Here is an 89,060-nt window from a genome sequence, read left to right as displayed (position 1 = left end):
GCTTTCCTGGTGTCTTTGGCGCTGTGGACCCACTCTGACCCATCCCGAACTCAGACGTGAAACGCAGCTGCGGCGAAGATAGTGAGGGGGTTGCCCCTTGTCAAAATAGCTCGATGCCAGGTCCCTATTGATGAGTCCCCCTTCTGATTGGAGAAGGGGGACTCATTTGTTTGACCTGTCTCAAACATCAGAGGTTGAGTTTTGGTTTTGTCAAGTACTTTCAGCCCAGACTGGGATGCTACTGTCCCACAATTGTCACTCTAGGCATTGCGCTTGGTTCGGACGGTCCAAATCCTCCTAATGTAGATAAAGTAGCTGTTTAATTTTCACGGATGGTGAGGTTATAGCTAGTAGGGGTTTGGGTACTGTTGCCGACGAAAAATGAGTAGGTGCCTTGATTTAGCAATCCTGGTGCGTTGATGGTACCACCACCGCCAGTATGGCATTCGCTGAAACCATTGCTGCCTTGAATCAGCAGAGTAAGGCCACTGGTACCACTTACTGCAATATCCACGGCGGCAAAGTCTTGGGTAACCTGCAAGACCTGGATAGCACCATCGCCCAAAACGCCGCAGTTGGAGGGACGGCTAGGGTTGACAGAACCACTGGCTTGAACGGGTTGGCTAAGGGGAGTTTGGGCAACGGGTTGGGCGGAGGCCACACCAGCGCTTAGGGCTAATGCAGCGGCGGGCAAAGCGCAGAATTTAAGCAGAGATTTCATGGCGTGTCCTCCTTCTTTAGGAGCGTTTTTGATATGTACCTATAGTATCTAGGGATACAGGAAGGTGTGACAGTGGATGTGCCAGATTTTAAGGTGCCTGAGGCTTTTTGCAATTCAGTTAAAACGCTGAGGGTTAAATCTGCCGAAATGAGACCTCTTCGCTATGATGAAGGGCAATCATTCTGAGAAACTAGAGCCATTTTGTCGGGCGGTGGCTGCCGCATTGCGTTCGGGGTTTTTAGAGTCTGGACTGTATTAGGTTCTTCATGGCGCAGACCTCTCACTCTCAGCCGATTTCGGCTCAGGTATCTGCTGATCGGGTGTCGGGGCGACTGCGGACATCACGTAGTTTGGCCTGGCGACGGCTGGCTGCCTGGGGATTAGAGATTGGCCTATTGGTGGGCAGCGTGGCTTTGCCTTGGAGCTTGGGGGAGGTGGTGCGATCGCGCTCGGTGGCAGAACGGGTACCACTAAACCCAGCGGTTGTTGCGGTACAACACACGATCGCCCGGCCTTTAGGCTTGCCCCGACAGCGGTTGATTGTTGAGGTGCCGCCCCTAACCAATGTTTTGTGGTTTAGCGCTCTGGTATTGCCGATAGCTGTGGTCGGTAATCAGATTTACGGCCTGGCTACGCGGGGTAGAACCCTCCCTAAGGCCTGGATGGGGCTGCGGGTGGTGGCAACTGAGCGTTCGGTACCGGGTGTACGAGCGGTTCTAGTGCGCGAAATAGGCCGTTGGGGTGTCCCGGCTGCCGGTGCTTATGGAATTTGGCTTGCCAGTGGGGCGTTTCCCAGTTTGCCGTGGCTGGCGGGGCTGGCTTTGGTTGGGGGGGTGGGGACGGCGGCATGGGGGCACAAGCCTTCCTACCGAACCTGGTACGATCGCCTGGCCGGTACCCGAGTAGTGCTGTTACGAGGCGGGGTGTTGCCGATGCGCCACAGCCCTGACCTAGACGACGGCGGTAGCCGTGATGACAAAGTTTTGGCGCTACCATCGGTGCCGCTGCTGGGGTTGACTACAGAAGAGTATGGGGGATTGACGGCAATTGTGCTTTCCCCTGAAGAGTCGGCTCAGGTGCTGGGGCCGAAGGGCTGGCGGCAACACTTGCCGGTGATTGGTGGTGTACTGGCTGGGGTTGTGGTTTTAGCAGGCGTGGGTGCGCTATGGCTCGATCGGCGCTTGCCCGCGACTAGCGATAATAAGGATGCGTTGTTCTTAGCCCTGGTCGAAAACCTTAGCCGCAATGCCACCTCGTTTAGCGATCGCCAGGCAGCCGCCCTGGCTCTGGCTACGACCGAAGACCCTCGCGCTGTACCGCTGCTCGTCGATATGCTGGCCCAAACCGACGATCCCCGCTTGCTCGATACCCTACAGCAGGCGCTAGTCACCCTTGGCCCGCCGGCGATTCCCTCCCTTCAGCGGTTAAACCTGGCGTTGGCCAACGATCTGTTAGCACTGCCGCTAGAGCAGCAGCTTATTCCTCAGATCCGACAGCGGACCGTAAAGCGCACCCTGGCCAAAATTCTGGTGCTGCACAACGGCAACCTGAACCAGGTCGATTTGAGCGGCACCAACCTGGGCTATATTATTGAGAGCCCCGATGCATTTACCCTGGTGCTAGAGCAGCAGAACCTAGCAGGGCTGGTGTGGCGCAATGCGGTGCTGTCGGGGGCGCGGTTACGCAAGGCCAAGCTCTTTGACCCCGGTGCTGACGGCCGTAGGGATACCTTCGACGATTGGATTACTGATTTTAGTGGCTCAGACCTGACTGAGGTTAGCTTGGTAGCGGCCCAGCTACGGCACACCATTTTTCGCAATACCAGCCTGCTGCGGGCCAACTTGAGCAATTCCATAGCTCCCTATGCTGATTTCTCAGGAGCCAATGCCAGCAGCGCCTGGTTTATTGCAGCTGATATTCGCAACGGAATTTTTGACGATACGGGCTTGGTCGGGGCCGACTTTACCGATGCTGACCTCAGCCAGGCTAGTCTGCTTGAAGCTCGCCTGCGCCAGGCGACCTTAACTACAGCTAAACTCACCGAGGCCGATCTGACCGGGGCTGATTTAAGCGAAGCCAAGCTAATCGAGGCTGATTTGAGGACGGCTAACCTGAGTCAGACCAACCTCAGCTATAGCTGGTTGCGAGGGGCTAACTTGAGTGGGGCTGACCTAAATCAGGCCAATCTGGAGGGGGCTAACCTGGAAGGTATTGTGCTAAGCGGGGCTAATTTGGCAGGGGTAAATTTTGCCGGGGCGCAGTTTTCTTCGTCTGCACAACAGCCTGGAGAAGGCTTTGTTGCTGCAGTTGCTGAGCCCGATACCGGCAGCACCCTGGCCGGGGTAGACTTTTCTAAAGCGATTAACCTGCAAGCCGATCAGCTGGATTATATATGTGCTCAAGGGGGAATTCACCCAGCCTGCCGTCGCTAGTATTTAGGGCTAGCTGGACGCGATCGCTGGCAGTAGACCGCAAACAATACCCTAGCGTTAGAATGTGGGGCTTTATTCTAAGGGGTTGACCTATGCAGCGCACCCGTTTGAGTACTTTGATCGATGATTTAGGTGACCAGCTTAGCCTGTGGCTGGTTAACCCCTGGCGACGGGTGTCTTTGGTGCTGATTAGCCTGCTGCTGGGCTACTTTTTTGCGGTGTCGCTGTCGGCGATCGCAGGTCAGGCGGCGGTACAAGATACGGCGGTATCGGCGTTTTTGGTGTTGGGGGCAGAAGTGGCAAGCTGGCTGGTGTACAGTCGCCGCTGGCGCGACCCAGATTTGCTCAGAAAAGTGCCCAAGCCCCTCTGGCTCGACTGCATCAACAGTTTCAAAATTGGCGCTATCTATGCCCTGTGCCTTGAGGCCTTTAAGCTAGGCAGCTAGGAGCTAGGACGGTACAGCGATCGCCTTTAGAGCAATGGCCTGGTCGGTCGTCGGCAGCTGCTCTACTAGTCCGGTAGCCAGAGCCTCAATAGCCGCCCAGTTGCGATCGGCTACCAGCGCTTTGGGAAACAAACTGGTGGAGAGGCCAACGGCGATCGCCCCAGCCCTAACCATATCCACCACATTCTTCACGGTGACACCGCCTGTAGGCACCAGGGGAATATGGCCTAATGGCCCCTGTAAACTGCGAATGTAGCTAGCGCCCCCCACGGCGTTGACCGGAAATACCTTAACGGCGCTAGCCCCAGCCTGCCAGGCGGCCAAAATTTCGTTCGGCGTCAGGGCACCGGGCACGATGGGCACTTGCAGTGCGTGGGCGGTCTCGATTAACCTAACGTCCGTGTGTGGGCAAAAGCAAAACTGCGCTCCGGCCGCCGCCGCATACTTTAGATCAGCGATCGATAAGGCCGTACCTATACCCACGGTGCAGTGAGTCAGCTGCTGCCTGAGAGTGTTGATCAGCTGCTCAGGCTGAGCGCTATTCCAGGTGATTTCAATAAGCCGAATACCGCCCGCCGCCGCCGCTTGAGCCTGGTGTAAGCCTGAGTTAATGTCGTCAGCGCGAATAACAGCGATCGCCTGATGCTGCCGCAGCAGGGCCAAAAATGAGTCTCTTTCCATTGGCCCATCCTAGTCGGCAGGTCAGCACATGGGGCGATTGGAGCATGTTTTTTAACCGACCTACAAATTTTGAATTGAAAACTTTGAACCTGCTGACCTCAACTTTGGCCACACTACAAAAACCTCAAAAACTCCTAAGCCTGACCACGCTGGCGCTTAACCACCGCATTGTAGGCAAAGAAGGCAATCAGAATCAGCGAGGCCGAGAACACTGTCGTTAGCGTCCCTAAGGCGTAGAGGGCGGGAGAGGTGACGTTGGTGGTCATCCCAAAGATTTCGAGCGGCAGGGTATTGCTCTGGCCCGATACTAGCGACGTGCGGGTAAACTCGTCATAGGAGAGGGTAAAGGTCAGCAGGCCAACGCCCAGCAGGCTGGGCGCAATCAGCGGCATGACGATTTCCCAAAAGGTTTTGGAATCGGTGGCCCCAAGGTCGCGGGCGGCTTCTTCATAGGAGGGGTTAAAGCGGTTGAAGATACCCAGCATGATCAGGAATGCGATCGGCAGTGTCCAGGTCAGGTGCGCCCCCAGGCCAGAGGTAAACCAGTTTGTTGGCCAGCCCATCACCTGAAACACTACCCCAATGCCAAGAGAGACCAGAATGCTGGGCACAATCAAGCTGGCGATGGTCATGTAGAAAATTACTGTGGAACCCTTAAAGCGCTGGCGAAACCCCATACTAGCGAGGACTGATGCGGCGATCGTAATGGCCATGACGACAGCGCCCAGGATGAGCGATCGCACAAACGGCTCAATAAAATTCCCCACCCGCTGCTCTTGAAACACCTGCCCTAGCCAGTAAACACTAAAGCCCCGCATGGGGAAGGTCAGCCCCCCTTCCGGCCCCTGCATTGATAGCATAAAAATGGTGATCATCGGGCCGTAGAGAAACAGCACGAACAGGCAGAAAAATATCAGCAACAAGTAGAAGGATAGGGAGCGTTTTTGCATAGGTGGTTGTGGATATGTGGATGGTGGGCATTGCCCACCCTACGCTGGTCAAATCCTCTCCTAGGAGGGGATTTTAGCTGTTAGTTCCTACAGCTCTTTGCGAATATCTAGCACGCGCAAAATCGAGACAATAATCAGCATTGTTACAGCTAGCAACACGATCGCATTAGCCGCCGCCAGGGGGTACTGCAAACTGCCAATTTGGGTCTGAATCAGCTTGCCCACCGAGGCCGACTGCCCCCCTCCCATCAGGCGCACCGTCACAAATTCGCCCATAATCAGCGTGACGATGAAAATTGAGCCAATGGCAATGCCCGGTGCCGACAGCGGCAAAATGACTTCTTTGAAAACTTGAAACCCAGACGCGCCCAAGTCTTCGGCAGCGGTGATGAGCGAGCGTTCGATGCGCATTAGGCTGTTAAAAATGGGCGCGATCATAAAAATGATATAGAGGTGCACCATGCCCAGCACCACCGCAAAATCGGAGTAGAGCAAAAACTCTAGCGGCTGCTGAATTAGGCCGCTGCCAATCAACAGTTGATTGACCAGCCCCTCTCGCCCCAGCAGCGGCACCCACGAGATCATTCGAATAATATTCGAGGTCCAGAAGGGGATGGTGCAGACCAAAAACAGCAGAATTTGCCACTCTAGTTTTGGCACATGAAATGATAAAAAGTAGGCTACTGGGTACCCAATCAGTAGTGTTGCCAGCCAGGTCAGGCCTAGAAACTTAAACGTGTTTAAGTAGGTCTTAAAGGTAACAGAGGTCAAAACCCCTTGATAGTTATCAAGGGTAAAGGCTGGGGTCATTGAGTAGCCGTTGAACTCCCAGAAGCTCACCACCCCAATCATGACGATGGGAAACACCAGAAATAAGAGAAATACCAGGGTTTGTGGCGCGATTAGCGCGTAGGGCTTGAGAGCTTTCCAGGTTGCAGACATGGGGGAGAGGAGGTAGTGGGTAGATTTAGCGCGAGATTGAGAGGGTGAAAAAGATGAGGAAATGAAGAAGATGAGGAGGGCCTGATCACCCCATCTTCTCCACCTTCCTCATTGCCTCATCTCTCTTGCTACGAGGCAATAAACTCGTTCCACTTCTGCACCAGGTAGGTGTTTTCTTCCATGGTGGAGTTCCAGCAAACGATGTTGCCAAAGCGCTCGTCAAAGGAACCACCGTCGCGGCTAGCGCCTGCTTTAGCGAGGGTTTTGCCGAAGGGGTCAACGATATCTTCGGCGGCAGGCTTGCCTTCGTACCAGTAGTCCCACTCGGCGGCCGACATAAACTTGCGGGCGGTTTCGGGAGCGGCACTGTAGTAGCCCTGCCGACCGAGAAATGCGCCAACCCAGCCGTCGAGCATCCAGTTGATGTACTCATAGGCGGCATCCAGCTGAACGCCCTCCAGGTTTTTAGAGAGGCCAATGCCGCCGCCCCAGCCTCGATAGCCCTCTTTAAGCGGCGCGTAGATGCACTCAATGCCCTGAGACTGTACGGCAGTAACAGCCGGTGACCACATTGACTGCAGCACCACTTCTCCCGAACTCATCAGGTTGACCGACTCGTCAAAGGTTTTCCAAAAGGCGCGGAACTGGCCGTTGGCCTTTTGCTCCTTTAAGATTTCGATGATTTGGTCAATTTCGGCCTTGGTCATGTTGCCCTTGTCGGCAAAGGTCATTAGCCCTAGCGACTCGGCCACCATGGCCGCGTCCATAATGCCAATTTGGGGAATGTCGAGGATGGAGGTCTTGCCCCTAAATTCTTCGTTGAAGAGTTCTCCCCAGCTCTCGATCGGGCGACCGACCAGGTCGGGGCGATAGCCCAAGGTGTCGGCGTTGTACTGGAAGGGAATTAGAGTGGCGTAGTCGGTGGGGGTAGCAGAAAATTCTTTGGAGTCGGGGCCGGTGAGGTACTGCACCTTGAAGGGGGCCGTACCCTGGGATTCTTCGACCGGCATGCCCTTAAACTCGCCGGTTCTAAAGAAGGAGACAATCTGGTCGTAGTTGGTAATGCGCTTGATGTCGATGGGCTGAAGGTTGCCGGAGGGCACTACCAGGGGCAGGCTAAAGTACTCGCCGTCGAAGATGTCGTACTGACCAGGCTGGGTGATAGCAATCTGGTTATTTTCTTCGGTGCTGAGCGCCCGCATGTCAAACTTAAAGCCCAAGTCTTCTTGGGCTTTGTCGCGAATGTCGTTAATTTGCGACACGCCTGTGCCAATCAGGCGCAGGGTGACGTCTTTTGATTGATTGGTGTTGACCTGAGGGCCGGGGGCGGGGTTGTTGGGAGTGCCCTCGGGGGCGGAGGCGCAGCGGGTAGCCGTGAGAAAAGCGCCAGCAGCAAGGCCGGTGCGAATGACGTGGCGACGAGAGAACTTACCCATAGTTAGCAATTCAGTTCAGTAACGACGAAGGGTTAAAAGGAGTGTGAGAGGAGAAGGCCGGGAAATTTTGCCCGCCTAGTGAGGCAGAAAAACGCAGTCGGCAGCGGCCCAGTCGAGCACTACCACCTGACCTTCGGTGAAGGAGGTGGTGAGCCAGTCGGGGGTGCGGGCTTTGTAGAGCACTTCTATGCCGCCGTGCTCTAGCACTAGAGACACGCGGGTGACGTAGCCGGTGAACTCAACGGCGGTAATGCGAGCGGTGACGCGGTTGGTGGCTGGACCGCAGGTGGTTTGCTCAGCCTCGGCGAAAGATTTAATCTGCATCAGGTCGGCGCGGATGCAGCAGGCAGCTTCAGTACCCACCTGGGCGTAGTCGCCCAGGCACAGCAGGGTGCCCAGGGAGGGAATAGCGAGCTGAATGAGCTGGCCGCTGGTGTCTTGTACGGCGCTGGTGACAGTGCCTGCAAAGATGTTGTTGTCGCCGGTAAAGCGAGCCACAAACTTCGACAGAGGCTTTGAAAAGATTTCAGCGGGGGGGCCGACCTGATCGACGCGACCGTGATCCATCACCACAATTTGGTCAGAGAGGGAGTAGGCTTCGTCCTGGTTGTGGGTGACTTGAATAAAGGTCATGCCGAACTGGCGCTGAAGCTTGCGCAGCTCGCCACGAGTTTTGACCCGCAGCGATTCATCGAGGGCGCTGAGGGGCTCGTCGAGCATGAGTACCTGGGGACGGGTGACGAGGGCACGGGCGAGAGCTACCCGCTGCTGCTGACCGCCGCTGAGCTGGGCGGGCTTGCGATCGCTAAACCCGCTCAACCCCACCACCTCTAGCATTTCGCCGACTCGATGGTGGCGATCGACCTTGGTCATGCCGCGCATTTTGAGGCCAAAATCAACGTTATCCCACACGGTTTTGTGGGGGAAGAGCGCGTAGTTTTGAAACATCATGGCGGTGTTGCGCTGGGTGGCGGGAATGCCGTTGATGCGCGTATCACCGATGTAGATATCGCCCTCGGAGATGTCTTCGTGGCCTGCAATCATGCGCATGGTGGTGGTTTTACCGCAGCCGCTGGGGCCGAGCAGGCAAGTGTAAGAACCAGCCGGAATATCGAGCGTGATGTTTTGAACCGCTGCAAACGAGCCGTATTTTTTGGTCACATCCCGCAGGGAAACACCCTTGGCATCTGCCTGAAGCTCCTCAGGCACCGCCTCAACGGTAAGCGCAGGTTCGATCTGGATATCTTGCATGGTGGGGCCGTAATTTAGAGCGGGATGGAGCGGAAAAGCAGCTCAGTAAAAGCCAATTTCACCTCATCGGTCGGTCAGACCCACTTATAAAATTCTCTCCGCGTGTGTACTGTATGCAAGGATACATTTTGCTGGGAGGGCCGTGGGGTTCAGTACTATCTGGAGCCGATGTCATGTCTCCTAAGGAAGGTTTGTGGCCAAATTATAGAGCTAGTGAAGCTAGATTTCTGTGAAGTCGGTCGAGCTGACTTCGGGCGATACAAATCTTTAGGCAATGTCTAAGGAAATATAACAAAGCTCTCCCAGGAGGTCTCTAGTCTTGAACAATTAAGACATTGGAAAACGCCTTTGCTGGTATTGATCCCTAGTCTGGAATGTTGAAATTTTGGGTGGGTTTTGTACGTTTAAGTTTGCTTAATTAATTCGCAAATTCGCTAAATTTCTTTACAGATATTTCCCTTGCTGATACCTCATAGAGAGATGTTTGAATGATTAACCTAACGCCGGAGGATGTGCGGCTGAAGGCCACTGCCCGCAGCAAAGAAGACGCGATTCGGCAAGCGGGAGAACTACTAGTCGCCAGTGGTCACATTCAGCCGGGCTACGTTGACAGCATGCTGGCTCGGGAAACCCAGGCCAACACCTACCTGGGCAACAGCATCGCTATTCCCCATGGGCAGCCCGCCCAGCGCGACCTGATTTTGACGACGGGCATTGCGGTGCTGCAACTACCAGACGGGGTGGAGTGGAACCCCGGCGAGGTGGTGCGGCTGGTGGTGGGGATCGCGGCGAAGTCTGACGAGCACTTGCAGATTCTCACCAACTTGACCCACGTGCTGGATGACCCGACGGCGGTGCAGGCTTTGGTGGAGACGGCGGATGCCCAGGTGATTTGCGATCGCTTGACGGGTAAGTCTGTCTCTAGCAGCAGCGGGCTCGATACCCAGGGCTTTGAGCAGTTTGTGGATGTCACCATCGATGCCCCTACTGGACTCCACGCCCGCCCCGCGACGGTGTTTGCCGATCTGGCGAAATCGTTTAGTGCCGAGGTGCGGGTGCGCTACGGCGACCAGGTGGCCAACGGCAAAAGCCTGATGTCGCTGCTCAAGCTCGGCGTTGAAAAAGATGGCGTGGTGCGGGTGCTGGCCAGGGGCAGCGATGCCACCGAGGCGCTGACGGCGCTCCAGCAGGCGGTAGAAGACGGGCTGGAGGAAGAGGAGGAAGCGGCTGTTGGGCCAGCATTGGTGTTGCCAGCACTGGAGCTGGAGAGCGCTGCGATCGCAGGTGTCGCCGCTTCACCAGGGTTAGCCATTGCCCCCCTGCACCGCTTCCGCCATACCAAACTAGAGTTTGCCGAGACCGCTGCGGATGCTGCGGCAGAGCAGGATCGGTTGAGGGATGCGATCGCCCTCGCCGACCTAGATCTCACCGACCTTTATACCACCATCAAAGAACGTTCTGGTAAAGCTAAGGCGGCGATCTTCCAGGCCCATCGGGAGTTTTTGTCTGACCCAGAACTGCAACAGGAGGCGCTGAACCGCATTCCCCCTAACCACAGCGCCCCCTGGGCCTGGCAGCAGGTGATTGAGGCCAAGGCCAGGGAACTGGAGGCGCTGGCCGACCCCGTTCTCTCGGGCCGGGCGGCAGATGTGCGCGACGTGGGCCAGCGGGTGCTGGCGCGGCTGGTAGGCCAGGGGGATGCGGGGGCGGGCCTACCCGATCATCCCGTGATTCTAATTGCTGACGATCTGGCTCCCTCGGATACGGCGGGGTTAGACCCAGCCAAAATTCATGGGTTCTGCACGGCGGCGGGCGGGGCGACCAGCCACACGGCGATCATTGCGCGATCGCTCAACATTCCGGCCGTAGCTGGGGCCGGGCATGGGCTGCTGGAGCTGCCGGAGGGGACGACGGCCATTCTCGACGGTGACCAGGGCCAGCTCTACGCCAGCCCGACTGAGGCGGATCTGGCCAAGGCGAGGCAGGCGATGGGCGATCGCGCCCAGCTCCGCGACGTCGAGCAGCAGACCCGCTTCCAGCCCGCTATTACCACCGATGGCCACCGCATTGAAGTAGTCGCCAACATCGGCGGGCCAGCGGAAGCCGCCCCAGCTATGAATGCTGGGGCCGAGGGCGTGGGCCTGCTGCGCACCGAATTTCTCTTCCTTAATCGGAATGCGCCCCCCAGCGAGGAGGAGCAGTACGACGCACTAAAGACCATGACTGAGGCCCTCAACGGCCTGCCGCTGATTGTCCGCACGCTGGATATTGGCGGCGACAAGCACGTACCCTACCTGAATCAGCCCGCCGAAGAAAATCCTTTCCTGGGCATTCGCGGCGTGCGGCTGTGCCTGGAGCGCACCGATCTGTTTGAAACCCAGCTGCGGGCGATTTTGCGGGCGGCTCGCGGCGGCTACATCCGCATCATGTTCCCCATGATCGCCACTCTGGAGGACATTCGCGTCGCCAAGACGGTGCTGGAGTCGGTGCGGGCGGCGACAAACGGGCCGCCCGTGGAAATCGGCATGATGGTCGAGGTGCCCAGCGCCGTGCTAATGGCGGCGGAGTTTGCCCAGGAGGTCGATTTCTTCTCGGTGGGCACCAACGACCTGACCCAGTACCTGTTGGCAATGGATCGGGGTCACCCCACCCTGGCCAAGCAGGCCGATGCCCTGCACCCCGCCGTGCTGCGGGCGATCGCCCAGACGGTGCAGGGGGCGAAGCTCTCTGGTAGGTGGGTCGGCGTCTGCGGCGGGCTGGCGGGCGATCCCCAGGGCGCGATGCTTCTGGCCGGGCTGGGGGTGAAAGAGCTGAGCATGGATATCCCCAGCATTCCTAAAGTAAAAGCTCGGCTGCGGGGGGCATCGATGAAGCAGATGAAGCGGCTGGCCCAGAAGGCTCTGGCCTGTCGCACCGCCGAGGAGGTGAGGGCGCTATGACTCATCTCCCCAGAATGCAACGGATTGCTACGGTGACGCTGAATCCGGCGATCGATCAGACCGTCTCGATTCCCAACTTTCAGGCTGATACAGTGAACCGGGTCGATTGGAAACAGGATGACGCGGGCGGCAAAGGCGTGAATGTGGCTTCCTTTTTGGCCGAGGCAGGCCATAGGGTCAGCGTCACGGGCTTTTTAGGCCGGGAAAACAACGCTCTATTCAAAACGCTTTTTCACCAAAAGGGCATTGACGACCACTTCGTCTATTTGCCGGGCGAAACCCGCGTCAACATCAAAATTGTGGACGATGCGCAGGGCCAGGTCACCGACATTAACTACCCTGGCCAATCGCCCACCCACCAAAATGTCGATGGCTTAAAAAATGTCGTGCATGCTTTAGCCGGGAGCTGTGACTGGTTTGTCTTCTCCGGCAGCGTGCCAGCGGGGCTATCGAACGACATCTACGACGAGCTGATCGGCCCCCTCAAAGCCCAGGGCAAAACCGTGGTGCTTGACACCAGCGGCGACGCGCTGCGCTTTGGCCTGCCTGCCAAGCCCGACCTGATCAAGCCCAACCAGGCTGAACTGGAGGAGGTGCTGAACATCCGCCTGGAGAGCCACGGTGCGATCGTCGCCGCCGCCCGCGAGCTGATTGAATCAGGCATTCGCTACGTGGTGGTGTCGATGGGGGGCGAGGGGGCGCTGTTTATCGATCGCACCCAGGCTTTCCACGCCCAACCTCCGGCAGTCGAGATCAAAAGCACCGTCGGTGCGGGCGACGCCATGGTAGCGGGCACGGTGGCGGGACTGCTGGGCGGCGAATCGCTGCGGGCCTGTGCCACTCTGGCCACAGCCTTTTCCATGGGGGCGCTGGGTCAAATTGGCCCACGACTGCCGCCTATTGAACACATTCACGCCATGCGGCACCTAGTCACCCTGCGGGAGGTGAGTTGATCTCGGTGGGGTGCATAGCGTCAGAGCGCGGCTTCGCCTACGCGGCTAGATCCCCTAGGGATCTACCAAGCAACCTCGAAGCCGCAGTGCACCAATGCACACCATCCTTGGAATGCTGATGGCTAGTGGCACGGTCTCCAAACGGTGCATTGTTTCGCGAAAGCACCCTACCGCCCACTCCACGCCCTCTGAAAAAGCTTTTGAATCAGGTATTCACAGACCAGTAGGAAACCTATGACCAAAATTGTTGCCGTTACCGCTAGCCCCGCTGGCGAGGCCCATACCCAAATGGCGGCGGAGGCCCTCAAGCGTACTGCCCAGGCCCTGGGCCACGAAATTTTGACTGAGGCCCAGGGCGGCCCTGTGGCCACGACTCTGAACCCCAACGACATTCAGCAGGCCGATGTGGTGATTGTGGGGGCCGACGGGGCGGTGGAGCGCGATCGCTTTGCGGGTAAGCCCGTCTACGCCATCTCCACCAGCGAGGCTATTCGCAATACCGAGATGGTAATCCAAAGCGCTGTGGCGTTAGTAGGGCATGGCCCCCGCTTGGGTGCTCTTAAAACGACGCCTCACCCCCACGACCCGCTGCCTGAGGATGGGGCTGTTTCAGCTCCATCCGCCGCGAATAAATTCTTCGTAGGCATTACCTCCTGCCCTACGGGTATTGCCCACACCTTTATGGCGGCTGAAGCGCTCAAGCAGGGGGCCGCCAAGTTGGGCCACGATATAAAGGTTGAAACCCAGGGCTCAGTTGGCTCCCAAAATACCCTTACCGACGAAGACATTGCCCGTGCTGACGCGGTGATCATTGCCGCCGATACCCACGTTGACCTGTCGCGTTTTGGCGGTAAGCGGCTGTACGAAACCTCTACCAAAGCCGCCATTCACAGCGGTAGCGATGTGGTGACGGCGGCGATGGATGCGCCAGTGGCCGGGGGGGGCAATGCTGACGGCTCGGGTGGCTACCTGGACGAGGTGAAGCGGGCCAAGGCCGAGCGCTCCGAAAGCCGCTCTGGCCCCTATAAGCACCTGCTGACCGGAGTGAGCTACATGCTGCCGGTAATTGTGGCGGGCGGTCTGATCATTGCTCTGTCCTTTGTGTTTGGCATTAACCCCGAGGAGGGCACCTTTGGGGCCGCTCTGATGCAGATTGGCGGCGGCGCGGCCTTTGCGCTAATTGTGCCAGTGCTGTCGGGCTTTATTGCCTTTTCCATTGCCGATCGCCCCGGTTTAGCCCCCGGTTTGATCGGCGGCATGCTGGCGGCAAATTTGAATATGGGCTTTTTGGGCGGCATTCTCTCCGGCTTTCTGGCGGGCTATGTGGCTAAGTTTGTGCGCGACAAGGTGAACCTGCCCGCCAACTTTGAGGGCCTCAAGCCCGTGCTGGTAATTCCGCTGCTGGCGACGCTGATTGTGGGTCTGCTGCTGGTCTACGTGTTTGGCGGCCCGGTGCGGTTCATCATGGAGGGCATGACCGCCTACCTGGAAGGGCTGAGCGGCACCAATGCCGTGCTGCTGGGGCTGATCTTGGGGGCCATGATGGCGGTAGATATGGGCGGCCCAGTCAACAAGGCGGCCTACACTTTTGCCGTGGGGCTGCTCGCTACTAACCTCTACGCTCCTATGGCGGCAGTGATGGCCGCCGGAATGACGCCACCCCTGGGTCTGGCCCTGGCCACCTTTATTTCTAAAAAGCACTTCAACCAGGCGGAGCAGGAGGCCGGTAAGGTGGCCTCGGTGCTGGGCATCTCCTTTATTACCGAAGGGGCAATTCCCTTTGCGGCCAATGACCCGCTGCGAATTTTGCCCGCCTGCATTGCCGGGTCGGCAGTGACCGGGGCGCTGTCGATGGCCTTTGGCTGCACCCTGCGGGCTCCCCATGGCGGTGTGTTTGTGCTGGCGATTCCGAACGCGGTGGAGAATGTAGGGCTTTACATTGTGGCGATCGCCGTCGGCACGCTGATCACCGCTCTGGCTACCGTGCAGCTCAAGCACTGGTTCCCGAAGAAAAAGGCGATCGCCGCCGCTTAACCGCTCACCTTCACAACCACAGTGGCGAGAGCCAGGGCATAGATGAATTGTCTATGCCCTGGCTCTCGCTGTAGCTGCCAGAAGCTTATAAGGATTCTTGTGTCACCCATTAGAAAAACCAATCGCTGACTCGTTGGGTTTTCCAATGCGGAAGTGATACAGTTTTTCCATAGATTTTTATCGATGTCAAAGCTCTTTTCATTTACACAACTCAATAAAGGAGCGTAGATGCTGGCGATGGGCATCACAAATCGTATTAACTTCCGCAATGTGCGCGGAGACATCTTTGGGGGTGTCACCGCTGCAGTCATTGCCCTGCCGATGGCCCTGGCCTTTGGCGTCGCCTCAGGGGCTGGGGCTGCCTCGGGTCTCTACGGGGCGGTTATCGTGGGGTTCTTCGCGGCGCTGTTTGGGGGCACGCCGACGCTAATTTCAGAGCCTACCGGGCCGATGACCGTGGTGTTTACCGCCGTCATCGCTCAGCTATTTGCCGCCAATCCTGACGACGGTATGGCCATGGCCTTTACCGTCGTCATGCTGGCCGGTTTTTTTCAAGTCATCTTTGGCTTGCTCAAGCTGGGGCGCTACGTCACCCTAATGCCCTACCCGGTCATTTCGGGCTTTATGTCGGGCATTGGGGTGATTCTGATCATTCTGCAGCTGGGGCCATTTTTGGGCCACGCTACCCCCAAGGGCGGAGTGGTCGGCACCCTCACCAACCTGCCCCAAATGATGAGCACCCTTGATCCGGCGGAAGTAGCTCTGGGGGCCTTTGCCCTGGCGGTGCTGTTTCTCATGCCCAAGCGGTTTGGCCGCTGGGTGCCGCCCCAGCTGCTGGTGCTGGTCGCCGGTACCCTGCTGGCGCTGACGGTATTCTCCGGTGCCGAACTGCGGCTGATTGGTGAGATTCCCACCGGGTTGCCCCAGCTGCAGCTGCCCATGTTCAGTGCCGATCAGCTGCGGATCATGCTGGTGGATGGTCTGGTCTTGGGGATGCTGGGCTGTATTGACGCTTTGCTGACGGCGATGATTGCCGACAGCATTACCCGCACCCAGCACGACTCCAACAAAGAACTGATTGGCCAGGGCATTGGCAACCTGATGTCGGGTTTGTTTGGCGGTATGCCGGGTGCCGGTGCCACCATGGGGACAGTCGTCAACATTCAGGCCGGGGGGCGCACGGCGCTGTCGGGTCTGGTGCGGGCCGGTATCTTGCTGGTGGTGGTGCTGTGGGCCGCGCCTTTGACTAAAGCGATTCCGCTGGCGGTGCTGGCGGGCATTGCGGTCAAAGTCGGTTTCGACATTCTCGACTGGAGCTTCCTGAAGCGGGCCCACCAGGTGTCGTGGAAGGGCACCGCCATCATGTATGGCGTCATGTTTCTGACGGTGTTTGTCGACCTGATTGTGGCGGTTGGTGTCGGTGTGTTTATCGCCAACGTGCTCACAATCGAACGCCTCAGCAAGCTTCAGGCTGACCAGGTAAAGGCGATCACCGACTTCGATGAAGACCTACCCTTAACCGCCGAAGATAAGGCGCTGATGGACCAGGCCGATGGGCGGGTGCTGCTGTTTCACCTCAGCGGGCCCATGATCTTCGGCGTAGCGCGGGCGATTTCCCAAGAGCATACAGCTATGGAAGCCCACGACGTTCTGATTATCGATTTGCAGGATGTACCCCACCTGGGGGTAACGGCGGCTCTGGCCTTGGAAAGTGCCATTCAGGACGCCAGCGATGACGGTCGGCCCGTGGTTCTGGCCGGGGCGCGGGGCAAAACCCTAAAGCGGCTCGAAAAGCTGGGTTCTCTGCGGTATGTGCCCTCTGATCATCTGGTAGAAACCCGCACCGATGCCCTGAGGACGGCACTGCGCATCCTGGCGACTAAAGATGGCGTCGAACCGCCCCGCATTGCGGTTGAGCCCGGTACGGCGACCCTGTAAGAGCATCAAATTTTGGTATGGAGTCTCGAACTCCACTTGGCCAGGAGTCAGCTCTAGCCGGCCAGGCTCATCTGCTTGTAAGGCTGCCGCATGCCGGAATCTGCTCTTTAGTTTTGAAGGCTCAGTGCTGAAGTACCAGCCGGTATTTCCCTGGCGCTGGCTCGATAAGTCCTGTCTAGCGAGGCAGGAAATTTTCTAACCTGAAATCTGGATTGGATTAGGAGGTATCGATGTTGTCTAACGTTGTTTCTGCCCTTGCTTGGCTGCCCGGACCAGCTTCGCCTTGGCTGGTGCCGCTGGTGGCCGCTACCCCCACTGCCGATACTGGGGCCGATACTGGGCCGATGGTGCTGGCCGGGGTGCTGCTGAGCCTGGTCGTAATCTATGTGGCCAGCAAGCTGGGGGGTGAGCTGTCTAAGCTGCTCGATCTGCCGCCGGTTTTGGGAGAGCTGGTGGCTGGGGTGGTGGTCGGCGTGTCGGCCCTGCACCTGATTATGTTTCCCGAAACGGGGGCCGTGGCGGCAGACTCACAGCTGATGGGGCTGCTGCAGTGGCTGGGCGGGCTGACTCCCGAGGCCGTGACAGAGGTGTTCCGCAGCCAGAGCGAGGTGATCTCGGTGCTGGCGGAGTTAGGGGTAATCATTCTGCTGTTTGAAATTGGTCTAGAGTCTGACCTGCGAGAGCTGCAAAAGGTGGGCTACCAGGCGGCGATCGTGGCGGTGGTCGGGGTGGCGGCACCCTTTGCGCTGGGTACGGTAGGGCTGATGCTGCTGTTCCACGTGCCGACGATTCCGGCGATTTTTGCGGGCGCAGCGCTAACGGCAACCAGTATTGGCATTACCTCGAAGGTGCTGTCGGAGATTGGTCAGCTCAAGTCGGCGGAGGGTCAAATTATCGTTGGCGCGGCGGTGATTGACGATGTGCTAGGCATCATCGTGCTGGCGGTGGTGGCTAGTCTGGCAAAGACTGGCGAAGTGGATGTGATGAATGTGGTGTATCTGATTATCAGCGCCACGGGGTTCTTGCTGGGGGCCATTTTTCTGGGCAAGTTTTTCAATACGTCATTTGTGGCGATCGCAGACAAGCTGCAAACTCGCGGCAACCTGGTGATTCCGGCGATTACCTTTGCCTTCTTAATGGCGTTCTTAGCCAACGTGATTCACTTAGAGGCGATTCTGGGGGCGTTTGCGGCGGGCCTGGTGCTGGATGAAACCGACAAGCGCAAGGAGCTCGATCGCCAGATTATGCCCATCGCTGACATTCTGGTGCCGATCTTCTTTGTGACGGTGGGGGCCAAGGCCGATTTGGGGGTGCTGAACCCGGCTGTGGCGGCTAACCGTGAGGGTCTAGTGATTGCGGTATTTTTGCTGGCGGTAGCCATTGTCGGCAAGGTTATAACTGGGTGGACCGCATTTGGTCAGCCGCTGAATCGTCTGGCGATCGGTATTGGTATGGTGCCGCGCGGCGAGGTGGGGCTCGTGTTTGCGGGCATTGGTTCCGCTAGTGGGGTGCTGAGCAAGCCTTTGGAGGCGGCGATTATCATCATGGTGATTGCGACGACGTTTTTGGCTCCGCCGTTTTTGCGAATTGCGTTTAAGGGTAGTGAGGCGGATGCGATCGCAGAGGCCGCTCCTGAACCGGCTGATGTAGCGTCTTAGGCAGTTTCTGAGAGAGAAGATCCTTGCTTTGAGCTAGCGATCGCAGTCACTGTAGGGTGGGCACTGCCCACCACTCGCGAGAATGTTTCCTGAAATCATCTTGGTCTTTTGTCGAGTTGATTATTCAGTGAGTTTAGCGGCGTACAGTTGGGGGCAATAGCCAGGTCTGCTGCTGGGGCCATTTCGCTGGCCCCAGACCCCCATCGACCAGGACGTTCCGTCGTCCTGGACCTCACGGAAAGGATTAGTTGATCATCGGTTTAAACCTCTGTTTTGCGAATGGGCCTTTTAGCTCTGCAATTTACCTAGTGCAGCAAAACACTTTTCCCTTTTGAACTTTGCATTTTGAACTCCGCGTAGCGGTACCAGACTCCATTTCTTCATCTCTCTTCTCTTCCTCACCTTCTCTAGACCAATGCTCTACGCCTGTGTCTACGCCACTATCCTGCTGGGTTTCTTTGGCATTTTGCTGAAGGAAAATTTGGTAATGAAAATCATCGCGATGGATGTGATGAGTACTGGGGTGATTGCCCTGTTTGTGCTGGTGGCGGCTAGGGGAGGTAATTACACGCCTATTCTCAATGGAGCGTCTTCAGTGGCCTATGCTGACCCGGTGCCTCAGGCGGTGATTTTGACGGCGATCGTGATTGGCTTTTCAATTCAGGCGCTGATGCTGGTGGCGGTGATGAAGCTGGCCCGCGACAACCCGACGTTGGAGACCCGCGCTATTGAAGAGGAGTACCGGCCATGACGCTGTGGACCATGCTTTGGATTGCGCTGCCATTTTTTGTTGGGTTTAGCATTTATCTGCTGCCCCAGGGCGATCGCATTCTCGCTCTGGCCGTCACCCTGGTGTCGATGGCGTACGCCATGGTGCTGTTTGGGCAGCCTGCGCCCCTGAGTTGGCAACTGCTCGACAACTTTGGCGTCACGCTGATGGCCGATAGCCTGAGCGCCTTTTTTATTCTCACCAATGCTCTAGTGACGGCGGCGGTGATTCTCTACTGCTGGTACAGCGGCAAAACCACCTATTTCTACATCCAGGCGATCATTCTCCACGGCAGCGTCAATGCGGCGTTTATCTGCGCCGATTTAATTAGCCTCTACGTGGCGCTGGAGGTGGTTGGGATTGGCACGTTTTTGCTAATTACCTATCCGCGCAGCGATCGCAGTCTTTGGGTGGCGCTGCGCTACCTGTTTGTCAGCAATACGGCCATGCTGTTCTACCTGATGGGGGCGGCGCTGGTGTATCAAACCAATCAGTCTTTTGCCTTTGCGGCCATACAGGGGGCTCCGATTGAGGCTGTGGCCCTGATCTTTGTTGGGTTGTTAACTAAGGGCGGCATCTTTATTTCGGGGCTGTGGCTGCCCCTTACTCATTCCGAGTCCGAGACGCCGGTTTCGGCGCTGATGTCGGGGGTGGTGATCAAGGCTGGGGTGTTTCCGCTGGCGCGGCTGGCGCTCATGCTGGAGGAGATCGACCCGATCGTGCGCATCTTTGGGGCGGGCACCGCTCTACTGGGGGTAGCCTACGCCATGTTTGAAAAAGACACCAAGCGCATGCTGGCTTTTCACACGGTGTCGCAGATGGGGTTTGTGCTGGCGGCTCCCGAGGTAGGCGGTTTCTACGCCCTCACCCACGGCCTAGTAAAAGCGGCCCTGTTTTTAACCGCAGGCGCTTTACCCAGCCGCAAGTTCAAAGAACTGCACAATCAGCCCATTCACACCCCGATCTGGGTTGCCCTGGTGATTGCCAGCTTCTCAATTTCAGGCTTCCCGCTGCTGTCAGGGTTTGGGGCCAAGGTGCTGACGATGAAAAATTTGCTGCCCTGGCAGGTAATTGCCATGAACATAGCCGCTTTGGGAACCGCAATTTCCTTTGCTAAGTTTATTTTCTTGCCCCACAAGTCGGTCAAAGAACAAGCGGTTAAGCGAGGGTTTTGGCCGGCGGTGGTGCTGCTGCTGGCGGGGCTGGTGGTGGCCAATGTGGCCTACTACGACGCCTACAGCCTGGCCAATATAGCTAAGCCGTTGGCTACGATTGCCCTGGGCTGGTTAATCTATCTATTCATTATTCAACGACTGGTGGTGAAGCTGCCTCAGGTGCTGGAGAAGTTTGAACATCTAATCGGTGTGATGAGCGTAATGCTGATGGTTTTGTTTGGCATGGTGCTGGCATGACAGGATATTTAAACATCATTTTGCGGTTGACCATCTGGTTCTTGCTCACCGCCGACCTGAGCTGGGCCAACATTTTGATTGGAGTGGGCGTGACCCTGCTGCTGCCTCGGGGAGTAACGAATTTGGGTCTGCTCAAAGATTGGCTGCGCACGTTGGGGGAGGTCTTGGTGGCGATTCCCCAGGCTTATAAAGAAGCCTTTGAAATTATGGTTTACCCGCACCGAGAAGAAACGGTGGTGCTGGAGCGGGTTAAACCTCGACGCACGCCCAGTCTAATTTTTTTGGATATTTTTCTAATTACCTTTACGCCCAAGACCATTGTGCAGCGCTACCACAATCAGGGCTGGTATGAAGTTCACTACATTCAGCGGGGGAAAACCCCATGACCCTAGTGCTGATTGCGATGATTGGGGCTTTGCTGATACCCATGATCGAGGCCCTTCAGGATGAGGATATCTGGCAGCGCATGCTGGCCTTTGCCAGTATCGCCACTAAAACCTCGGTAATGATTTTGGTGATTGCCGTCTTGCAGAATGACTGGATGATCGGCGTGGTGGGGGTGCTCATTCTCAGCGTGGGCAACGCGGCCCTGATGCTGCTGGCCCACATTATCAAGCGGGTTGACGACGCAATGGAGGGGTGATGATTAATATTCTTAGCTATGCCTGCATTGTGCTGGGCCTGGTGTTTTGGTATTGGGGTACCTGGCCTCTGCTGGGGCGGCGATCGGTGCTGTACAAGCTGCACGGGCTGTCGGTGGCCGACACCCTGGGGTCGATGGCGATCGTGGTGGGGCTGCTGCTGCGCATTCCCCAGGAATGGCCGCTGCTGGTGCTGGCGCTGATTTCGCTGGCAATTTGGAATACGGTGCTGGGCTACGTGCTGGCCTACTGCGTTACCGACGACGTTACCCATGACGTTGGGCAGGAGGCGGGTCATGGCGGATAGCCCGATCATGAGCAGCTATGCCTACGCCATTATGCTGCTGCTGCCGCTGTCGGCGGCGATGGTAATCTTTCAGCAAAACCCCTACCAGGCATTGGTGATGCGGGGCATTTTGGGGGCGATCGCAGCTCTAGTCTACGCCATGCTAGGCGGGGGCGACGTGGCGCTGACTGAGGCCCTGGTGGGAACCATGCTGGCAATCACTCTCTATGTAGTAGCTGTGCGATCGTCGCTGGTCATGCGGCTGGGGGTACTGGAGGGCGAAGGCGCTAAGAACAACCTGCAGTGGCAGCCCATGCTCGACTATTTGCGAGCCCTGCTGAAGCGCTATCAGCTGCGGCTGGAGCTGGTGTCCTACGCCGATGACCAAACGCTGCATCAGGCTTTAGCGGCTAAAGAGGTGCACGGCATTTGTCTGATGAATAGAACAGGTCAAACCGCTGAGGAAGTAGCTCCCCACATTTTGGTGCGAGTGCGGCGGCTGGCGGAGATCTTGGCGACGGAACTGCCGGCGGCGATCGCAGAGGCCAAACTTTACTGCGACGATGAGCCTGCTACCTTACCCCCTTCCCCGACCCTAACCGAGGAGCATTCATGATCTGGGTTTATCTGACGGCGGGGCTGCTGTTCTTTCTCAAAATGCTGATTCTGCCTGACCCGGCAACGGCAAGCGCTGAGTTGGCGGTGGTGGATGCGATCGCCGCCGACACCGGCATTCCCAACGCAGTATCAGGAATCATCTTCCGCAATCGCCTCTACGACACTATCTTTGAGGTCGTGGTGTTTACTATTGCGATTATGGGGGCCAAGTACCTGCTGGCCAACGAAACCCCTACCATTCCCTTCTACAGCTTTACCGACCAGCCGTCCATTGTGCTGGCCCGACTGGGGGCCACCATCGCGGCCTTAGTGGGCATCGAACTAGCGATTCGGGGTCACCTCAGCCCCGGCGGCGGGTTTGCAGCCGGGGTAGCTGGCGGTACCGCGATTGGTCTGATCGCCATTACCGCTGCCTCACCGGAGTGGATGCAGGCGATTTACGAGCGCTGGCGCGCCGCCGCCTGGGAAAAGGTGTCGGTACTGATTTTTATCGTGTTGGCAGTGCTGACCCTGTTAGGCATTGAGCTACCCCCCGGCCAGTTTGGCACATTGCTGAGCGGCGGTGTAATACCGCTGCTAAACATTCTGGTAGCGCTTAAGGTGGCGCTAGGGTCCTGGGCGATCACTCTATTGTTTATTCGCTACCGGGGGCTCCTGTAGGGTACAAAAGACATGCCTATCAACTGGGCTTTATGCAGAAATCTGTAGTAAAAGCCAAGTCAACGTCGGATATGGCTCCACAATTTGCTTTACCTAGAGTTGACTACAGGGTCTTACCTCCTTGGCCGCATTCGCTGGTATAAAACTTCAAGCCGTGACACAGGTTTTCATACTCTTTACCCCAACTAGCGTCGTAGACAGCTTTAGAAAAATTGCCACAGCAACCGCTGGCCAAGATTAGGACGGTTTTCCATAACTGCTTAAGCAATTGAGAACCCACTTAGCGCCCCTGCTTCTAGCGCAGCCGCTCGACCGCGCCCTAACGCGTGAGCTAATCTTCGATCACATCTGGCTCATCAAAGAGCAAGGCTTAGCTGAACGTTACAGCGTCGGCTAGCGTGCTTCTAAGAGAATTGGAGTTTCTCCTAGGGCTGTGACTCCCAGCGCAGCCTGGGGCGATTGCTTATGACACTGGCCCCAGTCCTGATTGAAAATTTGGGCTGGGTAACGGGGTATAGCCATCGTTTCAAGTTCACCAGAGTTATTTCACTGTTTAGATGAGCCGACTCGAGGCTTCCGCATTCCAGGTTGGATGAGGTATCAGCCAAAACACCGAGGTGAAATGGATTCAGACTTTACAGTCTTTTCATTTTCCTGGCAAATATGTGAATAGTTTACCATTCTAGCCTCATATAGGTAGGGCGACTCTACGGTAGGGCATGATACATATTGGAAAGGGTTTGAGCTAAATCTTAAGCACAAAGACCATCAAGATATCCGTTTATTTCTTCTGAACATAAATTTTCACGCAAGCCTTGTAAAAACTCAATCAATTACAAATTTTAGTCATTTATACAAGTTTAAATGACTCTAAAACCATATAAAAAATAGGAGCCGTTTGTGAATTTACTGCAGGAAACAACCTTGTTAGCACAAAGCCAGGACATTAAAAATATTCCTTTTAGCAAGTTTAGTGCGAGTGGAGAAGAACTTCTCTATGTCACAGAGGCAATAGCAAGCGGCGGCATCATAGGTGATGGCAAATATACAAAATTATGCCAGTCATGGCTAAAAGAACAGCTTGCCTCCAAAAAAGTGCTGTTAACCCATTCATGCACTGCAGCGCTAGAAATGGCGTTTATTTTGGCTAATATTCAGCCCGGTGATGAAGTCATCATGCCGTCTTATACCTTTGTCTCTACAGCAAACGCCGTAGTACTGAGGGGCGGCGTACCTGTTTTTGTCGATATTCGACCAGACACCCTAAACTTAGATGAAACCAAGCTTAAAGAGGCAATTACAGCTAAGACCAAAGCAATCGCGCCGGTTCACTATGCAGGAGTGAGTTGCGAGATGGCTCCAATCTCTGAGATTGCATATCAATATGGCCTGCAAATAGTTGAGGATGCAGCTCAAGGCATCTGTTCTAAGTACAACGACCAACCAATCGGTAGCTATGGAAATCTGGCGGCCTTTAGCTTTCATGGAACGAAGAATATAGTTTCAGGAGAAGGTGGTGCATTAGCTATTAATGATCCTTCGCTAATTGAGAGAGCAGAAATAATTTGGGAGAAGGGCACAAACCGCAGCCAGTTTTTCCGAGGCGATGTTGATAAATACACCTGGGTCGATATCGGTTCTTCCTATCTGCCCAGTGATATCCTTGCTGCATTTTTGTGGGCACAGCTTCAGCAAGCCGACAGCATTACCCAACACCGATTAAACATTTGGAATCGGTATCATCTTGCTTTTGAAGAGCTTGAAAAAGACCAAAAAATACAACGCCCAAATATTCCTCAGCAGTGTCAACATAACGCACATATCTATTATCTTTTAGTAGATAGCCTAGAAACGCGCACTAAGATTTTAGCTACTCTAAAGCATTGTGGTGTGCAAGCAACTTTTCACTACGTTCCTCTGCATAACGCCCCAGCAGGACAAAAGTACGGTCGTCAATCTGGTAATTTGGTTGTTACAGAAGATATTTGCGATCGCATTGTCCGCCTGCCTCTTTTTGCCAATATGACTTTTGAAGAGGCAGACTACATTATCTCTCTAGTTCGAAATTCATTGCTCTAAGCAGCGGATGGTAAAGGGCCTTAAGACCAATTTTTTGAATCCGGAGTAAATTTTAATGCGGCTTCTAATTATCAATTTTGCGGGTGATATCCGCACAGATTTTTATCGTCTCAATTCTGGAGGGCCTGAAACATATTATGCGCAAAAATATTCCATTGATTCTTACGCTAGGCTTAGGCAGTATGCAGAAGAAGTAGCAGATCTTGTCTACATAACCCAAGAAGCCTACGACGAACTTTTGCCTAACGGTGTTCGGGCAATTGGTTGTGGCTTTCGCCAGTTTGAAGACATAGATCACAAGAAAATAATTCAGCTAATTGAAAAATTTGATCCGACACATTTAGTTCTATTTACAGTAGACAAAAACGTGCTGGATTGGGCTGTGAAAAAAAAGATTCCAACTATTACCACATTTGCCAATGGGATTTCTATGCAAACTTCCAGTCCTTTGCATAGTTTAGTCAAGAGACTTAAAAATCGTAGAATTATTTCACTACTCAATCAACCAAATATAGAGTGGGTTGGCAGCTATGGTATAAATTCATCGCGCAAACTACAGCACCTAGGAGTTAAGCCAGAAAAAATTGTGCCTTGGGATTTTTTAATTGATCCCAATCCAGGTAATTTTTCGCCTAAGATTCTTCACCCAAATCAGCGGAACTGGAGCCTGTGCTACATAGGCGCTATTTGTGAAGAAAAAGGAGTTGGCGATCTGCTTAAGGCCGTCAAGCAGTTGAAGTCAAGATCGGTTTCTGTGCACCTAAACCTAGTGGGATCAGACAGTACAAATTTTGCTAAGAACATGATCGACAAACTTGATCTACAAGATTCTGTCGAGCTATTAGGGTTTGTTGCTAACCATGAGGTTGAGCCCTTAATGAATAGCATGGATCTTGTTATTGTTCCTAGTCGACATAACTATCCTGAGGGCTTTCCTCTAGTAATTCATCACGCTCTACGCGCTTGCACTCCGATAGTGGCTTCTAACCATCCTATGTTCAAAGGCTACTTACAGCATCATGTCAACGCTATGATTTTTCCTGAAGCTGATGTTTCAGCCTTAGCAGACTGTGTTGAAGAAATTTTAACTAACGCAGACGTCTATCGACGTATTTCCGAAGTTTCTCATGCAACTTGGCAACAGCTTCGACTGCCTGTTAAATGGGCCGATCTGGTGAATAGGTGGGCTAGTCAATCTTCTACCGATTACCAGTGGTTAGCCGATCATAGTTTAAACGGAAGCAAACAGAAGGCTGAAGAGGAGTTTTATCTGCATGCAGACTATGCCTAATCAGGCTATGGAAGCATTTATTGCTACATTGAATAGATAATACGTTCTTGGATTACGCAATTTTCAATCCCTTAGTATTTGCTGATTTATCTATGAAAACCTTTTTGGTTACAGGCGGAGCAGGCTTTATTGGTGCTAACTTTGTGCTTAAAGCGCGAAGAGAAAAGTGGGCTAATATTATTAATCTCGATCAGCTTACCTACGCTAGTAATCCCAATAGCCTAGAATCCTTGCGTAATGATTCAGGCTATCAGTTTGTTCATGGCGATATTGGTGACCTTGAACTAGTTAGCAATGTTTTGCTCAAGTATCGCCCTGATGCTTTGCTACACTTTGCTGCAGAGAGCCACGTTGATCGTTCCATTGTAGGCCCTGAAGCCTTTATTCAAACCAATATCGTCGGTACCTTTAGGCTGTTAGAAGCTGCGCGCAACCATTGGAGTTCTTTGGCATCCACAGAACGCAATGAATTTCGGTTCTTACACGTCTCTACCGATGAGGTATACGGTTCTCTTAACCCCACGGACCCTGCTTTTTGCGAAAATACTCCCTATGCGCCTAACAGTCCATATTCAGCGAGTAAAGCAGCATCTGACCACTTAGTCAGGGCTTATCATCACACCTATGGCCTACCTACTCTTACCACCAATTGTTCCAATAACTATGGTCCGTATCAATTCCCTGAAAAACTAATCCCCTTGACCATTCTTAGTGCTCTCAATGGCAAGCCTTTACCTATTTATGGAGATGGTCAAAACATTAGAGACTGGCTTTATGTTGAGGATCACTGTGACGCAATCTACCAGGTATTGCAAAAGGGACGCATAGGCGAGACTTACAACATTGGCGGTATTAACGAGAAGACCAATCTTTCTGTGGTCGAGTCGATTTGCGCTTTGCTGGATGAGTTAGCCCCTAAAGAAAGCGTGAAATACTCATCGTTGATCACGTTTGTTAAAGACCGCCCTGGCCATGACAGGCGTTATGCCATCAATTGCCAAAAAATTCAATCAGAGCTGGGCTGGTTTCCTAAGGAAAGTTTCGAGAGTGGGCTGCTGAAAACAGTTAAATGGTATTTAGAAAATTCTGACTGGGTTGAAGGAATTCAATCAAAAAAGTATCAGGACTGGATTCACGAGAACTACGCTAGCAGACTAGCATAGAACTACTTAACACTTCAGATTTGTTGGTTTTGAAAACTTTTGGAGTATTTTTATGAAAGGCATTATCTTGGCTGGAGGGACTGGAACCCGTCTCTATCCCCTTACTCTCACCGTTAATAAGCAGCTGATGCCAGTGTATAACAAGCCGATGATTTATTATCCATTGTCGGTATTAATGTTGGCCGGCATTCAAGATATTTTGATTATTTCTACTCCAAATTCTTTGCCTCTATTTCGCCAACTACTACAGGACGGAAGTCAATGGGGCCTGCGATTGAGTTACATGGAGCAACCCCGGCCAGGGGGTATTGCTGAAGCTTTTACCCTAGGCCGCTCATTCATAAATGATGAACCCGTTTGCTTAGTACTAGGCGATAATATCCTTTATGGTGATGGACTGGGAGGGCTGCTACAGCAGTCAGCTCAACTACAGGAAGGAGCTTTAATCTTCGGTTATCAGGTGGCTAATCCACAACAATATGGTGTAATTGAATTTGACCAGGCTGGGCGAGTTATTGGTTTTGAAGAAAAGCCAAAATTTCCTAAATCTCCCTATGCTATACCGGGTATTTATTTTTATGATTCCAAGGTATGTGATTTAGCTGAAACGCTTCGACCTTCGGCACGGGGAGAGTTAGAGATCACAGATCTTAACCAAAAATATCTCGATAGGGGACAGCTTCAGGTCGAAATTCTAGGGCGTGGCTACGCGTGGCTTGATACGGGCACCCATGAGTCACTTCACCAAGCTTCTAGCTTTATTCAAACTCTAGAGGAGCGACAAGGCTTAAAGATAGCTTGTGTGGAGGAAATTGCTTTTCAAAAAGGCTATATTACGGATAACCAGTTGTATCATTTAGCTAAGCCTTTAGCTAAAAGCGAGTACGGAGCGTATCTTATGCAACTGCTAGAGAGCTATTCCTCTCATTTGATTCCTGCTAAAGTCCCAGTTTTAGAGGCCATTTAAGAGAAACCTATTCTGTAAAGCCTTTTCATATGTAGGAAGACGCAATCAGCTATAAGATAATGTAGGCTGGTTTGGGTGCCGTTAATTATTCCTAGGATGTGTTATCGCACCAGCCTAACGCATCAGCCTAGGCTTCTCGGTGAGTTGTGGTGACGGCCACAACTCACCGAGAAGTACATTTTTTTTGGGCCGTCTACGTATTAAATGATTGTGGCGGCACTGGTGTTTCACGCTAGGCTACAGACGTACCCGATGCTGTTGTGACTGCGGCCTCAACTCTGTGAAGGCTTGATTGCTGGTTAAATGGTGTAAGCCTGTAGGAACTCGGGCCGCTTGATAACGACTAACGCTTTTTGTACTGATGAGCTTGGCTGAGGAACCCGGCCACATATTGCTATGTTAGCGCTTACTTTTGGCTGCGCTGGTACGATGTGTAAGATGCGCTATTGTCTCCAATAGAATTTTCTGTCTTGCTTTCCTTAGTAGAATCGGGTCAGAATAAAGAAAAACTTCCCCTCATTTACTTGAAAGGGTTCTCCTAATGCTTGGTTTGGGGGGTGATCTATATTGAGTCCAGTCTGGGAACTGGGGTTTTCTGAAGGCAAAATCCTGGTTCTAGGCTTGCTTTAGGGCTACAAGGCACAGTAACGGCTAACTTCTGCTCCTATGACTGCTACAACTCCGCAATTTCGCTCTTCCTCCCCAGCGGATCAGCCTCAGCTAAACTGCTCTGAGGCTGAGTTAGCCGTGGATGTGGCCATTGTTGGTGGGGGCATTGTTGGGTTAACCTTGGCAGCAGCCCTAGCCCCCTGCGGCATGAGCATTGCTATCATTGAGGCTCAAACGGCAGAGGTGGCAGCCTCCCGGCAGCGGGCTTATGCCTTTTCGTTAACCTCGGCAGATATCTTTAAGGGGTTGGGGCTGTGGCCGCAGATTGGGCCGCAGATCTGCCATTTTGGCAAAGTGCAGCTTTCTGATGGTGACTACGGCAGGGTAGTGCAGTTTTTGCCAACCGACTTGGGTACTGAGGCGGTGTACTACGGGGCCGAACACGGGGTGCTGATGGCGGCACTGCAGGGGGCGATCGCCGCTGCTGCCAACATTCACTACCTGTGCTCGGCTACCCTCAGCGAAATGCACGAGCGAGGCGAATGGGCTGTTGCGGAGGTGACTACGCCAGAGGGCGCGTTTAGGCTGCGATCGCCGCTGTTTGTCGCTGCCGATGGTAAGGGATCGCTCCTGCGGCAGCGGGCGGGCATTGGCAGCGTCGGCTGGCGCTACCGCCAGTCCTGTGTGACTACGGTGCTAGAGCCTGAACATTCTCACCAAAATACGGCCTACGAGCGCTTTTGGCCCAGTGGTCCCTTCGCTATTTTGCCCCTGCCTGGCCAGCGTTGCCAGATCGTGTGGACTGCTCCCCACGCCGAGGCCGAGGCTATTCTGACCCTGCCCGAAGCCGAGTTTATGGCCGAGTTGGAGCGCCGCTATGGCACTCAAATGGGGCAGCTCAAACGGCTGACGTTCCCGGCCCTGTTTCCGGTGCAGCTGATGCAGTGCGATCGCTACGTGCAGCCCCGTTTAGCTCTGGTGGGAGATGCTGCCCACAGCTGCCACCCTGTCGGTGGCCAGGGGCTCAATATGGGCATTCGCGACGCGGCGGCACTAGCCGAAGTGCTGGCTTATGCTTACCAACGGGGGCAAGATCTGGGCGATGTAGGTGTGCTGCGCCGCTACGAGCGCTGGCGACGGACAGAAAACTGGGTCATTCTCAGCTTTACCGACCTGCTTACCCGCACCTTCTCTAATCAAGTTTGGCCGCTGGTGGTCCTGCGGCGGGCGGGGCTATGGATACTGAGCTCGGTGCCCCCTCTCAAGCGGCTAGCCCTACGGTTAATGACAGGGCGACTGGGGCGTGTGCCTAAACTGGCGCGTCTAGGCCAGCAAAGGGGACATCGAGTCTAGCTATGCCCTGAAAAATAGTGGCATCTGCATCGAGCTAAGTGTGCTGGCCCTGAGTGGCTTGACCAGGGCGGTAACAGGTATGAGTCCTTAGATAGCTATTCGTAAGAAGGGCTGTGCGGTTTAAATTTTAGGGGAGGTAGCGACGACACCGATACCTGGTAGAAGAAAGAATAGCTGATTTGATTAAGACTCATCAGAGCTACCGCGATACCTAAGCTTTTTCAGAACCGACCCATTTGGAATAGAAAACACATTACTCTACCTCGCACGCTCCGATGCTTACCCAGCTGGTAGAACCATCTTCCCACCATTCTTTTTTCCAAATTGGGGCGTTGTGCTTGAGGGTGTCGATCGCATACTGACAGGCTGCAAATGCCTCAGCCCGGTGGGGACAGCCTACGGCCACCAGCACGCTAATGTCGCCCACGACGAGTTTGCCGGTGCGGTGGTGAATGACGATGCGAGTGGCGTCAGGCCAGGTATCGCGAATTTGGGCGGCGATTTGCCTGAATACCTCCAGGGCCATCGGTTCGTAGGCCTGGTACTCTAGCGCCACCACGGCCTTGCCCTCGCTATTGTTGCGCACCATGCCGCTCATCACCACCACAGCGCCGTTGACGGGGTCATCGGCGGCGGCATAGACCTCCTCTAACGAGAGGGGGGCAAAGGTGATTTTCAGGTTGTTGGCAGCGGTGTCTACAGAGGGCCCAGAGGTAGCAAGCTGCATAAAGAAGCCATAAAAAACGACAGCGGCGGCACCGACTTAACAAAAATTCGTCTACCGTGATGGGCGGTGATGTCGTGCAGGTGCCCATTCCTATAATCACGCCAGAATCAGGGCTTGGCTAGTATTGGGGCTAACATCCCCTGCCGCCAATGCCTTGCATTATAGGATGGCCCTGCTGCTCAGGTCTTAGTCGAGTTGGAGGTATACCGTGGTTGATCTATCGGCCTGCCAAATTACATCGGCGGGTGACCTAACGCGATCGCTCTGGCGACTGCTCAATCTACTCATGCAGCCGAGTATTGTGCTGCCGATGCTAGCCGTCATGATTGCCGCCCCCTGGGTGGTGCGCCCCCGCCGGTGGAAACGCCGAATTAGCCTGGTGGGGGTCATGCTGCTGCTGTTGTACAGCCTGGGATTGTCTCCTCTGGGAGTCTCGCTGGGAGGCGAGGGGCTGGCGCGACTGATTCCCCGCGATAGCGGCCAGCCAGCCGATGCCATTGTGGTGCTGGGGCGGGGGAGAGACTTTCGTGCCAGCCGGGTGCAGGTGGCGGCCGACCTGTGGCGGCAGCAGCGATCGCCCCTGATCTTTGTCAGTGGACGCGGTGATGCCATCGAAATTGCCAGGATGTTAGAGTCCACTGGAGTCCCGGCGTCGGCGATCGACGGTGAACCCTGCTCTGCCACCACTAACGAAAATGCCCTGTTTACCGCCGCCCTGCTGCAGCCCCAGGGCATTAGGCGGCTGATTTTGGTGACCGACCCGCCCCATATGGCGCGATCGCTGCTCACCTTCCGCAGTCTAGGGTTTGAGGTCACCCCCCACCCCAGCCCGGTGCCTAAAAGCCTAGACACCCGGAAGCGCCAGTTTTTAGTGCTGCGCGAGTGGGCTGGTCTGATCGGCTACGGCATGATGGGCCGCTATTTTGCGCGGGAAACCGGAGAGCCGGGGTTTGAGGTGAGAGCAGGGTAGGCCGTGGGTGAGGAAGGAAAAGTTCAAAGTTCAAAATTTTGAATTCTCAAGTTTGAATTCTCAAGTTTGAATTTATCCGCCCACCTACTCACCTACCCACTACCCACCTACCCATCCACTCATCCCCCCTTATCCCCTACCCCGATCAAATACAGCAGGGCCATACGCACGGCGACGCCGCTGGTGACCTGGTCGCCGATCAGGCTTAGCTCTGGGTCATCCATAACGTCGGAGCTGATTTCGACGCCGCGGTTGACGGGGCCGGGATGCAGCACCTTAACGGTGGGCTGGCAGGGTTGCAGGCGATCGCGCGTGATGCCGAAGCCCTGGTGGTACTCGCGCAGGCTGGGCAGCAGATGCTGGGTCATGCGCTCTTTTTGCAGGCGCAGGGTCATCACAAAGTCGGCTCCCTCTAGGGCTGGGGCTAGGGTGCTGTGCTGCACAATGGCGCGAGGAATGGCGATTGGCGACTGGCTCACGAAGGCGTCGGCGAAGCCGGGGGGCAGCAGAGTGGGTGGGGCGGCCAGGTGTACCTCGGCCCCGCAGGCGGTGAGGCACCACAGGTTGGAGCGAGCCACGCGGGAGTGCAGAATGTCGCCGACCAGGGCAATTTTTTTACCTGCTAGCAGCGCGGCGGTCGGGTGATCCGGATTTAGGGTCAGGCCCAGCGTGAATAGATCGAGTAGGGCCTGGGAGGGGTGGGCGTGTAGCCCATCGCCGCCGTTAAGCACGCCGACTCCTGTTTGCAGCCGGTCCATTTCGGCGGCGATCGCCCCCGGCACCCCCGACTCCTGGTGGCGAATGACCATCAGGTTGGTGCCCATGGCCAGGTACGTCTTGGCGGTGTCTAGAATGGTTTCACCCTTAGTCAGCGACGAGGTGCCGGGGGCAAAGTTGAGCACGTCTGCCGACAGCCGCTTGGCGGCCAGTTCAAAGCTGCTGCGGGTGCGGGTCGAGGGCTCGAAGAACATATTGGTGACCACTAACCCCTGCAGGGCGGGCACCTTACGGGTGCGGCGCGACAGCACCTGCCAAAAGCTCACCGCTGTTTCCATTACCGTTTCTAGCTCCGCCGCCGTAAAATCGGCCAGCGACAGCACGTGTCGTCGATTCCAGGAAGCACTTGCCATGACCCGTTGTCCCAACCCAGTTCAATACCGTCCTCACCATACCTGGCTTGGGTGCCTAGGGATAAATTTTGGCCAGCGCTCTGGGGCGATTTTCCTGGCCCTGCTGGGATTGCTGGGGGGGTGTGCTGTGGCGACGGGAGGCACAGCGACCGCACCAAATACCGCCAGCTCCAATGACGCCGCGATCGCCACTCCGTTTGAATCCATTGCCCTGGCCCCTAGCCCCGCTGAAGCGTTAGTCAACGCCAGCCGCTTGATGCAGGCCAAGGCCCGCCGCCTAGTGGCGCCCGCCGACCCGGTGGCCGTCGATCTCTACACCCTCGACGAGCGCTGCGAAAACTACCGGCGAGAGCCCATTCTCGTGCCTCGTCCTCAGAGTATGGAAACCACTGTCGATCTGATCCTGGCTGAGCAGGCCATTCCAGAGCTAACCCTTTCGGGGTATCGCACTCGCTTTGATCCAGAAACCAAGATCGTCACCATTGACCTGCGCGTGGCCCGCACCTCGCGGCGGGTGCTACAGTCGCTGTCGGTGTGCGAACAAAAGGCGCTGCTGGGCAGCCTGCGCGAAACGCTGGTTAACCAGCCCGACTGGAAGATTGAGTCGGTGACGTTCACGAACCGGGGCACCCCCCTAGTGCTGTGAATTCAAAGCCTGTATGCGCAGGGGCAAGCGATTGTTTGCCCCTGTCTACTGGTCTACTGGGAGGCACCAGCCTGACGTCTAGATCGGCTTAGAGACTACTTGGGTAGCCCCAGCACAGAGCACGGGGTTTGAGTATCTAGCTGCTGCACCAGGCGGTGCTTAGCCGTATGACAACCAACCAGCAGCACTTCAGCCTCGATCTCCTTGGCCACCTGGCTGAGCTCCGTTGCCACCTGGCCGACCCGCAGGTGGGCATTGAGCGACCCACGCCATTCACTAGCTAGGCAGCGGGCCTGCCAGAGTATGCGATCGGCATTGGCGATAGTTTTGGGGCGAGTTTTATCGACCACATAAACTACATGCACCTGTACAGGATTGGGCTTGGCCAAACGAGTTTGATGGGCTACACATAGGGCCAGGTCGAGAGCCGCCTGACTGTGGGCCGAGCCACTGTAACCCACCACAAAATTAATCGTTTTCTCGTCGATGTTAAGGCCTGCAATTGGCGGTTTGGGCCGCAGCAGTAGAACAATCTTTTTGGCCAGATCGCGGCGACCCAGGGCCGCTTCTAAACGCATAATCATGGGCTTGATCGTGGCCTCGGGGGAAACCTGAGGGGCGATCGAATGGGACTGCCTTGATGGGGCAGAGAGGTGCGATTTGAGCTGCATGAGACCCTCCTGGAGCCTAATCATGAACAGCGAACAAGTCGTGTTAACACGACTTAGGACACTGAAACAATCAACGCATTAGCGTAAATGGTGATAGTTCAGTCTCCCTCAACGCCGACGAGGTTAGCTGACGGGCTAGGGTTGAGAGATACCCTTTTCCGATTACCCTTCATGGGGGTTTAAAGAACTCGGAAACACGCCCCTTTACTTGGTTCCCCCGCTCTAGCCGTTAGGACGACTAAATTAGGCTGACTTGTTCGATGTCTAAATTGTAGAAGGGAAAAATGAAAAGCGTCAACGAATCCTTAACATTGTGTGACTATTTGTATCGCTTAATACAGTCGTTGCTGTGAATAAATATTTTTATTTTTTCGGGTGAAATTACTAACTTAAATAGAAAGCATTGATGCATCACTAACGATGTTTTTAGAAAGGATTTTTCTGCTCAAACATCTTTCGTTAGAAGTATTTTTGAATTCTTTAAAGATAGATGGGGCTGCGATCGCAGCCCCAAAGCTAGCGATAGCGCTGGGTCAGCCGGTCGAGCCGCTCCAGCTCATCGGTAGTCAATTGCCAACCCAGTGCCCCCGCATTCTGCGCCGCCTGACGGGCATTTTTAGCGCCAGGAATGGGCATTACATTACCCTGAGCCACCAGCCAGTTGAGGGCCACCTGGGCCGGGGTGCGATCGCGCCTTTCACCGATTTCCCGTAGTGTCTGAATGACCGGCATCAGCTTGGTGAGACCGCTCTGGCTAAAGCGGGGGTCAAGCCAGCGGGCTCCGGTGGGTTTGAGATCGGCCTCTGGCGTATACTTACCCGTCAGCAAGCCCTGGGCTAAGGGACTGTAGGCGAGAATTGTGACCCCCAGTTCCCGCGCTGTGGCGATGACGCCATTGGTCTCCAGTTGGCGGTGAAGCAGAGAATACTGCACCTGATTTACCGCCAGGGGTACGCCCTGCGCGGCCAGATAGCCGTGGGCCTCGCGCATTTGGGTGGCAGAGTAGTTGCTCACCCCCACTGCGCCGAGGCGGCCCCGCTTGACCTCTGCCGCCAGGGCCTGCATCAGGTCTTTTTGGCTGAGCAGAAAACTCACCGGCTGATGCACTTGGTACAGCGCTACCGAGGCCACCTGAAGGCGATCGAGGCTGGCGGACAGGGCCTCGGCCACAGACTGCTTTGAAAAGCGCCAGGGCAGCGGAAAGTATTTGGTGGCCACTATCGCCTTCTGATCGGTCTGCTGAGGGCGCTGCTGCATAAATTGACCGATCAAACGCTCCGACTGGCCAAAGCCATAGATCTCAGCCGTGTCGAATAGGGTGAGGCCGTTGTCGAGGGTAGCGTCGAAAGCGGCGTGCAAATCGCTGTCGCTGTAGGCTTTGCCGTAGTCCCAAAAGAGCGAGTCGCCCCAGGCCCAGGTGCCTACGCCCAGGGCCGGTACAACCATGCCGTTGGGACCCAGCGTCACGGTTTGCAGATTGGCAGTGGGGGACATAGGACAGGCTCCGAAACTGGGAAACAGCGGGGATCGCGACAGCCTTATTGTAAACTTTGGTAAAGAGCTTTCAGAATCATCCCCAAGGAAGAACCTGACATGAACCGCCGTCATTTTCTGCAAGTCGCTCTGGGTCTCTGCCTGGTGTGCCTTAGTTGGTTGGCCGCGCCCCTGCCCGCGCTGGCAATGGGGGGTACCCAGATTCCGCTAGGCGAACCGGCTCCAGAGTTTACGCTGCCGACCAATGCTGGGGATGGAGAAATTTCGCTGGCAGACTTTCGAGGGCAGTGGGTGGTGCTGTACTTTTACCCCCGCGACTTTACCTCAGGCTGCACGATTGAGGCCCAACGGTTTGAGCGCGATATAGCGGAGTACCAGGCTCGCAATGCTCAGATTATTGGTGTCAGCGCCGACAGCGTTGAGTCTCACGCGGAGTTTTGTGATGCCGAGGGGCTAGAGTTTCCGCTGCTGTCTGATCCTAGAGGGGCGGTCAGTAAGGCCTATGGGTCTTGGCTGGGGGCGATGTCGCTGCGGCACACGTATATCATTGGCCCCGACGGCACTATGCAGGCTCGCTTTTTAGGCGTACAGCCGGTCATTCACAGTCGTGAGGTGCTGGCTAAGCTGGACGAGCTACAGCAGGCAGCGTAGGGGTTGAGGTGAAATAGGGTGGTTAGGGCCACCAATAGATTTGGCCACCGGCTATCGGCGAGAGAACGCGATCGCGATCGCTGTGGCATCGGGTATTCAAATAAAGACAGATCTCTCTCAATATGCGACGGTCAGGTGGGGTAGTTAGTCAAGATGGTTCTCCCCTAGGCTTGAGTAAATCATTTGGACGTCGCCAAAACTCAGGCTCGAATGCGATCGCGTCTCCCCTCCGGCCAAGCTGGTGTGATCTGCCCTACATCCAAATAGGACACTGAGCGTCTAAACCATTACAAGATGCCTAAGGTCACGGGTCGAAACGGCCTGGGCCAATAGACTCTAAACAGTGATACAGTAATCGATCTTTGATTTGGGCCACCTCTAGGGAGAGAAAGGGCGCATGAATTCGCTCGGACGACATATTTTGGTTGAGTTTTTCGGCTGTTCGTCGGACATTCTCAACGACGTACCGCTAATTGAGAGCAGCATGGTGGGTGCTGCCGCCGATGCCGGGGCTACAGTAATTAGCTCCGTGTTTCACCATTTTTCGCCCTTTGGCGTATCGGGGGTGGTGGTAATTCAAGAGAGCCACCTGGCCATTCACACCTGGCCTGAGTATCGCTACGCAGCGGTGGATCTATTTACCTGCGGCGACACCGTCAACCCCTGGATTTCATTTGATAAGCTCAAGCTTGCCTTCAAGGCAGACTATGGCTCGGCGCTAGAGATGAACCGAGGCCAACTCGAACTGCTGGAGCGTGTTGACGTTGACCTTGGCGAACTGCGCGACGAGGTCACCAATAAATTAATCACCCCTAAACAGAGCCGCAGCGTCTGGTTTACCGACAAAAATGACGACATTGCCCTGTCAATTCGCCACAAGGGCGATCGCGTTTTTCGCGAAAAATCACCCTACCAAACGGTCGAGATTTTTGACACCTTTGCCTACGGCAAAATGCTCACCATCGACAACATGGTGATGTGCAGCGAAAAGGATGAAAACGCCTATCACGAGATGATCATCCACGTGCCGATGCTGCTCAACCCCAGCTTTAAGAACGTGCTGGTGATTGGCGGCGGCGACGGCGGCAGTGTACGCGAAATTCTCCGCCACCCGCAGGTAGAAAACGTCACCATGGTCGAAATTGACGAAGCCGTAGTGCGAGCCTCAAAGGAATTTTTGCCCTCGCTCTCCGGTGCCCTCGATGACCCCAAACTCGACCTCCGCATTGAGGACGGCATCGCCTTTGTAGCCAACGCCCCCGATGCCAGCTACGACCTGATTGTGATCGACTCTTCTGACCCGGTAGGGCCGTCGGAGGGGCTGTTTAGCACCGAGTTTTACAAGCAGGTGTACCGGGTTCTTAAGTCCGGCGGCGCGATCACAGCCCAGAGCGAGTCGCCCCGGTTTAACCAGCGGGCTTTTGTGGATATTCACCATTGCCTGAAGGGTATTTTTGGCGACGAAAATGTGTTCTGTTATCTGGCGTTTATCCCCACCTACCCAACGGGCATGTGGAGCTTTAACTACGCCACTAAGGGCGCGGCCCACCCGATCCAGGGCATGGATGCGGCGAAGTCTGAGGCGTTTGCGGCTGAGCACGGCTTACAGTACTACAACGTGGGCATGCACCAGGCGGCCTTTGCGCTGCCCACCTTCGTACAGACTATGCTGAAGGGGTAGAGGAAACTGTTGGAGATAGGAGAAGCGTAGTTTCTCCTATCTTCGGTTCTACTGTGCAAAGGAATTTTGTCGTTTTCAGGTCAGGCTGGTATGGCGATCGCGCAGATTGAACTACCCATGGAGCAAATTGTGGAGTTCTGCGATCGCTGGCAAGTCACAGAATTTTCTCTATTTGGATCTGCTCTGCGCGACGATTTTCATGCCGACAGCGATATCGATGTGATGGTGCAATTTCACCCAAAAGCCCATCCAACCTTTCGCACCCTCGATCGCATGGAAGCAGAGCTGAGGGTTTTGTTTGGCCGAGAGGTCGATCTGATCACGCGTCAGGGCATTGAAACCAGTCTTAACTACCTGCGTCGCCGCGAAATTCTTTCCTCTGCCCAGGTGGTTTATGCAACGGGATCTTCAGTTTCTGCTTGATATGCTGCAATCGGCAGAGCTAATTGTCTCCTACACAAAGCACTCTTCTGAGGCCGAGTTTGCTGAGGATATTCAGCTTCAAGATGCCGTGATTCGTCGCATACTGGTGATTGCCGAAGCCGCCAAGCGGGTTTCGGAATCGACTCGACAGGCCTTGCCCAACATTGCTTGGACAGAAATCAACGGCAGGCGAAATCGCCTAGTACATGGCTATGATGACATCAATCTCAGCGTTGTTTGGAACGTGGTTCAGGCCGAGATTCCTCCTTTAATTACAGAGCTGACGTTACATATTCCTTTAGAAAATTGAGCTGACCTCAACATTGGGCAGGCTTAGAAATTAGGTAGGCCCAAAAACTCAGTAAGACCAACTCGCTATGACCATTTCAACCGCTAATCTGCACAACTTTGACCCCAGCGGCGTGGGCCTCGACAACGGCAACCTCTACGGCTTGCCCTGCGACTACGACAGCGCTGGCATTATTGTCTTTGGGGTGCCGTGGGAGGCCACGGTGTCATACCACCAGGGCACCGCGCAGGGACCACGGCGCGTGCTAGAAGCCTCCCCCCAGCTCGACCTGTACGATCGCGATAACCCCGAGGGCTGGCGACAGGGCATTTACATGCCGCCCCTTCCCAGTCACCTGCTCGAACTCAACCAGCAGGTGCGAGAGTCGGCCAATCGAGTGATTCAGGCGACAGAGGAGGGGGTGCCGATCGCCACTCAGCCCCTGCTACAGACCGATCTCGACAACGTCAATCACGCCTGTGAGCAGATGACCGGCTGGCTCTATGCCCAGGCTACCGCTGCCCTCGACGCTGGCAAGCGAGTAGGGATAATTGGCGGCGACCACAGCGTACCGCTGGGGTACCTGCAGGCCCTGGCCGAGCGCTACCCTAACTTTGGCGTGCTGCACATCGATGCCCATGCCGACCTGCGCCATGCCTACCAGGGCTTTCGCTACTCCCACGCGTCGATTATGTATAACCTGCTAGGGCTGCCCCAGCTGAGCAAGCTGGTGCAGGTCGGCATTCGCGACATCTGCCACGACGAGGTCTCGCTGATTGAGCAGTCCCAGGGGCGCATTGTCACCCATTACGACTCGGTGGTGAAAGAGAACACTTATCGGGGTATACCCTGGATGCAGCAGTGCGAGGCGATTGTGGCGGATCTGCCCGAAAAGGTTTACGTGAGTTTCGATGCCGACGGCCTTGACCCCAAACTCTGCCCCAGCACCGGCACCCCGGTACCGGGCGGGCTAGAGCTAGAGGAAGTGTTTTGCCTGCTGCGCCAGGTGGTGCGCAGCGGACGGCAAATCATCGGCTTTGACCTCTCTGAAGTGGGCGACGGCGAGTGGGACGGCAACGTGGGGGCCAGGGCGGTGTATAAGCTCTGCTGTCTGATGGGGCTGGCAAATGGAACGGTCTAGTGGGTTGCTTCAGAAACCAAAGGATCCGCTCTCCCTCTAGACGCTCTTTTCCCTGAAGAAATAGACCTCGAGTAGAGATATTCGACCGAAGAAACGTCGTGGCATTATGATAAAAATGGCTGTGTTGTTTTGAGTCTTAAAAAACACCTATGGATATTTTGTCGTTTGGCTGGGTGGCGCTGCTGGTGACGTTTACGTTCTCTCTGTCGATGGTGATCTGGGGTCGCAACGGGTTCTAAACCCAATGCCTGTATAGCTATGGAAGCAACTCTGCAAGCTCAAGCCTTTAGCGTGTTAGCGACGATTGCCCTGGTGCTGATGGTCGTTGTCACTGGTGGTGTGGTGTACCTAACCGCTGCCGACTGGCGCGATCGCCGCCGTCGTAAAAACGACCAGCAGGCGACTCCCAAACGCCGCGCTAAGTCATAGCTTGGCCAACACCATGACCAATTCATCTGCCGCCCTCTCCAGGGCGGCTGGGGCACGGCAACTGGCGCTAAACGTGCTGCTTCAGGTACAGGCGGGAGCCTATGCCGATGTCGCTTTGCATCGCACCCTGGCTCAGGGGAATCTCAGCGAGAGCGATTCCCCTGGGGAACGCTCTGCGGAACGCGCCTTTGCCACCGAGTTGGTCTACGGCACTGTCCGTCGCCAGCGTACGCTGGATGCTCTAATCGACCAGTTGGGCACCCGCCCCGCTGACAAACAGCCCCCGGTGCTGCGGCTTGTGCTGCACCTGGGGCTTTATCAATTGCGCTACTTGACAGCCGTACCCGACTCAGCGGCGGTGAATACCAGTGTGGATTTGGCCAAAGCTAACGGGCTGGGTCGGCTCTCCGGCGTGGTGAATGGTCTGCTGCGTCAGTACATTCGTCAGGTTGAGGCAGGCACAGATCCGTTAGTTCTGCCCGATCAGCCTGTCGCTGCTCTGGGTATACAGCATAGCTATCCCGACTGGCTGGTGGCCCTCTGGCTCGACCAGCTTGGCCCCGAAGAGACAGACCAGCTTTGCCAGTGGTTTAACCAGGTGCCCTCGATTGACCTGCGGGTGAACCGTCAGCAGACCACGGTCTCCGCCGTAAAAACGGCCTTCGATGCCGCTGATATTGCCGTGGTAGCTATACCTGGGCTTTCCTACGGGCTGCGCCTGGTTAACCACCAGGGAGCGCTGAGCGATCTGCCTGGCTACGAAGCGGGCTGGTGGAGCGTGCAGGATGCCAGTGCTCAGCTGGTAGGGCTGCTGCTCGACCCGCAGCCGGGCAACAAGGTGCTAGATGTCTGCGCGGCCCCGGGGGGCAAGGCAACCCAGATAGCTGAAATGGTCGGCCCAGAGGGCAAGGTGTGGGCCTGCGATCGCGCCCCTTCCCGACTTAAAAAAACTGCCGCCAATGCCGCTCGCTTAGGCCTCACAAACCTGTACATCCACGCGGGCGACAGCACCGACTTGGCCCCGTTTCACCAGCAGTTTGACCGGGTGCTGGTGGATGCGCCCTGCTCGGGCCTGGGCACCCTGCACCGCCACGCCGATGCCCGCTGGCGGCAGACCCCAAGCAGCATTGTCGGGCTGGCCAAACTGCAAAACGCCCTATTGACCGAAGCGGCTCGCTGCGTCAAGCCCGGCGGCACCCTGGTCTACGCCACCTGCACGCTGCACCCCGCCGAAAACGAGGCGGTGATCGGCGCTTTTTGTCAAGCTCATTCTAGCTGGCGCATTCAACCTCCTGAGCCAGGGTTTGGGGGCGGGCTGGAGGCTGCTCCCCAAGGCTGGGTGCGGGTTTGGCCCCACCGCCACGGCATGGACGGCTTCTTTATGGTGAAGTTGCAGGCGACTTAGGGTTTAGACGAGGGCTTTGATTCTAGGCTGGTGGGCAGTGCCTACCCCGCAGTACGGCCTGCGGTTTCTGGATAGACGCTTAGCCAAAACCTCAGGCTTTTTCTTCAGCTTCCAGCTTTTCGCGCGACTCGCCCCAGTAGGCGCTGACGGTAATCACTTCCTGGCTACCTTTGATCTCTGAAGTCCAGCGGTAGACAGTGTTTTTAGGGTTTACACCCACTTCCAGCAGTTTGGCCCCCATGTAGTACTCCATTGAGTCGCGGGTGCGCTTCTTGAAGAAATCGGATTGATCTTTAGGCACCGTGCGCGAGAGGTGAGCCTGGGTATGTTTGGACTGGGCCATGATTATTCAGCGAAATCAGCAAAAATTGGTCAGATCGCTTTCTATGATAACTAGGGAATGAAACCCGGTGCAGACTCTATTGGTGGAGGAACGGGGAAACCGGGGAATAACAACCCTAGTAGTAGGCGATCGCTTGGAGATACTGCGGTGAGACAAACTAATCTTGGCCAGACCCTGCTGACGGTGCTGCTGCTGACGGCGATCGCGGGCTGCAACCCGCCGCCACCCTCCGGCTCAGCCGCACCCGAGGCCACCGCCGCCCCCGTCAGCGAGAGCGACTTGCCCGCCGACGAGGTAATTCTACAAACCGTGCTAGATCAGGCAGAAAGCCAGGATATCTGCGACGGGTTTTATCAGCCGGAGGTGGCCGAAGCCGAGTCGCAGGTGTATCGTTTGGGCGATCGCGCTCTGGTAGAGCTACAGTGTGCCACAGCCGCCTATCAGTCGGTCTATGCCTACGTGGCGGTGCAGCCTGACGGCAGCCTGCAGCCGCTGACCCTGGACCTGTTTTATCCCAGTGAGGCGGGGCCGTTCGAGCGCACCAGCGAGCCTACCGTGGGCGGTTTGACCAGCTTTGACCCAGAGACAGGTCTCTTGACGGTATTCAGCAAGGCGCGAGGCGTGGGCGACTGCGGCTCCTTAGCCGAATACCGCTGGACGGGAAATGAGCTGGAATTGGCCACCTTTCGCTACCAGGAATGCAGCGACTCGCCAGGGGAGTTTGTGGAGCCCGCCGACTATCCTCAGGTTTACCCTTAAAACCCCCAGGTGCGCCGGGGGCCGGTGTCGAGGTGAATGATGTTGGGAATGTTGCTGTAGATGCCGATGCCCCCCGGCCAGGAGAGCATGAGCGCGTTGGCCACCTGCCGACCGCTGAGCCCCTGCACCTGAATATCCGCCGCTTTGCCGTACAGGTGCTGACTGCGAGACGCTCCACCCACTGCCGCGTTGATCGCGGGCGGGCGATACCAGGAGGTAATGCGAAAAGGCCGATTGAGGCGATCGCGGGCGGGCTGCAACGCTCGCGCCAGACCAATAATGTTGTCAACGATCGCCTGGGTCTCAGGAATGCGGGTGGCGTCGCGGGTGGCCTCGCCCCAGGTAAAGCTGCCGCCGGGAATAATCGGCTGGTCGGTGTAAAAGGTGGAGGTGTTGCCCGGGAGCTTAAAGGGGCGGCCGACGTACTGTGGCGGCGGCGGTGGAGCCGGTGGCGGATAGACCACGACTCCAGCTTGCTCAACGCGGGCATGGCCCTGGAACACATACCAGGTATTGAACCCGTTGATGTCGTCTTTGACGTACTTGATGGTGAAGCGAATGTGCCCGTTAAACGAACCCTGGGCGTTGGCAAAGGCGTAGGAGCTGAGCACAATTGTGGTGCCCGGCGAGGCGGCCACCTGCTCGCTGGGAGCCAGCTGGCTGCTATCCACCGGGCGACGCTTGAATAGCGTGTTGGCGGTTACTCGCAGCACAAAGGCGTTGGGGTCTTCCCGCGGAAAAACGACGTCGCCGTCGAGGGTGACAAAGGCGTGGGGCGTATACACAAACCAGGTGCTTAGGCCGTTGACAAAGTCTTCGGTGTTGCGAATGGCGAACTTGATGTGGTTGTTGAAGTTGCCCTGGCTGTCGGCAAACGCGTAGGACTGCAGGTTGTAGGTCTGGCCTCGCGGCACGGCCACGGTTTCTTCTGGCGGCAGCAAACTGGAGTCTAGGGGGCGGCGTTTGAGCAGGGTGCTGGTGTTAATCCACAGCACAGGGCTGGTGGCTTGGTCTTCGTGGGGATAAACCACAACGCCGTCGGCCTCTACCTGAATATCCTGGGTGGGCACAAACCAGGTGTTGAAGCCGCCAATGGTGCGATCGCGCAGCGCCACTTTAATGTGGCCCTCAAAGCCGCCGTTGATGTCGGCGTAGGCGTAGGACTGGAGCGGGTAGAGGGTACCAGCTGCGATCGCGGCCTGTTCATTGGCGGCTAGCTGCGACGGCGGCTCGGGCCTAATCACAAAAACCGTGGGTCGATTTACCCGTAAAACCTGATTCACCCTGCTGTCCCCACTTGCGCCACGGCCTATCATATACCACCACTTTTCAGTCCTGAGACATCCTCCTAAGGGTGGGTGCAAGCCGCCGATCTTTCAGTCAATCGTATAGACCAGGTTCAATTGGCGCTGGTTCCAGACTCGGGCGCGTCACTCGTTCTGACCACCATCCCATGCCCCCAGCGCTGCCACGCTCGATTCCCCCAATACAGACCAGAGCAAGCTAAAGGCCATAACCAATAATGCTCGAGCCGTCGGCAATCAATCGAATTTAGGTAATTTATAGATAGTTTTCTCCCCTATGCTGGGAGAAGCTTTGCTTGTTTCGCTGGCTGTTTTTCTCCCTGCCCATGACTTCTGTACTACGCCTCAAGGCCAAACTCCCTACCCCCCTAGTTGCCCTTGCCGACCTGGCCTACGACTACTGGTGGAGCTGGACTGAGGAGCGAGTTTCGCTGTTTAGTACGATCGATCCGTCCCGATGGCAGGCCTGCGGCCACAACCCCGTCGCCCTGCTGGAAGCGGTGCCCCTGGAGCGCCTCTGGCAGGTGGCCGAGGATCCCTACTACCTGAACCGGCTGCGGCACCTGGTCAGCCAGTTTGAGGCCTACCGCCGCGAGGGGCACTCAGCGCAGCGGGGCAATCGCGGTCCCTGGGCCAGTCAGGTTGCGCCCCAGCTCAGCCCCGATCGCCCGGTGGCCTACTTCTGTATTGAGTTTGGTCTGCACGAGTCGCTGCCCCTCTACGCGGGCGGGCTGGGGGTGCTGGCGGGCGACAGCCTCAAGTCGGCGTCCGACCTGGGGGTGCCGATGGTGGGGGTGGGGCTGCTCTACCGCCAGGGCTACTTTCACCAGCACCTCAACCGCAGCGGCTGGCAGGAAGAACACTACGCCCACTGCGAAGTCAACCACCTGCCGATGGAGCTGGTGCGCGACGAGTTTGGCCAGCCGGTGACGATCAAGCTCGACATTCGCCAGCGGCCCGTGCGGGTGCAGGTGTGGCGGGTGCAGGTGGGGCGATCGCAGCTCTACCTGCTCGACACCGACCGCAGCGACAACGACCCCCTCGATCGCCGCATTACCAGCCACCTCTACGGCGGCAACCCTGAAACCCGGCTGGCCCAGGCGCTGGTGCTGGGCATTGGCGGCGTGCGCATGCTCAACGCCCTCGACATTGAGCCGATGGTGTACCACCTCAACGGCAGCCACGGGGCCTTTGGGCTGCTGGAGGTGGCCCTGCGCGACCTGCGCTACAGCGAGGCCGACTTTGAGGCGATCGCGGCCCAGGTGCGCCAGCGCAGCGTGTTCACCACCCATTCGCCCGTATCGGCGGCCAGCAACGTGTTCGCCGCCGACCTGATCGAGTCGTTTTTGGGCGGCTACTGGCCCCACCTGGGCCTGTCGCGGGAAGACTTTTTGGCCCTGGGCAACCGCCGCCCCGACGACCCCTGGGATTTATTTTCGATGACGGTGCTGGCCCTGCGCCTGAGCGGCAGGGCCAACGGTGTCAGCCCCCGCCACGGCGAGATCTGTCGGGAGATGTGGCAGGCCCTCTACCCCGATCGCGCGGTGGATCAGGTGCCGATCGGGGCGATTACCAACGGCGTCCATGCCGCCACCTGGACAGCTCCGCTGATGAGTGACCTCTACCGCCAGTACCTGGGCTACGACGACCCCACCCCGACCACCGACCCCAGCCGCTGGTCCAGGGTGGATGCGATTCCTGACGACCAGCTGTGGCAGCGACACAGCCTGCTGAAAGAGCGACTCATTGCCTACACCCGCGATCGCGTGCGCACCGCCCGCCACAGCCGGGGCGAGGCCGCCGACGAAATTGCCGCCGTCGATCGCCTGCTCGACCCCGAGGTGCTGACCCTGGGCTTTGGCCGCCGGTTTAGCCCCTATAAGCGCGGCGAGCTGCTGTTTAGCGACCTACACCGGGCCATTCGCATTTTGGCCCACCCCCGCCGCCCGATTCAAATTGTGTTTGCGGGCAAGGCCAACCCCAACGATGACGAGGGCAAGCGCATTATTCAGCGGCTGATGGAGTGGTGCCGCCACCCGGCCCTGCGCGATCGCGTCGCTTTTATCGAAGACTACGACATGGCGGTGGCCAAGCTGCTGCTGCCCGGCGTCGACCTGTGGCTCAACCATCCCCGTCGCCCCGAGGCCTCGGGCACCAGCGGCCAAAAGGTGGCCCTCAACGGCGGTCTCAACTGCGCCACCCTCGACGGCTGGTGGGCCGAGGCTTACCGCCCCGGAGGCGGCGGCCAGGTGGCCAACGGCTGGGTGATCGGCAAAGCCAGCCCCGACCCCGACAGCCAAAACCAGCAGGATGCCGACTCGCTCTACGACCTGCTGGAGCACCACATTGCGCCCCTGTACTACCAGCGCGATCGCGCCGGGCTGCCCCGCCAGTGGATCGCGATGATGAAGGCGTCGATTCACTCCTGCGCGCCCCACTACAACAGCGATCGCATGGTAGCCGAGTACCTCACCCAGATGTACGTGCCCAGCCCTGGCCCGGTGGCGGTTAGCTCTGTTTCGTCGTGAGTACGGTGTCTAAGCCCGTCTGGCAGGCCGATCTGCACCGTCCACCCCTGGCTAGCGACAGCGGCGCACCCCTGTGGGAACTGCTGCTGTGCAGCGACGACTTTGGTTTTAGCTACGGAGCCACAGCGCCCCAGGCCGCGATCAACAAAGCCTGGGTGACTGAGCAGATCGCGATCGCCATTCAAAAAGCGGGCGTGACGCCCAGCCAAATCCAGGTGTTTCGTCCCCAGGCTCTGTCGCTGCTGACCACCGCCTGCGAACCGCTGGGCATTGCCGTCGAGCCTACCCGCCACACCCCGGCCCTGCACCAGTGGCTACAGCAGCGGGCCAAGTGGTACCCCGCCCAGCCCAACGCCATCCCCATTCCCTATAACCCGCTGCACATCGAGTCGCCGCCCCCGGTGCCCCTGCCCGAGCAGCTGTGGGGAGACCGCTGGGGCTTTACCGCCCTGTCGGCCTACGACTTTGAGCAAACCCTGCCCTACGAACCCATCCCCCTGCGCCATCTGCCTGACAACCTAATGCCCTCGCGCCTGGGCCTGGCCAGCACGACCCCTATTCCTGGGGTGGTGGTAGATGCGGGGCGGCAGGCAATGGCCCTGGCCCAGTGGATTCAGGCCCACTCCCCCGCCTGGTTGAGCTACCTGCGGGGAGAACCCGACGGGCTGATTCTGGAGGCTGGACTGAGCGATCGCTGGGTCTTCACCACCTTTAGCGACGCCGATGTATCCCAGGCCGGGCAGCGGTTTGAGCAGCGCAAGCGGGACAGTCGGGGCCTGCACTTTTTGCTGGTGCGCCCCGACGGCTCGGGCATGACTACCACCGGTCTGTGGCTTTTACAACAGTCTCCCTGAAGGATGTTAGGTTCATCCCAGACGGACGCTTCGACTCCGCTCAGCGACCGATTCCTGAGCGGAGTCGAAGGTGTTCCCTGAGCGGAGTCGAAGGTGTTCCCTGAGCGGAGTCGAAGGGAGCGATCATCTACCAAAAGAGCATTTCCCTAATCCTGCTCTTTTTTGCCGAAGCCCACTGAACTGAGGATTTGTCGAGGATCGGTTATTGCGACTTACCGACCGGCGCTAACAGCGGTAATCTGGCTGGGTTAGCACTCGCACGCAGTGAGTGCTAAGTTTGTCTCTGGAGAGCTGAAAGACAGGACATGGCAAAACGAGTTTCCTTTGATGAGGCGTCGCGGCAGGCCCTCGAAAAAGGCGTCAACGCCCTAGCTGACGCTGTTAAAATTACCCTCGGTCCCAGGGGGCGCAACGTTGTGCTCGAGAAAAAGTACGGGGCACCCCAGATCGTCAACGACGGCATCACCATTGCCAAAGAAATTGACCTAGAAGATCCCTTCGAGAATCTGGGTGCGCGCCTCATGCAAGAGGTGGCTTCTAAGACCAAAGACCTGGCGGGCGACGGCACCACCACCGCCACCGTACTGGCCCAGGCCATGGTTAAAGAGGGTCTCAAGAACGTGGCCGCTGGCACCAACCCCGTCAGCCTACGGCGCGGTATCGAGAAGGCTGTAAACGCTCTGGTGAGCGAAATTGCCGCCGTGGCCAAGCCCGTCGAAGGCAACGCTACCATTGCTCAGGTCGCTACAGTGTCCGCTGGCAGCGACGAAGAAATCGGCCACATGATCGCCGAAGCCATGGACAAAGTCACCAAAGACGGCGTCATCACGGTGGAAGAATCCAAGTCGCTCTACACCGAACTGGACGTTGTCGAAGGGATGCAGTTCGATCGCGGCTATATTTCTCCCTACTTCGTCACCGACCAGGAGCGCATGGTGACCGAACTCGACAACGCCCGCGTGCTGATTACCGATAAAAAAATCGGCTCCATTCAGGATCTGGTCTCGGTGCTGGAGCGCGTCGCCCGTGAGGGTGCCCCCCTGCTGATCATTGCTGAAGACATCGAGGGCGAGGCTCTGGCTACCCTGGTGGTCAACAAGGCCCGTGGCGTGCTGAATGTCGCCGCTATCAAAGCGCCTAGCTTTGGCGATCGCCGCAAGGCCATGCTGCAAGACATCGCCGTGCTCACGGGCGGTCAGGTGATCTCCGAAGAAGTGGGCCTCAGCCTCGACACCGCTGACCTGTCGATGCTGGGCACCGCCACCAAGGCCACCATCACCAAAGACACCACCACCCTGGTTTCCGACGCGGGCAACAAGGGCGACATCGACAAGCGGATCGCTCAGATTCGCCAGGAGCTAGAGCGCACCGACTCTGAGTACGACAAAGAAAAGCTCTCCGAGCGGCTGGCCAAGCTGGCGGGCGGCGTTGCCGTGATCAAAGTTGGGGCCGCCACCGAAACCGAACTCAAAGACCGCAAGCTGCGCATTGACGACGCCCTCAGCGCCACCAAGGCGGCTGTTGAAGAAGGCATCGTCCCCGGCGGTGGGGCCACCCTGCTGCACCTGGCCCCCAAGCTAGAGGCGCTCAAGGCCTCCCTCAGTGCCGAAGAGGCCATTGGCGTTGACATTGTCATGCGGGCGGTGGAAGCGCCCCTGCGCCAAATCGCCGACAATGCTGGCCAGCAGGGCTCGGTCATCGTCGAAAAGGTAAAAGCGATGGACTTCCCCATGGGCTACAACGCCCTCACGGGTGCCTACGAAGACCTGATTCAGGCCGGTATTATCGACCCGGCTAAGGTCGTGCGATCGGGCCTGCAGGATGCCGCCTCGATCGCGGGCATGGTGCTCACCACCGAAGCCCTGGTGGCCGAAATTCCTGAGCCTCCTGCCCCCGCTGGCGACCCTGGCATGGGCGGTATGGGCGGCATGGGCGGCATGGGTGGCATGGGCGGCATGGGTGGCATGGGCGGCATGGGCGGCATGGGCGGCATGGGCATGATGTAGCCCGCCACCGGTCATCCCCCAGACGGCCATCTCTGAATAAATGCTTAACCTCTAGGGGTGCAGCTACGGCTGTGCCCCTATCCTTTTTAAGTGGCAAAAACTAGTGGAGTAAGGTGATGTCGCAGCAAGGACACAATTTAGACTCTGAGGCGACCTCGCCAAGCTCACTGCCATCGGCGGCGGATAGTTTTGGCGCGGCGACGGTCAAGCCCAGCGGCCCCCACTGCGACCTCGCCCCTGTTGTCGATCGCGATGGCGACGGCCTGTTTGAATACCGATATTCGCCCCCTGGCGCGCTTCCCGGGACGCTGAGGATTCCCCCCGATGCCCTGCCCACGGAGCTGTTTTTGATTGACTACGGCCCCGATGCCGTGCGCACCGCCACCATCGACCATCCTGAGGAGTGCTCTGCGCTGGGGGTAAGCGACAGTGTGACCTGGCTTGACGCTCGCGGGCTGGGCACCGAAAAAACGCTGATCGACATGGGCCAGACCTTCGGCCTGCATCCGCTGCTGCTCGAAGACATTGTCAACGTGCCCCACCGGCCCAAAATCGACTTTTACGACGACAAAATTTTGATCATTATGCAGATGGTGCGGCCCAAGCCTTCGGGCACCGGGGTTGGCAGCGAGCAGGTCAGTTTTGTGCTGGGCCAGGGGTTTTTGATCACCTTTCAGGAAGAGCCCGAGTGGGATTCCTTTGGTCCGGTGCGCGATCGCATCCGTCGGGGTACCGGCACCATTCGCCGCCAAAACGCCGCCTACCTGGCCTACGCCCTGCTCGACACCATCGTTGACAGCTTTTTCCCGGTGCTAGAGGTAATTGGCGAAACCCTCGAAGAACTGGAAGAAGAAGTGGTCGCTAACCCAACCAGCGCCACAATCAAAAAAATTCACCGCATGCGCCGGGGGCTGATGAAGCTGCGCCGCTACATCTGGCCCCAGCGCAGCGTGATCAACAGCCTGATCCGCGACAGCGACGAGCTGATCAGCCAGGAGGTGCGCGTCTACCTGCAAGACGTGTACGACCACATTGTGCAGGTGGTCGACATCATCGAAAACTACCGCGAGATCGCCTCCAGCCTGATGGATGTCTACCTGTCCTCCATCAACAACCGCATGAATGAAGTGATGAAGCTGCTGACGGTAATCTCCTCAATTTTTATTCCGCTCACCTTTATTGCCGGGGTCTACGGCATGAACTTTAATACCGAAGCCTCACCCTTCAACATGCCCGAGCTGGGCTGGTACTGGGGCTACGTGATCTGCCTGGGGGTAATGGGGGCGATCGCCGTGCTGCAAGTCTACTTTTTCTGGAAACGCGGCTGGTTTGACAATTTTTCAGCGACCAAACGTTGATACCATAACAACGCCCACAACCCCGCACCACAATGGATCTCAAAGCCCACATTCGCGACATTCCCGACTTCCCTCAGCCCGGCATTTTGTTTCGCGACATTACGCCGCTGCTGGCTAACCCCACCGCCATGCAGTACAGCATTAATGTATTTGCCGAAAAAGTGGCCGAGCACCGCCCCGACTACATCGTGGGCATTGAGTCGCGGGGCTTTATATTTGGCATGCCGCTGGCCTACAAGCTAGGGGTAGGGTTTGCCCCGGTGCGTAAGCCCGGCAAGCTGCCCGCCGCGGTACATCAGGCCAGCTACGCGCTGGAGTACGGCAATGACACCCTGGAACTGCACCAGGACGCGTTTCCGGCGGGCAGCCGAGTGCTAATTGTCGACGACCTGATTGCAACCGGTGGCACCGCCGCCGCCACCGCCCAGCTGATTGAGAAAACCGGCTGCACCGTCGCCGGGTTCGGCTTTGTGATTGAGCTGGCGGGCCTAAACGGGCGCACCAAGCTGCCCGATGTGCCCATCACCGTCCTGTTGCAATATTAGATGCCCCTCACGTTGACAGGGCCAATAGCATTTGCCCCTGCCGATGGCCTTTGTGAAACCAGGGTTGTCTGATTCAAATTTGGGATCGCTTTAATCCAGCGATCGCAGCTGCGGTAGGGTGGGCACTGCACGACCAGAGAGGGCGGCCCCGATATCCCCTGAGTCTGAGTCTGGCTCTCACTCCTGGGGTGTCAGGGCCAGGGCATAGCGCAGGCAGCGCATCACCACAAACCACAGCACCGCCACCACCAGCACCAGGCCCACTCGGTTCAGCCACCAGCTTGACTCCAGCGCCAGAGCGTTAAACGCCGCATGGGAGAGAATCGCCGCCAGCAGACCGTTGCGCACCAGCCCCCGTCCCTGGCCCGGGGGCGAAAACTTGGCTAACCCCAGGCCATAGCCCCACAGCGACGACCACAGCGCCTGACCTGGGGCCGACAGCAGCCCCCGCAGGGCAAACATCGTCAGCACCGCCGTCCAGGCCGAGGCATTGACGGCGGCACCCGGCACCCCCAGCCGAGCCACAGCAAAGTAGGCGTAGAGCATTGAGCCAATTACCTCCAGGGTGGCAAAGCCCAGGCCAGCAGCGGCGGCAAAAATAAGGCCGTCGACAGGTTCGTCGAACTCTGGGTGGTTGTATACCCCCCGCTTGACCACCCAGAACTTAGCTAGTTCGGCTAGCACGGGCACCACGGCGATCGCCATCAGCCAGCTCGGCAACGGCACCAACTGCCGCACCAAAAAGACCGGCACATAGGCCAATATCCCCAGCAGGTAAAGCTTGAGCACCAGCCCGCGCGGCTCAGGGTTAAGTTTGTCGCGGGTGTAGAAAAACCAGAGCAAAAACGCCAGCGGTGCCAGGGCCAGGGCGACAATGCCCACCACCGTAGCCAGCACGTTCGGATCGCTCGCAAGATTCGCCATAGCCAGACTGTTGGGGTAAATCGCCCCTGAATCATACATCGGTGGGCGGGGGGAGGTGAGTGAATGGGTGGATGGGTGGATGGGTAGGTGGATGAGGACGCGAAGCGGCTGCCCGTAGGATTCGGAATAGATAAATTCAAAATTTTGTGAGTCCTTCAGACTGGCTTCGCCTACGCGCAGCGTCTTCGGAGGAGAAATTTTGAATTTTGAACTCCCCCTTCACCTCCTTCACCTTCCCCACTTCCTCATCCTCCTCACCTTCCCCATCTCCCTCACCACCTTCTCTATCTCCTCACCAACAAAGACCACAATCTTTGTAAGATAGGGTTTCACGGCAACCATTGAGGTGGCAAACGGTTCATGCAGGATGTGTTGGTCATTGGCGCGGGGCCAGCGGGGTTATCGCTGGTGGCAGCTCTGGCAGAGGCAGGGCTGGCGGTGCAGGGGTTGGCCCTGAACGATCCGGCACAGCCCTGGCCCAACACCTACGGCATTTGGGTTGACGAACTCGAAGATTTGGGTCTGGCGCAGTTTCTAGAGCACCGCTGGAAAGATTGTGTGGTGCATGTCAACGGCGGTGAGCTGCCGCTGCACCGCGAGTACGGCCTGTTGGACAGAGACCGCCTGCAAACCCACTGGCTGGCCCAGGGCAACCAGCACCAGGTGATCTGGCATCAGGGCAAAGCCTGCCGGGTCGAACACTTTCCCACCCATACTCAAATTACCACTGAGGCTGGAGACACTCTCACGGCCCGTTTGGTGGTCGATGCCACCGGTCACAGGGCGGCTCTGGTGCAGCGCCCAGAGGCGTCAGAGGTAGCCTTTCAGGCGGCCTACGGCATTGTAGGACGATTTTCCAAGCCCCCCACGGATCCTCAGCAGATGGTATTCATGGACTTTCGTGACGACTACCTACCCCCAAGCGATCGCCAGGAGCCACCCACCTTTCTCTATGCGATGGATCTGGGCGACGACGTGTATTTTGTCGAAGAGACTTCTCTGGCCCACCACCCGGCGATCGCAATGGAGACTCTCAAGCAGCGGCTGTACCAGCGCTTACACCACCGGGGCATTGAGGTCAAAGATATTCACCATGTGGAGCAGTGCCTGTTTCCGATGAATCAGCCACTGCCCGATTTTACCCAGCGAGTGGTGGGCTTTGGTGGCGCGGCCAGTATGGTGCATCCAGCCTCGGGCTATATGGTGGGGGCACTGCTGCGGCGCGGTCCGGGGCTGGCCAATGCGATCGCCGCCGCGCTCAGCTCACCCCAAACCACCTCGGCCCAGGCCGCGCGCCAGGCCTGGGAAGCGCTGTGGCCCGCCGAACGCGTCCGCAAGCACTACCTCTATCTGTTTGGCCTCGAAAACCTGATGGCCTTTGATGCGCCCCAGCTGCACCAGTTTTTTGCCGCTTTCTTTAGTCTGCCCACCGACGACTGGGCGGGCTTTTTGGCCGATAGTATGACCTTGCCCGAGGTGGTGCTGGCTATGATTGGGCTGTTTGGCCGCGCCCCCAACCCGGTGCGGCTAGGGCTGATGCGATCGGTCTTTAGCCACGGCCACCTGCTGGGGCGTACCCTGATGAGCTAATTCGAGACATGACGTATACTCAGGGGTTATACCCCTCATCCAAGTTCAGACGCGGAGTTCTGCCAGTGAGATAACTTCGGTAGCACAACTCTAGATCCGGCGCTGAGCTTGGTACCAGCCAGGCCGATTCAGACCATTAGCGTCTAAGGGCTGCTAGGGTATAGCCGGAGATCATAGCTCGGCTAACTTCTGCACCTAATGTGGGCAACCTGACTGTATTCCACGGGTAGCCGCGCTGTTTTTACCCGATTGTTGTACCTGTCGCTGTTGAGTCCATTATGGAGAATCCTTTTATGGCTGAGTCACCCAACGCCGCTGCGGCCCAACCCGCCCCGCCGCCGCCGCCCAGACCTCCCCAGTCGGCGGCTCAGGCCCAGGCTACTGCTCAGGCTCGCGCCCAGGCGGCTGCCCGCGCCGCTGGTCAGGCGGCTGCCCAGGCGGCTGCCCAGGCGGCCGGTCATCAGGCTCCAGTGGCTCCGCCCCCGCCCCCAGCGGCTCCGGCGGCAGCGGCTCCGGCTCCGGGGCAGGCTCGCCATCGACCCGCTTCACCGCCCCCAATGCCCAAGGCGGCTGACACCCTCAAGGTCAGCAGTGGGCTTACCCTCGAAAAAATTGTGCGTGAGGCCTTTGACAAAGGCTTTTCTGACATCCACCTGGGAGTAGGTGAAATCCCCAGGTTCCGCGATCGCGGCGATATTTCGCTCACCGAATACCCCGCCACCGACGAAGCCACCTTCTACAGCTGGCTGTCAGAGATCCTCAAGCCCGAAGAAATTCAAGAATTTCGCCAAACCCTCGACTTTGACGGGGCGGCCCAGTACGACTTCACCCGTATCCGGATCAATATTTTTGATTCGCTGCGCGGCCCGGCGATGGTGCTGCGTTTGATTCCGGTAAAAATTCTCACCCTCGACCAACTGGGCTTCTCGCCCATCTTTCGCGACGTGTGCCATTACCACAAAGGCCTGGTGCTGGTGACTGGGCCTACGGGTTCGGGTAAATCGACCACGATGGCGGCGATGATTGACTACGTCAATACGGAGATGCCCAAAAACATCATCACCATCGAAGACCCGGTAGAATTTGTGCACACCAGCCGGCGATCGCTGATCAAACAGCGGGAAGTGGGCATGCACACCCAAAAGTTTGACAACGCCCTCAAGGCCTCCCTGCGGGAAGACCCCGACATCATTCTGGTCGGTGAAATGCGGGACAAAGAGACGGTGAATACCGCCCTCAAAGCAGCTCAGACGGGTCACCTGGTAATGGGCACCCTACACACCAACAGCGCCGTCAAGACCGTAGAGCGGATTCTCAACCTCTACGAACCCGAGCAGCAGGCCCCCGTGCGGGTTTCCCTGGCGGAGTCGCTGGTGGCCGTCATTGCCCAGGGCCTCTGCCGCACCACCGACGGCAAGCGGGCCGCCTTCCACGACATCCTGATCAACACCGACGCCATCAAAGACTACATTCTGCGCGGCCAGCTCGACGAAGTCGAAGCGCTGATTCCCAAATGTACCTTCGACGGCATGTGCACCATGAACCAGTCGCTCTACGCCCTCTACGAGTCGGGGCGCATTACCGAAGAGACCGCGCTGGAAATGTCGCCCAAGCAAAACGAAATGGCCCAAATGCTGCGAGGCCGTGTCTAACTCCGCGATGTCTGACTTGGTTGCCCCCAGCTTTAAGGGTATTGCCCTGTTTACCCCTGGGGGCGACTGTGTTTATTGCCTAGACGAGCAAAAGCGCGCTCACTGGCATCTAGACCTGTGTGCCGCTCTGCAAACGCATCTGGGGCTGGCCGAGCCACCCTATTTTTTGCTGCCCTGCTTTACGGCCACCGTAGACCGCTGGGTCAACCCTACTACCCAGGTACCGGCTATGGTGGCTGAAGCCTACCCGCGCGCGCTGCGGTTTCAACCCCTGCTCAACGCTTTGTTTGGCCTGGGGCAGCTCCAGTGGCAGCCCAACTACAGCAGCGCCGAAGCATGTTCTGTGGCGCTCATCGAGTCGTATCGGCCCACTTTTCCGCAGCTGTGGGAATGCCATGACTTGATTATGAGGGTTGAGCAGGCCGCTGAGGTGTCAGAAGCTCCTTTGCCCGCCGATACACTCGATGCTCCCAGCGCAGGGCCTCAGCCCCACTGCTTCAAACTGTTTGTCAGCGGCACCGATACTGCGGCCACTGAGAGAATGCTGCGGTTTTTGTACACCACCCTGGAGTCGGCTCTGCCCAGCGCCTACACCCTACAGGTGATCGACGTGACTACTCACCCCGGTGAGGCCGAAGCGGCCCACATCTCAGCTACGCCAACCCTGATTCAGGTGTGGCCGGAGCCGGTGCGGCGGGTAGTTGGCAACGTGCTGAGCCAGGAGCAGATGGCGCTGCTGCTGGCCTAGTTTGAGCTAGTTTTGAGCGGTGCAATCCGATAGCACTACGGTGTTGTCAACCTCAACTAGAACGTTTTCGCCCTTATTCCACAGGGTTGTAGTGCCGTCGCTATAGCGTGCCCCCGAGGCCGCCTCGGTAGCGGGCAGGGTAATCGGGTCTTGGTTGGGTAGGGTAACGATCGCCTCATCTGCACCGATAAACTGAGCGGTAATCGTCTCGCCGCCGGGGCACTCAAATACCACGGTTGCGTCGGTGGTTGTGGTTTCATCGGTGGCGGTATCGTCGCCCGTAGGGGAGGTCGTGGTGCAGCCAGCTAGGGTCAGTCCGGCTAAAGCCGCCGCTATTACCGCTGTGTTGAGTAAAGATTTCATCGTGAGTATCTCCAAACGTAAATTTAAGGGGGATAAACCAGCCAAAGCAGGACAAAAACCTTTAGTTTTTGTTGGCCGCATTGATTGCCAATCGCTATCCTAGCGACCCCTATGACTAGCCAGGAGAGCAGCTTAGCCACTTTTGCTGACCGTCTAGCGATCGCTTAGCGATCAAATTGTGGGCAGCTTAGTAAAAAGACAGCCCAGATGATTGCGTAGAATGGTCTCTCGCCTGACAATAGGCAGAAAAATGGGTCTGCTACGACGGCTTTTAGTCAGAGGCTCTGGCTGGTCGCTACTGGTTTTAACCTGTTTGGCTAGACTACGCCCACCCTGGTCCCCAAAGCTGCGTGAGGGTTATATCGCTGCCCCAGTGCCCACCTAATTCCTTGAGCTAGTTATTTATGTCGATAAAAAATATTATTTCCCTGGGTCTGCTGCTCTTCATTCCAATCTCGATCGCAGCAGAACGACTGGAGTGGGGTGCCCTGGCGGTATTTGCTCTATCAGCGCTGGCCATTGTGCCCCTGGCGATTTGGCTGAGCACCGCTACCGAAGAGCTGGCTGTGGTTACAGGCCCCACCATTGGCGGCTTAATCAATGCCGTCTTTGGCAACGCCACCGAGCTGATTATTGCGCTGGTTGCTCTCAAAGCGGGTTTGATCGGCATTGTAAAGGCCAGCATTACCGGCTCAATTTTGGCCAACCTGCTGCTGGTGCTGGGGCTGTCGATGTTCTTTGGCGGGCTGCGCTACAAAGAGCAGGAGTTTAACCGCAACGTGGCGGGCATCAACGGCAGCACTATGGCCCTGGCGGTGACGGCAATTGTGCTGCCGGCCATGGTAATCAACACCTCCAACATCGTCGAGCCGACCGCCATTAGCCGCCTGTCGCTGACGGTGGCGGTGGTAATGATTGTGGTCTACGGGCTGACGCTGCTGTTTTCCCTCAAAACCCACAGCTACCTCTACGACGTGGGGGTGAGCGATGCTGAGGGCGAGCACGGCGCAGAGGCGCACGGTGAAGGCGAAAAGCCCAACGTGGTGCTTTGGCTAGGGGTGCTGCTAGCCGCTACCATTGGGGTAGCGGTTGAGTCAGAAATTTTTGTGGGCGCGGTGGAAGAAACGGCCAATATGCTAGGGCTGACCGACCTGTTTACCGGGGTGATTTTGCTGCCCCTGGTGGGCGGTGCGGCGGAATACGTGACCGCCGTGCGGATGGCGGTGAAGAACAACATGGATTTGTCGGTGTCGATCGCCATGGGGTCGAGCCTGCTGGTGGCGCTACTAGTGGCCCCGATTCTGGTGATCATCGGCTACTTTATTGGCCAGCCGATGGACTTGAACTTTGGCCCCTTTGAGGCGATCGCGGTCGTAATTGCCGTTGCGGTGGTGAACCTGATTAGTCAGGACGGCAAATCGAACTGGCTGGAAGGGGTGCTGCTGCTCTCCACCTTTGCCATTTTGGGGGCGTCGTTTTTCTTTCACCCGGTGTAGGCAGACCGGGTAAGAATGTGGGTCTCAATGTCGCGGACGCTCAGCGGCGGGTAAAAGAGATACCCCTGACCCAGCGTACAGCCGAGCTGCCGCAGGTGGTCTAGCTGCTGGCGGGTTTCGATGCCCTCGGCAACAACGGTTAGTTCTAGCTGGTCGCTCAGCGAAATGATGGTGCTGACGATCTTAAAATTGCGGCTGTTCTCGTCCATTTGGCTGACAAAAGAGCGGTCAATTTTGAGGTCGTTGAGGGGAAAGCGGTGGAGCGAACTCAGGGACGAATAGCCGGTGCCAAAGTCATCAACGCTGATGCGAATGTGGCGCGATCGCAGCTGTTCCATCAGGTCGATGGCCACATCGGCGTTTTCGAGCAGGGCGCTTTCGGTAATTTCTAGCTTGAGGCTGCTGGGGTCAACGCCCGTTTCGGCCAGCACGCGGTCAATGTCGATCAGCAGGGTGGGCGAGGCAAACTGGCGCACCGATAGATTGACGCTGATGGTCAGGTCTTTCCAGCCCTGCTGGTGCCAGGTCAGCAGCTGCTGGCAGGCCTGATGCAGCACCATAATACCCACGGGCACAATTAGCCCGGTTTCTTCCATGCAGGGAATAAACTCGTCGGGTGAAACCATGCCGCGATCGGGGTGCCGCCAGCGCACCAGCGCCTCAAAGCCGCACACCGTCTCAGTTTTTAAGTCAACAACGGGCTGGTAGTAAGCCACAAACTCCTGGTTGTCGAGGCCACGGCGCAGGTCTGTCTCCAGGGTGAGGCGCGCTAGCATCGCCACAGACATTTGGCAGTCAAAGATCTGGCAGCAGTTTTTGCCCCGCAGTTTGGCTTTATACATAGCCGTGTCGGCGTCCTGCAGGGGCTCTTCTGGGTGTTGGTAGGCGCTGTTGCCCAGGGCTATCCCCAGGCAGGCGGTCATAAAAATTTCGCAGTCGCCGATCATAAACGAACTGGCAAAGCTCTGGAGTACCGTGCGAATAAAGGGCTCTAGATCGGCTTCACAGTCAACATGACGCAGCAAAAAGCAAAATTCGTCTTCGCCCAAGCGTGCCAAAATATCGCTGGGATGTAAAAGCTGCTGCAAGCGCTCAGCGATCGCCAGCAGGAGCTGATTGCCGACGGCGTGGCCAAAGGCACTGTTGACGAGTTTGAACTGATCGCAGTCCAGGTAGACTACCGCAAAGGAGAAACATTTGGCCCGCAGGATCTCGTCCAGCTGCTGGAGCAAAAAAGTACGGCTGGGTAGCTGAGTGAGGGCATCGCGGTTGAGGCTGGCCTGCAGCTGGGCCGTGCGCTCCTGCACGGTTTTTTCTAGGCTGGCGTTGAAGGTTGCCAGCGCTTTGTACTGCTGGCGAATGCGCAGCATCGATCGCACCCTGGCGGTTAGCTCTAGCCGAGTGACTGGCTTGCCAATAAAATCGTCGGCCCCAGCCGTGAAGCAGCGGGCTAAATCGGCCTTAGAGGTGAGGGATGTCACCATAATGATGGGTACTGCCTGCCACTGGGGCATGGCTTTGATGCGCTGGCAGACCTCCAGCCCGCTCATGCCCGGCATCATGACATCGAGCAAAATGACATCGGGTTGAAAGAGGTCGAGCGCCGCGAGGGCCGCTGCCCCACTGGCTGCGTAGTGCAGCTGATAGGCTTGAGCCTGCTTGGAAAATGTCTCTTCTGCTGCGTCGATGGCGAGCAGGGTCTCAATCACTTCAAAGTTGCTGGGCTCGTCATCAACGATGAGAATTGAGTGAGGGTAAGCAGAGGACATAAACGCATCAATTGGGCTATTTGAGCAAATAAAGCGATCGGCTCTCGGTTTATGAGCGACGAGGCTTTGATTGTTCTCTAGAAGCTTTTTTAGCATTCCCCTACAGCGTTCCCAAACGCCTCTGCGAAGGCTGTTTACGCTAGAGAAGCAGCTAAAGTTATAGAGAAGTCCGAAAAATATCAGGAATGCAAGTAGCAGTCTAAATATCTGTTTTTTGGCAGAAGTCGCCTAATTTCGTCGATCTTTAGAACAGTACCAGACGCTTTTGGGCTGGAAAAAAGACCCAATTAACGACTTTAGAACGCCAACATGTCATAACAAGCTATAGCTCCAAGCGCTTTAAATCCTTCAATTTATAGACTTTAATCTATATTCAGGCTTTAGCCATTAAGCGCATTGCGGCGCAATGTAACCGCTCTTAGGTCACCCAGAGATGGTGCGCTGGCGGATACTTATATTTATAGGAGATACTGAGGTCTTTGGTTGAAAGAAAGTTGCCGATTGCCTCAATAAAGTCTTATTCCTAGATGTGCCAATGACGCAGCTGAGGCGGAATCTAGGGCAATCTGTTTTTAGCGTAATTTCCCGCTGCTTTATATTCCCCCCATGCACTATCCTTTTGTTGGTATTACTGCCTCGGTATGCGGCGATACATCTGTTGCCGATGCGCTACGGATTATGGGTGGTAGTCAACCGCAACTTCCCTGTGTTTTTGTGGCTGACGGGGCAAATTTAGCGGGTGTTTTTACTGAGCGCGATCTGATACCGCTGGTCGTTCAGGGGCGATCGCTCAGCGATTTGCCCATTGCTGTAGTGATGCGATCGCCGGTTGTCACAGTGCGGCAGGCTGACCTGGGCGACCTCTCGATGTTGATGCAGCAGCTAGATCAGCACGCTACCGATCACCTGGCTGTTCTAGACGATCGCGGTGGGCTGGTGGGGGTGGTTACCCGAGAGCGCCTGCAGCCTCACCTGTGGCAGGTGCTCCAGGAACAGCAGGCGTTAGCCGCCTCCCTTAGCAACCGAGATAGACAGTATCAATCCTTGACCCAGGCGCTGCCCGACTTGATCATGCGAACCTCGGCGGCGGGTATCTATCTTGACTGCGTTTTGTCCCCTAGCTCAAATGTTCACTGCGGCAACGTCTTCCTGCCGGGCAAGCGGCTCGATGAGATTCTTCCACCCGAGTTAGCGTCTCTGCGCTTAAGTCATATTCAGCAAGCACTTCGGACGGGGGAGCTGCAAATTTACGAACAGCAGATTGCTATCAACGGCAGCCTCCGCACCGAGGAAGTTAGAATCAACCCCTGCGGTGCCGACGAGGTGCTGGTTGTGGTGCGCGATATTACCGATAGCAAAGCGCTAGAAGCCACCAACCGCGCCATTGTCGACGCCATCCCCGATCTGCTGGTGCGAATCAACCGGCAGGGGCAATATCTGGGCATACTCAGCGGTGGCTCGGTTAAAAAAGTGCTGCTGCCCCCCTCAGTCTCACCCAGCTACACCGTTTACGATGTCTTGCCTCAGTCTTTGGCCGATCAAAAAGTTTGGGTGGCGCAACAGGCCATTGAGACCGGGACCGTACAGGTTTACGAGCAACAGCTTGAGATCGATGGCGAGCTGTTTTGGGAAGAAGTGCGGGCTAGCCCGATTAACGGTGATGACGTGTTGTTTGTGATTCGCGACATCAGCGATCGCCGCCGGGCCGAAATTGCTCTCCAGGCTCTAAACCGCGAGCTGGAGGAGCGCGTCGCGCAGCGCACCGCCGCCCTGCGCGAAAGCGAAGAGCGCTGGCAGCTGGCTATCCGAGGCAGCAACGCCTCTCTGTGGGATCTTAACTTGATCACCGGAGAGACGTTTCGCACCGAGCGCTGGAAGGAGCTGCGGGGGCTATCGGCGCTAGAAGACAGTAGCCAGGCCGTATGGCTGAATAGCCTTCATCCGGACGATCGCGATCGCGTTCTGGCCGCCTTTAACGATCACCTGGCCCAAAAAACTCCCTTCTACGAGGTCGAGTACCGCATTCGGCACCAGGCCGGTCACTACCTCTGGATTCTCGATCGCGGTCAGGCTCACTGGGATGACAGCGGCAACCCCGTCCGCATTATTGGCTCAGAAACCAACATCGATCGCCGCAAGCGGGCCGAAGAGCAGCTGCTCAAGAACGAAGCGCACCTGGCGGCGGCCCAGCGTGTTGCTCGCCTGGGCAGCTGGGAGTTTAACCCGTATACCTACGCCATTGACTGGTCAGCCGAAACCTACCGGATTTTTGGTCGAGCTGCTGAGGCCGGGCCGCCCACCTTTGCCGAATTTCTTGAGTATGTGCATCCCGACGATCGCGTTGAGGTCGAGCAAAAGACCCAGGCGGTAATCGATCAGGGCCAGCCATTTGAGGCTGAATACCGCCTTTTTCATCCCGATGGCAGCCTGCACTACGTGCTGTCGCGGGCCGAACTGGTGCATCGAGAGACTGGGCAACCGCTGGCGCTGGTGGGTACGGTGCTCGATATTAGCGATATTAAACGGGTCGAAGCGCAGCTGCGCTACAGCCAGGCTGCCCTGGCCGAAGCTCAGCGCATGGTGCATTTGGGCAGTTGGGAACTGGATGCGATCACCCAAGAGTTGACTTGGTCAGACGAACTCTTTCGCATTCTGGGCTTTGACCCCAGTGATCCTGAACCGGCCTACGCCGAGCACTTTAATTACTTTCCGCCGGAGGATCGCGATCGCCTGCAGCAGTACCTCAACCGGGCTATGCAGGCGGGCATGCCCTACGAGATCGAGCTGCGATTCGTTCGGCCCGACGGCGCTCTTGTCTACCTGGAAGCGCGCGGCAGCGTCAAACGCAACGACCAGGGGCAGGTGGTCAAAGTGTTTGGCACCGCCCTCGATATCACCGATCGCAAACTGGCTGAACTGGAGCGGCAGAAGCTGTCTGAGCGCCTGAGCCTGGCGCTCAACTCCGGCGCGATCGGCTGCTGGGAGTGGGATATTCAGCAAAACACCATCTTTTGGGATGAGCGCATGTATGAGCTTTACGGGCTCTCTAGGGCTGATTTTGGCGCTAATGCTGACGCCACCTGGGCCTACAGGTTTTGGGCCGACAGCGTGCATCCCGACGATCTGCTGGCGGCAGAGGCACTGTTGCAGCAGGCCGTACTGGGGCAAGCGACTTACGACCCTGAATTCCGCGTGCGGCATCCCGACGGCAGCATTCACCACATCAAAGCCTACGGCAAGGTGCGGCGCGATGCAGAGGGCAATCCCAAAAGCATGATTGGGGTGAACTTCGACATCAGCGAGCGCAAGCAGGCTGAAGAACGACTCCAGCAGATCAACGAGCGCCTGGTCTTGACCAACGCCGAACTGGACCGCGCCACCCGCCTCAAAGACGAGTTTCTAGCCAGCATGAGTCACGAGCTGCGCACGCCGCTGAACGCTATTTTGGGCATGGCTGAGGGGTTAAAAGAGCAGGTTTTTGGCCCGATCAATGACAGCCAAAGCCAGGCGCTCAGCACCATCGAGCGCAGCGGCCTGCACCTGCTAGACCTGATTAACGATATTCTCGATCTATCTAAGGTTGAAGCCGGCAAGCTAGAGCTAGAGCCCGTGGCGGTGAACGTAAAGCAGCTCTGCGAGTCGAGCCTGAGCTTTGTCAGGCAGATGGCGTTTTCAAAGAATGTTGGCCTCAGTTTAGAAAGCCTTCGCTCAATGCCTGACATCGCAGTAGATGAACGGCGAATTCGTCAGGTTTTGATCAATTTGCTCAGCAATGCGGTGAAATTCACGCCCGCTGGTGGGCAGGTCACCCTCAGGGTCGAGGTTGAATCGCAGGGCTCTGAGAGCGCCTTTAGAAATCTGCTGAAACTGTCTGTTACCGATACGGGCATTGGCATTGCCTCAGAAAATCTGGCCAAACTGTTTCAGCCCTTTGTTCAAATTGACAGCAGCTTGAGCCGTCAGTATACGGGTACTGGTCTCGGTCTCGCCCTCGTGCGCAAGATCGTCGAACTTCACGGCGGCAGCGTGTCGGTTACCAGCGAGGTCAACCAGGGCAGCTGCTTCACCATTACGCTGCCCTACCTGAGCGAGGCGGGCCTAGATGCGACCGTCAGCTCAACTGCCCCTGCCCAGCCCCTCGATACCAACAATACCTGTGTGCTGGTGATCGAAGACTCGGTTGAAGCGGCCGGCATTTTGGCTCGCTATCTGCAAGAGCAAGGGCTGGAGGCCATTGTCTGCCCCAGCGGCGATCGCGTTATGGAGGAGGTCGTGCAGACGCGCCCCGCCCTGATTATTCTCGACATTCTGCTGCCCGATCGCTCGGGATGGGACGTGCTGCGACAGCTCAAAGCTTCGCCTCAAACCCAGGCTATTCCGGTAATTGTCGTATCGGTAGTAGACGAGCGCTCCTACGGGTTGTCGCTGGGGGCATCTGACTATTTGGTCAAGCCCATCACTCGCCAGCAGCTCCAGCAGACCCTAGAAAGTCTGCAGCAAAGCCACCCCGCCCCGCTGTCGCCTGCCCTGATTGTCAGCCTGCCCGATCTGGTTCACCAGCCGGTAGACCGACCGCTGATTTTGCTGGCAGAAGACAACGACATGAACGTGGCCACTATTTCAAGCTTTCTCACGGCCTCGGGGTATCGCCTGATCTACGCCAAAAATGGCCAGGAGGCGGTCGAGCTGACCCAAACTCAAGCGCCAGATTTGATCCTGATGGATATTCAAATGCCCGGTATGGATGGCCTCCAGGCGATGCAGCTGATTCGCAGTGAGGCTCGATTTGCCACGTTACCCATTATTGCCCTGACGGCCCTGGCCATGCCCGGCGATCGCGATCGCTGCCTGAAGGCCGGTGCCAACCAGTATCTGCCCAAGCCTGTCAAAATGAAGGAGCTGAAGGCTCTAATTCAGCGGCTGCTGGCGCTATAGCGGGCTTTGCAACAAACCTGATCCCGCTCATCTACAGCCAGAGTCACCCAGGTTAGGACATCGATAAAAAGCCTAAAAACATTCAAAGGTTCGAACGCTATCGCTATCTGCCAGGCGTCCTAACCCAATTGGCTACAGCGACATACCGTGCCAACAGCATGGACGCTTGGGACCACTCAGGACATTGGCAGCCGTCACGAGCAAAACCTCGGGTGGCGTATAGCTATCGCTCCCAAACCTTTTTCGGCACAGCCCCAATGCAGTACCCAATTGAGCTAGAACATCCATCTTGAGGAAGATTTGTATTCGCATCAGAGTCGAGTTGAATGGATTTACCGTTTATATACACGGTTCCACCCTCCATGAAACGCGACGCGAGCGGCAAGTTTGTGAACAACTGGGAGCGAGAGACCAAACATCGAGTCAGCCTGTCTCTAACCCATACGGCTTGGCGATCGCTCGATCGGGCGGCCCAGCAGCGAGGCACGTCTCGCTCTGAAGTCATTGAACAGTTTGCCCGCAGTTTAGAGCTAAAAAACGCTGCTAGCTGCGACGACGAAAACGCTCAAATCGGGCGGCTGCAAGCCCAGCTGCTTGAGCTACAGCAGCAGAAACAGGCGCTAGAGGCTCAGTTAGCCACCTCTCCAGGTCAGGTAGATCGGGGCACGGACAAGGTCGTCGCTATTCTAGAAAGCATTACCGATGCGTTTGTGGCCTTTGACCACAGCTGGCGCTACACCTACGTCAACCAGGCGGCGGCCCAAATTCTGCACAGAGCCCCCGCAGACCTGATTGGTAAACAGGTTTGGAGCGAGGTCTTTCCTCAGCTAGTGGGTGGGGTGGCCTACGAGGCCATGCACCGGGCGATCGCAGAGCAAGTACCGGTGGCCTGGGAAGAATTTAGCGAGCCGCTGCAACGCTGCCTGGAGGTAAACGCCTACCCCTCTGAGGAGGGCATCACGGTTTACTTTCGCGATGTGACCGAACGCCAACAGGCTGAGGTCGAGCGAGATCAACTGCTCCGCGAGTTGGAAACAGAACGGGCTCAGTTTGAAGCTGTTCTGCGCCAGATGCCCGCGGGCGTGCTGATTGCCGAGGCCTCGTCAGACAAGCTTGTGCTGGCCAACGAACAGGCCAAACAAATTTTGGGCTACAGCTACGAGGAGTCCTACGCGCTGGAGGACTATGTCCCGATCACGCCCTTTGAGGCATTTCGCCCCGACGGCCAAAAGTATGCGCCCTACGAATATCCCCTGCCGCGATCGCTGAGAGCAGGCGAAGTCATTGCCCATGAGGAAATGGAGCTGCGCCAGGACGATGGGCGGCGCACCGTAATTGCCGTTAATTCTGCGCCAATTCTAGACAAGCAAGGGCAAATTTTAGCGGCTGTCGTGGTGTTTCAAGATATCACCGAACGCCAGCGCACCGAACGTCTACTGAGACAGCAGGCGGAAGATCTCGAGAACCAGCAGAAATGGTTAGAAACTGTTCTCGATTTAATGCCAACACCCACCGTTTTTATTGAACCCGACACCGCAAAAGTCGTGTTTGCCAACCGCATTGCCAATGAACTGGCCGGAGGTGATTTACCCAAAAACAAACCCCTGGAAGAATACGCCGACGCCTACTACTGCACCGATGCCCAGGGCGAGCGCATCCCCACCGATCGAATGCCCGCCGTACTGATCGCCCGGGGCGAGCGCTTAGAGAACTATGAGATGAACTGGCACACCCCCGGCGGCGTGCGGGCCACCCTCTGCTGGGGAGAAATCCTGCCCGCTATGTACGGCCACGGGGCGATCGGCATTGGCATGTTTCAGGATGTGACCCGCCTCAAGCAAATCGAGGCAAACCTGCGGCAGGCCGAAGAACGCCTCCAGCTAGCTCTCTCCTCAGCCCAAATGATGGCCTGGGATGTGGATCTAGAAACGCAGAACGTCATCTGTTCCCCCAATGCTGAAGCGATTTGGGGCATGCAGGTGGGCACCACCGATGAGTTTCGAGCCTTGATTCACCCCGATGATCGATCGCTGTTGCAGCAGGCCATGGCCCAGGCGGTGGCCGGGAATCAGGCGTTTGTCCAAGACTATCGCGTGATTGCTGCCGACGGTGAAGTGCGCTGGCTCAAGAGCCGGGGGCAAATTTATCTCAACGACGCTGGCCAGGCCGTGCGCATGATCGGGGTTTCGATCGATATTACCGATCGCAAGCAGATCGAAGCCAACCGCGAGGCCCTGCTGGTAGAACTCCAGCGCAAAGAACGGCAGCAGCAGTTTTTAATTGAGCTCAACGATGCCGCCCGCACCCTGCAAGACTCTGAGGAAATCATTTGGCAGGTGGTTAGCGCCACCGGCCAGCACTTCAGCGTTACCCGCTGTGCCTACGGTGAAATTGATACCGCCCAAGAGCATGTGATCGTCGATCGCGACTACTGCGACGGTGTTGTCAGTGTGGTGGGAGCCCACCGCATGGATTCGTTTGGAGTTGAGATTGCTGCCGAACTCATGCAGGGCAAAACCATCGTGGTCGACGATGTCGATCGCGATCCTCGCACCGCTGGAGCCGGGGCGGCAGCCTTTGCCACCATCAAGACTAAGTCGCTGCTCTGCGTGCCCCTGGTGAAACGGGGGCGGTTTGTGGCCCTACTGGTGCTACTTCACGCCGCGCCGCGCCGCTGGACGGCAGACAATGTGGCCCTGATGGAGCGGATCGCCGAGAAAACCTGGCTGGCTGTGGAGCGATCGCGGGCCGAAGCCGAGCTGCGCGAAAGTGAAGCACGGCTCCAGCTCGCCCTCAACATTGGCCGCATGGGCACCTGGGAATGGGACATGCAGACCGGCACCATCCGCTGGTCAGCGGGGCATTTCACCATTTTGGGTTATCAGCCCAACGAAGGCGAACCGAGCTACGAGATGTGGGCCAGCCGCGTCCATCCTGACGACCTGGCCCTGGCCAACGCAAAGCTTCAGCAGGCGGTTCAAGAGCGCACCGAGTACCATCACGAATACCGCCTGCGCTGGCCCGATGGTTCCACTCGCTGGGTCGAGGTCCGAGGGCAGTTTTCCTACGATGTGCAAGGTCAGCCCAGGCAGTCGATCGGGGCGGTGATCGACATTACCGAGCGCAAGCAGGCAGAAGAGGCCCTGCATCAGGCGCTGCAAAAGCTCAACTTCCACGTTGAAAACACGCCAGTGGCGGTAATCGAGTGGGATCGAGACTTTCGCGTGACTCGGTGGTCTGCGGGGGCAGAGCGCATTCTGGGCTGGCATGCCGACGAAATGCTGGGCAAAAGGCTAGCCGAGATCCCCCTGGTCTATGAAGACGATCTAGAACCGGTTACCGAAGCCTGTCGCCGACTGGTTTATGGCGAAGAGTCCCATATTTTTTCTTACAACCGCAACTACACCAAAGATCGCGCCGTAGTTCACTGCGAGTGGTACAACTCTAGCCTGAGAGACGAATCGGGACGGATGACCTCGATCTTGTCTTTGGTACTGGATGTCACCGAACGCAAGCGCGTCGAAGACGAACGCAAGCAGGCCGAGCAGGAGCGCGAGCAGCTGCTTGAGCGAGAGCGCCTGGCCCGCACCCAGGCCGAAGCCGCCCGGCAGCAGCTAGCCACCATTGTTGACACCTCTCCCATCGGGCTAGCGCTCTTAGATCAGGAACAGCGCTTTATTGCCATCAATGACGCCCTGGCCGAGATCAACGGCATACCCCGCGACGGTCACTTGGGTAAGTCGGTGGCAGAGCTATTTGGTCAAAGCGATCCCACCATCGTTGATGTTATTGACCAGATCTATGCCACCGGGCAGCCGTTTATTTCGCCTAGCCTGCCTCTTCACGCCCCTGGGCGCGACGATCGCCGCCCTGGCTACTACAACGTTTACTATCTGCCAACGGTGGACTCAAACCATCAGGTAGAGCGGCTTTTAGCCTACGTGGTCGACATCACCGATCGCGTCAAGCTAGAGCAAGCCCAGCAGTATCTCTCGGAGTCGAGCGCCGTACTGGCCTCATCTTTGGACTACCAAACCACCCTGGAGCAAGTGGCCCGGCTCACCGTACCGCAGCTGGCCGACTGGTGCACCGTCCACATCGTGGCGGAGAATGGCGCGATTGACCAAATTGCCGTAGCCCACATTGACCCGGCCAAGCTGGAATGGGCCTACCAAATTCGAGACAAGTATCCCCTAGATACCAATGCCGAGCGCGGTGCTGCCCTCACCCTGCGCACCGGGCAGCCCGACCTGGTGCCCGAAATCCCCGATGAGCTGCTGGTGCACGCCGCCAAAGACCCTGAGCATTTAGAGATTTTGCGGCAGGTGGGCTTTAGCTCGGTGATGACGGTGCCCCTGCGCAGCCAGGACCGCATTATTGGCGTGATCTCGTTTATCTCAGCAGAGTCGGGCCGCCGCTACACGACTGCCGATTTGCAGCTGGCTGAAGAACTGGCCCACCGGGCCTCATTGGCGATTGAAAATGCCCAGCTCTACCAGGCCGCCCAGCGCGATCGCGCCAAGGCCGAAGCCGCCAATCGCATTAAAGATGAGTTCCTGGCCGTTCTGTCCCACGAACTCAGGTCGCCCCTCAACCCGATTCTGGGCTGGTCCAGAATCTTGCGCAGCAAGCCCCTGGATGCGGCCAAAACCGACCAGGCCCTAGAAACCATCGAGCGCAACGCCAAACTCCAGGCTCAGCTAATCGAAGACCTGCTCGATGTCTCCCGCATTTTGCAGGGCAAGCTGACCCTGACCGTGGCCCCAGTGAATTTGGTCACCACCATTGAAGCAGCGACGGAAACCGTGCGCCTGGCGGCGGAAGCCAAACGGATTCGCATCCAAACTACGCTAAATGCGATTGCGAAGCATCCCCAGGGGGGAATCGCGGGCCAGGTGTTGGGCGACACCAACCGGCTCCAGCAGGTGGTGTGGAACCTGCTCTCCAACGCGGTGAAGTTCACTCCAGCGGGTGGGCAGGTCGCCATTACCCTGGAGCAGGTTGACGGCTACGCTCAAATTCAGGTGAGCGACACCGGCAAGGGCATTCATTCCGACTTTTTGCCCCACGTGTTTGACTACTTCCGGCAGGAAGATGGCACCACCACCCGCCAGTTTGGCGGCCTGGGCCTGGGCCTGGCGATCGTGCGCCAGCTCACCGAACTGCACGGCGGCCTGGTGACCGCCGAAAGCCCCGGCCAGAACCTGGGCGCGACCTTTACCGTGCGGCTGCCCCTCACCCTAAACGGGCAGGATCAACCGTCCCCCGCTGCCCCCCTAACCCAATCGACCGACTTAGCCGGGCTACAGATCTTGGTGGTCGACGACGAGGCCGACATGCGGGAACTGGCGTTGTTTATTCTCACCCAGGCGGGGGCGCAGGTGACCACCGCAGCCTCCGCCATTCAGGCCCTGGGCCAGCTCAATCGGTCGGTGCCCGACCTGCTGCTGTGCGACATCGGCATGCCCGAGATGAACGGCTATGCGCTAGTTCAGCAGATTCGCCAAAGACGCCATGACCAGGGGGGCAATATTCCCGCGATCGCCCTCACCGCCTACGCCGGAGATGTCAACCAGCAGCAGGCCCTCGCCGCTGGCTTTCAGCTGCACCTGGCCAAACCCATTGAACCTGACCTATTGGTGAGCACGATCGCAGCGCTAGTGAGGCCACGATTGCAGGAATGCTAGTGCCGCATCTGCACTGCTGCCGGGGTTGGGCGATAATACCTTCGCGTTATCTGACCTATCACTATGCCAAACTACGTGCGATCGCGCTTCCTCCCCTACCTGCGCACCCAGCTGCTTCCCTCTAAGCCTGCCCAGCTGCTGATTCAAACCTGGCTCAAGTGGGATCGCGACAATGTGCCTGGCATGGCGGCGGCGCTGTCGTACTACGCGCTGTTTTCACTGTTTCCGCTGCTGCTGGTGGTGCTGAGCGTTGCCGGGGCACTGGTGGGGCCAAATACCGAGGTATTTGAGGCCATTGAGGGGGTGATTGTGCGCTACCTGCCGCCCGAAGTGCACGAGCTGATCAAAGACACCATCGTTTCTCTCTACGAAAACAGCGTCGGGGCCGGGCTGATTGGCTTTGGTATTTTGCTGTTTGCCGCCAGCACCATCTTTGCGATTTTAAAGCGATCGGTAAACAAGATCTGGGAAACCCCCAGCCGCGTCAGCGAAGCGGGGTCGCCCGTTCGCATGGCGCTCTTTTTTGTGGTCAACAAGCTGTCGGCCTTTGTGCTGGTGCTGGCCACGGCGCTGCTGCTGCTGGCCTCGCTGCTGTCGAACATTGTTATTAAGGTTATTCTCAGCCTGGTGAATACCTTTCAATCGACCTTTGACCTGCTCACCATCGACGAAGCTATTCTCAGTCGCAGCCTGGAGGCGGGCTGGTCGTTTTTGGCCCTGGGTTTTGCGATCGCCGGTCTGTTCCGCATTCTGCCCTCAATCAAACTCTCCTGGCGCGATATTTGGCCCGGTGCGCTGCTCACTACCCTGCTGCTGGCGGGTCTGCAGTGGCTAGTCAGCAACAGCATTATCAGCCTGGGCAGCCGCTTTGTCTCCTACGGCGTGATCGGTAGCGTCATGATTCTCATGCTGTGGATTTTTCTGGCCTGTCAAATTTTCTTTGCGGGCTGCGAGTTTTCGTATGTGTATGCCCACATGTTTGGCACCCGACGGCGGGCCGCACAATCTGGCGAATAGAAGGGATGGTCACTAAACAGCGGGCGTTGCCGAATACAGGCCGAAATTAAACCCTAGTGATTCTCGTAGGGGCAAACGACCGTTTGCCCTCACCCAAAGTCAAGCTTCAGCTTACTCTCCGCAGTAGGCAATCAAATCGATCTCCACATCCCCATAGCCTGCCAGCGCCGTCACGCCCACTGTGGTGCGACTGGGCTGAGGGGCACCGCCAAAGTACGACTGGTAAATGGTGTTTACTGTTTCGTAGTAGCGAAAGTCGGTGACAAAAATGCGCGCCATCACCACTTTGTTGAAGCCACTGCCCCCGTGGTCGAGCACCAGAGCCAGGTTTTCCATCACCCGCCGGGTCTGCTCTTCAATCGGGCCTTTGACCACTTCGCCCGTAGCCGGATCTTCCGCCAGCTGCCCAGTCACAAATAAAAAATCTCCGGCCCTGACCGCGTGGGAATAGGGAGCCACCGGGGGCAGCACGTTATTGGGCAGGGTCATAAACTCCAGCATGGGCTTAATTTTTGAGACAACCGCCCTATAGTGTCGCTTAAATTGTGTGACAGCTGCGTAATAGGTTCCGCAGAAGGTGGCTGAACCTACGGCTAGAACAAAATATCGGATGCCAGATCGCCCAGGTTGACGGTGTAGATGCGACTGCGATCGCCCTCATTGACGCTCCACAGGTACTGCGTGGGCGTGCGCTGCACGATCGCCGCTGGCCGAGGCAGCCCGGTCATGCGATTCATAACCCGACCTTCGTCGTTAATCAGCGCAAATTCCCCCGCTTGACTGAGCAACCCGTAGCCCACCGCCGTCTCAAAGAGCCAGTAAGGCGCGATATCAACCCGATAGCGCAGCACCTTAAAGGGCATCAGATCCACAATCAGCACGGCATTGGGGCAGTTTTCTTCGAGCGCCAGGTAGCGGTAGGGCTGGCTGGTGGCTACCAGATTGTCAATCGCTACCGAAGCCGAAATGGTGCCCAGGTAGGTGCCCCGACGGGTAACCCCGTGGAACAGCGTGCGGCTGCCCCGGCGTACTACCAATGTCACGTGGCGGTCATCCGTAGCGATCAAAGTCATCAGCCGATCTCCCGACTGGCTAGAGAGGGTGGCCGTCTTCGGAGCCGATATTTTGACCCCCTGACCCGGCGGCATCGTTAGCTGGCGGATCGAAACCTTCACCGAGTCGTCTGTGGTCTTGGTAGCGGCAGCAAACCAGCGTCCGCTGGGGGCAACCGCAACCTGGTTGGGGTGAATGCCTTGGGCAATACAGCCCAACCCGTGGGTCATCGACAGCAGGTGCAGCGACTCGGCGGTTACAATCACCCCACCCTGGGGTATGGGCAAAAAGGCATGCACCGGGGCGGGTAGCGTAAACCCCTGACTCACCTCAGGTGCTGCCATACCTGCCTGAGCCCAGTGGTAAAACCACACCCGCTGCTGGCCGCAGGTCACAACCAGATGCCCCTTGAGTAGCGGTACCAGCCCCATCACCACCGTTGGGTGGGGCAGCGGCACAGAGGGCAAGTCCGGGGCCAGCTCAATCTCAGGCAGCACCTTGGGACAGGCGGGCTGCGATAGCAGCCCCTGGGCTTGGCATGTTTCGTACACCGTCATCAGGTCGGCGCGCATGTCTCGGGCCGTAGTGTAGCGCTTAGGCAGCAGCTTTTGCAGAGCCTTGCGCAACACCCGGCCCAAGGCTTCGGGCACCTGTGCCGGTACGACCGGGTGGCGATTTAAGTGAGCCACCATGAGCTCCGTGGGGGTGCCCGAGAAGGGGCGCTGACCCAGCAGTAGCTCGTATAAAATAATGCCCACCGCGTAGAGGTCGGCGGCGGGGGGATGCTGATTGTAGAATCGCTCGGGAGCCATATAGGCGGGCGACCCCGTGTGGCCCATGTCGGCTTCGGTGGCCTCCTGGCTGAGGCGGGCAATACCCAGGTCAGACACCCGTGCTACCCAGCCGCCAGGGGTCAGCTCCATGAGAATGTTTTCGGGCTTGATGTCACAGTGCACAATGCCCTGGCGGTGGGCACACTCTAGGGCCGCGAGAATATCGAGCGCAAAGCCCAGCACCTCCTGCACCGTCAGCGGGGTGTCGCTCTCCAGCAGCGATCGCAGGGTGCCCCCCTCGCAGTAGTCGAGCACCAGCTGCCGCCCGCTGGTAGAGTGCTCCAGGGCGTGGCAGGTGACAATGCTGGGGTGCTCCAGGCTGATTAAAAACCGCAGCTCCCGCAAAAACTTGTGGGTGGGGAAGCGGTCTTTGTGGAGGTCTTTAATAGCAACCAGCTCGCCCGTCGTGCGGTGAATGGCGCAGTAGACTCGGCCAAACTGCCCGTGGCCGACCAGCCCCAGAATGCGATACTGCGATCGCCTAATCTGCCGGGTTAGGGCCGCCACTCGGTTACCCCTGCTGCATAAGGGTTTGCATAATGGCCTGATGGGCCTGGCCGTTCGCCACCATCCCCTCTACCGGGGCAAGTCGCTTCTCTAGACCCAAAATAAAGCGGTTGCAGTCGTCGCCCTTGGCGGTGCAGCTGGTTTGAGCGCAGCGCAGTTCGCGCCCGGTGAGCTGGGTAAAGAAAATCTCTAAAATGCCGCGCTCGAGATCGCCGGAGGGCTTTTGACCCTGGGGCGCTGCCGCCGTGAAGGGCGAATGCCAAATTTCTACACCCAAGAACCCGCGATCGCGGTAGGTAATATCCAGATGAATTTGGCCCCAGCCGTGGGTTTTCCAGCACTGCTGTAGCGACTGCAAGAATTCGGCCATCGACAGGCTAGCCAGGGGCTGTTTGTAGTAGTCGGCTAGTTCTTCGCAGAAGCGGGCGTAGAAGTTTTTGCCCCACCAGCGGCCGCAGTTGTAGAGCACCAGCCGCGAAGCCTGCCCGGTTTCTTTTTCCAGCCCAGAGTAAATGGCCTGCAGCAGCGGGTCGGGGATGGCCAGCAGGCGATCGCCGCGGCGGTTTTCGAGCAGACCGAGTTCGGTTGACCCCCGCACGTAGAGATCCTGGGCAAAGTAGTTGCCGGGGAGCCGGCCATCGGTGAGTAAATCGGCAACAGAAACCATAGGTAATGTCCTTTACAGGAGAGTGATGATGGTGGTCAGACCCGCCGACGCTGGCGGGACAGGGGCAACCCCCAAACGCTAAACGGGTTAGACATCCACTGCGCCTAGAGCAGCCCGGCCAGGGTAACGGTCTCGCGAGTGTTGAGCATCAGGCTTTGCGCTTTCTCAAGGCTGGGTCTGAGCAGGCCCAGCTGAGCCGGCGAAAATACCTTGCCCAACTGCTTGTGCAGGAGCTGAAACAGCTGCTGATCAACCGCCTGGGTTTCGTAGGCTTTAACCATCTCGGGTAGCCAACCCTGCAGGCGTTCTTCCACAAAGCCCTCGTCGTCGAGCAGCATGGCCATAGCGGCATAGCGCAGCACCATCAGCCCGTTGCGCACGCTGCGCTCGACCAAAGGCTCAGGGTGACCGGCCTGCTGCTGTAGGGCATCGGCAATGGGCTGCATAATGGCAATTTCCTGATCGCGCAGGGTGCGATAAACCGCCATCCGCTCTGGAATCGAGCTCACGTACTGGCTCAGGATGCTGAGGTCGTTGGCATCGAGGTATTGCTTATCGGGTGAATCAAATAGGGCGTCGAGCTTAAAGGTCATGACAAAATCCTCTGGATCGGAGGGGCAGGGTTAGGTCGGGCAGGCAACCAGGGATAACGGGATCTGGGGTCAACTTTGAGGTCAGTCTGCGCCAGCGCGGCGGTTAACCAAACAGGTCTGAGAACCCATCTAGGGTCAAGTCGAGGTCAGAATCCGCTGGGGTATCCGGGGTAGCCTCTAGGGGAGCGATAGGCACCCCAATGGTGGGCTGTCCGTCCCAGGCAATGTGGGCAAAGAAATCGCTGACGGTCATCGTCATGGCCGATTCTGCGCGGCCGGTGCCCCCCAAACCAGGGGCAGCCAGCACCGTTCGTCCATCCCAGGCCACCGCTTCAAAGAAAGCCTGTACCGTTTCTTTCAGCCAGGGTTGGGGAGCATCGGACTCGGTCATCGCATCGAGAGAGAAGGCGCTCATTGGCCACCTTCCCCGGCCCGCAGCCGCTTCTCAATGTCGCGGGCGTTGGCCCCTTCGTTCATCCAAAAGGCGGCGGCATCAATGCGCTCGCGGCCCCCCAGCAGAAACTTGCAGTAGGTTTCGCCCATGGAGTAGCACTGAATTTCAATGCAGCTCAGCTGCTTGCGTACCATTTCGGTGAAAAATCCGGCGAATAGCCCGGCGTACAGGTGGCAGACGGGTTTGCCCACATCGCCCAGGGTACGGGCCACAGCGGAGTCAAACAGGTTGATAAACATAAAGCCCTGCTTGCGATCGCTCATGTCTACTTCCCAACGGCCCCAGCCCTGAGAAATGTAGGGCCACCACCAGGTCTCGAGCAAAAACATCAGGTTGGCTCGGCGGGGGCTCATGGCAAACTCGCGCTCAAACCAGGCTTCAAACTGGAGCGAGTCGATTTTGCCCCACTCCAGCCCCACGGTGTACATGATGGCTGAAGAGGCATCGCCGACTTCTTCCTGCAGCCCTTCTAGCAGGCCGATAATAAAGTCTTCACTGGTAAGCACATTGCGGGTATCGTTCCAGTCAGTAATGGTGCCGTATTCACCATTAAATTGAAAGAAATCCCGCAGGGCATAGTGGTTATGCTTCTTAGGAAATTTTTGGTGCAGACGGTGGGCGGTCTCGGTGGTCATAACCATGATTGAACAAGCCTTGTAAGACTGTTTTCAGCGATAGATGTAATGTGCCCAGGCCGGTGCAGAATTGACCACGGCGAGGCGATCGCACTCTAGGTTCACGCTGCACCATGGCCCAAATAGTAGAAGACAGAGGGGTTTAGACTGTGTGTCAGTTGACTTAGTCGATACAAAACGTAGTAATTCTTGCAAGACAAATCGCCCAGGGAACCAAACAGGTTGCCTGGGCGATGCCGGTAATATCTTATTGGCTGGCCTTACTTAGCTGCTTACCCCAGCCTGCCTAGCTGCTTCTAGCCTGCTTAAAATTCTAGATACGTTCTCATAGCTGAATTTGCCGTAGCTAACCCCCGATTGGTTTGGGCAAACACCGTAAAGCTGTTGGCTTAGCTACGCCTATGCTCCTACGCAAGCTGCCTGCCTGAAATCGGGGTTCTGCGATTTGGATTGGGCATCACAGATCTCAGCGGCCAAGGGTGACTCGGCTTAGCTCCAGGATGGGCAAAAACAGCTTGAGTTCTTCAGCGTTGAGGTATTGGGGTATTACGGCCTGCATAGCGGCGTAGGTGAGGTCGCAGCTCTCCTGAGCGCCAAAGGCTCGCATAATGGTCTGAAACCAGCTCAGCAGCGTTTCTTTGAACCGCTCGGGGTCATCTAGCAGCAGGGCAGTGGCGCTATAGCGCAAGACACGCACCGTATCTCGCTGCCACTTGGCGGCCAAATCTTGGCCATTAACCTGAAACAGGTCAGGTGTTTGAGCTTTTAGCCGAGTCATTACCTGCGCGACGATCTGCGGTTCGGCAGCCTGAATTTTTTGGTAAGCCCGCAGCCGGGTGCCGACCGTGGATAAGTAGGTTTGAAAGAACATTAGCTCCTGGTCGGAGGCGTAGCGGCCATCGGTAGCCTGAACCAGAGCCTCAACGTTGGTAAGCACGCTAGGTAAGTCTCCTGAGGTAGGTAATGTTAGAGTACCCGAATGTTGCGAAGTGTAAACAAAACTCTAGACGAAAAAATTAACCTGCGATCGGCAAGCATTTGACTTGCCGTTGCCCCCACCGATTGCTGTCTCTGATGGCTGTGCTAGTGACCTCAGAACTACTTTGGGTGAAGCTGGATCCGCTTTTCGGCTTGCAATAAAACTTAAACCTCCTGTGGCGGTGAGACCTAAGGACTCGTAGTAATCTGGTGGACATGGAATAACCCCTATCCAAGCTTAGCCCCAGGCTTTCTGTGATTAGCCTAAGCTAAGGTTTGTTGGGGTCAAGCTGCCATTAATATTGATTTTTCAAGAGGGCATTGTTCATGGTTCAACGTGGTTCTCAAGTTCGTATTCTCCGCAAAGAGTCCTACTGGTTTCGTGAAGTTGGTACCGTTGCCACCATTGACCAAAGCGGCATTAAGTACCCCGCGGTAGTGCGCTTTGACAAGGTAAATTACGCTGGTATTAACACTAACAACTTTGCGCTGTCTGAGCTCCAGGAAGTTGAGGCCCCCAAGGCGGCTAAAAAAGCTGCTTCTTAGGCGGTTAACCCCAGGGTTGAGCTACTGACCCGGATTGCCGGGTTTTTGGCCCACCAGTTTGACTACGGCTTACAAACTGCAAGGCCTGTGCTTCGGCACGGGCCTTTGCTGTCTACCTACTGCGTTAGTTCGATCGCTAAAAACGTAAGCTGATCGCTAAAGAGCGCAAGGCTGGGATGTTACCAGGTGCGTCAGCGTTCTAATCAAGCTGATGCTCGGAGATCAGGTTTCTGGTCTACGCTCTTCTCGGTGGGCGTTGCTATAGTGCAAAGATACACCGTAACGGGGGGCAGAGGCCCAGAGCTAGGCTGTGCCAGAACTACCTGAAGTTGAAACTGTGCGGCGGGGGCTGGCGCGGGTAACGCCCGGCCATCGGCTAGAGGGCGGGCAGGTGCTGCTCTCCAGAGCGATCGCGCACCCTGCCGACGAGACTGCTTTTTTGAAGGGCCTGATTGGCTCTACCCTGAGCGACTGGCATCGTCGCGGAAAATATCTGCTGGGGCAGCTAACTCAGGCTGACGGTAGCCCAGGCGGCTACCTGGGGGTGCACCTGCGCATGACCGGTCAACTGCTGTGGCTCGACCCTAAAACTCCGGTGCAGACTCACTGCCGGGTGCGGCTGTGGCTGAGCGAAAACCACGAGTTGCGCTATGTTGACCAGCGTACCTTTGGCCGTCTCTGGTGGGTGCCCCCTGGAGTTGCCCCAGAAAGCATCATGACGGGGCTGTGCACTCTGGGTCCAGAACCCTTTGACGACAGTTTTTCGGTGGCCTACCTGCGCCAGCGTCTGGCCCGCAGCCGTCGCCCAATCAAAAATGCGCTGCTTGACCAGGCTTTGGTGGCGGGCATCGGCAACATCTACGCTGATGAAGCCCTGTTTTTAAGCGGTCTGCGCCCGCTTACCCCCAGCGATCGCATTAGCTCTCAGCGCCTGCAGCGCCTGCACAGCGCCATTCGCAAGGTGCTGACTACCAGCATCGAGTCGGGGGGCACCACCTTTAGCGACTACCGCGACATCTACGGCATTAACGGCAACTACGGCGGGGTTGCCTGGGTCTACGATCGCGACGGCGAGCCCTGCCGAGTCTGTGCTACTCCTATCTGCCGCCTCAAGCTAGCGGGGCGATCGGCCCACTACTGCCCCCAGTGCCAGCGATAGGGAATAGGCCAATCGACGCTAGGGCGTCAGTTTCAGCGAGGAGCAAAGCAGCTGCAGCGCAATTTCGTGTACAGTAAAGCTGAGGTTGATAGCAAGTAGATCTATGGCAGCAGCGTTGAAGCGAGGCGATCTGGTGCGGGCCGTCCGCGAAAAACTCGAAAACAGCCTGGAGGCCACCGCCAGCGATACCCGGTTTCCGCCCTACCTTTTTGAAACCAAAGGCGAAATTTTAGAAACCAGCGATGACTATGCTCTGGTTAAGTTTGGAATAGTCCCGACCCCCAACGTCTGGCTGCGCCTCGACCAGCTAGAGAAGGTTTAGACCCTGTCGCTGCCGCCTAACGTATAGCTAAGTTCAACCATACTTGCCCCTCTACAGGGGTGATTCCAACGCAAAGCGCCTCACTACCTTTCAAATAGCGAGGCGCTTTGCTTATTTGAGGTGCAGCTAAAGCTGAGGCTTCAAATGATTGTCTTAAAGTTCAGAGTCAATGGGTAGGCCACCGGCTTCGAGAGGAGTAGTAAGGTCAGTAGGCATGACCGCCGAGGCTTCGGGAATGGGAAAAGCGGGCTTGTCAAGAGCAATCTCTAGGGCTTCAGGCTGGGCAACGGTAGCCATTCGCCAAGCCGGAGTACCAATTCCAGCCCCAGACAAAAGGTTGATGACGCCAATAGCGGCTACTCCAGCGCTAGCCATAGTAGCTAGCTTAAGACGGTGGTTGAGACATCGAAATACACCCACCAGGGTTGCTTCTGCACTGCAATCTGGAGGGGCACTTTGGCTGCGTAAGCCCTGACGCAAAGCTAGCAAACGATTGTAAAGGCGGCGGGTACCGTCGTCATGCTGAATCCAGCGCATTACCTGCTGGCGCTCCTCAGGGGTGACTTCACCATCAAGGTAAGCGCTCAGCAGCTCGAAGCGATCGCGCTTAGTAGCATCTAAGTCGTGACAACAAGACGCAGCTAAGGTCAGAGGCCCATCCGAGCTACCTCCCTGAGAGGGCGACGGCTGAACCTGATTAGGCGTGTAAGGAAAGGTAGTCATACCAAAAACAACACCTGAAATAAGCAACTAAACAACGACCAAGGCAGAAATCGGGCCCTATACGCCCCCTGATTGACTAAAAGCCGATTCAGGTATTTTTGCTGCCGGTACTGATCATAATGCCAACACCCTAAAATCGGTAACCTCTCGGGAGTATTTCTAATCGGTAAAACATAAATCAATAGGTAGAGGTTTACAGACTTTTCTAGAAGCGCAATTTGGGCATGACCTCAAAACAGGTCTTCTCACCAAATTGCACGTCATATAGGAATTGGCAGAGCACCCTGCGAAGTGACGGTTGCAGGTGGATCTAGTCGCCTAAATAGGGCTGTAGCTCAGTTTGCAAGCGCTGACGAGCACGGGCAATGCGAGACTTGACGGTACCCAGCGATACCTCAGTCAAATCAGCAATCTCCTCATAGGAGAGCCCCTGGATCTCCCGCAGTACAATAGTGGTGCGAAACACCTCGGGCAAATCGGCAATAGCGCGATGCAGCTGGTCGTAAAACTCCCGCGTCATCATAGTGTCTACAGGGCCGGGAGCGTTGGCAGGTACATCCCAATCAATAGTGCCATCCTCTAGGTTTAGAGGGGCATCGAGGGAAAGAGTGGCTCGATTGCGCTTGCGCCGCCGTAGCTCGTCATAGAACAGGTTGGTGGTTATGCGGCCCAGCCAGCCTTTAAACTTAGCTGGGTCGTTCAAGCGACGCATGTTGCGGTATACCCGAATCCAAACCTCTTGGGCCAGATCAGCTCGATCGGGCCAGTCGGGAGCCAGGTGGTAGAGCAGCTTATCTACATGACTCTGGTAGCGGCGCAGAAGTTCGGCGAACATGGTTCGCTCTGGCCGTAGCCGCTGCTGGCAAAGGGCTACCAGTTCTGTGCTGGTCAACTGTTCAGGCTTGACAGCAGACTTAGGGTGACTAAGGGAAACAGGCCAGGTCGAGAACATGGATTGGCTCATAGCTTTTAATAGTAGGCCGACATTACATGGCCACCAGCAAGCCGCTGAGGGCTAAATGCCAGGTGGCGCTGTGGCTCCAAAGATAAGCGTGATTAATGTGAACCATTGTGACGAAGAGCTCCTGCTTTGAAGACCAGCCTTGTGCCTGTGAATTGTCTGGCACACCGTTAGCAGGCAGGAAGTAGACCTGTAGGCAGGCAGATTAGCCTTTGAGCCGGGCCAGCGGAGTGATATAACAGATTAGAGGGGCTGCTATCGCGGCAGTCATCCCCCTTTGGAGAGGTGGCAGAGTGGTCGAATGCGCCCGACTTGAAATCGGGTGTGCGCAAGCACCGTGGGTTCGAATCCCACCCTCTCCGTACTGGTTTGTGGTCAGTGCTTACTGGTCAAACCCCTGGCGTTTCTATATATAGCGAGCGGAGTAGAGGATATAGAGCAGAGCCGGGGTTGACCAACGCCACACCGCTGGCCAATGTCGGTCTTAAGCCCTGTTGCTAGCCTGCTTTGGCCGTTGCAAAACGCGATTTGAGCCGTTAATCAAGGCTTTCTTGCTGTGAGACAGTGACAGCAGGAGCTGAGTCCTGTAGAGGCTCCCTTGCGGTAGAACATGGTTTAACTCAAATCATTCATTGAGTAGATGGTGATTTTTGAGGGGGTGACTAGATTGAACCTAATGATTTTGTGCAATCAAGAGGTTAACAGCATGACTACTGAAGAGAACAAATCCTACGCTGAGAAGAACGAAGAGCGCATTCGCGAATTTGTTGACAATCTTGACGAGAAAGGAACTGAAAAGAAGGAGCAAAAGAAGGAGGAATTTGAAGCTGCTAAGGAGTCTGAGTAGACTTTGAGGCCTGCTTCGCGGCGATTTGGACCCTTATGCCAGCGTTCTAATTTGCCTGCTGGACAGGCGTGTAGCCTGCGATATGGCTAAGTGAACACCCTTTGAGCGTGCTAAAGGTGGCGCGGTTAAAGGGTGTTTCTCTAGAGATAGAAATTGTTGGGTGACTAGCAATTGCGTCATCAGCGATCGCGCAGGTTTAAAGGCTAGGCCCTCGATCGCACCTGGAGCAGCCTAAGCAGATGCGGGGATAAAGTTTACCGGTGCGATCGCCGCATGTTTTAATCTACTAAAACTCTGGGAGTAGTCGATGCGATCGCAACACTCCTTGGCCTGTCTCAACCGCTGATAGATTATGCCTGAAGACGTTGGCTTGTTTTTAATTGGCGTTGCGCTGCTGGTGCTTTACCTGGGCTGGTCGGCGGCTACCGAAATGGGTACTCGCTGGCCCTGGCGCAAGTGATCTCGCGCTGAAACAGCCATACTTTGGTATTCGGAGGTATTCGGATAGTTCTGATTAGAGGCGCAGAGCGACGTTACAGTATGCGTCAAAAATAAGGGAATGTAACGTTTGTAGCAGATTCAGGCGAGTAGATGTCGTGGACTGAGGGCTGAGTCTAATTGGCCTTGTGGGTCTCTATCGGCCAATCATCTATCCATTCACAAGGAGTGCTACTGTGACCCAGCCCACTGAACAACTGCCTCAGGCACCCTCGACCTCGGGACCTGGCAGCAAAATTGCGGAATTTTTTGATTTCGCCGCCCATCGCACCAGCTTTCGCACCGAGGCGCTGGCGGGGCTAACGACGTTTGTGACGATGGCCTACATTCTGATTGTGAACCCGGCCATTTTGTCGAATGCGGTCTTTCTCAACGAGTCGGGAGACTTATTTGGGGAACTGGTGATGGCAACAGGTCTTTCTGCGGCCCTGGCTACACTGATTATGGCGCTCTACGCCAAGCTGCCTTTTGCCCTGGCACCGGGCATGGGCATCAACGCCTATTTTGCCTTTACGGTGGTGCTCGGCCTGGGAATTGACTGGCGGGTGGCCCTGGCGGCGGTGCTGATCGAGGGAATTATCTTCATCCTCATGACCATCACCAACCTGCGCAGCAAAATTGTGGAGGCGATTCCCGATGCGGTAAAACACGCCACCACCGCCGGAATTGGTCTGTTTATTGCCTATATTGCCCTCAAGAGCGCGGGTATTATTGTGCCCTCGGAGGCGACCTTTACGGCCCTGGGCAACCTGCGATCGCCCCAAACCGCTATGGCGCTGCTGGGACTGGGCATTACGGCGGCGCTTTTTGCCCGTCGGGTAACCGGGGCGCTGCTGTGGGGCATTTTGGGTACCGCCATTCTCGCCTGGATTTTTGGCGTGTCGCCCTGGCCGACCGGGCTGATGGCCGTGCCTCAGGCTCCCACCGATCTGTTTGGCCAAGCCTTTGTGGGATTGGGCGAACTCTTTCGCATCAACTTCTGGGAGATGGTGAGCATCATCTTCGTGTTCTTGTTTGTGGATCTGTTTGACACTATTGGTACGCTGACGGGGTTGGGGTCTAAGGCAGGCTACATCAGAGAAGATGGCTCTTTCCCAGGGGTTGAAAAAGCCTTTATGGCCGATGCGATCGGTACCACTGCCGGGGCGGTGCTGGGTACCTCAACGGTGACCACCTACATTGAGTCGGCCTCAGGCGTGGCCGAGGGCGGGCGCACCGGGTTTACGGCCCTGGTGGCGGCGGCGCTGTTTTTGGCGTCGGTGCTGTTTATTCCGCTGCTACAGGGCATTCCGGCCTTTGCCACTGCTCCGGCGCTGATCATTGTCGGGGTGCTGATGATGTCGGGCGCTAAGAATATCGATTGGGATGAACCCGCCGATGCGATCGCGGCCTTTCTCACCATCCTCATGATGCCGCTGGCGTTTTCGATCGCTGAAGGGCTGGCCATGGGCCTGATCGCCTTTCCGCTGATCAAAGCCTTCCAGGGTAAGACCAACCAAACCACGATTGGCATGTGGATTTTGGCGGCGATCTTTCTGCTGCGCTATATCTTCGTGGCGGGCGGCTAGGGCTTTGGCCAATCCTGGTTGTCTAGGTCCGAAGGGTCAAGGGCCAACAACCGTTTGCCCCTACTCAAGGAATGCCTATTCGCAGGGCAAATTCCGAACGAATAATCTCAATCTGCCGTAGGGGCGTAGCATGCTACGCCCCTACGGCAGATCTGTATGATTGCAACTACTTCAGTGCATCAAAGGTGTCGCCCAGAGCAGCGGTAAGGGTTTGGCGGGTTTGGGCGTGGGCCTGTCGCTCGGCCTCCAGGCGATCGGTTAGCTCCTGACAGCGCTGCACCAGACCATCGAGATGCTGCTGCAAGTCTTGAAGCGAGTTCACCCCGCTGAGGTCGCTGGCCTCGGTAGCCGGGGCTGCCTTCAGCTGCTGCTGCAGGGCTTCGAGCTGGCTCTGAAACTCAGCCGTTTCTTCGCGGCGCTGGCGGGCTTCGGTTTCGTAGAGCCGACGCCAGTTGGCGGCGCTGTTGTAGGCCTGGTCACGCTCTTTTTGAGTGTCGGCCAGCTGCCGCTGGAGGGTGCGCACCTCCGCAATCCACTGAGTGAGGTCTTGGGACATGGCGGTTACCAAAACAATGGCCAAAACTTGGGGGCAGCCCTGGGGCTAATACAGCAGCCGAGTCAGAATTCCCGGTGCTGGCAGCACAATCATAACCAACAGTGTCAAGGCCAGCAGCCCCAGAAAGTCGCGGCGATCGTCTAGCTCGCTGACATCGTTGAGGGCAGGCTGGTCGGCCGCCGGAATGAAGAACAGCAAAATTGCCCAGATCATTAGCTCGGGATGCACCAGGGCCAGGCCAAACACCAGCAACCGGGCCACCTGACCCACCACGCTGCCCACCCGCTGGCCGTACATGGCGTGGACAATGTGGCCGCCGTCGAGCTGGCCCACGGGCATCAGGTTGAGGGCGGTCACCACCAGGCCCAGGCAGCCCGCGATCGCGATCGGGTGCAGATGAATCGCCTGATCGGCTGCAACGCTAGCCCCCAGCACCAGCTTGGAGAGCAGCGTCAGCATCAGTGAGGCTTTGGGGTCGAGGGCTTCAAAGTTCAGCAGGCTAGAGCCTTCCTCAGGCATGGGCACCACCGTCGACTGGCTCAGCCCCCACAGCAAGAGCGGTACCGCCACCACCAGCCCTGAGAGCGGCCCGGCAATGCCGACATCGAACAGGGCGCGGCGGTTGGGCACCGGCGACTTCATTTGAATGAAGGCCCCCAGGGTGCCCAAGAAAAACGGCACCGGAATAAAGTAGGGCAGCGTCACCCGCATTTTGTACCGACGAGCAGCCAGGTAGTGGCCCATTTCGTGGCAGCCCAGAATAATCAGCAGGCCCAGGGCGTAGGGCAGCCCCTGCAAAATTAAGGCGGGCGTAGCCTGCAGCTGTTCTTCGGTGACTCCGGCCAGGTAGGTGCCCACCGCCGTTGTGGTGAATAGGGTAACCAGCAGCAGCCCCAGGGCCAGCCCTGGGCGGGTCAGGGTTTTGCTGCTGCAATCGCCCTTTTCGGTCTGGGGGTTGGGCACCAGCGCAAACACCGGCTTGCCCTGTAACCCCTCCTGAAAGAGAACCAGAAAGCGATCGCCAAAGTGGCGGCGAATGTTGTCGCGCACGGTGTCGTAGGCTACAGTGGGCGAGGCTCGCAGCGTCCCCCGACAGATCATTGCCTGAGGGCGGTACTCAATGTTTTGCAGGTAGTACACCGACCACGGAAAGCAGCCCTGCAGCGTCGCTTCTTCTTCTTTGTCGATGGGGCGCAGGGTGGGCTTGGGCGGGGGTGCGATCGCTCGTTTGGCCTCACCGGCTTCGGCTTCGGGTTTAGCGCTCGGCGGCACCGCAATTCGCCCCTTTTGAATCAGCACCCAGTACAGAATAGGGCAGACAATAAACAGCCCCAGCAGCAGGGCCGTGGGGGCAGGTTCTTCGCTGCCGTTGACGATCACCCAGCCCGTTAAAATGAACGCCGGCAGCATCATCACCAGCCACAGTAGCCACACGGGGGTACGGGTGATGCGGCTAACGCTGCGCTGAAGCAGCACGTAGGTCAGCAGACCAAGAACAAAAAGCCAGAAAAACACCATCGAGTAGCCAGTGGAGTGCAACGATTGAGGCGGGGCAGCTTGCGTTATGAGCACAGGGTTCAACAAAAACAGACCCCCAAAACAGAGCCATTAACATAGTCCTGTTGGGCGCTAGCCCAAGCAGTGGGGGCAGGGTTCAGTTAGTATAGGCGTTTCAAAGGTGTTTCTCACCCCTTCTCCTGCACCCATGACAGCCGCTTCAGCCCCACTTCCATTGCCTGGCCCTAAGGCTCCGCGCTTGGTGTTCGACACTGTGTACGCGTTTCCCCCCAACCGCGATACCCAAGGAGCCACCGCCTACTTTATTGTAAACAACACCCCCGAAGGCCAACCGGCTAATCTGCTGATCGATGCCCCCGCCTGGGAAGAGAGCAATCGCGAGTGGTTGGTTGCTCGCGGCGGGGTGCAGTGGTTGTTTATCACCCACCGAGGCAGCATTGGGCGGGCGGCCGCGATTCACAAAGCGCTGAACTGCGAGGTGGTGATTCAAGAGCAGGAGGCCTACCTGCTGCCCGATACCCCCACCACGACCTTTCACCGCAGCTTCAGGTTTAGCCCTGAGCTAGAGGCGGTCTGGACCCCCGGCCACTCGCCTGGCTCGGCCTGCCTCTACTACAGCGCCCACGGCGGGGTGCTGTTTACCGGGCGGCACCTGCTGCCCAACCGAACGGGCGAACCAGAGCCGCTGCGTCTGGCCAAAACCTTTCACTGGCCCCGTCAGCTCCAGCAGGTTGAGGCGCTAAAAACTCGCTTTTCTGCCGAATCCCTTGCCCACCTGTGCCCTGGGGCCAGCACCGGCTTTTTGCGGGGCCAGCGCAGCATCGATCGCGCCTACGAACGGCTTCAGCAGATCGATATTGAGGCATTCCGTCAGGTACAGCCGCTGCTCTAGTCAATCTTCTTCACCAAAATGAAGTCTGGATCACAGCAGCGGGCCATTTTTGCTGCTCTACCATCTCTGAGCCGCCATTCTGTGGCACTCTGGGAGGTAGATAACACACTGCCAAAACCTTTACTGCCAAGCACCGGCAACCATTGAGCAAAGGCTATGCAAACGCTTCCCAACCCCGTCTCCTCGACCGCCGCTACCCCCGCCTTTGATCCTTTCGACACCACCATTCACCGCCGCAAAACCCGGCCGGTGCCCGTGGGCAGCGTCACCATTGGGGGTGGTCACCCGGTCGTAGTGCAGTCGATGATCAACGAAGACACGCTGGATATCAAAGGCTCTGCCGCCGCCATTCGCCGCCTGCATGAAATCGGCTGCGAAATTGTGCGAGTGACGGTGCCCAGCATGGCCCACGCCAAGGCCCTGGCCGATATTCGCAAAATTCTCGAAGACACCTACCAGCCGGTGCCCCTGGTGGCCGATGTACACCACAACGGCATGAAGATCGCCCTGGAGGTGGCCAAGCACGTCGATAAGGTACGCATCAACCCCGGCCTATACGTGTTTGAAAAGCCCCAGGCGGGACGCACCGACTATTCCCAAACCGAGTTTGACGACATCGGCAGCAAAATTCGCGAAACCCTGGAGCCTTTGGTGGTCTCCCTGCGCGACCAGGGCAAGTCGATGCGCATTGGCGTCAACCACGGATCGCTGGCCGAGCGCATGCTGTTTACCTATGGCGACACCCCCGAAGGCATGGTGGAGAGCGCCCTGGAGTTCATCCGCATCTGCGAATCTCTAGACTTTCGCAATCTGGTGGTTTCGCTGAAGGCGTCGCGGGTGCCGGTGATGGTGGCCGCCTATCGGCTGATGGCCCACCGTATGGACGAGCTGGGTATGGACTACCCCCTGCACCTGGGCGTCACCGAAGCAGGCGACGGCGAGTATGGCCGCATCAAGTCGACGGCGGGCATCGCCACCCTGCTGGCCCAGGGTATTGGCGATACCATTCGGGTGTCGCTGACCGAAGCGCCCGAAAAGGAAATCCCGGTCTGCTACAGCATTTTGCAGGCCCTGGGGCTGCGCAAAACCATGGTGGAATACGTGGCCTGCCCCTCCTGCGGTCGCACGCTGTTTAACCTCGAAGACGTGCTGCACGAGGTGCGCGAGGCCACCAAGCACCTGACCGGGCTCGATATTGCGGTGATGGGCTGCATCGTCAACGGCCCTGGCGAAATGGCGGATGCCGACTACGGCTACGTGGGTAAGACCCCCGGCTATATCTCGCTGTACCGGGGCCGAGATGAGATTAAAAAGGTGCCGGAAGACCAGGGCGTGGCGGAGTTGATCAACCTGATCAAGGCCGACGGGCGCTGGGTGGAGCCTGGGGAGAGTAAGTAGGGGAGTGGGATTGTCAAAATCAGTAATCCTCCATCGTGGCTGAGGCACCTATCACCATTTCGATGGGTTGCAGGGATGCAGCTGGTTGTTGGCCCAGGCTAGGGGATTGGTGGTGATGTAGTGGCGTATGTGCTGGAGCGATCGCTCGTCTCGAACAATGTGGTCATAATAGTTGCGCTGCCAAACGGGTGTGCCCGCTGCATCGCGCAGGATGTTGATGCGTTTGATAGTGGCCGATTTGTATGAACGAACAATACCAAATCCGACCTGTATACCCCCGAAATAGTACAGGGTTAAGGAATGCCTAGACCCCTCCATCTCGAACCTCATTTTTCAGCCGACGAACTCAAAGGGCGATATCGTGCCAGCCAAGACCCGGTCGAGTCTCGACGTTGGCATCTACTGTGGCTTGTTCACACGCAAACAGCCCTGACGGATGCAGCCAAAGCTGTTGGCTTGAACTTGCAAAATCGCACGAACTTCGGCACCTGAATCGCGCCAACTTCGGCAGGTGAATCGCATGAACCTCGGCACCTGAATCGCATGAACTTCGGCAGGTCATGACTACCCCATCGGTGGATCTCGATA

At 57.1% G+C, this 89,060-nt stretch carries 75 protein-coding genes, 1 tRNA gene, 1 rRNA gene and 1 riboswitch; of the genes, 51 read left to right on the top strand and 26 right to left on the bottom strand.

Translation table 11 applies throughout. The features are described from left to right. Positions 1 to 5 precede the first annotated feature (5 nt). Positions 6 to 122 (top strand): 5S ribosomal RNA (gene rrf / locus ACQ4N7_RS18255). Positions 123 to 319: 197 nt separating this feature from the next. Here rrf and ACQ4N7_RS18250 read toward each other — a convergent pair. Further along, complete coding sequence (locus ACQ4N7_RS18250; protein WP_430712923.1) at positions 320 to 721, bottom strand: hypothetical protein; 402 nt, start codon at positions 719 to 721, stop codon at positions 320 to 322. A gap of 266 nt (positions 722 to 987) precedes the next feature. Between ACQ4N7_RS18250 and ACQ4N7_RS18245 the strand changes: the two genes are divergently transcribed. Together ACQ4N7_RS18245 and ACQ4N7_RS18240 are read left to right on the top strand one after the other, a co-directional pair. Continuing rightward, entirely contained in the window at positions 988 to 3,153 is a 2,166-nt protein-coding gene (locus ACQ4N7_RS18245) for a pentapeptide repeat-containing protein (protein WP_430712922.1), read from the top strand. A 92-nt stretch (positions 3,154 to 3,245) separates the two neighbouring features. Then, entirely contained in the window at positions 3,246 to 3,599 is a 354-nt protein-coding gene (locus ACQ4N7_RS18240) for a DUF565 domain-containing protein (protein WP_430712921.1), read from the top strand. A 3-nt stretch (positions 3,600 to 3,602) separates the two neighbouring features. Here ACQ4N7_RS18240 and ACQ4N7_RS18235 read toward each other — a convergent pair whose 3' ends face one another. From ACQ4N7_RS18235 to ACQ4N7_RS18215, 5 genes are all read right to left on the bottom strand, one after another. Continuing rightward, positions 3,603 to 4,280: a bifunctional 4-hydroxy-2-oxoglutarate aldolase/2-dehydro-3-deoxy-phosphogluconate aldolase gene (locus ACQ4N7_RS18235; RefSeq protein ID WP_430712920.1), complete on the bottom strand. Its 678-nt coding sequence runs from the start codon at positions 4,278 to 4,280 to the stop codon at positions 3,603 to 3,605. A gap of 134 nt (positions 4,281 to 4,414) precedes the next feature. After that, positions 4,415 to 5,230, bottom strand: coding sequence for an ABC transporter permease (locus ACQ4N7_RS18230; RefSeq protein ID WP_430712919.1), 816 nt, complete (start codon positions 5,228 to 5,230; stop codon positions 4,415 to 4,417). A gap of 87 nt (positions 5,231 to 5,317) precedes the next feature. Next, entirely contained in the window at positions 5,318 to 6,172 is an 855-nt protein-coding gene (locus ACQ4N7_RS18225) for an ABC transporter permease (protein WP_430712918.1), read from the bottom strand. A 128-nt stretch (positions 6,173 to 6,300) separates the two neighbouring features. Further along, a complete protein-coding gene (locus ACQ4N7_RS18220; protein WP_430712917.1) occupies positions 6,301 to 7,608 on the bottom strand; it encodes an ABC transporter substrate-binding protein in 1,308 nt (435 codons plus the stop codon). 75 nt (positions 7,609 to 7,683) lie between these two features. Next, on the bottom strand, positions 7,684 to 8,859 hold the full coding sequence (locus tag ACQ4N7_RS18215) for an ABC transporter ATP-binding protein (protein ID WP_430712916.1): 1,176 nt from the start codon (positions 8,857 to 8,859) through the stop codon (positions 7,684 to 7,686). 488 nt (positions 8,860 to 9,347) lie between these two features. On the opposite strand from ACQ4N7_RS18215, the gene ptsP reads away from it, so the two are divergent. From ptsP to ACQ4N7_RS18130, 17 genes are all read left to right on the top strand, one after another. Beyond that, positions 9,348 to 11,798: a phosphoenolpyruvate--protein phosphotransferase gene (gene ptsP, locus ACQ4N7_RS18210; RefSeq protein ID WP_430712915.1), complete on the top strand. Its 2,451-nt coding sequence runs from the start codon at positions 9,348 to 9,350 to the stop codon at positions 11,796 to 11,798. After that, positions 11,795 to 12,751 carry a 1-phosphofructokinase gene (gene pfkB / locus ACQ4N7_RS18205; RefSeq protein WP_430712914.1) on the top strand — a complete coding sequence of 319 codons (957 nt, stop codon included), beginning with the start codon at positions 11,795 to 11,797 and terminating at the stop codon, positions 12,749 to 12,751. The genes ptsP and pfkB overlap by 4 nt, the downstream gene beginning before the upstream one ends. Positions 12,752 to 12,985: 234 nt before the next feature. Continuing rightward, positions 12,986 to 14,785: a PTS fructose-like transporter subunit IIB gene (locus ACQ4N7_RS18200; RefSeq protein WP_430712913.1), complete on the top strand. Its 1,800-nt coding sequence runs from the start codon at positions 12,986 to 12,988 to the stop codon at positions 14,783 to 14,785. A gap of 237 nt (positions 14,786 to 15,022) precedes the next feature. Then, positions 15,023 to 16,723 carry a bicarbonate transporter BicA gene (bicA, locus tag ACQ4N7_RS18195; protein WP_430712912.1) on the top strand — a complete coding sequence of 567 codons (1,701 nt, stop codon included), beginning with the start codon at positions 15,023 to 15,025 and terminating at the stop codon, positions 16,721 to 16,723. Positions 16,724 to 16,953: 230 nt separating this feature from the next. Next, positions 16,954 to 18,381 (top strand): cation:proton antiporter, encoded by a 1,428-nt coding sequence (locus ACQ4N7_RS18190; RefSeq protein ID WP_430712911.1) that lies wholly within the window; start codon positions 16,954 to 16,956, stop codon positions 18,379 to 18,381. A 415-nt stretch (positions 18,382 to 18,796) separates the two neighbouring features. Then, positions 18,797 to 19,132, top strand: coding sequence for a cation:proton antiporter subunit C (locus ACQ4N7_RS18185; RefSeq protein ID WP_430712910.1), 336 nt, complete (start codon positions 18,797 to 18,799; stop codon positions 19,130 to 19,132). Further along, positions 19,129 to 20,562 (top strand): cation:proton antiporter, encoded by a 1,434-nt coding sequence (locus tag ACQ4N7_RS18180; RefSeq protein ID WP_430712909.1) that lies wholly within the window; start codon positions 19,129 to 19,131, stop codon positions 20,560 to 20,562. The genes ACQ4N7_RS18185 and ACQ4N7_RS18180 overlap by 4 nt, the downstream gene beginning before the upstream one ends. Further along, the gene (locus ACQ4N7_RS18175; RefSeq protein WP_430712908.1) at positions 20,559 to 20,948 is read left to right on the top strand and encodes a cation:proton antiporter; all 390 of its coding nucleotides are present in this window, start codon (positions 20,559 to 20,561) and stop codon (positions 20,946 to 20,948) included. Before ACQ4N7_RS18180 ends, ACQ4N7_RS18175 begins: the two co-directional genes overlap by 4 nt. Further along, a complete protein-coding gene (locus ACQ4N7_RS18170; protein WP_430712907.1) occupies positions 20,945 to 21,205 on the top strand; it encodes a hypothetical protein in 261 nt (86 codons plus the stop codon). Before ACQ4N7_RS18175 ends, ACQ4N7_RS18170 begins: the two co-directional genes overlap by 4 nt. After that, on the top strand, positions 21,205 to 21,510 hold the full coding sequence (locus ACQ4N7_RS18165; RefSeq protein ID WP_430712906.1) for a monovalent cation/H(+) antiporter subunit G: 306 nt from the start codon (positions 21,205 to 21,207) through the stop codon (positions 21,508 to 21,510). Before ACQ4N7_RS18170 ends, ACQ4N7_RS18165 begins: the two co-directional genes overlap by 1 nt. Continuing rightward, on the top strand, positions 21,500 to 22,105 hold the full coding sequence (locus ACQ4N7_RS18160; protein ID WP_430712905.1) for a DUF4040 domain-containing protein: 606 nt from the start codon (positions 21,500 to 21,502) through the stop codon (positions 22,103 to 22,105). Before ACQ4N7_RS18165 ends, ACQ4N7_RS18160 begins: the two co-directional genes overlap by 11 nt. Beyond that, entirely contained in the window at positions 22,102 to 22,767 is a 666-nt protein-coding gene (locus ACQ4N7_RS18155; RefSeq protein ID WP_430712904.1) for a Na(+)/H(+) antiporter subunit B, read from the top strand. The genes ACQ4N7_RS18160 and ACQ4N7_RS18155 overlap by 4 nt, the downstream gene beginning before the upstream one ends. A 900-nt stretch (positions 22,768 to 23,667) precedes the next feature. Then, positions 23,668 to 24,846: a dTDP-4-amino-4,6-dideoxygalactose transaminase gene (gene rffA, locus ACQ4N7_RS18150; RefSeq protein ID WP_430712903.1), complete on the top strand. Its 1,179-nt coding sequence runs from the start codon at positions 23,668 to 23,670 to the stop codon at positions 24,844 to 24,846. 55 nt (positions 24,847 to 24,901) lie between these two features. Further along, entirely contained in the window at positions 24,902 to 26,137 is a 1,236-nt protein-coding gene (locus ACQ4N7_RS18145; RefSeq protein WP_430712902.1) for a glycosyltransferase family 4 protein, read from the top strand. A gap of 92 nt (positions 26,138 to 26,229) precedes the next feature. Further along, entirely contained in the window at positions 26,230 to 27,300 is a 1,071-nt protein-coding gene (gene rfbB / locus ACQ4N7_RS18140) for a dTDP-glucose 4,6-dehydratase (protein WP_430712925.1), read from the top strand. Positions 27,301 to 27,352: 52 nt separating this feature from the next. Further along, complete coding sequence (rfbA, locus tag ACQ4N7_RS18135) at positions 27,353 to 28,267, top strand: glucose-1-phosphate thymidylyltransferase RfbA (protein WP_430712901.1); 915 nt, start codon at positions 27,353 to 27,355, stop codon at positions 28,265 to 28,267. Between the two features lie 666 nt (positions 28,268 to 28,933). Then, a complete protein-coding gene (locus ACQ4N7_RS18130) occupies positions 28,934 to 30,229 on the top strand; it encodes an FAD-dependent hydroxylase (RefSeq protein ID WP_430712900.1) in 1,296 nt (431 codons plus the stop codon). A gap of 253 nt (positions 30,230 to 30,482) precedes the next feature. Here ACQ4N7_RS18130 and ACQ4N7_RS18125 read toward each other — a convergent pair whose 3' ends face one another. Continuing rightward, positions 30,483 to 30,956 (bottom strand): molybdenum cofactor biosynthesis protein MoaE, encoded by a 474-nt coding sequence (locus ACQ4N7_RS18125; RefSeq protein ID WP_430712899.1) that lies wholly within the window; start codon positions 30,954 to 30,956, stop codon positions 30,483 to 30,485. 208 nt (positions 30,957 to 31,164) lie between these two features. Here ACQ4N7_RS18125 and ACQ4N7_RS18120 point away from each other — a divergent pair, with 208 nt between their 5' ends. Beyond that, positions 31,165 to 31,926 carry a YdcF family protein gene (locus tag ACQ4N7_RS18120; protein WP_430712898.1) on the top strand — a complete coding sequence of 254 codons (762 nt, stop codon included), beginning with the start codon at positions 31,165 to 31,167 and terminating at the stop codon, positions 31,924 to 31,926. A gap of 119 nt (positions 31,927 to 32,045) precedes the next feature. Here the strand turns inward: ACQ4N7_RS18120 and ACQ4N7_RS18115 are convergent, their stop codons facing one another. Continuing rightward, positions 32,046 to 33,056, bottom strand: a complete 1,011-nt coding sequence (locus ACQ4N7_RS18115) for an aspartate carbamoyltransferase catalytic subunit (protein WP_430712897.1) — start codon at positions 33,054 to 33,056, stop codon at positions 32,046 to 32,048. Here ACQ4N7_RS18115 and ACQ4N7_RS18110 point away from each other — a divergent pair. After that, positions 33,055 to 33,702 (top strand): hypothetical protein, encoded by a 648-nt coding sequence (locus ACQ4N7_RS18110; protein WP_430712896.1) that lies wholly within the window; start codon positions 33,055 to 33,057, stop codon positions 33,700 to 33,702. The genes ACQ4N7_RS18115 and ACQ4N7_RS18110 overlap by 2 nt on opposite strands. 95 nt (positions 33,703 to 33,797) lie before the next feature. Here the strand turns inward: ACQ4N7_RS18110 and ACQ4N7_RS18105 are convergent, their stop codons facing one another. Beyond that, positions 33,798 to 34,373, bottom strand: a complete 576-nt coding sequence (locus ACQ4N7_RS18105; RefSeq protein WP_430712895.1) for a universal stress protein — start codon at positions 34,371 to 34,373, stop codon at positions 33,798 to 33,800. Positions 34,374 to 34,471: 98 nt separating this feature from the next. Beyond that, positions 34,472 to 34,633: riboswitch (cyclic di-AMP (ydaO/yuaA leader) on the bottom strand. Between the two features lie 256 nt (positions 34,634 to 34,889). Further along, the gene (locus ACQ4N7_RS18100; protein WP_430712894.1) at positions 34,890 to 35,867 is read right to left on the bottom strand and encodes an aldo/keto reductase; all 978 of its coding nucleotides are present in this window, start codon (positions 35,865 to 35,867) and stop codon (positions 34,890 to 34,892) included. A gap of 99 nt (positions 35,868 to 35,966) precedes the next feature. On the opposite strand from ACQ4N7_RS18100, the gene ACQ4N7_RS18095 reads away from it, so the two are divergent. From ACQ4N7_RS18095 to ACQ4N7_RS18060, 8 genes are all read left to right on the top strand, one after another. After that, entirely contained in the window at positions 35,967 to 36,518 is a 552-nt protein-coding gene (locus ACQ4N7_RS18095; RefSeq protein ID WP_430712893.1) for a peroxiredoxin, read from the top strand. 397 nt (positions 36,519 to 36,915) lie between these two features. After that, positions 36,916 to 38,199 (top strand): polyamine aminopropyltransferase, encoded by a 1,284-nt coding sequence (speE, locus tag ACQ4N7_RS18090; protein WP_430712892.1) that lies wholly within the window; start codon positions 36,916 to 36,918, stop codon positions 38,197 to 38,199. Positions 38,200 to 38,289: 90 nt separating this feature from the next. Further along, a complete protein-coding gene (locus tag ACQ4N7_RS18085) occupies positions 38,290 to 38,622 on the top strand; it encodes a nucleotidyltransferase family protein (protein WP_430712891.1) in 333 nt (110 codons plus the stop codon). Beyond that, positions 38,594 to 38,932, top strand: a complete 339-nt coding sequence (locus ACQ4N7_RS18080) for a HepT-like ribonuclease domain-containing protein (protein WP_430712890.1) — start codon at positions 38,594 to 38,596, stop codon at positions 38,930 to 38,932. The genes ACQ4N7_RS18085 and ACQ4N7_RS18080 overlap by 29 nt, the downstream gene beginning before the upstream one ends. Before the next feature lie 67 nt (positions 38,933 to 38,999). After that, a complete protein-coding gene (locus ACQ4N7_RS18075) occupies positions 39,000 to 40,052 on the top strand; it encodes an agmatinase family protein (protein WP_430712889.1) in 1,053 nt (350 codons plus the stop codon). Between the two features lie 149 nt (positions 40,053 to 40,201). Next, positions 40,202 to 40,291, top strand: a complete 90-nt coding sequence (gene petN / locus ACQ4N7_RS18070; RefSeq protein WP_106868429.1) for a cytochrome b6-f complex subunit PetN — start codon at positions 40,202 to 40,204, stop codon at positions 40,289 to 40,291. A gap of 19 nt (positions 40,292 to 40,310) precedes the next feature. Beyond that, a complete protein-coding gene (locus ACQ4N7_RS18065; RefSeq protein ID WP_430712888.1) occupies positions 40,311 to 40,481 on the top strand; it encodes a hypothetical protein in 171 nt (56 codons plus the stop codon). 13 nt (positions 40,482 to 40,494) lie between these two features. Then, positions 40,495 to 41,886 (top strand): 16S rRNA (cytosine(967)-C(5))-methyltransferase, encoded by a 1,392-nt coding sequence (locus ACQ4N7_RS18060; protein WP_430712887.1) that lies wholly within the window; start codon positions 40,495 to 40,497, stop codon positions 41,884 to 41,886. A 91-nt stretch (positions 41,887 to 41,977) separates the two neighbouring features. Here ACQ4N7_RS18060 and ACQ4N7_RS18055 read toward each other — a convergent pair whose 3' ends face one another. After that, positions 41,978 to 42,229 (bottom strand): hypothetical protein, encoded by a 252-nt coding sequence (locus ACQ4N7_RS18055; RefSeq protein WP_430712886.1) that lies wholly within the window; start codon positions 42,227 to 42,229, stop codon positions 41,978 to 41,980. A 147-nt stretch (positions 42,230 to 42,376) separates the two neighbouring features. Here ACQ4N7_RS18055 and ACQ4N7_RS18050 point away from each other — a divergent pair, with 147 nt between their 5' ends. Next, positions 42,377 to 42,988 carry a DUF1176 domain-containing protein gene (locus ACQ4N7_RS18050; protein ID WP_430712885.1) on the top strand — a complete coding sequence of 204 codons (612 nt, stop codon included), beginning with the start codon at positions 42,377 to 42,379 and terminating at the stop codon, positions 42,986 to 42,988. Here ACQ4N7_RS18050 and ACQ4N7_RS18045 read toward each other — a convergent pair. Continuing rightward, positions 42,985 to 44,271, bottom strand: a complete 1,287-nt coding sequence (locus ACQ4N7_RS18045) for a YcbK family protein (protein ID WP_430712884.1) — start codon at positions 44,269 to 44,271, stop codon at positions 42,985 to 42,987. The two genes, ACQ4N7_RS18050 and ACQ4N7_RS18045, sit on opposite strands and share 4 nt — an antisense overlap. 347 nt (positions 44,272 to 44,618) lie before the next feature. On the opposite strand from ACQ4N7_RS18045, the gene glgP reads away from it, so the two are divergent. From glgP to ACQ4N7_RS18020, 5 genes are all read left to right on the top strand, one after another. Next, positions 44,619 to 46,820 (top strand): alpha-glucan family phosphorylase, encoded by a 2,202-nt coding sequence (glgP, locus tag ACQ4N7_RS18040; RefSeq protein WP_430712883.1) that lies wholly within the window; start codon positions 44,619 to 44,621, stop codon positions 46,818 to 46,820. Positions 46,821 to 46,825: 5 nt separating this feature from the next. Further along, positions 46,826 to 47,674, top strand: coding sequence for a Tab2/Atab2 family RNA-binding protein (locus ACQ4N7_RS18035; RefSeq protein WP_430712882.1), 849 nt, complete (start codon positions 46,826 to 46,828; stop codon positions 47,672 to 47,674). A 305-nt stretch (positions 47,675 to 47,979) separates the two neighbouring features. Then, entirely contained in the window at positions 47,980 to 49,680 is a 1,701-nt protein-coding gene (gene groL / locus ACQ4N7_RS18030; RefSeq protein ID WP_430712881.1) for a chaperonin GroEL, read from the top strand. 116 nt (positions 49,681 to 49,796) lie between these two features. Then, complete coding sequence (corA, locus tag ACQ4N7_RS18025) at positions 49,797 to 51,038, top strand: magnesium/cobalt transporter CorA (RefSeq protein ID WP_430712880.1); 1,242 nt, start codon at positions 49,797 to 49,799, stop codon at positions 51,036 to 51,038. A 32-nt stretch (positions 51,039 to 51,070) separates the two neighbouring features. Next, positions 51,071 to 51,583 carry an adenine phosphoribosyltransferase gene (locus ACQ4N7_RS18020; RefSeq protein ID WP_430712879.1) on the top strand — a complete coding sequence of 171 codons (513 nt, stop codon included), beginning with the start codon at positions 51,071 to 51,073 and terminating at the stop codon, positions 51,581 to 51,583. Positions 51,584 to 51,760: 177 nt separating this feature from the next. On the opposite strand, the gene ACQ4N7_RS18015 is transcribed toward ACQ4N7_RS18020, so the two are convergent. Further along, complete coding sequence (locus ACQ4N7_RS18015) at positions 51,761 to 52,507, bottom strand: PrsW family glutamic-type intramembrane protease (protein WP_430712878.1); 747 nt, start codon at positions 52,505 to 52,507, stop codon at positions 51,761 to 51,763. Positions 52,508 to 52,867: 360 nt separating this feature from the next. On the opposite strand from ACQ4N7_RS18015, the gene crtL reads away from it, so the two are divergent. The 3 genes from crtL to ACQ4N7_RS18000 all read left to right on the top strand — a co-directional run bounded on the left by crtL (position 52,868) and on the right by ACQ4N7_RS18000 (position 56,497). Continuing rightward, positions 52,868 to 54,097, top strand: coding sequence for a lycopene beta cyclase (crtL, locus tag ACQ4N7_RS18010; RefSeq protein ID WP_430712877.1), 1,230 nt, complete (start codon positions 52,868 to 52,870; stop codon positions 54,095 to 54,097). 293 nt (positions 54,098 to 54,390) lie between these two features. Then, entirely contained in the window at positions 54,391 to 55,749 is a 1,359-nt protein-coding gene (locus ACQ4N7_RS18005) for a type IV pilus twitching motility protein PilT (protein WP_430712876.1), read from the top strand. A gap of 7 nt (positions 55,750 to 55,756) precedes the next feature. Next, complete coding sequence (locus ACQ4N7_RS18000) at positions 55,757 to 56,497, top strand: circadian clock KaiB family protein (protein WP_430712875.1); 741 nt, start codon at positions 55,757 to 55,759, stop codon at positions 56,495 to 56,497. Positions 56,498 to 56,503: 6 nt separating this feature from the next. Here ACQ4N7_RS18000 and ACQ4N7_RS17995 read toward each other — a convergent pair whose 3' ends face one another. Continuing rightward, positions 56,504 to 56,860 carry an MliC family protein gene (locus ACQ4N7_RS17995; RefSeq protein ID WP_430712874.1) on the bottom strand — a complete coding sequence of 119 codons (357 nt, stop codon included), beginning with the start codon at positions 56,858 to 56,860 and terminating at the stop codon, positions 56,504 to 56,506. Positions 56,861 to 57,264: 404 nt separating this feature from the next. On the opposite strand from ACQ4N7_RS17995, the gene cax reads away from it, so the two are divergent. Then, the gene (gene cax / locus ACQ4N7_RS17990; protein ID WP_430712873.1) at positions 57,265 to 58,356 is read left to right on the top strand and encodes a calcium/proton exchanger; all 1,092 of its coding nucleotides are present in this window, start codon (positions 57,265 to 57,267) and stop codon (positions 58,354 to 58,356) included. Here cax and ACQ4N7_RS17985 read toward each other — a convergent pair. Further along, positions 58,344 to 60,125: a two-component system response regulator gene (locus ACQ4N7_RS17985; protein WP_430712872.1), complete on the bottom strand. Its 1,782-nt coding sequence runs from the start codon at positions 60,123 to 60,125 to the stop codon at positions 58,344 to 58,346. The two genes, cax and ACQ4N7_RS17985, sit on opposite strands and share 13 nt — an antisense overlap. A gap of 606 nt (positions 60,126 to 60,731) precedes the next feature. Between ACQ4N7_RS17985 and ACQ4N7_RS17980 the strand changes: the two genes are divergently transcribed. The 3 genes from ACQ4N7_RS17980 (at position 60,732) to ACQ4N7_RS17970 (ending at position 71,764) form a co-directional block, all read left to right on the top strand. Beyond that, positions 60,732 to 65,060 carry a PAS domain-containing protein gene (locus ACQ4N7_RS17980; protein ID WP_430712871.1) on the top strand — a complete coding sequence of 1,443 codons (4,329 nt, stop codon included), beginning with the start codon at positions 60,732 to 60,734 and terminating at the stop codon, positions 65,058 to 65,060. 362 nt (positions 65,061 to 65,422) lie between these two features. Continuing rightward, positions 65,423 to 70,747, top strand: a complete 5,325-nt coding sequence (locus tag ACQ4N7_RS17975) for a PAS domain S-box protein (protein ID WP_430712870.1) — start codon at positions 65,423 to 65,425, stop codon at positions 70,745 to 70,747. A gap of 63 nt (positions 70,748 to 70,810) precedes the next feature. Beyond that, positions 70,811 to 71,764, top strand: coding sequence for a YihY/virulence factor BrkB family protein (locus ACQ4N7_RS17970; RefSeq protein ID WP_430712869.1), 954 nt, complete (start codon positions 70,811 to 70,813; stop codon positions 71,762 to 71,764). A gap of 111 nt (positions 71,765 to 71,875) precedes the next feature. On the opposite strand, the gene ACQ4N7_RS17965 is transcribed toward ACQ4N7_RS17970, so the two are convergent. The 7 genes from ACQ4N7_RS17965 to ACQ4N7_RS17935 form a co-directional block, all read right to left on the bottom strand. After that, the gene (locus ACQ4N7_RS17965) at positions 71,876 to 72,265 is read right to left on the bottom strand and encodes a RidA family protein (protein ID WP_430712868.1); all 390 of its coding nucleotides are present in this window, start codon (positions 72,263 to 72,265) and stop codon (positions 71,876 to 71,878) included. Between the two features lie 92 nt (positions 72,266 to 72,357). After that, a complete protein-coding gene (locus ACQ4N7_RS17960; RefSeq protein WP_430712867.1) occupies positions 72,358 to 74,157 on the bottom strand; it encodes a serine/threonine-protein kinase in 1,800 nt (599 codons plus the stop codon). A 4-nt stretch (positions 74,158 to 74,161) separates the two neighbouring features. After that, complete coding sequence (locus tag ACQ4N7_RS17955; RefSeq protein WP_430712866.1) at positions 74,162 to 74,824, bottom strand: V4R domain-containing protein; 663 nt, start codon at positions 74,822 to 74,824, stop codon at positions 74,162 to 74,164. A 104-nt stretch (positions 74,825 to 74,928) separates the two neighbouring features. Further along, positions 74,929 to 75,417, bottom strand: coding sequence for a hypothetical protein (locus tag ACQ4N7_RS17950; RefSeq protein WP_430712865.1), 489 nt, complete (start codon positions 75,415 to 75,417; stop codon positions 74,929 to 74,931). A gap of 103 nt (positions 75,418 to 75,520) precedes the next feature. Then, entirely contained in the window at positions 75,521 to 75,832 is a 312-nt protein-coding gene (locus tag ACQ4N7_RS17945) for a hypothetical protein (RefSeq protein WP_430712864.1), read from the bottom strand. After that, positions 75,829 to 76,506, bottom strand: a complete 678-nt coding sequence (locus ACQ4N7_RS17940) for a V4R domain-containing protein (protein ID WP_106868518.1) — start codon at positions 76,504 to 76,506, stop codon at positions 75,829 to 75,831. Before ACQ4N7_RS17940 ends, ACQ4N7_RS17945 begins: the two co-directional genes overlap by 4 nt. 466 nt (positions 76,507 to 76,972) lie before the next feature. Further along, on the bottom strand, positions 76,973 to 77,443 hold the full coding sequence (locus tag ACQ4N7_RS17935) for a phycobilisome protein (protein WP_430712863.1): 471 nt from the start codon (positions 77,441 to 77,443) through the stop codon (positions 76,973 to 76,975). Positions 77,444 to 77,811: 368 nt separating this feature from the next. On the opposite strand from ACQ4N7_RS17935, the gene ACQ4N7_RS17930 reads away from it, so the two are divergent. From ACQ4N7_RS17930 to ACQ4N7_RS17920, 3 genes are all read left to right on the top strand, one after another. Beyond that, positions 77,812 to 78,030 (top strand): photosystem I reaction center subunit IV, encoded by a 219-nt coding sequence (locus ACQ4N7_RS17930; protein WP_194058471.1) that lies wholly within the window; start codon positions 77,812 to 77,814, stop codon positions 78,028 to 78,030. Between the two features lie 310 nt (positions 78,031 to 78,340). Continuing rightward, positions 78,341 to 79,189 (top strand): DNA-formamidopyrimidine glycosylase, encoded by an 849-nt coding sequence (locus ACQ4N7_RS17925; protein WP_430712862.1) that lies wholly within the window; start codon positions 78,341 to 78,343, stop codon positions 79,187 to 79,189. 103 nt (positions 79,190 to 79,292) lie between these two features. Continuing rightward, entirely contained in the window at positions 79,293 to 79,511 is a 219-nt protein-coding gene (locus tag ACQ4N7_RS17920) for an NAD(P)H-quinone oxidoreductase subunit O (RefSeq protein ID WP_430712861.1), read from the top strand. Between the two features lie 153 nt (positions 79,512 to 79,664). Here ACQ4N7_RS17920 and ACQ4N7_RS17915 read toward each other — a convergent pair whose 3' ends face one another. Further along, a complete protein-coding gene (locus ACQ4N7_RS17915; RefSeq protein WP_430712860.1) occupies positions 79,665 to 80,234 on the bottom strand; it encodes an anti-sigma factor family protein in 570 nt (189 codons plus the stop codon). A gap of 310 nt (positions 80,235 to 80,544) precedes the next feature. Next, complete coding sequence (locus tag ACQ4N7_RS17910; RefSeq protein WP_430712859.1) at positions 80,545 to 81,198, bottom strand: sigma-70 family RNA polymerase sigma factor; 654 nt, start codon at positions 81,196 to 81,198, stop codon at positions 80,545 to 80,547. A gap of 276 nt (positions 81,199 to 81,474) precedes the next feature. On the opposite strand from ACQ4N7_RS17910, the gene ACQ4N7_RS17905 reads away from it, so the two are divergent. The 3 genes from ACQ4N7_RS17905 to ACQ4N7_RS17895 all read left to right on the top strand — a co-directional run bounded on the left by ACQ4N7_RS17905 (position 81,475) and on the right by ACQ4N7_RS17895 (position 84,108). Further along, positions 81,475 to 81,557, top strand: a tRNA-Ser gene (locus ACQ4N7_RS17905). Between the two features lie 344 nt (positions 81,558 to 81,901). Next, a complete protein-coding gene (locus ACQ4N7_RS17900) occupies positions 81,902 to 82,042 on the top strand; it encodes a hypothetical protein (protein WP_430712858.1) in 141 nt (46 codons plus the stop codon). Positions 82,043 to 82,716: 674 nt separating this feature from the next. Further along, positions 82,717 to 84,108, top strand: coding sequence for an NCS2 family permease (locus ACQ4N7_RS17895; protein ID WP_430712857.1), 1,392 nt, complete (start codon positions 82,717 to 82,719; stop codon positions 84,106 to 84,108). A 166-nt stretch (positions 84,109 to 84,274) separates the two neighbouring features. Here the strand turns inward: ACQ4N7_RS17895 and ACQ4N7_RS17890 are convergent, their stop codons facing one another. Both ACQ4N7_RS17890 and ACQ4N7_RS17885 read right to left on the bottom strand, forming a co-directional pair. Next, positions 84,275 to 84,664, bottom strand: coding sequence for a hypothetical protein (locus tag ACQ4N7_RS17890; RefSeq protein WP_430712856.1), 390 nt, complete (start codon positions 84,662 to 84,664; stop codon positions 84,275 to 84,277). A 45-nt stretch (positions 84,665 to 84,709) separates the two neighbouring features. Next, positions 84,710 to 86,182 carry a site-2 protease family protein gene (locus ACQ4N7_RS17885; protein ID WP_430712924.1) on the bottom strand — a complete coding sequence of 491 codons (1,473 nt, stop codon included), beginning with the start codon at positions 86,180 to 86,182 and terminating at the stop codon, positions 84,710 to 84,712. A gap of 187 nt (positions 86,183 to 86,369) precedes the next feature. Here ACQ4N7_RS17885 and ACQ4N7_RS17880 point away from each other — a divergent pair, with 187 nt between their 5' ends. Continuing rightward, positions 86,370 to 87,074, top strand: a complete 705-nt coding sequence (locus ACQ4N7_RS17880; RefSeq protein ID WP_430712855.1) for an MBL fold metallo-hydrolase — start codon at positions 86,370 to 86,372, stop codon at positions 87,072 to 87,074. A gap of 156 nt (positions 87,075 to 87,230) precedes the next feature. Then, complete coding sequence (ispG, locus tag ACQ4N7_RS17875; RefSeq protein WP_430712854.1) at positions 87,231 to 88,472, top strand: (E)-4-hydroxy-3-methylbut-2-enyl-diphosphate synthase; 1,242 nt, start codon at positions 87,231 to 87,233, stop codon at positions 88,470 to 88,472. Positions 88,473 to 89,060: the final 588 nt, after the last annotated feature.

This window comes from Nodosilinea sp. AN01ver1 (genome assembly GCF_050565655.1).
GTDB lineage: Bacteria > Cyanobacteriota > Cyanobacteriia > Phormidesmidales > Phormidesmidaceae > Nodosilinea.
This window is presented reverse-complemented; position numbering and strand designations above follow the sequence as displayed.

Coding starts and splice junctions, on each gene's coding strand:
- ACQ4N7_RS18100 (WP_430712894.1), bottom strand. CDS start 35,867: ATGTCCCCCACTGCCAATCTGCAAACCGTGACGCTGGGTCCCAACGGC.
- pfkB (WP_430712914.1), top strand. CDS start 11,795: ATGACTCATCTCCCCAGAATGCAACGGATTGCTACGGTGACGCTGAAT.
- ACQ4N7_RS17950 (WP_430712865.1), bottom strand. CDS start 75,417: ATGACCTTTAAGCTCGACGCCCTATTTGATTCACCCGATAAGCAATAC.
- ispG (WP_430712854.1), top strand. CDS start 87,231: ATGCAAACGCTTCCCAACCCCGTCTCCTCGACCGCCGCTACCCCCGCC.
- rfbB (WP_430712925.1), top strand. CDS start 26,230: ATGAAAACCTTTTTGGTTACAGGCGGAGCAGGCTTTATTGGTGCTAAC.
- ptsP (WP_430712915.1), top strand. CDS start 9,348: ATGATTAACCTAACGCCGGAGGATGTGCGGCTGAAGGCCACTGCCCGC.
- ACQ4N7_RS17890 (WP_430712856.1), bottom strand. CDS start 84,664: ATGTCCCAAGACCTCACTCAGTGGATTGCGGAGGTGCGCACCCTCCAG.
- ACQ4N7_RS18125 (WP_430712899.1), bottom strand. CDS start 30,956: ATGCAGCTTGCTACCTCTGGGCCCTCTGTAGACACCGCTGCCAACAAC.
- ACQ4N7_RS18160 (WP_430712905.1), top strand. CDS start 21,500: ATGGCGGATAGCCCGATCATGAGCAGCTATGCCTACGCCATTATGCTG.
- ACQ4N7_RS18250 (WP_430712923.1), bottom strand. CDS start 721: ATGAAATCTCTGCTTAAATTCTGCGCTTTGCCCGCCGCTGCATTAGCC.
- ACQ4N7_RS18200 (WP_430712913.1), top strand. CDS start 12,986: ATGACCAAAATTGTTGCCGTTACCGCTAGCCCCGCTGGCGAGGCCCAT.
- ACQ4N7_RS18000 (WP_430712875.1), top strand. CDS start 55,757: ATGTCTGACTTGGTTGCCCCCAGCTTTAAGGGTATTGCCCTGTTTACC.
- ACQ4N7_RS17885 (WP_430712924.1), bottom strand. CDS start 86,182: ATGGTGTTTTTCTGGCTTTTTGTTCTTGGTCTGCTGACCTACGTGCTG.
- speE (WP_430712892.1), top strand. CDS start 36,916: ATGAATTCGCTCGGACGACATATTTTGGTTGAGTTTTTCGGCTGTTCG.
- ACQ4N7_RS18220 (WP_430712917.1), bottom strand. CDS start 7,608: ATGGGTAAGTTCTCTCGTCGCCACGTCATTCGCACCGGCCTTGCTGCT.
- ACQ4N7_RS18075 (WP_430712889.1), top strand. CDS start 39,000: ATGACCATTTCAACCGCTAATCTGCACAACTTTGACCCCAGCGGCGTG.
- ACQ4N7_RS18110 (WP_430712896.1), top strand. CDS start 33,055: ATGACCCGTTGTCCCAACCCAGTTCAATACCGTCCTCACCATACCTGG.
- crtL (WP_430712877.1), top strand. CDS start 52,868: ATGCAGGATGTGTTGGTCATTGGCGCGGGGCCAGCGGGGTTATCGCTG.
- ACQ4N7_RS17970 (WP_430712869.1), top strand. CDS start 70,811: ATGCCAAACTACGTGCGATCGCGCTTCCTCCCCTACCTGCGCACCCAG.
- ACQ4N7_RS18185 (WP_430712910.1), top strand. CDS start 18,797: ATGCTCTACGCCTGTGTCTACGCCACTATCCTGCTGGGTTTCTTTGGC.
- ACQ4N7_RS18015 (WP_430712878.1), bottom strand. CDS start 52,507: ATGGCGAATCTTGCGAGCGATCCGAACGTGCTGGCTACGGTGGTGGGC.
- ACQ4N7_RS18105 (WP_430712895.1), bottom strand. CDS start 34,373: ATGCAGCTCAAATCGCACCTCTCTGCCCCATCAAGGCAGTCCCATTCG.
- ACQ4N7_RS17975 (WP_430712870.1), top strand. CDS start 65,423: ATGAAACGCGACGCGAGCGGCAAGTTTGTGAACAACTGGGAGCGAGAG.
- ACQ4N7_RS17945 (WP_430712864.1), bottom strand. CDS start 75,832: ATGAGCGCCTTCTCTCTCGATGCGATGACCGAGTCCGATGCTCCCCAA.
- ACQ4N7_RS17900 (WP_430712858.1), top strand. CDS start 81,902: ATGACTACTGAAGAGAACAAATCCTACGCTGAGAAGAACGAAGAGCGC.
- ACQ4N7_RS17955 (WP_430712866.1), bottom strand. CDS start 74,824: ATGGTTTCTGTTGCCGATTTACTCACCGATGGCCGGCTCCCCGGCAAC.
- bicA (WP_430712912.1), top strand. CDS start 15,023: ATGGGCATCACAAATCGTATTAACTTCCGCAATGTGCGCGGAGACATC.
- ACQ4N7_RS18190 (WP_430712911.1), top strand. CDS start 16,954: ATGTTGTCTAACGTTGTTTCTGCCCTTGCTTGGCTGCCCGGACCAGCT.
- rfbA (WP_430712901.1), top strand. CDS start 27,353: ATGAAAGGCATTATCTTGGCTGGAGGGACTGGAACCCGTCTCTATCCC.
- ACQ4N7_RS18145 (WP_430712902.1), top strand. CDS start 24,902: ATGCGGCTTCTAATTATCAATTTTGCGGGTGATATCCGCACAGATTTT.
- petN (WP_106868429.1), top strand. CDS start 40,202: ATGGATATTTTGTCGTTTGGCTGGGTGGCGCTGCTGGTGACGTTTACG.
- ACQ4N7_RS17940 (WP_106868518.1), bottom strand. CDS start 76,506: ATGACCACCGAGACCGCCCACCGTCTGCACCAAAAATTTCCTAAGAAG.
- ACQ4N7_RS18080 (WP_430712890.1), top strand. CDS start 38,594: ATGCAACGGGATCTTCAGTTTCTGCTTGATATGCTGCAATCGGCAGAG.
- ACQ4N7_RS18240 (WP_430712921.1), top strand. CDS start 3,246: ATGCAGCGCACCCGTTTGAGTACTTTGATCGATGATTTAGGTGACCAG.
- ACQ4N7_RS18235 (WP_430712920.1), bottom strand. CDS start 4,280: ATGGAAAGAGACTCATTTTTGGCCCTGCTGCGGCAGCATCAGGCGATC.
- groL (WP_430712881.1), top strand. CDS start 47,980: ATGGCAAAACGAGTTTCCTTTGATGAGGCGTCGCGGCAGGCCCTCGAA.
- ACQ4N7_RS18055 (WP_430712886.1), bottom strand. CDS start 42,229: ATGGCCCAGTCCAAACATACCCAGGCTCACCTCTCGCGCACGGTGCCT.
- ACQ4N7_RS17995 (WP_430712874.1), bottom strand. CDS start 56,860: ATGAAATCTTTACTCAACACAGCGGTAATAGCGGCGGCTTTAGCCGGA.
- ACQ4N7_RS18170 (WP_430712907.1), top strand. CDS start 20,945: ATGACCCTAGTGCTGATTGCGATGATTGGGGCTTTGCTGATACCCATG.
- ACQ4N7_RS17985 (WP_430712872.1), bottom strand. CDS start 60,125: ATGTCCTCTGCTTACCCTCACTCAATTCTCATCGTTGATGACGAGCCC.
- ACQ4N7_RS17965 (WP_430712868.1), bottom strand. CDS start 72,265: ATGCTGGAGTTTATGACCCTGCCCAATAACGTGCTGCCCCCGGTGGCT.
- ACQ4N7_RS18020 (WP_430712879.1), top strand. CDS start 51,071: ATGGATCTCAAAGCCCACATTCGCGACATTCCCGACTTCCCTCAGCCC.
- ACQ4N7_RS18065 (WP_430712888.1), top strand. CDS start 40,311: ATGGAAGCAACTCTGCAAGCTCAAGCCTTTAGCGTGTTAGCGACGATT.
- ACQ4N7_RS17930 (WP_194058471.1), top strand. CDS start 77,812: ATGGTTCAACGTGGTTCTCAAGTTCGTATTCTCCGCAAAGAGTCCTAC.
- ACQ4N7_RS18215 (WP_430712916.1), bottom strand. CDS start 8,859: ATGCAAGATATCCAGATCGAACCTGCGCTTACCGTTGAGGCGGTGCCT.
- ACQ4N7_RS18165 (WP_430712906.1), top strand. CDS start 21,205: ATGATTAATATTCTTAGCTATGCCTGCATTGTGCTGGGCCTGGTGTTT.
- ACQ4N7_RS17980 (WP_430712871.1), top strand. CDS start 60,732: ATGCACTATCCTTTTGTTGGTATTACTGCCTCGGTATGCGGCGATACA.
- ACQ4N7_RS17915 (WP_430712860.1), bottom strand. CDS start 80,234: ATGACTACCTTTCCTTACACGCCTAATCAGGTTCAGCCGTCGCCCTCT.
- ACQ4N7_RS18225 (WP_430712918.1), bottom strand. CDS start 6,172: ATGTCTGCAACCTGGAAAGCTCTCAAGCCCTACGCGCTAATCGCGCCA.
- ACQ4N7_RS18085 (WP_430712891.1), top strand. CDS start 38,290: ATGGCGATCGCGCAGATTGAACTACCCATGGAGCAAATTGTGGAGTTC.
- ACQ4N7_RS17880 (WP_430712855.1), top strand. CDS start 86,370: ATGACAGCCGCTTCAGCCCCACTTCCATTGCCTGGCCCTAAGGCTCCG.
- ACQ4N7_RS18115 (WP_430712897.1), bottom strand. CDS start 33,056: ATGGCAAGTGCTTCCTGGAATCGACGACACGTGCTGTCGCTGGCCGAT.
- ACQ4N7_RS18175 (WP_430712908.1), top strand. CDS start 20,559: ATGACAGGATATTTAAACATCATTTTGCGGTTGACCATCTGGTTCTTG.
- ACQ4N7_RS18060 (WP_430712887.1), top strand. CDS start 40,495: ATGACCAATTCATCTGCCGCCCTCTCCAGGGCGGCTGGGGCACGGCAA.
- ACQ4N7_RS18230 (WP_430712919.1), bottom strand. CDS start 5,230: ATGCAAAAACGCTCCCTATCCTTCTACTTGTTGCTGATATTTTTCTGC.
- cax (WP_430712873.1), top strand. CDS start 57,265: ATGTCGATAAAAAATATTATTTCCCTGGGTCTGCTGCTCTTCATTCCA.
- ACQ4N7_RS17910 (WP_430712859.1), bottom strand. CDS start 81,198: ATGAGCCAATCCATGTTCTCGACCTGGCCTGTTTCCCTTAGTCACCCT.
- ACQ4N7_RS18155 (WP_430712904.1), top strand. CDS start 22,102: ATGATCTGGGTTTATCTGACGGCGGGGCTGCTGTTCTTTCTCAAAATG.
- glgP (WP_430712883.1), top strand. CDS start 44,619: ATGACTTCTGTACTACGCCTCAAGGCCAAACTCCCTACCCCCCTAGTT.
- ACQ4N7_RS18005 (WP_430712876.1), top strand. CDS start 54,391: ATGGCTGAGTCACCCAACGCCGCTGCGGCCCAACCCGCCCCGCCGCCG.
- ACQ4N7_RS18130 (WP_430712900.1), top strand. CDS start 28,934: ATGACTGCTACAACTCCGCAATTTCGCTCTTCCTCCCCAGCGGATCAG.
- ACQ4N7_RS18095 (WP_430712893.1), top strand. CDS start 35,967: ATGAACCGCCGTCATTTTCTGCAAGTCGCTCTGGGTCTCTGCCTGGTG.
- ACQ4N7_RS17920 (WP_430712861.1), top strand. CDS start 79,293: ATGGCAGCAGCGTTGAAGCGAGGCGATCTGGTGCGGGCCGTCCGCGAA.
- ACQ4N7_RS18245 (WP_430712922.1), top strand. CDS start 988: ATGGCGCAGACCTCTCACTCTCAGCCGATTTCGGCTCAGGTATCTGCT.
- ACQ4N7_RS18180 (WP_430712909.1), top strand. CDS start 19,129: ATGACGCTGTGGACCATGCTTTGGATTGCGCTGCCATTTTTTGTTGGG.
- corA (WP_430712880.1), top strand. CDS start 49,797: ATGTCGCAGCAAGGACACAATTTAGACTCTGAGGCGACCTCGCCAAGC.